The 98,056-nt window shown below is 71.3% G+C and carries 88 protein-coding genes, 5 tRNA genes and 1 pseudogene (1 of these 94 only partly in view); 60 read left to right on the top strand and 34 right to left on the bottom strand.

Annotated elements, in window-relative coordinates:
* Positions 1-76 precede the first annotated feature (76 nt).
* Positions 77-358 (bottom strand): annotated as a pseudogene (locus Q1B24_RS06570) (transposase); the annotation flags it as partial.
* Positions 359-635: 277 nt separating this feature from the next.
* Complete coding sequence (locus tag Q1B24_RS06565) at positions 636-2,348, bottom strand: bifunctional metallophosphatase/5'-nucleotidase (RefSeq protein WP_299925045.1); 1,713 nt, start codon at positions 2,346-2,348, stop codon at positions 636-638.
* Positions 2,349-2,681: 333 nt separating this feature from the next.
* Here Q1B24_RS06565 and Q1B24_RS06560 point away from each other — a divergent pair, with 333 nt between their 5' ends.
* Positions 2,682-5,645: an ExeM/NucH family extracellular endonuclease gene (locus tag Q1B24_RS06560; protein WP_299925042.1), complete on the top strand. Its 2,964-nt coding sequence runs from the start codon at positions 2,682-2,684 to the stop codon at positions 5,643-5,645.
* Positions 5,646-5,869: 224 nt separating this feature from the next.
* On the opposite strand, the gene Q1B24_RS06555 is transcribed toward Q1B24_RS06560, so the two are convergent.
* The 3 genes from Q1B24_RS06555 to Q1B24_RS06545 all read right to left on the bottom strand — a co-directional run bounded on the left by Q1B24_RS06555 (position 5,870) and on the right by Q1B24_RS06545 (position 8,686).
* Positions 5,870-5,942: transfer RNA gene (locus tag Q1B24_RS06555), tRNA-Lys, on the bottom strand.
* Between the two features lie 61 nt (positions 5,943-6,003).
* The gene (locus Q1B24_RS06550) at positions 6,004-7,572 is read right to left on the bottom strand and encodes an NAD(P)/FAD-dependent oxidoreductase (RefSeq protein WP_299925039.1); all 1,569 of its coding nucleotides are present in this window, start codon (positions 7,570-7,572) and stop codon (positions 6,004-6,006) included.
* Between the two features lie 49 nt (positions 7,573-7,621).
* Entirely contained in the window at positions 7,622-8,686 is a 1,065-nt protein-coding gene (locus Q1B24_RS06545) for an NAD(P)-dependent alcohol dehydrogenase (protein WP_299925036.1), read from the bottom strand.
* A 162-nt stretch (positions 8,687-8,848) separates the two neighbouring features.
* On the opposite strand from Q1B24_RS06545, the gene Q1B24_RS06540 reads away from it, so the two are divergent.
* Entirely contained in the window at positions 8,849-9,751 is a 903-nt protein-coding gene (locus Q1B24_RS06540) for a universal stress protein (RefSeq protein WP_299925033.1), read from the top strand.
* Positions 9,752-9,794: 43 nt separating this feature from the next.
* On the opposite strand, the gene Q1B24_RS06535 is transcribed toward Q1B24_RS06540, so the two are convergent.
* From Q1B24_RS06535 to Q1B24_RS06510, 6 genes are all read right to left on the bottom strand, one after another.
* The gene (locus Q1B24_RS06535) at positions 9,795-9,998 is read right to left on the bottom strand and encodes a DUF2892 domain-containing protein (RefSeq protein ID WP_299925030.1); all 204 of its coding nucleotides are present in this window, start codon (positions 9,996-9,998) and stop codon (positions 9,795-9,797) included.
* Positions 9,999-10,078: 80 nt separating this feature from the next.
* Positions 10,079-10,264 (bottom strand): hypothetical protein, encoded by a 186-nt coding sequence (locus Q1B24_RS06530; protein ID WP_299925027.1) that lies wholly within the window; start codon positions 10,262-10,264, stop codon positions 10,079-10,081.
* Between the two features lie 46 nt (positions 10,265-10,310).
* Positions 10,311-12,503 (bottom strand): MMPL family transporter, encoded by a 2,193-nt coding sequence (locus tag Q1B24_RS06525; protein ID WP_299925024.1) that lies wholly within the window; start codon positions 12,501-12,503, stop codon positions 10,311-10,313.
* Between the two features lie 35 nt (positions 12,504-12,538).
* On the bottom strand, positions 12,539-13,366 hold the full coding sequence (locus Q1B24_RS06520) for a sulfite exporter TauE/SafE family protein (RefSeq protein WP_299925021.1): 828 nt from the start codon (positions 13,364-13,366) through the stop codon (positions 12,539-12,541).
* Positions 13,363-14,742 carry an MBL fold metallo-hydrolase gene (locus Q1B24_RS06515; RefSeq protein ID WP_299925019.1) on the bottom strand — a complete coding sequence of 460 codons (1,380 nt, stop codon included), beginning with the start codon at positions 14,740-14,742 and terminating at the stop codon, positions 13,363-13,365. The genes Q1B24_RS06520 and Q1B24_RS06515 overlap by 4 nt, the downstream gene beginning before the upstream one ends.
* Positions 14,742-15,059: a rhodanese-like domain-containing protein gene (locus tag Q1B24_RS06510; RefSeq protein ID WP_299925017.1), complete on the bottom strand. Its 318-nt coding sequence runs from the start codon at positions 15,057-15,059 to the stop codon at positions 14,742-14,744. Before Q1B24_RS06510 ends, Q1B24_RS06515 begins: the two co-directional genes overlap by 1 nt.
* 98 nt (positions 15,060-15,157) lie before the next feature.
* Here Q1B24_RS06510 and Q1B24_RS06505 point away from each other — a divergent pair, with 98 nt between their 5' ends.
* The 3 genes from Q1B24_RS06505 to Q1B24_RS06495 all read left to right on the top strand — a co-directional run bounded on the left by Q1B24_RS06505 (position 15,158) and on the right by Q1B24_RS06495 (position 17,099).
* On the top strand, positions 15,158-15,568 hold the full coding sequence (locus Q1B24_RS06505) for a DUF302 domain-containing protein (protein WP_299925015.1): 411 nt from the start codon (positions 15,158-15,160) through the stop codon (positions 15,566-15,568).
* Positions 15,568-15,834, top strand: coding sequence for a metal-sensitive transcriptional regulator (locus Q1B24_RS06500; RefSeq protein ID WP_299925012.1), 267 nt, complete (start codon positions 15,568-15,570; stop codon positions 15,832-15,834). The genes Q1B24_RS06505 and Q1B24_RS06500 overlap by 1 nt, the downstream gene beginning before the upstream one ends.
* Before the next feature lie 86 nt (positions 15,835-15,920).
* Positions 15,921-17,099 carry an aromatic acid exporter family protein gene (locus tag Q1B24_RS06495; RefSeq protein ID WP_299925009.1) on the top strand — a complete coding sequence of 393 codons (1,179 nt, stop codon included), beginning with the start codon at positions 15,921-15,923 and terminating at the stop codon, positions 17,097-17,099.
* Between the two features lie 61 nt (positions 17,100-17,160).
* On the opposite strand, the gene Q1B24_RS06490 is transcribed toward Q1B24_RS06495, so the two are convergent.
* A tRNA-His gene (locus Q1B24_RS06490) sits at positions 17,161-17,236 on the bottom strand.
* Between the two features lie 47 nt (positions 17,237-17,283).
* On the bottom strand, positions 17,284-17,928 hold the full coding sequence (orn, locus tag Q1B24_RS06485; protein ID WP_299925006.1) for an oligoribonuclease: 645 nt from the start codon (positions 17,926-17,928) through the stop codon (positions 17,284-17,286).
* Between the two features lie 98 nt (positions 17,929-18,026).
* Here orn and Q1B24_RS06480 point away from each other — a divergent pair, with 98 nt between their 5' ends.
* On the top strand, positions 18,027-18,842 hold the full coding sequence (locus Q1B24_RS06480) for a thioredoxin domain-containing protein (protein ID WP_299925003.1): 816 nt from the start codon (positions 18,027-18,029) through the stop codon (positions 18,840-18,842).
* A 25-nt stretch (positions 18,843-18,867) separates the two neighbouring features.
* Complete coding sequence (locus Q1B24_RS06475) at positions 18,868-19,881, top strand: adenosine deaminase (protein ID WP_299925000.1); 1,014 nt, start codon at positions 18,868-18,870, stop codon at positions 19,879-19,881.
* A gap of 25 nt (positions 19,882-19,906) precedes the next feature.
* Here Q1B24_RS06475 and Q1B24_RS06470 read toward each other — a convergent pair whose 3' ends face one another.
* Positions 19,907-20,065, bottom strand: coding sequence for a hypothetical protein (locus Q1B24_RS06470; RefSeq protein ID WP_299924997.1), 159 nt, complete (start codon positions 20,063-20,065; stop codon positions 19,907-19,909).
* Positions 20,066-20,289: 224 nt separating this feature from the next.
* Here Q1B24_RS06470 and Q1B24_RS06465 point away from each other — a divergent pair, with 224 nt between their 5' ends.
* Entirely contained in the window at positions 20,290-20,907 is a 618-nt protein-coding gene (locus Q1B24_RS06465) for a hypothetical protein (RefSeq protein ID WP_299924994.1), read from the top strand.
* Positions 20,908-21,111: 204 nt separating this feature from the next.
* Here the strand turns inward: Q1B24_RS06465 and Q1B24_RS06460 are convergent, their stop codons facing one another.
* Positions 21,112-21,549 carry a group I intron-associated PD-(D/E)XK endonuclease gene (locus Q1B24_RS06460; protein ID WP_299924991.1) on the bottom strand — a complete coding sequence of 146 codons (438 nt, stop codon included), beginning with the start codon at positions 21,547-21,549 and terminating at the stop codon, positions 21,112-21,114.
* Positions 21,550-21,613: 64 nt separating this feature from the next.
* Here Q1B24_RS06460 and Q1B24_RS06455 point away from each other — a divergent pair.
* Positions 21,614-21,687, top strand: a tRNA-Arg gene (locus tag Q1B24_RS06455).
* Between the two features lie 77 nt (positions 21,688-21,764).
* Here the strand turns inward: Q1B24_RS06455 and Q1B24_RS06450 are convergent.
* Positions 21,765-23,153: a dicarboxylate/amino acid:cation symporter gene (locus Q1B24_RS06450; protein WP_299924989.1), complete on the bottom strand. Its 1,389-nt coding sequence runs from the start codon at positions 23,151-23,153 to the stop codon at positions 21,765-21,767.
* A gap of 262 nt (positions 23,154-23,415) precedes the next feature.
* Here Q1B24_RS06450 and Q1B24_RS06445 point away from each other — a divergent pair, with 262 nt between their 5' ends.
* Both Q1B24_RS06445 and Q1B24_RS06440 read left to right on the top strand, forming a co-directional pair.
* Positions 23,416-24,015: a hypothetical protein gene (locus Q1B24_RS06445; RefSeq protein WP_299924984.1), complete on the top strand. Its 600-nt coding sequence runs from the start codon at positions 23,416-23,418 to the stop codon at positions 24,013-24,015.
* Positions 24,008-24,235, top strand: a complete 228-nt coding sequence (locus Q1B24_RS06440) for a hypothetical protein (protein WP_299924981.1) — start codon at positions 24,008-24,010, stop codon at positions 24,233-24,235. Before Q1B24_RS06445 ends, Q1B24_RS06440 begins: the two co-directional genes overlap by 8 nt.
* 3 nt (positions 24,236-24,238) lie before the next feature.
* On the opposite strand, the gene Q1B24_RS06435 is transcribed toward Q1B24_RS06440, so the two are convergent.
* Complete coding sequence (locus Q1B24_RS06435; protein WP_299924978.1) at positions 24,239-25,402, bottom strand: methyltransferase domain-containing protein; 1,164 nt, start codon at positions 25,400-25,402, stop codon at positions 24,239-24,241.
* Positions 25,395-26,804: an aminopeptidase P family protein gene (locus tag Q1B24_RS06430; protein WP_299924975.1), complete on the bottom strand. Its 1,410-nt coding sequence runs from the start codon at positions 26,802-26,804 to the stop codon at positions 25,395-25,397. Before Q1B24_RS06430 ends, Q1B24_RS06435 begins: the two co-directional genes overlap by 8 nt.
* 124 nt (positions 26,805-26,928) lie before the next feature.
* Here Q1B24_RS06430 and Q1B24_RS06425 point away from each other — a divergent pair, with 124 nt between their 5' ends.
* The 6 genes from Q1B24_RS06425 (at position 26,929) to ettA (ending at position 38,863) form a co-directional block, all read left to right on the top strand.
* Positions 26,929-31,857, top strand: a complete 4,929-nt coding sequence (locus tag Q1B24_RS06425) for a lamin tail domain-containing protein (protein ID WP_299924972.1) — start codon at positions 26,929-26,931, stop codon at positions 31,855-31,857.
* 64 nt (positions 31,858-31,921) lie between these two features.
* Entirely contained in the window at positions 31,922-33,040 is a 1,119-nt protein-coding gene (locus tag Q1B24_RS06420) for a PrsW family intramembrane metalloprotease (RefSeq protein ID WP_299924969.1), read from the top strand.
* Positions 33,037-34,800, top strand: a complete 1,764-nt coding sequence (locus Q1B24_RS06415) for a GTPase domain-containing protein (RefSeq protein ID WP_299924964.1) — start codon at positions 33,037-33,039, stop codon at positions 34,798-34,800. The genes Q1B24_RS06420 and Q1B24_RS06415 overlap by 4 nt, the downstream gene beginning before the upstream one ends.
* A 39-nt stretch (positions 34,801-34,839) precedes the next feature.
* Positions 34,840-36,495, top strand: a complete 1,656-nt coding sequence (locus Q1B24_RS06410; protein WP_299924961.1) for a YfjP family GTPase — start codon at positions 34,840-34,842, stop codon at positions 36,493-36,495.
* A gap of 160 nt (positions 36,496-36,655) precedes the next feature.
* The gene (locus Q1B24_RS06405) at positions 36,656-37,105 is read left to right on the top strand and encodes a single-stranded DNA-binding protein (RefSeq protein ID WP_299924958.1); all 450 of its coding nucleotides are present in this window, start codon (positions 36,656-36,658) and stop codon (positions 37,103-37,105) included.
* Between the two features lie 75 nt (positions 37,106-37,180).
* A complete protein-coding gene (ettA, locus tag Q1B24_RS06400; RefSeq protein ID WP_299924955.1) occupies positions 37,181-38,863 on the top strand; it encodes an energy-dependent translational throttle protein EttA in 1,683 nt (560 codons plus the stop codon).
* Between the two features lie 23 nt (positions 38,864-38,886).
* On the opposite strand, the gene Q1B24_RS06395 is transcribed toward ettA, so the two are convergent.
* The 3 genes from Q1B24_RS06395 to Q1B24_RS06385 all read right to left on the bottom strand — a co-directional run bounded on the left by Q1B24_RS06395 (position 38,887) and on the right by Q1B24_RS06385 (position 41,289).
* Entirely contained in the window at positions 38,887-39,381 is a 495-nt protein-coding gene (locus Q1B24_RS06395; protein WP_299924952.1) for a MarR family winged helix-turn-helix transcriptional regulator, read from the bottom strand.
* Between the two features lie 35 nt (positions 39,382-39,416).
* Entirely contained in the window at positions 39,417-40,631 is a 1,215-nt protein-coding gene (locus Q1B24_RS06390) for an acetyl-CoA C-acetyltransferase (RefSeq protein WP_299924949.1), read from the bottom strand.
* Positions 40,632-40,692: 61 nt separating this feature from the next.
* Positions 40,693-41,289, bottom strand: coding sequence for a TetR family transcriptional regulator (locus tag Q1B24_RS06385; protein WP_299924945.1), 597 nt, complete (start codon positions 41,287-41,289; stop codon positions 40,693-40,695).
* Positions 41,290-41,423: 134 nt separating this feature from the next.
* Here Q1B24_RS06385 and Q1B24_RS06380 point away from each other — a divergent pair, with 134 nt between their 5' ends.
* Positions 41,424-41,606, top strand: coding sequence for a hypothetical protein (locus Q1B24_RS06380; protein WP_299924942.1), 183 nt, complete (start codon positions 41,424-41,426; stop codon positions 41,604-41,606).
* Positions 41,607-41,683: 77 nt separating this feature from the next.
* Positions 41,684-42,544, top strand: coding sequence for a thioesterase family protein (locus Q1B24_RS06375; protein ID WP_299924939.1), 861 nt, complete (start codon positions 41,684-41,686; stop codon positions 42,542-42,544).
* On the opposite strand, the gene Q1B24_RS06370 is transcribed toward Q1B24_RS06375, so the two are convergent.
* Positions 42,528-42,905 (bottom strand): globin, encoded by a 378-nt coding sequence (locus tag Q1B24_RS06370; RefSeq protein ID WP_299924936.1) that lies wholly within the window; start codon positions 42,903-42,905, stop codon positions 42,528-42,530. The two genes, Q1B24_RS06375 and Q1B24_RS06370, sit on opposite strands and share 17 nt — an antisense overlap.
* Positions 42,906-42,937: 32 nt before the next feature.
* Positions 42,938-44,056, bottom strand: a complete 1,119-nt coding sequence (locus Q1B24_RS06365; RefSeq protein WP_299924933.1) for a mechanosensitive ion channel family protein — start codon at positions 44,054-44,056, stop codon at positions 42,938-42,940.
* A 31-nt stretch (positions 44,057-44,087) separates the two neighbouring features.
* Between Q1B24_RS06365 and Q1B24_RS06360 the strand changes: the two genes are divergently transcribed.
* Both Q1B24_RS06360 and Q1B24_RS06355 read left to right on the top strand, forming a co-directional pair.
* Positions 44,088-44,477, top strand: coding sequence for a hypothetical protein (locus Q1B24_RS06360; RefSeq protein ID WP_299924931.1), 390 nt, complete (start codon positions 44,088-44,090; stop codon positions 44,475-44,477).
* Between the two features lies 1 nt (position 44,478).
* Positions 44,479-44,847, top strand: a complete 369-nt coding sequence (locus Q1B24_RS06355) for a DUF5130 family protein (protein WP_299924928.1) — start codon at positions 44,479-44,481, stop codon at positions 44,845-44,847.
* 115 nt (positions 44,848-44,962) lie between these two features.
* Here the strand turns inward: Q1B24_RS06355 and pepN are convergent, their stop codons facing one another.
* Entirely contained in the window at positions 44,963-47,533 is a 2,571-nt protein-coding gene (gene pepN / locus Q1B24_RS06350; protein ID WP_299924925.1) for an aminopeptidase N, read from the bottom strand.
* Between the two features lie 60 nt (positions 47,534-47,593).
* Between pepN and Q1B24_RS06345 the strand changes: the two genes are divergently transcribed.
* Complete coding sequence (locus tag Q1B24_RS06345) at positions 47,594-48,193, top strand: DsbA family protein (protein ID WP_299924922.1); 600 nt, start codon at positions 47,594-47,596, stop codon at positions 48,191-48,193.
* On the opposite strand, the gene Q1B24_RS06340 is transcribed toward Q1B24_RS06345, so the two are convergent.
* Positions 48,186-49,763, bottom strand: a complete 1,578-nt coding sequence (locus Q1B24_RS06340) for a cation:proton antiporter (RefSeq protein ID WP_299924919.1) — start codon at positions 49,761-49,763, stop codon at positions 48,186-48,188. The genes Q1B24_RS06345 and Q1B24_RS06340 overlap by 8 nt on opposite strands.
* A 100-nt stretch (positions 49,764-49,863) precedes the next feature.
* Between Q1B24_RS06340 and metG the strand changes: the two genes are divergently transcribed.
* Genes metG through Q1B24_RS06320 form a run of 4 tightly spaced genes read left to right on the top strand, consistent with a single transcriptional unit; the run spans position 49,864 to position 53,802 of the window.
* Positions 49,864-51,657 carry a methionine--tRNA ligase gene (gene metG, locus Q1B24_RS06335; protein WP_299924916.1) on the top strand — a complete coding sequence of 598 codons (1,794 nt, stop codon included), beginning with the start codon at positions 49,864-49,866 and terminating at the stop codon, positions 51,655-51,657.
* Positions 51,654-52,235, top strand: a complete 582-nt coding sequence (locus tag Q1B24_RS06330) for a hypothetical protein (protein WP_299924914.1) — start codon at positions 51,654-51,656, stop codon at positions 52,233-52,235. Before metG ends, Q1B24_RS06330 begins: the two co-directional genes overlap by 4 nt.
* Before the next feature lie 50 nt (positions 52,236-52,285).
* The gene (locus tag Q1B24_RS06325; RefSeq protein WP_299924911.1) at positions 52,286-52,927 is read left to right on the top strand and encodes an NAD(P)-binding domain-containing protein; all 642 of its coding nucleotides are present in this window, start codon (positions 52,286-52,288) and stop codon (positions 52,925-52,927) included.
* Positions 52,927-53,802: an alpha/beta hydrolase gene (locus Q1B24_RS06320; protein ID WP_299925127.1), complete on the top strand. Its 876-nt coding sequence runs from the start codon at positions 52,927-52,929 to the stop codon at positions 53,800-53,802. The genes Q1B24_RS06325 and Q1B24_RS06320 overlap by 1 nt, the downstream gene beginning before the upstream one ends.
* Before the next feature lie 42 nt (positions 53,803-53,844).
* Here the strand turns inward: Q1B24_RS06320 and Q1B24_RS06315 are convergent, their stop codons facing one another.
* Complete coding sequence (locus tag Q1B24_RS06315) at positions 53,845-54,792, bottom strand: helix-turn-helix domain-containing protein (RefSeq protein ID WP_299924908.1); 948 nt, start codon at positions 54,790-54,792, stop codon at positions 53,845-53,847.
* 124 nt (positions 54,793-54,916) lie between these two features.
* On the opposite strand from Q1B24_RS06315, the gene Q1B24_RS06310 reads away from it, so the two are divergent.
* Positions 54,917-55,552 carry an isochorismatase family protein gene (locus tag Q1B24_RS06310; RefSeq protein ID WP_299924905.1) on the top strand — a complete coding sequence of 212 codons (636 nt, stop codon included), beginning with the start codon at positions 54,917-54,919 and terminating at the stop codon, positions 55,550-55,552.
* Between the two features lie 71 nt (positions 55,553-55,623).
* Positions 55,624-56,073: a GtrA family protein gene (locus Q1B24_RS06305; protein ID WP_299924902.1), complete on the top strand. Its 450-nt coding sequence runs from the start codon at positions 55,624-55,626 to the stop codon at positions 56,071-56,073.
* Here Q1B24_RS06305 and Q1B24_RS06300 read toward each other — a convergent pair.
* On the bottom strand, positions 56,055-57,395 hold the full coding sequence (locus Q1B24_RS06300; protein WP_299924899.1) for an HNH endonuclease signature motif containing protein: 1,341 nt from the start codon (positions 57,393-57,395) through the stop codon (positions 56,055-56,057). The genes Q1B24_RS06305 and Q1B24_RS06300 overlap by 19 nt on opposite strands.
* A 180-nt stretch (positions 57,396-57,575) precedes the next feature.
* Here Q1B24_RS06300 and Q1B24_RS06295 point away from each other — a divergent pair, with 180 nt between their 5' ends.
* From Q1B24_RS06295 to tig, 6 genes are all read left to right on the top strand, one after another.
* Positions 57,576-58,109, top strand: a complete 534-nt coding sequence (locus tag Q1B24_RS06295; protein WP_299924896.1) for a ribose-5-phosphate isomerase — start codon at positions 57,576-57,578, stop codon at positions 58,107-58,109.
* Positions 58,102-59,004, top strand: coding sequence for a DNA-formamidopyrimidine glycosylase family protein (locus Q1B24_RS06290; RefSeq protein ID WP_299924893.1), 903 nt, complete (start codon positions 58,102-58,104; stop codon positions 59,002-59,004). Before Q1B24_RS06295 ends, Q1B24_RS06290 begins: the two co-directional genes overlap by 8 nt.
* Entirely contained in the window at positions 59,001-60,056 is a 1,056-nt protein-coding gene (locus Q1B24_RS06285; protein WP_299924890.1) for a PP2C family protein-serine/threonine phosphatase, read from the top strand. Before Q1B24_RS06290 ends, Q1B24_RS06285 begins: the two co-directional genes overlap by 4 nt.
* 97 nt (positions 60,057-60,153) lie before the next feature.
* Positions 60,154-60,227, top strand: a tRNA-Gly gene (locus Q1B24_RS06280).
* Between the two features lie 45 nt (positions 60,228-60,272).
* Positions 60,273-60,345: transfer RNA gene (locus tag Q1B24_RS06275), tRNA-Pro, on the top strand.
* Between the two features lie 180 nt (positions 60,346-60,525).
* Positions 60,526-61,935, top strand: coding sequence for a trigger factor (gene tig, locus Q1B24_RS06270; protein WP_299924887.1), 1,410 nt, complete (start codon positions 60,526-60,528; stop codon positions 61,933-61,935).
* Positions 61,936-61,990: 55 nt separating this feature from the next.
* Here the strand turns inward: tig and Q1B24_RS06265 are convergent, their stop codons facing one another.
* Entirely contained in the window at positions 61,991-63,169 is a 1,179-nt protein-coding gene (locus Q1B24_RS06265) for a phosphotransferase (RefSeq protein ID WP_299924884.1), read from the bottom strand.
* A 24-nt stretch (positions 63,170-63,193) separates the two neighbouring features.
* On the opposite strand from Q1B24_RS06265, the gene Q1B24_RS06260 reads away from it, so the two are divergent.
* From Q1B24_RS06260 to Q1B24_RS06240, 5 genes are all read left to right on the top strand, one after another.
* On the top strand, positions 63,194-63,619 hold the full coding sequence (locus tag Q1B24_RS06260; RefSeq protein WP_299924881.1) for a MarR family winged helix-turn-helix transcriptional regulator: 426 nt from the start codon (positions 63,194-63,196) through the stop codon (positions 63,617-63,619).
* Between the two features lie 136 nt (positions 63,620-63,755).
* On the top strand, positions 63,756-64,343 hold the full coding sequence (locus Q1B24_RS06255) for an ATP-dependent Clp protease proteolytic subunit (RefSeq protein WP_299925124.1): 588 nt from the start codon (positions 63,756-63,758) through the stop codon (positions 64,341-64,343).
* A gap of 5 nt (positions 64,344-64,348) precedes the next feature.
* Positions 64,349-64,957 carry an ATP-dependent Clp protease proteolytic subunit gene (locus tag Q1B24_RS06250; RefSeq protein WP_056908602.1) on the top strand — a complete coding sequence of 203 codons (609 nt, stop codon included), beginning with the start codon at positions 64,349-64,351 and terminating at the stop codon, positions 64,955-64,957.
* Positions 64,958-65,126: 169 nt separating this feature from the next.
* The gene (gene clpX, locus Q1B24_RS06245) at positions 65,127-66,407 is read left to right on the top strand and encodes an ATP-dependent Clp protease ATP-binding subunit ClpX (RefSeq protein ID WP_299924875.1); all 1,281 of its coding nucleotides are present in this window, start codon (positions 65,127-65,129) and stop codon (positions 66,405-66,407) included.
* Positions 66,408-66,528: 121 nt separating this feature from the next.
* Positions 66,529-67,446, top strand: a complete 918-nt coding sequence (locus tag Q1B24_RS06240; RefSeq protein WP_299924872.1) for a hypothetical protein — start codon at positions 66,529-66,531, stop codon at positions 67,444-67,446.
* Between the two features lie 65 nt (positions 67,447-67,511).
* On the opposite strand, the gene valS is transcribed toward Q1B24_RS06240, so the two are convergent.
* The gene (valS, locus tag Q1B24_RS06235) at positions 67,512-70,175 is read right to left on the bottom strand and encodes a valine--tRNA ligase (RefSeq protein ID WP_299924869.1); all 2,664 of its coding nucleotides are present in this window, start codon (positions 70,173-70,175) and stop codon (positions 67,512-67,514) included.
* Positions 70,176-70,252: 77 nt separating this feature from the next.
* Here valS and Q1B24_RS06230 point away from each other — a divergent pair, with 77 nt between their 5' ends.
* The 15 genes from Q1B24_RS06230 (at position 70,253) to Q1B24_RS06160 (ending at position 85,975) form a co-directional block, all read left to right on the top strand.
* Positions 70,253-71,218 carry a GNAT family N-acetyltransferase gene (locus Q1B24_RS06230; protein WP_299924866.1) on the top strand — a complete coding sequence of 322 codons (966 nt, stop codon included), beginning with the start codon at positions 70,253-70,255 and terminating at the stop codon, positions 71,216-71,218.
* A gap of 12 nt (positions 71,219-71,230) precedes the next feature.
* Positions 71,231-72,613 carry a folylpolyglutamate synthase/dihydrofolate synthase family protein gene (locus Q1B24_RS06225; RefSeq protein ID WP_299924863.1) on the top strand — a complete coding sequence of 461 codons (1,383 nt, stop codon included), beginning with the start codon at positions 71,231-71,233 and terminating at the stop codon, positions 72,611-72,613.
* Positions 72,610-73,011 (top strand): DUF4233 domain-containing protein, encoded by a 402-nt coding sequence (locus tag Q1B24_RS06220; RefSeq protein ID WP_299924860.1) that lies wholly within the window; start codon positions 72,610-72,612, stop codon positions 73,009-73,011. Before Q1B24_RS06225 ends, Q1B24_RS06220 begins: the two co-directional genes overlap by 4 nt.
* Before the next feature lie 22 nt (positions 73,012-73,033).
* Positions 73,034-73,462, top strand: a complete 429-nt coding sequence (gene ndk, locus Q1B24_RS06215; RefSeq protein ID WP_299924857.1) for a nucleoside-diphosphate kinase — start codon at positions 73,034-73,036, stop codon at positions 73,460-73,462.
* Positions 73,463-73,578: 116 nt separating this feature from the next.
* Entirely contained in the window at positions 73,579-74,622 is a 1,044-nt protein-coding gene (locus Q1B24_RS06210) for a rod shape-determining protein (RefSeq protein WP_299924854.1), read from the top strand.
* Positions 74,622-75,560 carry a rod shape-determining protein MreC gene (mreC, locus tag Q1B24_RS06205; protein ID WP_299924851.1) on the top strand — a complete coding sequence of 313 codons (939 nt, stop codon included), beginning with the start codon at positions 74,622-74,624 and terminating at the stop codon, positions 75,558-75,560. The genes Q1B24_RS06210 and mreC overlap by 1 nt, the downstream gene beginning before the upstream one ends.
* Positions 75,557-76,069: a rod shape-determining protein MreD gene (mreD, locus tag Q1B24_RS06200; protein ID WP_299924848.1), complete on the top strand. Its 513-nt coding sequence runs from the start codon at positions 75,557-75,559 to the stop codon at positions 76,067-76,069. Before mreC ends, mreD begins: the two co-directional genes overlap by 4 nt.
* The gene (mrdA, locus tag Q1B24_RS06195; protein WP_299924844.1) at positions 76,066-78,201 is read left to right on the top strand and encodes a penicillin-binding protein 2; all 2,136 of its coding nucleotides are present in this window, start codon (positions 76,066-76,068) and stop codon (positions 78,199-78,201) included. Before mreD ends, mrdA begins: the two co-directional genes overlap by 4 nt.
* A gap of 5 nt (positions 78,202-78,206) precedes the next feature.
* Positions 78,207-79,394 carry a rod shape-determining protein RodA gene (gene rodA / locus Q1B24_RS06190; RefSeq protein WP_299924841.1) on the top strand — a complete coding sequence of 396 codons (1,188 nt, stop codon included), beginning with the start codon at positions 78,207-78,209 and terminating at the stop codon, positions 79,392-79,394.
* A 123-nt stretch (positions 79,395-79,517) separates the two neighbouring features.
* Positions 79,518-81,491 carry a TIGR03960 family B12-binding radical SAM protein gene (locus Q1B24_RS06185; protein ID WP_299924838.1) on the top strand — a complete coding sequence of 658 codons (1,974 nt, stop codon included), beginning with the start codon at positions 79,518-79,520 and terminating at the stop codon, positions 81,489-81,491.
* A gap of 36 nt (positions 81,492-81,527) precedes the next feature.
* Positions 81,528-82,367, top strand: a complete 840-nt coding sequence (locus tag Q1B24_RS06180) for a hypothetical protein (RefSeq protein WP_299924835.1) — start codon at positions 81,528-81,530, stop codon at positions 82,365-82,367.
* On the top strand, positions 82,364-83,059 hold the full coding sequence (locus tag Q1B24_RS06175) for a hypothetical protein (RefSeq protein WP_299924832.1): 696 nt from the start codon (positions 82,364-82,366) through the stop codon (positions 83,057-83,059). Before Q1B24_RS06180 ends, Q1B24_RS06175 begins: the two co-directional genes overlap by 4 nt.
* Positions 83,060-83,150: 91 nt before the next feature.
* Positions 83,151-83,627, top strand: a complete 477-nt coding sequence (locus Q1B24_RS06170) for a hypothetical protein (protein ID WP_299924829.1) — start codon at positions 83,151-83,153, stop codon at positions 83,625-83,627.
* Positions 83,624-85,276, top strand: coding sequence for a glycosyltransferase (locus Q1B24_RS06165; protein ID WP_299924826.1), 1,653 nt, complete (start codon positions 83,624-83,626; stop codon positions 85,274-85,276). Before Q1B24_RS06170 ends, Q1B24_RS06165 begins: the two co-directional genes overlap by 4 nt.
* A gap of 9 nt (positions 85,277-85,285) precedes the next feature.
* The gene (locus Q1B24_RS06160; RefSeq protein WP_299924823.1) at positions 85,286-85,975 is read left to right on the top strand and encodes a class I SAM-dependent methyltransferase; all 690 of its coding nucleotides are present in this window, start codon (positions 85,286-85,288) and stop codon (positions 85,973-85,975) included.
* Between the two features lie 26 nt (positions 85,976-86,001).
* Here Q1B24_RS06160 and Q1B24_RS06155 read toward each other — a convergent pair whose 3' ends face one another.
* Complete coding sequence (locus Q1B24_RS06155) at positions 86,002-86,874, bottom strand: glycosyltransferase (RefSeq protein WP_299924820.1); 873 nt, start codon at positions 86,872-86,874, stop codon at positions 86,002-86,004.
* Between the two features lie 22 nt (positions 86,875-86,896).
* Here Q1B24_RS06155 and Q1B24_RS06150 point away from each other — a divergent pair, with 22 nt between their 5' ends.
* Positions 86,897-88,192: a hypothetical protein gene (locus tag Q1B24_RS06150; RefSeq protein WP_299924817.1), complete on the top strand. Its 1,296-nt coding sequence runs from the start codon at positions 86,897-86,899 to the stop codon at positions 88,190-88,192.
* Complete coding sequence (locus Q1B24_RS06145) at positions 88,119-88,964, top strand: glycosyltransferase (protein WP_299924814.1); 846 nt, start codon at positions 88,119-88,121, stop codon at positions 88,962-88,964. Before Q1B24_RS06150 ends, Q1B24_RS06145 begins: the two co-directional genes overlap by 74 nt.
* Here the strand turns inward: Q1B24_RS06145 and Q1B24_RS06140 are convergent.
* Genes Q1B24_RS06140 through Q1B24_RS06125 form a run of 4 tightly spaced genes read right to left on the bottom strand, consistent with a single transcriptional unit; the run spans position 88,954 to position 92,984 of the window.
* Complete coding sequence (locus tag Q1B24_RS06140; protein ID WP_299924811.1) at positions 88,954-89,844, bottom strand: glycosyltransferase; 891 nt, start codon at positions 89,842-89,844, stop codon at positions 88,954-88,956. The genes Q1B24_RS06145 and Q1B24_RS06140 overlap by 11 nt on opposite strands.
* The gene (locus tag Q1B24_RS06135) at positions 89,841-90,215 is read right to left on the bottom strand and encodes a DUF2304 domain-containing protein (protein ID WP_299924808.1); all 375 of its coding nucleotides are present in this window, start codon (positions 90,213-90,215) and stop codon (positions 89,841-89,843) included. The genes Q1B24_RS06140 and Q1B24_RS06135 overlap by 4 nt, the downstream gene beginning before the upstream one ends.
* Positions 90,212-91,060 (bottom strand): glycosyltransferase family 2 protein, encoded by an 849-nt coding sequence (locus tag Q1B24_RS06130; RefSeq protein ID WP_299924804.1) that lies wholly within the window; start codon positions 91,058-91,060, stop codon positions 90,212-90,214. Before Q1B24_RS06130 ends, Q1B24_RS06135 begins: the two co-directional genes overlap by 4 nt.
* Before the next feature lie 10 nt (positions 91,061-91,070).
* Positions 91,071-92,984 carry a hypothetical protein gene (locus Q1B24_RS06125; RefSeq protein ID WP_299924801.1) on the bottom strand — a complete coding sequence of 638 codons (1,914 nt, stop codon included), beginning with the start codon at positions 92,982-92,984 and terminating at the stop codon, positions 91,071-91,073.
* A gap of 73 nt (positions 92,985-93,057) precedes the next feature.
* On the opposite strand from Q1B24_RS06125, the gene Q1B24_RS06120 reads away from it, so the two are divergent.
* The 4 genes from Q1B24_RS06120 to rpmA form a co-directional block, all read left to right on the top strand.
* Complete coding sequence (locus Q1B24_RS06120) at positions 93,058-93,783, top strand: TIGR03936 family radical SAM-associated protein (protein WP_299924798.1); 726 nt, start codon at positions 93,058-93,060, stop codon at positions 93,781-93,783.
* 323 nt (positions 93,784-94,106) lie between these two features.
* The gene (locus Q1B24_RS06115) at positions 94,107-97,319 is read left to right on the top strand and encodes an Rne/Rng family ribonuclease (protein ID WP_299924795.1); all 3,213 of its coding nucleotides are present in this window, start codon (positions 94,107-94,109) and stop codon (positions 97,317-97,319) included.
* A gap of 186 nt (positions 97,320-97,505) precedes the next feature.
* Positions 97,506-97,805, top strand: coding sequence for a 50S ribosomal protein L21 (gene rplU, locus Q1B24_RS06110; protein ID WP_056908626.1), 300 nt, complete (start codon positions 97,506-97,508; stop codon positions 97,803-97,805).
* A gap of 44 nt (positions 97,806-97,849) precedes the next feature.
* On the top strand, positions 97,850-98,056 hold the 5' portion of the coding sequence (gene rpmA, locus Q1B24_RS06105) for a 50S ribosomal protein L27 (protein WP_056908627.1). It continues 48 nt past the right edge of the window; only the first 207 of its 255 coding nucleotides appear in the window; it begins with the start codon at positions 97,850-97,852; its stop codon lies beyond the right edge, outside the window.

Below are 98,056 nucleotides of genomic sequence, written 5' to 3'. Positions count from 1 at the left end.
CGCCCAAATATTTCGACTCAACCCCGCAGCGCTGCTACGCCACGCCAAGCACGAGCCGATTCGTGCGACAGCCTCCGGACTTGAGGATCGCGTTGGCCCGCTTGAGCTCGGCGTTCTCCCGCTTCAACCGCTTCAGCTCCGCCGACTCCTCGGCCGTCATCCCGGGCCGCTGGCCGGTCTCGATCTCGGCCTGGCGGCACCACTTCCGGATCGTCTCCGGCGTCCCGACCCCGAGCAGCTCGGCGACCTTGGTCATCGCCGCCCACTCCGACTCATGATCGACTCTGATCTCGGTGACCATCCGGACCGCCCGCTCACGCAACTCGGCCGGGTACCTCTTCGACGTACTCCCTGACATGACTCCATCCTTCCCAAGGAACGGAGTCTCCGGACTCGCCGGGGCGGTTCATACGGGAAGACCCGGCGATCGACTGGTGGGAGCGCGGAGCCTTGAGGGAGCGGTGACGCGGATGCGTCAGTCCGCCGCCTGAGAGCGTCGAGTCAGCCGTACCGGCATCTGCTTCGTTCGCGTGCGAGGTGAACCTCTCCAGATTCGAGAGCTGGCGCGGCGCTACCGGTACGGATTCGTCGTACGGGGGCGTCGGGTCGGCGCCCCCGCACGAGGTGGTGCCTGCTCAAGGCAAGCGGGTGATCCGGTTCTGCGGGCCGGGAGCCACGGTGCCCTGCGCGACGAAGTACTTCTCGAGCGCGTCGAGGTCGACGTCGCCGCCGAGCCGGTCGGTGCCCTCGCGCAGGATGGTGTAGCCGTCACCACCGTCAGCCATGAAGTTGTTGACCGTGATCCGATAGCTCGCCGCCGGGTCGATCGCGACGCCGTTCAGCATGATGGACGCCTGGTCCACCTTGCTGCCCGTCGGGGCCGAAGCGCTCCAGCTGTACTGGAAGCCCGCCGAGACCTGCAGGATGCGGTTCTGGCCGGTGCTCGGGTTGTCGAACTGCTGCTCGAGCAGTGTGTCGATCTGTGCGCCGGTCACCGTCATGGTGACCAGGCTGTTGCCGAACGGCTGCACCGTGAAGGCTTCGCCGTACGTCACGTTTCCGTCGCCCTCGCCGGCGGGGCTGCTGGGGAACGTCAGGTCGGCGCGGATGCCGCCCGAGTTCATGAAGCCGATCACGGCTCCCCCGAGCTCCGGCGCCGTCGTCGCGTGCAGCTGCGCGTCGGCGATGACGTCGCCCAGGGACGACTCACCCGCGGAGTTGGCCCCCCGGGTGATCGGCGCGGTGAGCGAGCCGATGACGCGGTTGGCCAGCGGTGCGGAGAGTCCGACGTACTTGTTGACCAGCTCGGACAGCGCCGGGGCCTTGGGGACAGTGCGCGTGACGATCGTGTTGTTGACGGTGTGCGCGACAACGCCCTTGGTCGCCCGGCTCAGCGTCAGGTCGATGTCCGTGACGAGGCGGCCGGCGGACGCTGCACCCGTGACGATCTTGCCGTCGATGAGGCAGTTGACCGCCCAGTTGGTGTGACCGGTGACGACCACGTCGATGTCGTCGTCCATCCGGTCGACAATCGGCGGCAGCGCCCCCGACGGGTTGTTGCAGCTGTTGATCGTCGTCTCGTTGACCCCGCCGGAGACCGAGCCGCCCTCGTGCAGCAAGACGACGAACGTGTCGACGCCCTGCCTCTTGAGGACGGGGACCAACGCGTTGACCGAGTCGGCCTCGTCGAAGAAGTCGACCTGCGAGATGCCGGCCGGCGCCACGATGTCAGGTGTGCCCTCGAGGGCCATGCCGATGATGGCCACCTTGACGCCCTCGAACTTGTGGATCTTGTACGGCGGGAAGATGGTCTCGCCGCTGTCCTTGTACGCGACGTTGGCGGCGAGGAAGTCGAACTGTGCGCCGGCGAACCCGTCGCCGTCCTGGCAACCGTCGACGGGGTGGCAGCCGCCGTTCTGCATGCGCAGCAGCTCGTCGACGCCCTCGTCGAACTCGTGGTTGCCCACGCCGTTGTAGTCCAGGCCCATCAGGTTGAAGGCCTCGATGGTCGGCTCGTCGTGGAACAGCGCGGAGGTGAGCGGCGTCGCGCCGATCAGGTCACCGGCGGACACGAAGATCGTGCTGGGGTTGGTCGCGCGCAGCTGGTCGACGTGAGTCGCGAGGTACTCGACGCCGCCCGCGTCCGTCCCGCCGATCCGGCCGCCGGAGCCGCTCGGCGGCTCGAGCGCGCCGTGGAAGTCGTTGAGGCCGAGGATCTGGATCTTCGTGGTCTGGGCCTTCTCGGCCCGGCCGGGCGCGGGATCACCCGCGGCAGGTCCTGTCGTTGCGGCCACCGTCAGTCCGAACGCGACCAACAGGGTGGCCGGCAGAGCGAGCTTGTTCCTCATCCGTGATGTCCTTAGCTACGCGTGCCAGGCAGCCAGCGTGGCGTCTGGTCGCACGCAGGGCGTGGCATGAGGTGGGGGGTTTGGCGTCGTCGCCGACGGGGTCGACCGACCCGGTGACGATAACTACCGATCGGCCCGGCCGGACAGAGGTCCGCGCCCACACCCAAGATTGGGTAACGCTCCCCACCGCGGACCGTCCGCCCGTAGCCAGCACTCACGGGTGCGGCCTACCCTCGGAGCTCTCGCCCCTTACCTCGAGGACTACTCGTGACCCATATGCCTGGATCAAGACACTGTGCAGGTCGCGGAGCGGCGAGAGCGGTACGTGCGGCCGTGCCGCTGACCATGCTGGCCAGCCTGGTTGCAGTCGCGCCTGCGGCTGAAGCCGTTGCCCCGGACTCTGCGGTGTTCATCAACGAGCTGCACTACGACAACTCCGGCGCCGATGTCGGTGAGTTCATCGAGGTCGCCGGGCCGGCAGGCACGGACCTCACGGGATGGAGCGTCGTTCCGTACAACGGGAGCAACGGATCGACGTACACCCCGCAGGGCGTCCTGACCGGCACCCTGAGTGATGACACAGGATCGGGCTTCGGCTTCCTGTCGGTGCCCCTGGTCCTGCAGAACGGCGCGCCTGACGGTGTCGCACTGGTGGACGCCGACGGCGGCCTCGTGCAGTTCCTCTCGTACGAGGGAACGATGACCGCTGTGGAAGGACCTGCCGATGGTCTGACGAGCACGGACATCGGGGTCATCGAGAACGGCGCCGGCCCCGTCGGTGAATCGCTGCAGCTCACCGGCACCGGTGACACGTACGCCGACTTCACGTGGGCGCCGTCTGCCGCCCAGACGCCCGGTGACGCCAACCGCGACCAGGTGTTCGTGGCATCCGGGGACCCGCTTCCGCCGGCGATGAGCTGCGAGCCCGGTGTGCAGACGACCACCGGCGAGGCTGCCACGTCACCGGTGTCGGCCACCGACGTCGACAGCGGCATCGACAGTCTCGTCATCACCTCGGACGCGGTGCCCGGGATCACGCTCGAAGGATCAACCGCCCCCACCCAACAGGGAGAGGCCGCGACTGCGACCCTCACGGTCGCGGGTTCGACCGCGGTGGGCATCTACGAGGTGCAGGTCACGGCCACGTCGGACGACGACGCTCAGGCTGTGTGCACGGTGACCGTGACCGTCACTGCGCCGCTGGAGACGATCCTCGTTTCAGCAGTCCAGGGTTCGGGAGCCGCCTCGCCGCTCGCTGGCCAGGAGGTCCAGGTGGAGGCGGTCGTCACCTCGCTCATCACCAGTGGTGACGTCCTCAACGGCTTCTACGTCCAGGAGGAGGACGTGGACGCGGACAACGTCCCGGCGACGTCCGAGGGCATCTACGTGTTCTGCGGTTCGACCTGCCCGACGGGCCTTGCCGCCGGTGACCGGGTGGAGGTGGCCGGCACCGTGGCCGAGTTCTTCAACAACACCCAGATCAACGTCACCGGCGGGTCCGTCAGCGTGCTGGCCTCCGGCCTGCCGCTGCCCAGCGCCGCTGTCGTGACGATGCCGGCGAGCGCCTCCACATCGGCCCCCGCCACCTTCGAGCGGGTCGAGGGCATGATCACGACCATCCCCACCACCCTCGCGGTGAGCGAGTACTTCGAGCTCGCGCGGTTCGGCGAGATCGTGCTCACGGCCGACGAGCGCGAGTTCCAGTACACCCAGACCAACACGCCCACTGTCGAGGGCTACCAGGCGTTCCTGGACGACCTGGCAACGCGCCGCATCATCCTCGACGACGACAGCAACGACGAGAACGACGCGACCAGTGGCCCGCGGAGCAATGAGCCCTACTACTACCCGACGCCGGGACTCAGCACGGGCAACTACTTCCGGGGCGGGGACACGATCACCGACCTCACCGGTGTCATGGAGTACTCCTTCGGAGCCTGGAAGCTGCGCCCCGTGCCCGGCGTGGACTACACGTTCGAGGCGGCCAACCCCCGCCCCGCGTCGCCCGACGACGTCGGCGGCCGGCTGCAGGTCGCGAGCTTCAACGTGCTGAACTACTTCGCGACGGTGGACACCACGTCGTCGAACAACAGCGGTCCGTGCGGGCCGAGCGGGACAGACGACTGCCGCGGTGCCGACTCCGAGCCGGAGCGGCAGCGCCAGCTCGCCAAGATCGTGGCTGCGCTGGAGACGATCGACGCCGACGTCTTCGGGCTGATCGAGATCCAGAACGACGCGGGTCTCGCCACCCAGCAGATCGTCGAGGCGCTCAACGCCGCCACGTCGCCGGGCACGTACGCGTACATCGACACGGGCTTCATCGGCACCGACGCCATCAAGCAGGCCTTCCTCTACAAGACCGCGACCGTGGCGCCGGCCGGTGACTACGACCTGCTCACCGAGGAGGACGACGTCCGGTTCGACGACGACGCCAACCGTCCGGCCCTGATCCAGACGTTCGACGAGATCGCTACCGGCGAGCGGTTCACTGTCGCGGTGAACCACCTCAAGAGCAAGGGCTCCGGCTGTGGAGCCGGCGACGACTCGCCCGCTGACGGGTCCGGCAACTGTGACCTCACCCGGACCCGAGCGGCTGCGGCACTCGCGGACCACCTGGCGAGCGACCCGACCGGGAGCGGCGACCCCGACTCCCTGGTCATCGGTGACCTCAACTCCTATTCCATGGAGCGACCGATCACCGCGCTCGAGACGGCCGGCTACGTCGACCTGCTCGAGCGCTTCGAGGGCCTGGAGTCCTACGGATACGTCTTCGACGGTCTCCTTGGCCACCTCGACCACGCCTTGGCCACAGAATCCCTCGCAGCCCAGGTGACGGGCGCCGGCGGCTGGAAGGTCAACGCCGACGAGGTGCCGTTGTTCGACTACAACGACGAGGTTCGCGACGCGGGCGAGGCAGCCTTCGAGCGCGAGTCGTCGGCCCTGCCGCTCTACGAGCCCACGGCCTACCGATCGAGCGACCACGACCCGGTCATCGTCGGCCTGAGCCTCAACACTGCCCCGGTCGCCGACGCCGGGGGTCCGTACACGGTCAAGCCGGGTGCCCGCATCGAGCTCGATGCGTCGGGGTCCTCCGACCTCGAGGGTGACGACCTCACGTACGCGTGGGACCTCGATGGGGACGGTGAGTTCGACGACGCCACGGGCCCGGTGGCGACCTTCCGGGCCAACCGGCCGCCGGGCAGCTACCCCGTCGCGGTACAGGTCAGCGACGGCACCGAGTCGTCGGTCGACGAGACCGTCGTCAACGTGGTGCCCCGCGGCCAGCAGTCGAACTAGGCGACCGGCGAAGATCGTTGGTAGTGGGTTCGGCGTCACGCGGTGACACCGAATCCACACCAGCTCGACAAGGCATCAGAGGGCCGCGAGCTGCCCCACTCCGCCGCCTGTACGCGCAGTCACCGCGCACCCCAGCGGATGGACCTGTCGGGCACTTGACGGGCACAAGACGGCCAACGAGAAAGCCCCTGACCAGCGTTGTCACTGGTCAGGGGCTTGATCTGTACGCCATCAGGGACTCGAACCCCGAACCCGCTGATTAAGAGTCAGCTGCTCTGCCAATTGAGCTAATGGCGCGTGCGGTGAAGCGAGTAGAACTCTACCGCGTGGTGATCGGCAGGCGAAATCGAGGTGGCCCTCAGAGCTCGGCGAGGACGGCCTGTGCCGCGTTGTGGCCGCCGAGCCCGGACACCGCCCCGCCGCGACGTGCGCCGGAGCCGCAGAGCAGCACCGCGTCGTGGCCGGTCTGGACGCCCCACTGCTGGGCCGGGGTGTCGAGGCGTGAGCGGTTCGGCGCCCAGGGCCAGTCGAGGTCGCCGTGGAAGATGTGGCCGCCCGGCATGGCCAGGTCCCTCTCGACGTCCTGCGGGACCTTCGCCTCGATGCACGGCCGGCCGTCGGCGTCGGTGGCAAGGCAGCCGGCGAGGGGCTCGGCCAGGACCGCGTCGATCGAGGCGAGGGCGCGCTGCACGGCGACGTCCTTCGCGCCGGGGTCGGCGTCGAAGAGCCCCGCGGGCGTGTGCAGGCCGAAGTAGGTCAGTGTGTGCGCCGAGCCGGCGCGGTCGCCGAGGATGGAGGGGTCGGTCAGGCTGTGGCAGTAGACCTCGCCCGGCATCGGGTCGGGCACCGCGCCGCCGGCCGCGGCGGCGTGGGCCTGCTCGATGGTCGAGTAGTCCTCGGCGAGGTGCAGGGTGCCGGCGAAGGCCACGGCGGGGTCGGCGCCCGAGCGCAGCGCCGGCAGCCGGTCGAGGAGGAAGTTGATCTTGAGCTGGGAGCCGGCGGGCTTGGTCTCGGCGTCCTCGCCCTCGCCGAGCAGGATGCGCAGCACCCAGGGGGCGACCCCGGACAGCACGCGCCGCCCGGTCACCGAGCGCTCCTGCTCGCCGTCGTGCCAGACGACCTCGGCGCCGTCCGGGCCGGGTCTGATCGCGCTGACCCCCGCGCCCGTGACGACCTCCGCGCCCGCGTCGACCGCGGCCCTGGCCAGCGCGTCGGTGACCGCTCCCATCCCGCCGATCGGCACGCGCCACTCGCCCGTGCCGTTGCCGATCAGGTGGTAGAGGAAGCAGCGGTTCTGCGCGAGCGAGGGGTCGTCCATCGAGGCGAACGTGCCGATGAGCGCGTCGGTGGCGACGACCCCGCGCACGGTGTCGTCGGCGAAGCGCCGGGTGATCGCGCGGCCGAGGGGCTCCTCGACGATGTCGGCCCAGATGCGCTCGTCGACGAGGGCGCGCACGTCCCGCTCGAGCGGCAGCGGTCGCATCAGCGTCGGTGCCACGGCCTCGGCGAGCCGGCCGACCTCGCCGTAGAACGCCTCCCACGCGGCGTACTCCTCGTCGCCCCCGGTGAGGTCGCGGAACGACGCGCGCGTCGCCTCGCCCTCGGGGCGCTCGACCAGCAGGCCGCCGCTGCGCTCGCCGCGCGTCCAGGGCGTGTACGACGCGGTGGTGCGCGAGGCGAGGCGGACGTCGAGGTCGAGGTCGGCCATCAGCTGCTCGGGCATCAGGCTGACGAGGTAGGAGTAGCGCGAGAGCCGCGCCGCGTGCCCGGAGAAGGGCTCGACCGACACCGCCGCCCCGCCGGTGTGGCCCAGGCGCTCGAGCACGAGCACCGACAGCCCGGCGCGGGCGAGGTAGGCGGCGCTGACGAGGGCGTTGTGCCCGCCGCCGACCACCACGACGTCATAGCTGCTCTTGCCCGGGTTCACCGAGCCAACGTAGACCCTCGTCGCAGCGGGCTCCGGCGCGACACCGGCGTCATGGCGTGAACGTGTCGTTGGGCATCACGACCGCGCGGCCGACCACCTGGCCGTGGGTCAGGTCGTCGTACGCCGCGACCGCGTCCTCGAGCGGGTAGATCGTCGTGTCGGCGTGGAGCAGCCCGCGGGCGGCCAGGTCCAGCACCTCCACCAGCTCGCGGCGGTTGCCCCAGTAGGTCGTCTGCACGCTCGTCTCGTAGGGGAGGCCGAAGAACGACACCGGCAGCGTCCCGCCGGCGATGCCGACGATCGTGAGGTCGCCCAGCTGGCGCATGCTGGCGGCCGCCGTGGCCAGGGTCTCGTCGGACCCGACGAAGTCGAGCACCACGTCGGCGCCGCGGCCGCCGGTGGCCTCCCGGATGCGCTCGACGGTGTCGGGGCCGGGGTCGAGGACGAGGTCGGCGCCCAGCTCGGAGGCGTGCACCCGCGCGCTGTCGCGACCGTCGACGGCGACGACGCGGGCGGCGGTGATCGCCTTGAGCACCTGCACGCCGAGGTGGCCGAGGCCGCCGACGCCGATGACCACGGCAGTCGTGCCGGGGCCGAGCTTGCCGAGCGAGCGGCGGACCGCGTGGTACGGCGTCAACGCCGCGTCGGTCAGGGGTGCCGCGTCGACGACCTCGAGGCCGTCGGGGAGGGGGACGAGGTGGCGTGCGGACGGCACCAGCATGAAGTCGGCCATGCCTCCGTCGAGGCCCAACCCGCCACCACCGCCGGGAACGGGGGCGAGGTCGGGGCGCTCGCAGTAGGTCTCGAGGCCGTCGAGGCAGTGGTCACAGGTGCCGCAGCCCCAGGCGCCCACGACCGCCACGGCCTGGCCGACCTCGAGGCCGGTCACGCCCTCGCCGAGCGTGTGCACCCAGCCGGCGTTCTCGTGGCCGAGGGTGAAGGGCGGGTTCCACGGCACGGCGCCCGCCTCGAACTCGTGCATCAGGTGGAGGTCGGAGTGGCACGCACCCGCGGCGCCCACCTGCACCAGCACCTCGCCCGGCCCCGGCTCGGGCACCGGGACGTCCTCGAGCACGGGCTCGCTCTTCCACTCGTTCAGGCGCAACGCACGCATGGTGACCTCCTCAGGTTCGCTCCCATCCTCGTCCCCGTGACGGTCCCGCGGGGAGGGCCCTTTGCCGAGGGCCGCCGGGACGAATGACCCTTCGTACGACGCCGCGGCAGGCGAAGAGTGGAGTCGAGGAGACGGGTCGCAGGACCAGTCGAGGAGGACGTCATGACCGAGCAGCGCACCACCGCACATGGGCCGCGCATCGTGGTCGGGGTCGGACCGGAGGAGTTCGGGTCCGCGCTCGCCTTCGCCGCGGACGAGGCGCAGCGGGCCGGGTGCGGCCTGCACCTGGTGCACTCGGTCGACCTGACCCCGATCCCCGCCGACCACGTCCTGATCCCCGCGGCCGACGTCGAGGCCTGGGGCGCCGAGCGGCTCGCCGAGGCGGTCAAGCTGGCCGACGACGTCGTCGGCGCCACCGTCCCCGTCACCCACGAGCTCGTGCGGGGCACGCCGGTGGGCGCGCTCGTCGAGATCGGCCGTACCGCCCGGATGGTCGTGCTGGAGCACCGGCACCTGTCGCGGCTGTCCAGGATCGTGAACCGCACCGTCGCCGGCGGCGTCGCCGCTCACCTGCGGGTGCCCGTGGCGGCCGTGCCCAGCGGCTGGCGGCCCGACGGGAAGCAGCGGGTGGTCGTCGCCGGGGTCGACGTGGCCGACCGCTCGGACGAGGTGCTGCGCGCCGCCCTGGCAGAGGCCCACGCCCGGGACGCGCAGCTGCGGCTCGTTCACTCGTGGTCGCTGCCGCGGCCCTACGAGGGTGCGCTGTCGGCCGAGGACGTCCGCAGCTGGTCCGACAGCAGCCGTGCCGAGGTCAATGCCGCGCTCGACCGGCTCGGCGACCTCACCGCCGCGACGGACGCCGAGGTGCAGGTCGAGCAGGGGCGTGCCGCCGAGTCCCTCGTGGAGGCCTCCGCCGACGCCGAGCTGCTCGTGATCGGGCGCCACGACCCGCTCGTGCCGATCGGCTCGCACATCGGCCCGGTCGCCCGCGCCGTGCTCAGGGAGGCCAGGTGCCCGGTGCTGCTCGCGAGCCCGCGACCGCACCGGGCGGCGTACCACCCGTGAGGCTCAGCGCACCGCGCAGGTCAGGCGGAGAGCGCGGTCCGCATCAGCGGAAGGCGCAGCCGGTCGAGAGGCCGAGTCGCCGGAAGATGCTCGCTGCGGGGCAGAAGCCGGTGAGGCTCGACTGGAGCAAGTTGAGACCGACGAACGCGGTGAGCAGCAGCCACCAGGGGGAGACGAGGGTGCTCAGCAGCACGCTGAGGAGGATGACGGTGCCGGCGAGCGAGAGCACGGCGCGGTCGACGTTCACGGGTGGTCCTTCTGGTCGAGGTGGAGGGGTCGTGGCGGTGGGGCGCACCCGGGGGAAGGCGCGGCCCCACCGGTCTGGGGTCAGTCCCGGTTGAACAACCGGGACAGGAAGCCGCCGCCCGAACCGCTGGCGGCCTTCTCGGCAGCGGTGTGCTGGCCGTTGCACCAGTCCTTCGCTGGGACGCCGGCCTTGACCTGCCCGACGTGCTGGCCGCAGCCGGCCCAGGTGGTCTTGCCGCAGGTCTTGCATCGCACTGCTCGGCACATGGTGGATCTCCTTCTGAGGGGTGTGTGGTGGGTTGCCGCGGCCGGGTCAGCCGTGGGAGAACGTGATCTTGGGGAGGACGCGGGTGAGCCAGCGCGGGCTCCACCATGCCGCCCGGCCGGTGAGGCGGAGCATCACGGGCAGCAGCACGAGGCGCACGAGGAACGCGTCGAGCAGCACGGCGACGCCGAGCACGATGCCCATCTCCTTCGGGGGCAGCGGGCCGGACAGCGCGAAGGTGAAGAACACCGCGACCATCACGGCACCGGCGGCGAAGATCACGCGTCCGGAGTGCGCCAGCGAGCCGACCATGGCCTCCTTGGGGTCGCCGGACTTCTCGTAGTGCTCCTTGGCGGAGGCGAGCAGGAACACGGTGTAGTCCATCGCGATCGCGAAGATCATCGCGAAGAAGAACACCGGCGCCCACGCGTCCAGGAAGCCCTGGGACTCGAACCCGAGCAGGTCCGCACCGATGCCGTCCTGGAAGACCAGCCGCGCGACACCGAACGCGGCGGCGGTCGACAGCAGGCTGGCCAGGGTGCCGAGGAGCGAGATGAGCGGCGCCTGCAACGCGATGAGGAGCAGCAGGAACCCGAGACCGAGCACGACGCCGATGACGAGCGGGGTGGAGTCGTCGAGCTGTGTCTTGAGGTCGAGGTTCTCCACGGCTGCTCCGCCGACGAGAGCAGTGTCGGGCAGGTCGGCGCGGAGCCGGTCGACGGTGTCGGCGAGCTCGGGGTCGGACGGGTCGACGGTCGGGACTGCCTGGATGAGCACCAGGTCCGCGTCCGCCCCGGCGTCGTCGGAGGCGGGCTGGGCGGGCATGGCGCCGGCGATGCCGGGGTCGGCCGCGAGGACCGTGGCGGTGGCCTTGGCGTCAGTGGCGTCGGTGATGACCTGGAGGGTGCCGGGGGCTCCGTCACCGAAGGCGTCCTTGACCTGGTTGTAGCCGACCCGGGCGCTGGCGTCGTCGGGGAGGACCTGGATGGACGGCATCGCCGTCTTGAGCCCCAGGACGGGCGCGGCGAGGGCGAGCAGGACGACGAGGGACGCGAGCCCGAACGCGAGGGGCCGCTTCCACAGGCGCTCGCCCCAGGCGGCGAACCTCGCGGACCGGTGCTCACCGGTGTGGACCCACTTGAGCGCTCCCTTGTTGATCCTGTGGTCGAGCTTGAACAGCACGAGCGGCAGCAGGGTCAGCGTGGCCAGCAGGACGAAGACGACGGCGAGCATGATGCCGCCGGCCATGGACCGGAACGCCGGCGACGGCACGAGCATGACCGCGGACAGCGAGACGAGCACGGTGGCGCCGGACAGCAGGACGGCCTTGCCCGCGGTGTCCATCGTCTCGGCGATGGCCTGGCGTGGCGTCTCGTGGTGCCCCATCCGGGCGGCGCGGAACCGGACGACGAGGAAGAGCGCGTAGTCGATGCCGAGGGCGAGGGCGAACATCATCGCGAAGTTCATCGCCCAGATGGAGACGGGGATGAGCTCGTTGATGAGCACGAGTGAGCCGGCGGAGGCGACGAGGCCGGCGAGGGTGAGGATGAGCGGGAGCCCGGCAGCGACGAGGGCGCCGAAGGCGAGGACGAGGATGGCCAGGGTGACCGGCCACGACATCATCTCCGACTTGAGCATGGCGTCGAGGTTGGCCTCGTTGAAGTCCGACCAGAGCAGGGAGGCGCCGGTCGGGTTGACCTCGATGCCGTCACCGGAGAGGGCCTCGAGCTCGGCCTTGAGGTCGTCGGCGACGCGGACCATCTCGTTGGGGTCGGCGCCGGCGCCGGCGAGCACGACGGCGGTCTCGCCGTCCTGGCTCAGGGTGGCGCCGGGCTGGGGTGCGATGACGTCGGCGATGCGGGGCTCGTCGTCGAGGATGGTGGTGACCTCGTCGAGCACGTCACCGCCGCGGCCCTCGGTCACCGGGCCGTCGGTGCTGTGCACGACGACCTGGATCGCGGAGCTGGCGTTGCCGCCGAAGCTGTCGGTGGCGAGCTCGCGCACGGCGACGGACTCGGAGCCGTCGGCCTGCCAGCCGGCGCCGGACAGGTTGGCCTCGACCTTGGGTGCGAACGCGCCGAGACCGATGACGAGGAGCAGCCAGACCAGGGCGGTCGCCTTGCGGTGGTGGGTGACCCACAGGCCGAGCCGACCGAGCGGGCCGGGGCGGTAGCCGATGCCGTCAGGGTCAAGGTCGTGGGACGGGGTTCGGGCGTGGCGGCGGGTGGCCGTCGACGTCATGAGCAGAACTCGTTTCTGTGTCAGGGGTGAGGGGGTCAGAGAAGGGCGGGCACGGCGATCGCGGCGGTGTAGGCGGCGACGAGGAGGACCAGGCCGGTGAAGGCGGCGGAGAGCCGGGCGGTGTCCGTGCGGGCGGCGATGCGGGCGCCGGCGATGGAGCCGGCGACGGCGGTGACGGTGAGGGCGCCGACGAGCCACCAGTCAGGTGCGATGCCGGTGCCGGCGCGAGCAGCGAGGGCGGCGGCGCTGGTGATGGTGATGACGACCAGCGACGTGCCGGCGGCGTAGCCCATGGGGAGCGCGAGTGCGAGGGTCAGGGCGGGAACGACGAGGAACCCGCCGCCGACGCCGAGGAACCCGGTGAGCAGGCCGACCGCGGTCGCGGTGACGAGCACCTTCAGCGCGCGAGGGCACTGGCACATGAAGGTGGGGCTGAACGTGATGATGGGGTCGTCGAGGCGGGGCCGGTCGGCGTGAGCGCCCGAGGAGGTGCCGCGCCGGCTGCGTAGCTGTCGGACGGTCATCAGGCCGGCCACGACGAGCATCAGGCCCGCGAACGCGGCGAGCAGCACGGGCTCGGGCACGGCTGCGGAGGCGTGCGCGCCGATGACCGCGCCGCCGATGGCGACGGCACCGAACGCGATGCCGCGCGCGAGGAGGACGTTCCCGGCACGGTGGGCGGTCACGGCTCCCGCCAGGGAGGTGACGCCCACGACGACCAGCGACCCGGTGGTGGCCTGCGTCGCGGTCTGGCCGAGTGCGAGGAGCACGGGGACGGCCAGGATGGAGCCGCCGCCGCCGAGCGCACCCAGGCTGAGCCCGATGAGCGCTCCGGCGACGGCGGCCAGGAGGAGCTCGATCACGCGTCGGGTCCCACGAGGTGGAGGCCCACCTGCTCGGCGTTGTCGAAGGAGTCGTCGATCGCCACGAGCGAGCGTCCGGCGGCGTCGAGCATCGAGGCGGCGACCGACGCGCGGTAGCCACCGGCGCAGTGCACCCACACCTCGCCCGCGGGCACCTCGGCGAGCCTGTCCCACAGCTCGTGGAGCGGGATGTTGACCGCGCCGTCGATGCGCGCGGCGTCGTGCTCGTCGGCGCGGCGCACATCCAGGACGACGACCTCGCGGTGGTGGCGTACCTGGGCGAGGTCGGCGAACGTCGCGGTCGCGAACGAGCTGAGCTCGCGGTCGCTCCAGTCGTCCGGGCCGCCGGTCGCGTGGGCGGCGGGGCGGTCGATGCCGATGCGGACCAGCTCGCGCTGGGCCTCGGCGACCTCCTCGGCGGTCTCGCCGAGGAGCGTGATCGGCGTGCCCCAGGTGACGAGCCAGCCGAGGTAGGTCGCGAACCCGCCGTCGAGCCCGAAGTTGAGCGTGCCGGGGGCGTGCCCCGCGGCGAAGGCCGTGCGGTTGCGCAGGTCGACGACCCACTCCCCGGCCTCGATGCGACGCCGCAGCTCGGTCGCGTCGGCGACCGCCGGAGGTGACAGGTCGGGCTCGGAGGGGCCGGCGGCGTTGGCCGGGGCCATGTGCGCGTAGTAGGCCGGCCACGGGCCGAGACCGGCCAGCAGCTCGTCGACGTACGTCTGCTCGTCCTGGGTGAGGACGGGGTTGGCCTGCTTCTCCCGACCGATGGTCGACGACGAGGCGTCGGACTGGGTGGCGGAGCAGAAGGAGCCGAACCCGTGGGTGGGATAGACCTCCGCCTCGTCGGGCAGCAGCTCGGCGAGCCGGTGGGCGGAGGCGTGCTGGTGGTGCACCAGGGCGTGGGTGTGCTCGGGCCCGAGGAGGTCGGGGCGACCGGTGGCGCCGTAGAGCAGCGACCCGCCGGAGAACACGCCGACGTGCTGGTCGCCCTCGGCGGCCGCGTCGACGAGCAGGTAGGAGAGGTGGGTGAACGTGTGGCCGGGGGTCGCCAGCGCGGTCACGCGCATGCGTCCACCCACCTCGACGACGTCTCCGTCCGCAACCGGGGTGCGGGAGAAGGAGACGTCGTCCTCGCCGTTGACGAGGTAGTGGGCACCGGTCTGCTCCGCGAGCGCGAGGCCGCCGGTGACGTAGTCGTTGTGGATGTGGGTCTCGAAGACGTGCGTGAGGCGTACGCCGTGCTCGTCGAGGAGGGTCAGCACGCGGTCGATGTCGCGCTGGGGGTCGACCACGAAGGCGACCTCGCCGTCGTGCACGAGGTAGCTGCGGTCGCCGAGGGTGGGCGTGTCGATCACGAGGACGGTCAGGTCGGTCATCACAGACCCACCCCCACCGCGCGGCCGGAGGCGATCCAGGCCTGGGTGCCGCCGGCGACCGACACGGCGTCGAAGCCCTGGGCGACGAGCAGGTCGGTCATCGCCTTCGAGCGGTTGCCCGAGGCGCAGATGACGTGGATCCGGGACGAGCGGTCGAGCTCGCCGAGGCGCGAGGCCAGCTGGCCCATCGGCACCAGGACGGCGCCGGGGACGTGTCCCTGCGCGTACTCCCCGCGCTCGCGCACGTCGACGGTCGTGCCGTCCTGGTGCGCTGCGGCGAACTCCTCGAGGGTGATCTCGGGCGTCGGGCGTGACATGCGGTTCCTCTCGTCTGCGAACGTTCTGATCGGTCGTTGGATACCCTAGGGGGTATCGTCGACAAACGCAAAAACACCCCGGGGGGTATGCTTGGCCCATGACCACCTACACGATGTCCGTCCAGGTCGACCGCCCCTACGACGAGGCCGTCGAGGCCACCCGGGCGGCCCTCACGGACCAGGGCTTCGGGATCCTGACCGAGATCGACCTCGCGGCCACGATGAAGGCCAAGCTCGACGTCGACCTGCCCCCGCAGGTGATCCTCGGCGCCTGCCGCCCGCCGCTGGCCTACGAGGCGATCCAGGTCGACCCGTCGATCGCGGCCGTGCTGCCGTGCAACGTCGTCGTCCGCGCCCTCGACGACGCGACCACGCTCGTGGAGGCCTTCGACCCCGACGCCATGATGGGCCTCGCCGGAGCCGGCGCCCTCGACTCCGTCGCCGCCGATGCCAAGCAGCGACTCACCGCGGCCCTCGCCGCACTCACCACGTCCACCCAGGAGGACTGATGCAGCTCGACCCCGACGAGATGACGCCCGTCATCAACCGCATCAAGCGCGCCCAGGGGCAGCTTGCCGGTGTGCTCCGCCTGCTCGAGGAGGGGCGCGACTGCGAGGACGTCGTCACCCAGCTCGCTGCGGTGTCCAAGGCGCTCGACCGCGCCGGCTTCGCCATCGTCGCCTCCGGGCTGCAGCAGTGCCTCGTCGCCGGTGACGGTGAGGTCGACAGCCTCGACGTGAAGAAGATGGAGAAGCTCTTCCTCTCCCTGGCATGAGGCCGCCGACAGTCGCGCACCTCTCTTCGGGTGCTTGCACCGCCCGTCGACGTCCGTAGGGTCGATCGGTGAGGGAGAGGAGCACCATGAGGGAGCACGAGAGGGAGAGCGCGGGGGAGAGTTCGGGGGAGAGTTCGGGGGAGGGTCTCGGGGAGAGGTGGCGCCAGCGCGTCGACGACAAGCTGGGCGACCCGATCTGGTGGAACGACGTCCTGCAGCTGGTCAAGACCGTGGTGGCCGCCGTCGCCGCGTGGCTGATCGCGTCGAGCGTGCTGGACGTGCCGCAGCCGTTCCTGGCGCCTTGGGCCGCGCTGCTGGTGGTGCACGCGACCGTCTACCGCACCTTCTCCAAGGGCATGCAGCAGGTGGCCGCGACCGTCGTCGCGGTCCTGCTCGCCACGATCGTCGGTGAGGCCCTCGGGCTGAGCACGGGGGCGATCACCCTGCTGCTGGTCGTGGCGCTGATCCTGGGCTCCGTGCCCTGGCTGGGCGCGGAGGCGACGACGATCGCCACGACGGGGCTGGTGGTCCTCACCACCGGCTTCGACAGTGACCGCCTGCTCATCGCGCGACTGCTCGACACCGCGATCGGTGTCGCCGTCGGCCTGCTGGTCAACGTCCTGGTGTGGCCGCCGCTGCGACGCCACACCGCCGCGCAGGCGCTCGACCGCATCGACGACGGCATCGGCGAGCTGCTCGTCGACATGGCGGGAGGGCTCGGTGACGGTTGTCAGGACGAGGACGTCAAGGGCTGGATCGACCGCACCCGCGACCTCGACGGCGACCTCGAGCAGGCCTGGGCGCTGGTCCGCCAGGCCCAGGAGAGCGCCCGGATGAACCCGCGCCGCTCGGCGCGCGCGATGAGGAACCCCAGCGACTGGCACGAGCTGCTGCGCCGCATGGAGCAGGCGGTCGCCGAGACCCGCAGCCTGGCCCGCACCCTCGGCGGTCAGCGCGCGCACCGCGAGACCTGGGGCGAGGACTTCGCCGACCGGTGGATCTCCATGCTGGGCGACGCCGGCCGGGCGACCAGCGCGGCAGACGCCGACGCGCTGCTCGACGTACGCAGCCGGCTCGAGACGCTCACCGAAGACCTCCGGGCCACGGAGCGCTCGCCCGAGTGGCCGGTCTACGGCGCCCTCATCATCAACCTGCGCAACATCGTCGACGCGATGGACCGCGTCGCCGAGGCCAACCCCATCGGCCACGCGCGCGTCCCGCTCCGGGTCCCCGTCCGCCGCGCCGCGGACCCGGACGTCACCTGAGGACGCGGGTCTGAGGACGACTCGAGCCCCCGGCCTGGCCAGGCCGGGGGCTCGATCTGTCTGGGGTGAGTAACGGGACTTGAACCCGCGACATCCGCCACCACAAGGCGGCGCTCTACCAGCTGAGCTATACCCACCATGTCCCACAGCGCCAGCGCTGCGGACGACGAGAAGTGTAGGACACTCAGCCCGCGGAGCCGGAATCGGCGTCGGTGTCCGGACCGAGGCCGGTCAGCTGCCCGCCGTGACGCGCGGCGATCTCCTTGGCGCTGGCGCTGTCGGGGCCGGGCTGGGGCACGAAGACGGCCTCGCGGTAGTAGCGCAGCTCCTCGATGCTCTCCTGGATGTCGGCGAGCGCGCGGTGGTTGCCCCGTTTGGTGGGCGCGGCGAAGTAGGCCCGCGGATACCACCGGCGCGACAGCTCCTTGATCGAGGAGACGTCGACGATCCGGTAGTGCAGGAACGACTCCAGACCGGGCATGTCGCGAGCGAGGAACGCGCGGTCGGTCGCCACGGTGTTGCCGGCCAGCGGGGGACGGCTCCCGTCGGGGCAGTGCTCCTTGATGTAGTCGAGCACCTGCTGCTCGGCCTCGTCGAGCGTCGTACCGCTGGAGAGCTCCTCGAGGAGGCCGGACTTCTCGTGCATCGAGCGCACGAACTCGACCATCTGGTCGAGCGCCTCCTGCGAGGGCTTGATGATCACGTCGACGCCCTCGCCGAGGACGTTGAGCTCGAAGTCCGTCACGAGGGCTGCGACCTCGATGAGCGCGTCGGCCCCGAGGTCGAGCCCGGTCATCTCACAGTCGATCCACACCAGTCTGTCGCTCACGACGGGCCACCCTACTTGGGCGCTCCCGTCCGTGGACCTGGACGCTCTCAGCGTCGACTCAGCCTCGCCTCATAGGGTCGGGGGTGCAGCACCGGCAGATGAGCACACCGATCACGAAGGAAGCCTCGATGGCGCAGAAGAAGAGCTCGCACAGGACCGCTGAGGAGAAGGCGGCGACCGCCGCCAAGCGAGAGGCCCGTCGGGCGCGGACCGAGCGCGCCCGGGCCGAGGCCGAGGAGCGTCGCAAGAAGGCCAAGCGCAAGGAGCAGCTCACCCGCTTCGGGCTGATCGGTGCGGTGCTGGTCCTGATGGTCGGCGGCTACTTCCTGGTCACCAACCTCGGCTCCGACAAGCCCGCCACCGCGCCGGCCGGCGCGACCGACGACTTCGGCATGGTCGTCGGCGACGCGGACGCGCCGAAGTCGATCGTGATCTACGAGGACTTCCTCTGCCCCTTCTGCGGCCAGCTCGAGCAGACGGTGGGTGACCGGCTCGACGCCGCCCTCGAGGCGGGCGAGGTCAACGTCGAGTACCGCCCGCTCCCGTTCCTCGAGCGGATCAGCGACTACTCTCCCGCGGCCGCCAACGCGTTCGCCGTGGTCCTCGACGCGTCGGGTCCCGAGGTCGCCAAGGAGTTCCACGACCTGCTCTTCGACAACCAGCCGGCCGAGTCGGGCCCCTTCCCCGACGACGACCAGCTCGTCGAGTGGGCCGTCGAGGCCGGCGCCGAGGAGGACGCCGTACGCCCCGGCATCGAGGACATGGCCTTCGAGGGCTGGGTCGAGGCGGCCGGCGAGGCTGCGGCCGACGCCGACGTCAACTCCACTCCGACGGTGCTGGTCGACGGAGAGGTCATCGAGGGAGAAGGCCTGACCATCGAGGACATCGCCGCGAGGATGGTCCCGGCCAGCTGACCTCCCCTCTGGGAGACTGCGGGGCGTGAGCCTCCAGTCCTTCATCGCCGGCCTGCCCAAGGCCGAGCTGCACGTGCACCACGTCGGGTCGGCGTCGCCGCGGATCGTCTCCGAGCTCGCGGCGCGCCACCCGGCGGCCGGCGTCCCGTCCGACGTCGAGGCGCTGCGGGAGTTCTTCACCTTCCGCGACTTCGCCCACTTCATCGAGGTCTACCTCGCCGTGGTCGACCTGGTCCGCACCCCCGAGGACGTGCGACTGCTGACCTACGAGGTCGCCCGCGAGATGGCCGAGGGCCAGAACCTGCGCTACGCCGAGCTCACCTGCACGCCGTACACGTCCGTGGTCCGCGGCATCCCCATCCAGGCCTACACCGAGGCCATCGAGGACGCGCGGGTCGCCGCGGAGCGTGACTTCGGGCTCGTCCTGCGCTGGATCTACGACATCCCGGGCGAGTCCGGTCTGCCGGCCGCCGACGCGACCCTCGAGTACGCCCTGGAGCACCGCACCGACGCCCTGGTCGGCTTCGGTCTGGGCGGGCCCGAGGTCGGGGTCCCGCGGGCGCAGTTCGGCCCCCACTTCGACGCCGCCCGCGCTGCCGGGCTGCGGTCGGTGCCGCACGCGGGCGAGACGACGGGCCCGGAGACGGTCTGGGAGTCGCTGCGTCTGCTCGGCGCCGAGCGCATCGGCCACGGGGTCTCGGCTGCGCAGGACCCCGAGCTGCTCGCGCACCTGGCCGACACCGGGGTCGTGCTCGAGGTGTGCCCGACGTCCAACATCGCGACCCGGGCCGTCGAGCGGATCGAGGACCACCCGCTGCGGACCTTCGTCGACGCCGGGGTGACGGTGACCATCAACTCCGACGACCCGCCGATGTTCGCCACGTCGCTCAACCGCGACTACGAGGTGGCGGCCGGCCTGCTCGACCTCGACGAGCAGGGCGTGGCCGACCTCGCGCGTGCGGCCGTCGACGCGTCGTTCGCACCCGCGGACGTCAAGGCGCGCGTCAGCGCGGAGATCGAGGCGTACGCCGCAGGCTGAGCCGCGCCACGTACGGACGGGCCGGTCAGGTGTCGGCGCCGCCGCGGGGGGCGCGGTGCGTCGGCAGCTGCTTGGCCGTGCGGACGCTGGTGGGGTCGAGCACCGCGAGGACGTACAGCAGCACGCCGATGCCGGTGAGCACGCCGAGCACGGTCAGGAGGCTCAGGCCCAGGTCCTGGTACATCGGGACTCCGATCTGGTGGGGGGATGCGACGACGGCCCCGTACCCGCGCTCCTGCGCCGCATGAGCCGGCCTTCACCCGCAGGGCGGTGAAAACCGGTGTGAACGGGAGTTCGACCCGGTGTCCTACCTGTTGGGGTATGACCGCCGCGAGCGTCCGTGCCTAGCCTCCCGCGGAGGGAGCGGCAGATGCTGCTTCGCGGGAGGCAACACACTCGGAGGGGAACATGAACCAGTTCACGCACGTAGCCCGGCGGCTCGCCGCAGGGGCGGTGGTCGCCCTGGCCATGACCGTCGGCCTCACCACGCTCACCGTGGCGAGCTCGTCCGCCGCGCCGACCTCGAGCAAGTCGGTGGTCGGCAAGTCCGACGCCGGCAAGATCACGAGCAAGGTCGTCGGCAAGACGTCGAACGGCGACAAGGTCGGTGGTTCGTTCACGCCGATCAAGGTCGTCGAGCGTGACGGCGTGCTCTACATGAAGGGCTTCATGAAGGGCGTCATCAAGGACGCCGGACCCAACACGAAGTTCTCGGGCATCCAGACCATCCCGATCAAGAAGATCAACGGCAGCTCGGTCACCGACGGCCGGGTCGCCGCCAACGCGGGTGCCTGCGACATCCTCAACCTGGTGCTCGGCCCGCTGGACCTCAACGTCCTCGGCCTGCAGATCGACCTGCAGCGCGTCGTGCTCGACATCACCGCGGTCGCCGGTGCCGGCAACCTGCTCGGCAACCTGCTGTGCGCGGTCGTCGGTCTGCTCGACGGTGGCCCGCTCGCCGGTCTCCTGGGCCAGCTGCAGACCCTGCTGAACCAGATCCTGGCTGCGCTCAACCTGGGCGTCTGACGGTTCGCCCGTCTGCCTGACGCACGCTGACGGCCCGGAGTCGGAGTTCGAGAGACCTCCTGCTCCGGGCCGTCGTACGTCTGTCGAGCCCGGACGCATCGGGCAAGCATTCGGCCCCGCTACCTCATACGTGGCGGGGCCTGACCACATCCTGACCGCGCGCGATCGCGTGCTGGGGGAGGTCGGTGGGCGTGTCGGCGGGCGTCACGCCGGTCCACTGGTGGGGGAGACTCGGACGGCGCGGAAGTCGTCGGCCGAGAGCACGCCGTGCACCTGCCCGTTGCGGGTGGGCGACACCCGGAGGGTGACCGACTCGCCGTGCTCCGCGGGCCGCACGTAGTAGCAGCAGTCGGTCTCAGGGCAGTAGATGCACACGACGTCCACCTGTGACTTGTCGGACGGTCTCACGTGCGTCCCGTGCCGGTCCGCCCAGACCGAGCGGAATCGCACGGTGATGGCGCCGGACCGCGCCGAGCGGTACTTCACCTGCACGCGCACGAAGGTGCTGGATCGATAGGCGACCAGGTCGAACTCGGCGTGCTCGGTCGCAGGGAACAGGACCATGAATCCGTGAGCGACGAGGTCGGCATGCGCTTTGGCGGTGCCGAGATCGCCCTTGTCCTTGGTGTGGTGCACCGCCATCGCCCAACTCTAGGAGGACCACGACGCCCAGGTGCCTGGCCATGATTGACTTGTGGATGGCAGAGCCCCCGTAGCTCAGCTGGATAGAGCGAGTCACTTCTAATGACTGGGCCGCAGGTTCGAATCCTGCCGGGGGCGCGCGGCGACGTCTCGGACCGTCGGAGCGTCGGGCCTACGGATCGTAGGCCCGACGCCTGCCACAGGGCCCTGAGTCGTCAGGCTGCGGCGGTCGCCGGCTCCCGGGCGTCGACGTCCTCGCGCCAGGCGTCGCGCCCGCGCGGGGCGTCGTACGCCGCCTGGTCGAGGATCCCCTCGCGCTTGGCGACGATCGTCGGCACGAGCGCCTGCCCGGTGACGTTGACCGCGGTGCGGCCCATGTCGAGGATCGGGTCGATGGCGAGCAGCAGGCCCACGCCCTCGAGGGGCAGGCCCAGGGTGGAGAGGGTCAGTGTGAGCATGACGGTCGCACCGGTGACGCCGGCGGTGGCGGCCGAGCCGATCACCGAGACGAAGGCGATCAGCACGTAGTCGGTGACCGAGAGGTCGAGGCCGAAGAACTGCGCGACGAAGATCGCCGAGATCGCGGGGTAGATGGAGGCGCAGCCGTCCATCTTGGTGGTGGCGCCGAGCGGCACGGCGAAGGAGCCGTACGACCGGGGCACGCCGAGGTTCTTCACCGTGACGGACTCGGTCACCGGCATCGTGCCGACCGAGGACCGCGACACGAAGGCCAGCGAGATCGCGGGCCAGGCGCCGGAGAAGAACTGGCGCACCGACAGCCCGTGGAGGCGCAGCAGCGTCGGGTAGACGCCGGCGACCACGAGTGCGAGGCCGATGTAGACCGCGACGGTGAACATGCCGAGCGACCCCAGCGCGTCCCAGCCATAGCTGGCCACGGCGTTGCCGAGCAGGCCGACGGTCGCGATCGGGGCGAGCAGGATGATCCACCACAGGACCTTCTGCACGACGGCGAGCGCGGAGCGCACGAACGCGAGGAACGGCTCGGCGGGCTCGCCGACCTTGAGGGTCGCGATGCCGACGGCGATGGAGACGACGAGGATCTGCAGGACGTTGAAGGACAGGCCCACCGACCCGTCGTCGGAGGCCGAGCCCTCGAGCCCGAGCACGTTGGCGGGGACCAGGCCGGTCAGGAAGTCGAGCCACGACCCGGTCGTCGAGGGGGCCGACGCCGCGTCGGAGGTGACGCTCGTGTGGTCACCCGGCTGTAGCACGAGGCCGAGCACGATGCCGATGACGACCGCGATGAGTGCGGTGATCGCGAACCACATGAGCGTCCGCCACGCGAGCCGTGCGGCGCCGGTGACGTCACGGAGGTTGGCGATCGAGGCGACGATCGCGAGGAAGACGAGCGGGGGCACGACGGCGCGCAGCAACGTGACGAAGGTGCCGCCGATGGTGCTGAGCGTCTCGGTGAGCCAGTTGGGGTCCACCTCGCCGGTGGTGGCGTCCACGCCGTCCGCACCCATGCTGCGGGCGACGAGTCCGAGGACGACGCCGAGGACCAGGCCGATGAGGACCTGGACGCCGAACGAGGGGAGGCGGAAGCGGGTGGACTTCTTCTCCGCCGTAACAGAAGTATTCATACTGAAGTGGTAACCTTTCGGGACCGCGCAGTTGCAACCGTGCGGGGACGCAGGTGGTGGAGGATCAGTCGAAGGTGCGTCCGAGGCGACACAGCGCGCTCTCGGTGCGGGCGAGGTCGACGGCACGCCGCTGGGTCAGCAGGTCACCCACGGTCGCGGGGACGGTCGTCGAGGCACGCACGTCCAGCCCAACTGCAGGCTCATACTTTCGATTCCGTGCTTCGTGTCACATGCCGGGCGACGGCCAGCCTAGGGTTCGCGCATGTCTCGTCTCGCCACACGGCTCGTTGCCGTCCTCGTCCCCGTTGCTCTCCTCGCCCCCGCGGCTGCCCGCGCGGAGAAGGTCGTCACCGAGGACGCCGTCGGTGACGCCGTGACCCTCGTCGACGAGGCGGTGGACCTCGACGAGGCCGTCCCCGCGCCCGACCACGAAGCGACCGACGTGATCCGGACAGCGGTGGCCCACGGCGCCAAGCGGCTGCGGGTGGGCGTGGCGTTCCGGGCACTCGAGCGCGACCCCTTCCAGTTCATCGTGATCCGCGTCCGCACCCCTCAGGGGAACTACGAGCTCCTCGTCGAGCGCCTGGGCGGCAAGCCGATCACCAGCATCGATCGGGGGCCGCGGACCGTGGGCTGCGACGGTCTGGGGGCCAAGGTGGACCTGCGCGCCGACACGGTGACGGCGTCGCTTCCCACGTCCTGCCTCGACGCTCCGCGCTGGGTGCAGATCGGCGCGGGCGTCGTCTCCGTGTCAGGACAGCAGGCCAACCCTGAGCTGGTCGCTGCCTACGCCGACGACGCGCACCGCGACGGGGCGATCCGCGACAACATCGCCACGGGGCCCAAGGTGCGGCGTGGCTGAGGACCCCGGAGCCAGGTACGACGCCGGGGCGGACGCGGTTGCCGTGTCCGTTCCCACCGCGTGCCTCTCGTCGCCCCGCTGGGTCCGGCTGGGCATCAAGGCCTTCGCGCCGCTCGCCACGACCGATCCGGCCGTGCTCGCGTCCACCGTGGACGACGGGCACAGCGACGCGTTCCGCATGACCAGGGTGAGCACGGGACCGCGGATCCGCCGCGGCTGACCCTCACCGCGCGAGCAGCACCAGCACTTCGTAGTGGGTGGTGTGCGGGAACATGTCGAGCACCCTCGCCTCGACCGGCCGCAGCGACGGCATCAGTGCCAGGTCGCGCGCGAGCGACTCGGCGTTGCACGACGAGTAGACGACGTGCCGCACGCCTGACGTCTCGAGCCAGGCCGCCAGGTCGGAGCCGATGCCGCGCCGGGGCGGGTTCACCACGACGAGGTCCGGCACCGCGTCCGAGCCGAGGGCGTACGCCGTCGCGTCCGCCGCGACGAGGCGAGCGGGCACCCCCAGCTCGGCCGCCGTCGCCGTCGCCGCGGCGATGGCGTCGGCCGACACCTCCACACCCAGGACGTCACGGCCCGCACCGGCGAGGTGGAGCGCGAAACCACCCACGCCGCAGTAGAGGTCCCACGCCGTCCGCACGTCCGGCAGGTCGCGCACCCAGGCTCGCGCCTGGTCGTAGAGGGCCTCCGCGACCGCGGTGTTGGTCTGGAAGAACGACCGCGGGCCGAGCCTCAGCGTGACCCCGGTCGCCAGCCGCATGGGCAGCGTCGGCTCCGCCGTCAGGACGATCTCCCGCTCACCCTCCAGCACGGCCTTGTGCTCGGGCTGGAGGTTGATCGTCACCACCCGCAGTGCCGGCACCGCCTCGAGGAGCGCCGGCAGGCGGGACCGGACGCGCGCCTCCAGCGCCGTCGAGCGCATCACGAGCCGGAGCATGAGCTCGGCGTCGGGCGACTCGGTGAGCAGCACGTGCTTGAGCTCGCCGCGCCGCGCCCCGACGTCGTACGGCGTCAGGCCTGCGTCGCTCACCCACGAGCCCACGCGGTCGAGGGCCGCCCGGAGGCCGTCGGAGTGCAGGCCGCAGTCGCGCAGGTCCACCCCGACCAGGTCACGGTCGAGGATGCCCAGCGTCATCGCGTCGACGGTCCCCCCGACCGCCATCTTGGCCTTGTTGCGGAACCCCACGTCGGGGCCGGCCACGGTCGGCAGCCACACCGGAGCGGACACGAGCCCGCGCGCGTGCGCCTCCTTGTCGGAGAGCTGGCCGTCGCGCGTGGTGCCGAGCAGCGTGCACGAGCGGCACCGGTGTGCGTCGAAGTGGTGACAGCGTGGGAGCCCGTCGACGACCGCGAGGCTGGACGCGGGCGCCGCGTCAGCCACCGATGCGGGAGCCCATCCACTCCTCGACGTCGGCGGACGTGCGGGGGAGCGAGGCCGAGAGGTTCCGGTTGCCGTCGGCGGTGACGAGGATGTCGTCCTCGATGCGGATGCCGATGCCGCGGAGCTCCTCGGGGACGAGCAGGTCGTCCTCCTGGAAGTAGAGACCCGGCTCGACGGTGAGCACCATGCCCTCGGCGAGGTCGCCCTTGGGATAGATGTCGGCCGACGAGCGACCGCAGTCGTGGACGTCCATCCCGAGCATGTGCGACGTGCCGTGCAGGGTCCAGCGGGCGTAGACCTTGGACTCCGGGTCGAGGGCCTCCTCCGCGGGGACCGGCAGCAGGTGCATGTCCTCCAGGCCGTGGGCGAGCACCTTCATCGCGGCGTTGTGGGCGGCGAGGAACGGCACTCCGGGGCGTACGGCGTCGATGCCGGCCTGCTGCGCCTGCTGGACGAGGTCGTAGAGCTCGCGCTGCAGCGGGGTGAAGCGGCCGTCGACCGGGAGCGTGCGGGTGACGTCGGCGGTGTAGAGGTTGTGCCCCTCCACCCCCATGTCGAGCAGCACCAGCTTGCCCGGCTCGATCGCGCCGGTGTTGTCGATCCAGTGCAGCGTCGTGGCGTGCGAGCCGCCGGCGCAGATCGAGTCGTAGCCGATGTCGTTGCCCATCGCGCGGGCGCGGCGGAAGAAGGTGCCCTCGATCCAGCGCTCGCCGAACTCGCGCACGCGGTCCCACTCGCGCACGGAGTCCTCGAAGCCGAGCGTGGTGATGTCGCAGGCCTCCTGGAGCTCGCCGATCTCCCACTCGTCCTTGACCAGCCGCAGCTCGTCGGCGACGCGGGCGAGGTCCTCGTCGCGCGTCAGGTCACGGGTCTTGCGGTCGTCGTCGAAGGACGGCAGGTCCTGGACGTGACGCACCTCGATGCCGAGGGAGTCGGAGATCTCCTGCGCCGACGGGCGACGACCGGCCCACAGCTCGCCGTACTGCCGGTCGCGGAAGAACTCGTCGGTGTCGCGCTCGGAGCGCGGCCGTGCGTAGAGCACCGACTCTCCGTCCTCGATCACCAGCACGGCGTCGGAGGTCTGGTTGCCGGAGAAGTAGGTGTGGGCGGTGTCGGGCCGGAAGCGGTAGTCGGTGTCGTTGGCGCGCACCTTGTAGGTCCCGGCGGGCAGGACGAGGCGGTCGTCGGGGAACGCAGCGACGAGCTTCGCGCGACGCTCGGCGGCCCGGTCGGCGACCGGGTGGCGCTGCACGTCGAGCGCGCGGTCGCCCCAGCCCTCGCGCATGAAGGCGGCGTAGGCGGCCGGCACGGCGGGGTCGTGCGACTCGGTCTTCGGCTGGTCGGCGGTCTCGTCGACGCTCTGGACGGTCTCGGCGGGGATCTCGGCAGTCGGCTCGCTCACGCGGTCACTGTACGACGCTGGCGTGCCGGTCGGGCATGCGCCAAGGCAGACCTGACGTCCGGGCGAGCGACCACGTTCACCGAGCGGTCGTGCGCGGTTCACGCGCCGCCGGTGGGGTGCAGCCATGCCGTCTGCGAGACACCTCCTGCGCTCCCTCACCACCCTGGCCGCCGCGGCGGCCCTCACCGCGGCGGCCCTCACCGCGGGGACACTCGCCGTGGCGACACTGCCGGCCCGGGCGGCGGCCGGCCCGCCGGCGCTCGTGGTCACCGAGATCAACGTCGACTCCAGCAACCGGCCCACCGCCGACGGCTCGTCGGTCGACGCCTTCGAGTTCGTCGAGGTGCGCAACACCACCGACGCCCCGATCAACCTCGCCGACGCCGGCTACTCCGTCGTCTACCTGAGCGGCACCACCCAGAAGACCCTCACCCACGACCCCGCCGCCACGGTGCCCGCCAACGGCACGCTCGTGATGTGGCCGCGGCACAGTGGCTTCACGGGCGACGCGGCCCTGTCCGAGCAGGACTTCCGCGACTTCTACACCGGCCTCGGCTGGACCGGCTCCTACGACCTCACCGTCCTCTCCGGCCAGAACGGTCTGAACAACGGCGGCACCACGATGTGGATCCGCCGCACCGACGCCGGCGCCACCACCGACGTGGCGCAGGTCAGCTGGACCTCCGGCGACAAGGGCGTCGACAAGACGGTGGAGTACGCCGTCCCGACCGACGGCACCGCGGTCCATCGTGTGCTCGCCACCCAGCAGGCCCCCAACCCCGGCGCGGTGCGCGACGAGCAGCTCGCCACCGGTCAGGACGGCGACCCGGAGGAGCCCCCGGCCGAGGAGCCCGGTGTGCCGACGCAGCCGCCGGCGCCCCCGACGGACCCCGACCTGGACGCACCGATCCTCCAGGTCACCGAGGTGGCCCCCGACACGGCCAACGTCGGCGGCGCCGACGCCTACGAGTTCGTCGAGGTCTACAACGCCTCCGACGCCCCGGTGGACTTCCGCGACTTCACCCTCAACTACCTCTACATCGACGCCAACGCGGTCACCACCAACCAGGCACTGTGGCCGGCCGTGCCGCGCGACGCGGTCATCGAACCCGGCCAGACGCTCGTGCTGTGGGTGAAGAACGCCGCGAACGAGGCGATGACCGCCGACGACTTCAACGCCGCGTTCGGAGCGAGCCTGACGGCCGGCGAGGACCTCGTCGAGCTGCGTACGGCGGGCATGTCCAACGGCGGCCTGCGTGGCATCCAGGTGATGACCAACACCGGCATCGACACCAGCACCTCCTACTACTTCACCGACGCCCAGACCACGGCCACCACTGCGATCCAGTACGCCTGGAACCCGGCCGACTCGCCCGACCACCTGTGGGTGCCGCAGCCCAGGGACGGAACCGTCCAGACGATGACGCGGCTCGACGCCCCGACACCGGGCTACACCCACGCCGACCAGGTCCCCGACGGCCTCGTCGCCACGCCGGCCAACGACACGGCCCCCAGGATCGACGACCTCACCGGCGGCCCGCTGCTGCCCGAGACCGAGGACCTCACCCTCGGCTTCGACGTCCGCGACGACCACCAGGTCCGCACGGCCGAGCTCACCCTGGCCACCGACGTGGGCGACCCGATCACCCGGTCGCTGCGCTTCGAGTCGCCGGACCGGTTCGTCTACACGATTCCCTCCGTCGACCTCTACGGGAAGCAGTGGGTCGACTACACCCTCGAGGTGTCCGACGGCACCCACACCACCACGCTCGGCCCGGTCCGGGTCGACCTGGGCGAGGGGCCGCGGCCGCCCGTACGGCTCAACCACGCCGACGGCGACTTCGTCTCCGGCGACGCGCCGCTCACCGCCACCACCGACGGTGACCCGTCCGGGCTCTCGCTCGCGGTCGACGGCCAGCAGGTCGACGACGTCGTACCGTCGCTGGAGGCGTCGCCGCGGTTCGCCTTCGAGGCCACCAACACCGACGCCTTCTTCCGCAACGGCGTGAAGATCGGCGACGAGGTGCTGACGGTCTTCGACGAGGGCTTCTACGAGCGCACGGAGACCGTCGCGGCCGACGTCCCCCTCGAGCAGGTGGTCCGGGGCGAGCAGGTCACGATCGGCATCTACGCCGGCACCAAGGCCTGGCCCCAGCCCGACCCGAACGAGAACAACGACGACTGGGTCGCCATCGACCCGCGCCTCGCGCTCCCCGACGGGAGGGTGCTGCGGCCCGTGTCGTGCGCCGGGGCCGGCGAGGGACAGGAGCCCACGGAGCGCAGCTGCCCCGCGCCCGACGCCCGGATCGGCTTCTCGGACGCCAACCTCGTCTACTTCCTCGCCACCTTCGACGTCCCCGACGACGCGTTCGACTCGGTGCTGCACCAGTGGGACACCACGGCCGTCGCGGACGGGCAGCACACGGTCACCGCTGCGGCCGGTGGCCAGTCGGCCACCCGGACGCTGGTCGTCGACAACTCCGCACCCCAGATCAGCGCCACCGTCGAGGACGGTGCCACCATGCGCGGGTCGTTCGGCGTCGATGCCCAGGCCACCGACGCCGGCTCCGGCGTGGAGTCGCTGACGGCAACCCTCGACGGGGAGGAGATCGCGCTGCCGCACCCGACCTCCTCTGTGGAGCTCGAGGCAGGCGGGCACGAGCTGGTGCTCACCGCCGTCGACACCCTCGGCAACACCCGCACCCGCACGATCGCCTTCACCACGCCCGAGGAGCAGCCGTCGGCGTCGCTCCAGGCGCCGGAGGACGGCGCCGAGGTGGAGGCGGGAGACGTCACCCTGGAGGCGACGCCCAGCGACCCGGAGGGCGACGTGCTCGACGTGGAGCTGCGTCGCGGCTTCCACCTGGCCGCCGACGACGAGGCCGTCACCGCCAGCGCGGGGACGACGTACGACGCCGGGCGCGTCACGCGCGACGGCGCCGTCCTGCTCGGCGAGGACGACCTCGCGGCGATCACGACCACCGACGGCCTGGTCGCCACCACGGAGTCCGACGGCCTCTTCCCCTACCAACTCTACACCGTCGAGGTGCCCGAGGGGGCGGGCGACGACTTCACCGCCCGCATCCACTGGTCCGGCTCGGCCAACGCCGAGGCGCGGGTCGGCCTCCACGTCCTCGACGTGGCGGCGGGGGAGTGGGACGAGGTCGACGAGCACCTGACCACCGGTGGGGCCCCGACGGAGTTCGAGCTCGACGCGCTCGTGCCGGCGAAGGACCACGTCGAGGACGGGAGGATCACCGTCCTGGTGCAGCACTCCGAGGGCTTCACGACGCCCGGCCAGAGCACGCGTGACGACCAGGTGCCGCCGTACTCCGCGAGGGGCGTGACACCGCGCGACCAGTACGACTTCACGGTCGCGTGGGAGTCCGACACGCAGTACTACAACCAGAACCCCGACTTCTACCCGCACCAGCGCGCCATCCACGACTTCCTCGTCGGTCAGCGCAAGAACCTCGACCTGCAGTACCTGATGCACACCGGGGACATCATCAACGACTGGGACCAGCCGGCCCAGTGGGAGCGCGCCGACGTCGCCTACCGCGACCTCGACGAGGCGGGCATCCCCTACAGCGTCCTCGCCGGCAACCACGACGTCGGCCACCACCGCAACGACTACGGCGCCTACGGCCGGTGGTTCGGCGAGGCCCGCTACGCCGACAAGCCGTGGTACGGCGGGTCGCACGAGAACAACCGCGGCAGCTACAACCTCATCAGCGCCGACGGCGTCGACCTGATGGTCGTCACCATGGGCTGGGGCGCCGGCGATGCGCAGATCCGCTGGATGAACCGGGTGATCGCCGACCACCCCGAGCGCAAGGTGATCCTCAACCTGCACGAGTTCATGCTGACCACGGGCGGGCTCGGCCCGATCCCGCAGCGCATCATGGACGAGGTCGTGACGCCCAACGCCAACGTCATCGCCGTCGGCTCCGGTCACTACCACGACGCCTACACCCGCACCGACGAGATGGACGACGACGGTGACGGGGTTGCGGACCGCACCGTCTACTCGATGCTGTTCGACTACCAGGGCCTGCCCGAGGGTGGCCTGGGCTACCTCCGCCTGCTCCACTTCGACAACCAGGGCGGCCGCATCGTCGTACGGACCTACTCCCCGTCGCTGGACGACTTCGACTCCGAGGACCCGTCGCTCGAGCCGGTCCACCAGGAGTTCGAGATCCCCTACGCCGCCTCGGGGCTGACGCCGCGGACCAAGACACTGTCGACTGACGAGCTCAGCGTCGACATCCTCACCACCGAGCGGATCGCCGCGTTCGACGATGTCGCGAGCGGCGACCCGCTCACCGCCACCTGGAACGTGGAGCCGGGGGAGCACGGGTGGTACGTGCGCACCGCCGACCCCTACGGGGCCGTCGACCACTCGGTGGTGCGCTCCTTCACGGCGGCCGGCGAGCCCACCGTCCCGCCGACCGACCCTCCGACTCCGGACCCCACCACGCCGGCTCCGGACCCGACCACGACGCCGACGCCCGTTCCAGGCTCGGTCGTCGCCGGCACGCCGACGCTGCGGGGCAAGCCCCGCGTGGGCCGCGAGCTGCGCGTGGACCCCGGCACCTGGAGTCCGGGCGCCACGCTCTCCTACGCCTGGTACGCCGACGGACGCCGGCTCGGGGGCGAGGCCGGGAACGTGCTGGAGCTGCGTGCGCGGCACCGCGGGGCTCGCATCAGCGTCGACGTCACGGGAGCCGCCGCGGGACTCACCCCGACGACCGCTGCCGTCGAGGACGACGCCGACGTACGCCGCGGGCGGCTGGCGGGTCCGCGTCCGCGGGTCCTCGGCCGGCCGTCGGTGGGAGAGGTCCTGCGGGTGCGGCCGGGTGACTGGACCGCCGGCACGAAGCTCCGCTTCGTCTGGCTGGCGGACGGCAGGAGGGTGGGGACCGGGAGGCGGCTCGCGCTCCGGCCGACCCATCGCGGCGAGCGCATCTCGGTCCGGGTCGTCGCGCGCAAGCGCGGCTACGAGACCTCGCGTCGGACCAGCCGGCCCACCCGGGCCGTCAGGCCCCGCTGACGGGACGCCCGAAGGGGTGCGGCGGCGGACCGGCCGCCGCACCTGCTCCGTTAGGGTCGGACCCATGCAACGAGGCCGCCGCGACAGTGTCGCCTTCACCGTTGTGGTGGCGGCGCTGGTGCTCCTCGGCGGGGTCGTCATGGCCGTGGTCGCCGCCCTTTCGGGGGCGCCCGGATCCCTCGCGCTGGCGGCTCTCCTCGCGGCGGTCCCGGTCGGTCCGCTGGTCGGCTGCTTCATGTGGCTCGACCGCTACGAGCCCGAGCCGCGCAACCTCCTCGTCGCAGGCCTGCTCTGGGGCGCGTTCGCGGCCACGGGCGCGGCCATCGTCTTCCAGGGCCTCGGCCTGGCCGGCGGCGCCACCGAGCGCGACGTGCTGGGCGTCGTCGCGCCCGTCACCGAGGAGGTGACCAAGGGTGCGTTCCTGTTCCTGCTCCTGTGGTGGCGCCGGCACGAGCTCGACGGCGTGCTCGACGGCATCGTCTACGCCGGCATGGTCGGCATCGGGTTCGCCTACACCGAGAACATCCTCTACCTCGCTGCCGCCTACGACGGCACGGACGGGCTCGGCCCCGGCGGCACCACCGCGCTGACGGCCACGTTCGTCGTCCGCTGCCTCATCAGCCCGTTCGCCCACCCCTTCTTCACCGCGTTCATCGGCATCGGCGTGGGTCTCGCGATCGTCTCGCGGCGGACCGGGGTGCGACTCCTCGCGCCTGTGGTGGGCCTCGCGCTGGCTGCCCTCCTGCACGGCGTGTGGAACTACTCCACCGTCTCCGGCACCACCGACTTCTTCGTCGTCTACGGCACGTTGATGTTCCCCGGATTCCTCGGCGTGGTCGCGTTCGCCGTCTACCGGCGTCGCTCCGAGCGTCCGCTGCTCGCCCGGGCCCTGCAGGACGCCGCGGACCGCGGTCTGCTGCCCGCCACCGACATCCCGTGGCTGGTCGACCTGCGCGCCCGGCGGCACGCGCGTCGGTGGGCCCGCCACCAGGGCGGACCGATGGCCGAGCGCGCCATGCGGGAGTACCAGGCCGCGGCCATCGAGCTCGGCTACCTCCACCACCGCTACCTGCGCGGCACGGCGCCCACCGACTTCTCCGTACGTGGCCAGGAGCACGTCGAGGAGCTGCGCCGGATCCGCCCCTACATCTCCTTCCCCGGACAGGTGGTCCCCACGCGATGACAGGCCCCGACAGCACGACCGCCATGGTGACCGCCCTGGTGCGGCTGCGCGGCGCCCTGCAGGAGGCGCGACTGCCGCTCGAGCTCCCCGGCGCGGAGGAGCAGCGTGCCGCTCGCGCCGAGATGGTCGACCAGCTCGAGGACTACGTCATCCCGCGCCTGATGACCCTCGACGCGCCGCTGCTCGCGGTCGTCGGCGGGTCCACCGGCGCCGGCAAGTCGACGCTGGTGAACTCCGTCGTCGGCACCCGCGTCACCGCTCCCGGCGTCCTGCGGCCCACGACGCGCTCGCCGGTCCTGGTGCACCACCCCGACGACGCCCGGTGGTTCGGCCAGGACCGCCTGCTGCCCGAGCTCGAGCGGGTCGACCGCCAGACCAACGACCCCGCCGCTCTGCAGCTCGTCCCGTCACCGGTGATGGCGCCCGGGCTCGCGGTCCTCGACGCCCCCGACATCGACTCGGTCGAGGAGCAGAACCGCGTGCTGGCGGCCCAGCTGCTCGCCGCCGCCGACCTGTGGCTCTTCGTCACCTCGGCGGCCCGCTACGCCGACCAGGTGCCGTGGGACTTCCTCCGCAAGGCCGCCGACCGCTCCGCCGCGGTCGCGATCGTCCTCGACCGCACGCCGCCCGAGGCGGTCGACACCATCACCACCCACCTCGCCCGGATGCTCGCCAGCCGCGGCCTCAAGGACTCCCCGCTCTTCGTGGTCGAGGAGGGCGAGGTCAGCGACATGGGGCTGCTGCCCTCGTCGTCGGTCGCCGAGATCCGGCAGTGGCTGCGCGCCCTCGCCGAGGACCAGGAGGCCCGGCAGTCGGTGGTGCAGCAGACGCTGGACGGCGCGATCCGCACGCTGGCGCGTCGTACGCACTCGGTGGCGGACGCCGCCACCGAGCAGGTCGACGCCGTACGCCGCCTGCGCGAGGACGCCAACGAGGCCTACGACCGCGCCGTGACGGCGGTCGGCGAGGCGTCGGCCGACGGCACCCTGCTGCGCGGCGAGGTGCTGGCCCGCTGGCAGGAGTTCGTCGGCACCGGCGAGCTGCTGCGCTCGCTGGAGACCCGCGTCGGCTGGATCCGCGACCGGGTCGTCAACGCCGTCAAGGGCAAGCCCCAGCAGGCCGAACGCGTCACCGTGGCCGTCGAGTCCGGCCTCGAGACCCTCATCCTCGAGCACGCCGAGGCCGCGGCCGAGCGCGCGGAGGCGTCCTGGCGCAGCACCGCAGCCGGGCAGATCCTGCTGCGCGACGCCGGTGAGGACCTCGGTCGCGCCTCACGCGACTTCCGCCGCCGTGCCGAGCGCGCGGTCCGCGACTGGCAGTCCGACGTGCTCGACATGGTCCGCACCGAGGGCGCCGAGAAGCGCTCGACAGCCCGCTTCCTCGCCTTCGGCGTCAACGGCCTGTCCGTGGCGCTCATGGTCGTCGTCTTCGCCCACACCGCGGGCGTCACCGGAGCCGAGGCGGGCATCGCCGGCGGCTCCGCGATCCTGGGCCAGAAGTTGCTCGAGGCGGTCTTCGGCGACCAGGCCGTCCGTTCGTTGGCCGAGCGCGCCCGGCAGCGGCTCGAGTCGTCGATGCGCGACCTCCTCGACGCCGAGCGCCGCCGCTACACCGACCTGCTCGACACCATGGAGGTCTCGCCCGAGACGCCCGAGCGGATGCGCGCCGCAGCACGCAAGGTCGACGACCTCCGCTTCGCCGCGGCGCGCCGCGCACCCGAGCCGGCAGCCGACCCGGACTCCGTGGATGACGCCCCCTAGGGTTGGGGTGCACAGCACCACTCGGACGGTGAGGAAGTCATGACGTCGTTGCTCGAAGGGGCCAAGAAGCTGGTCACCAGGAGCTCTGACATCGGCGCGCGCGTCGACGGACTCGAGCGCGCCGCCGAGGCGGCGCGCGGTCGCGTCGACGACGCCGTGGTCGACGATGCCGGCGCAGTCGCCGCGCGCGCGGCGAGCCGTCTCAAGCTGTCCGCTGAGCACACGGTGGTCGCGTTGGGCGGCGCCACCGGCTCCGGCAAGTCCTCCACGTTCAACGCGTTGAGCGGCCTCGAGCTCGCAGCGGTCGGCGTACGCCGTCCCACGACGTCGTGGGCCACCGCGGTCGTGTGGGGCAAGCAGGGCGCCGAGGAGCTGCTCGAGTGGCTGGGCATCCCCGCCCGCCACCAGGTCACCCGTGACTCGATGCTGTCCAAGGCCGACGAGGACGTCGAGATGCGCGGCGTCGTGCTCCTCGACCTGCCCGACCACGACTCAACCGAGGTGTCCCACCACCTCGAGGTCGAGCGGCTCGTCCAGCTCGCCGACATGATGGTGTGGGTCCTCGACCCGCAGAAGTACGCCGACGCCGCGATCCACGACCGCTTCCTCAAGCCCCTCGCGGGCCACCAGGACGTGATGCTGGTCGTGCTCAACCACATCGACACCGTGCCGGAGGACCGCCGCGCGGGCATGGTCGACGACGTACGACGCCTCCTCGAGGCCGACGGCCTCGCCGGTGTCCCGGTGCTGCCGGTCAGTGCCCGCCACGGCTGGGGCATCCAGGAGCTGCGCGGCATGATCGCCAAGCGCGTCGCGGAGAAGAAGGTCACGCGGTCCCGTCTGGAGGCCGACGTCCGCACCGCTGCCCAGCGCCTGGAGGCCGCGACCGGCACCGGCAAGGTGCCGACCCTGTCCAAGGAGCGCGTCGCCGCGCTCGACGACGCATTCGCCGACGCGGCCGGCGTGCCCACCGTGGTGAAGGCGGTCGCCGACTCCACCCGGATGCGCGCCAACCGCGCGACCGGCTGGCCCGTCACCTCGTGGTTCTCCCGGCTCAAGCCCGACCCGCTGAAGCGCCTCCACCTCGACCTCGGCTCGGCCGGCAAGGAGCTCACCGGCGCCGCGCGCACCTCCGTGCCGCACGCGACCGGCGTCCAGCGTGCGCGCGTCGACACCGAGGTGCGCGCGCTCGCCGACCAGGTGGGGGAGGGCATGGCGCCGTCCTGGGCCGGCTCGGTGCGCGCGGCGTCGGTGTCGCGGCTGCCCGATCTCAACGACCGTCTCGACCGCGCCGTCGCCGCGACCGACCTCGGGGCCACCAGGATCCCCTGGTGGGCCGGGCTCGTGCGCGTCCTGCAGTACGTCCTCATCGTCGCCGCGATCGTGGGCGCCGGCTGGCTCGCGCTGCTGGCCCTGGGGTCCTACGCCCGGCTGCCCGAGCCGCCCACCCCGGAGGTGGGGGCCTTCCCGCTGCCGACCCTCCTGCTGCTCGGGGGGATCGGCCTCGGCCTGCTCCTCGCCCTCGTCTGCCGCTGGCTCGTCGCGCTGACCGCCAGGTCGCGGGCGCGGGCGGCCGACAAGCGCCTGCGCGACGCGATCTCCGAGGTCTCCGCGGAGATGGTCGTCGCCCCGATCGAGGCCGAGCTCGCCTCCTACGCCGCCGTGCGCGAGGGACTGGCCGCCGCGCTCCGCTGAACCTCCGCTCGACCGTCGCTGGCCACCTCGCGTCCACAGCCACGCGTGGCGCGGGGTTGTCCACAGCTGTCGGCCGGCCCGGCCCCCGACGTCGGTCGGGGCGTCGAACCTTGGGTGATCGCGGCGGACCCACCGCCGCCGGCACTCGGAGGCAGACACCATGAACGACACCCAGATCACGCTGACCGGCCGGATCGGCGGCGACGTCACCCTGCGCGAGATCACCGGCGGGCGCGCCGTCGCCACGTTCCGGTTGGCGTGCACCCCGACCCGCTACCGCGACGGAGAGTGGGTCAAGGGCACCACCTCGTGGCACACCGTCAAGGCCTGGAACCGGCTGGGCCGCCACGTCGCAGCCTCGCTCGCGAACGGTGACCCGGTCGTCGTGCACGGCCGGCTCGTGGCCGACCTGTGGGAGCGCGACGGCAAGCCGCAGACGTCCTTCGAGGTCGTCGCCTCGGCAGTGGGCCACGACCTCTCCTTCGGCACCACGGTCCTCACCCCGCCGGTCCCGGCGACCGACTCCGTGGCAACGCCCGCGACGGCCCCGGTCGTGACCCCCGCGGTCACCGAGGCGGGGGAGGTCGAGCAGCCGGCCCGCGCGGCGTGAGGCGGCGGTCGGAGGCGGTCCCGGGCGACGGGTGCGATTGTCGGCGCGGGGGCGCTTCCCCGTAGGCTCGCCTGCATGGCTGAGTACGTCTTCACACTGCGCAACGTGCGCAAGGCCCACGGTGACAAGGTCGTCCTCGACAACGTCACCCTCTCGTTCCTCCACGGCGCCAAGATCGGCGTCGTCGGACCCAACGGCACGGGCAAGTCGTCGTTGCTCAAGATCATGGCGCAGCTCGACCACGCCAACAACGGCGACGCGATCCTCGACCCCGACGCCACGGTGGGGATGCTCCAGCAGGAGCCCCCGCTGAGCGAGGGCAAGACCGTCCTGGAGAACGTCGAGGAGGCCGTCGGTGAGCTGAAGGCGAAGATGAAGCGCCTCGAGGACGCCTACATGGAGATGGGCGACCCCGACGCCGACCAGGACGCCCTCATGGAGGAGACCGGCAACCTCCAGACCGAGCTCGACAACGCCAACGCGTGGGACCTCGACAGCCGCCTCGACCAGGCGATGGACGCGTTGCGCTGCCCGCCGCCGGACGTGCTGGTCGACAACCTCTCCGGTGGTGAGCGCCGCCGCGTCGCGCTGTGCAAGCTGCTCCTCCAGCAGCCCGACCTGCTGCTCCTCGACGAGCCCACCAACCACCTCGACGCCGAGTCGGTCCAGTGGCTCGAGGGGCACCTCGCGTCCTACCCCGGCGCCGTCCTGGCCGTCACCCACGACCGCTACTTCCTCGACAACGTGGCGCAGTGGATCCTCGAGCTCGACCGCGGCAAGGCGCACCCCTACGAGGGCAACTACACGACGTACCTCGAGACCAAGAAGGAGCGCCTCAAGATCGAGGGCCAGAAGGACGCCAAGCGCGCCAAGGTCCTCGAGCGCGAGCTCGAGTGGGTCCGCTCCAACGCGAAGGCCCGCCAGACCAAGAGCAAGTCCCGTCTCGCGCGCTACGAGGAGATGGCCGCCGAGGCCGACCGGATGCGCAAGATCGACACCTCCGAGATCAACATCCCGGCCGGTCCGCGACTCGGCGACGTCGTCCTGGAGGCCGAGAAGCTCGGCAAGGGCTTCGAGGGTCGCACGCTGATGCACGACGTGTCCTTCAAGCTGCCGCGGGCCGGCATCGTCGGCGTCATCGGCCCCAACGGCGTCGGCAAGACCACGCTGTTCCGGATGATCACCGGCCAGGAGCAGCCCGACGAGGGTGAGCTCAAGGTCGGCCAGACGGTCAAGATCTCCTACGTCGACCAGAGCCGCGGTGGCATCGACCCCAACAAGAACGTCTGGGAGGTCGTCTCCGACGGGCTGGACTTCATCAAGGTCGCGAACTTCGAGATGAACAGCCGCGCCTACGTCGCGTCGTTCGGCTTCAAGGGCCCCGACCAGCAGAAGAAGGCCGGCGTCCTCTCGGGTGGTGAGCGCAACCGGCTCAACCTCGCGCTGACGCTGAAGATGGGCGGCAACATGCTGCTGCTCGACGAGCCCACCAACGACCTCGACGTCGAGACGCTGTCCTCGCTCGAGGACGCGCTGCTCGACTTCCCGGGCTGTGCCGTGGTCACCTCGCACGACCGGTGGTTCCTCGACCGCGTGGCCACCCACATCCTCGCCTGGGAGGGCGACGACGAGGACCCGGCCCAGTGGTTCTGGTTCGAGGGCAACTACGCCGCCTACGAGGAGAACAAGATCGAGCGGCTCGGCATCGAGGCCGCCCGCCCGCACCGGGTCACCCACCGGCGCCTCACCCGCGACTGAGACGAGCACCCGGCGCCCCGGGGTCAGGACTGTCGGATCTCCGACTCCGGGTGCCGGGTGACCAGGTGGTCGGACACCCGGTCGAAGACCCGTCCCACGGCGGCGAAGTCCTCGGCCGGCACGAGGTCGACGATGTTGCGTCGTACGCTCTCGACGTGGCACGGCGCCGCGCGCACGAGCAGGTCGTAGCCCTTCTCCGTCATCGTCGCGACGACGCCGCGGCCGTCCTCGGGTGTGGTGCCGCGGGTGACGTAGCCGACGGCCTCCATGCGGGCGACCGTGTGGGTGACCCGGCTGCGCGAGTGCGCCATCGCGTCGGCGAGCTGCGCCATCCGCATCGCCCGGCCTGGTCGCTCGGACAGGCGGACCAGGATCTCGTACTCGCCCAGTGACATGCTGAACTCGCGGCGCAGGTCGTCGTCGAGTCGCTCGAGCAGCAGCGTGATCCCCATCATCAGGGCACGCCAGGAGTGCTGCTCGTCATCGCCGAGCCAGCGCGGCTCCCCTGTCGCGGTCATGGGGCAAGCCTAGTGCGGGAAGGCCGCAGAACGGCTCAGGAGAGCCGCTCGAGGATCATCGCCATGCCCTGGCCGCCGCCGACGCACATGGTGATGAGGCCGGTGGTCTTGTCGTGCCAGTCGAGGCTGTTGAGCATGGTGTTCTGCAGGCGGGCGCCGGTCATGCCGAACGGGTGGCCCACGGCGATGGCGCCGCCGTTGACGTTGAGCCGGTCGAGGTCGATGCCGAGGTCCTGGTAGGACGGCACGACCTGGGCGGCGAAAGCCTCGTTGATCTCCACGAGGTCGATGTCGTCGATGCCCATGCCGGCGTACTTCAGGGCGTTCCTGGTGGCCTCGACCGGGCCGAGGCCCATGATCTCGGGGGAGAGGCCGGACACGCCGGTGGACACGATGCGCGCCAGCGGGGCGAGGCCGAGCTCGGCGGCCTTGGTGTCGGACATGACGACCACCGCCGCCGCACCGTCGTTGAGCGCGCAGCAGTTGCCGGCCGTGACGACGCCGTCGGGACGGAAGACCGGGTCGAGGCCGGCGATGGCGTCGTACGTCACGCCTGCACGCGGGCCGTCGTCCTGGGTGACGACCGTGCCGTCGGGGGTCGTGACGGGCGTGATCTCGCGCTCCCAGAAGCCGTCGGCGATGGCCTTCTCGGCGAGGTTCTGCGAGCGGACGGCGAACTCGTCGAGCTCCTTGCGGTCCAGGCCGCGCATCCGCGCGACGTTCTCGGCCGTCTGACCCATCGCGGTGTAGATGTCGGGGAGCTGGCCGTCCTCGCGGGGGTCGTGCCAGTCCTGGCCGCCCTTCGCGAGCTCGGCGGTGCGGGCCCCGGCGTCGGTGAAGAGCGGGTTGCGGGTGTCGGGGAGGTGGTCGGACGTCCCCTTCGCGAAGCGCGAGACCGTCTCGACGCCGGCGGAGACGAAGATGTCGCCCTCGCCGGCCTTGATGGCGTGGAAGGCCATCCGCGTGGTCTGCACCGACGAGGAGCAGTAGCGGGTGACGGTGGCGCCGGGGACCTCGAGGCCGAGGAGGGTGGTCACCACGCGGGCCATGTTGTTGCCGGACTCCCCGCCCGGCAGGCCGCAGCCGAGCAGCAGGTCCTCGATGGCGTGGGGGTCGAGGTCGGGGACCTGGTCCAGCGCGGCCTGCACGGCGAGGACGGTGAGGTCGTCGGGACGGAAGTCCTTGAGCGAGCCCTTGTTGGCGCGGCCGATGGGGGTGCGCGCTGCGGAAACGATCACTGCCTCGGGCATGGAGAACTCCGGTTACTCGGCGGTTGCACGGTCTCTCCGCACCCTAGTGCGGGATGTCGGCTCAGGTCTGCGCCGGGTTGGGTCCGAGCCCCGCCAGGAGCTGCTCGACACTGCCGCTGACGAACGTACGACGGCGTCGCCGGGGGAGCAGGAGCGACGCGAGCAGCACGCCGTCGAGCGCCGCGACGAGGGTCTCGGCCGACGCGCCGCCGTCCTCGTCGGCCGCCTCCATCACCCCGCGCACCATCTCGACGAGGTCGTCGCGCCACTGCGTGAAACGCTTCGCGAGGGCCGGGTCGCGGGTCGCGGCGACGGTCAGCTCGAGCCGGGCGGCCAGCAGGTCGGGCTCGCCGAGCCACCGGGAGAACAGCCGGGAGACCTCCGCGACGGCGCGCTCGTGGTCGCCGGGGCACGACGCGAGCCGGGCGCCCAGGGCGGCCACGTCGGCGGCCAGCCGGTCCGCGACGACGTCGCCCAGGGCGCGGAGCAGGGCGTCGCGGGTGCGGAAGTAGGCCGACGAACTACCCTCGGGCAGCCCCGCCTCACGGTCGACCGCGCGGTGGGTGAGCCCGCGGTTGCCCTGCTGCGCCAGCACGGTCGTCGCCGCCGCCAGGATCTGTCGGCGCCGCGGTGACAGCTCCTCACGCGCGTGGCTCACGCTCTCCTCCTCGTACGCCGTCCGGGGGCGGGACCGCGGTGACCCAGGACACTACCGGCGCGACTTGTGCCCCGCAGCGAGTGGCGTACTCTTCTACATACGTAGAAATTCTACACCCGTAGAAAGGAACCGCCATGCAGATCATCGACTCCACCATCGCCATCGCCCTCATGACCCTCGTCGGCGTCGCCGCCCTCGCCGCCGTCGTCCTGGCCCTGGTCGCCGTCCCGGCCGCGCTCCGCGAGACCCGCACCGACCGCATCGCGCGTCGCGAGTCCATCCCGACCTACTACGGCCGCCTGCACTTCGCCGCCTGACGCAGGACCGTGCCGCCCGGCGGGCCAGTGGCTGACACCGCCACGCCTCGGGCGCCCGCTTCTGCGACGATCGTCGGGTGCGCCATCTCTACCGCTGCCCGCTGAGGTGGGCCGACCTCGACCTGCTCGGCCACGTCAACAACGTCACCTACGTCGACTACCTCCAGGAGGCGCGGGTGGACATGTTCCGCACCCACGCCCCCGACAGCCGTGCGGAGGACCTGGCCGAGGGTGTCGTGGTGGTCCGGCACGAGGTCACCTACGTGGCCTCGCTGACCTTCGGCTTCGAGCCGGTCTCGATCGAGTGCTGGGTCACCGAGATCCGCGCCGCGAGCTTCACGATGGCCTACGAGGTCTTCGAGGAGGACGAGTCGGGGGAGCGCACCGTCTTCCTGCGAGCGCGGACCGTGCTCACCCCCTACGTCTTCGCCACCGAGCGACCCCGCCGCCTCCACCCGGAGGAGCGCGCGTCGCTCGGTCGGCTGCTTGAGCGGGACGAGCCGGTGCGGCCCCCGGCCGCGCCGGAGGTCGTCGACGTGCCGGGCGGGCACTACCCGGTGCACGTCCGCTTCAGCGACGTCGACGTCTACGGCCACGTCAACAACGTGAAGTACTTCGAGTACTTCCAGGAGGCGCGCATCCAGCTCATGGTGGCCAGCGGCCGCGAGCTGGGCCAGGGCTTCCACCTCGTCGTCGCGCAGACCGACGTCGACTACCGGCGCCCGATCCTCTTCCGCGCCGAGCCCTACGACTGCTCCACCTGGGTCTCGCACATCGGCAGCACGTCGGTCGTCTTCGAGTCCGTCGTGCGTGACTCCGACGAGGTGCTCGCCCGGGCGAAGGTCGTCGGCGTGTGCGTCGACAGCGCGACCGGGAGGCCGGCGCCGGTGCCCGAGGAGTTCCGCGGGATGGTCGCCGCGGTCACTCCATCGAGTTGACCATGAACTGGGCCGCGTGCGTCACGTAGTCCCAGAACCTGGCGTCGTGCTCCTCGCTGAGGTCGGCCTCGTCGAGCCCGGCGCGGAAGTGGACCAGCCATCGCTGCGCTGCCTCGGGCGTCACGCTGAACGGGGCGTGGCGCATCCGCAACCGGGGGTGCCCCCGCGTGTCGCCGTACGTCGTCGGACCGCCCCAGTACTGCATGAGGAACAGCGTGAAGCGCTCCTCCGCGGGGCCGAGGTCCTCCTCGGGATACATCGGGCGCAGCAGCTCGTCCTCGGCCACGCCCTCGTAGAAGCGGTGGACGATCGTGCGGATCGTCGGCTCGCCGCCGATCTCGTCGTAGAACGTGGTCGTCACCCGGCCATTGTGTCCGGTCCCTGCCCGCGAGCTCAGGCGGGTCCCTCGGCCCGGGCGGGTCCATCGGCCGGCGGCGTGCCGGCAGGCGCCGTGGCGGGCGAGTCCGCGGCGTCGCCGTGGGGCTCGCGCGGGTCGCCGTCGCGCATCCAGAGCACGCGCTGGGCGAAGGGGATCTCGATCCCCTCGTGGTCGAAGCGGTACTTGATCCGTTGGCGCATCTCACGCGCGACCGCCCACTGCTCGAGGGGCGCCGTCTTGAGCGCCACCCGCACGACCACGGCGTCCGGTCCGAGGTCCTGCACGCCCCACACCGAGGGCTCCTCGATGATGCGGCCCTTGAAGTCCTCGTCCTCCCAGAGGTCGTGGGCGACGTCGGCCAGGACCCGCCGCACGCGTGCGAGGTCCTCGCCGTACCCCACGCTCACGTCGAGGACGGTGCGCGCCCAGTTCTGGCTCATGTTGCCCACGCGCAGGATCTCGCCGTTGCGGACGTACCAGACGGTGCCGTTGACGTCGCGCAGCCGCGTCACCCTCAGGCTGACGGCCTCCACGGTGCCGACGGCCTCGCCGAGGTCGACCTCGTCCCCGACGCCGTACTGGTCCTCGAAGATCATGAAGATGCCGGACAGGAAGTCCTTGACCAGCGTCTGGGAGCCGAAGCCGATGGCCACGCCGATGATGCCGGCGCTGGCGATCAGCGGCCCGATGTCGTAGCCGAGCTCGGAGATGAACATCAAGGTGACGACGACGAGGACGACTCCCGTGACGATGCTCTTCAGCAGCGAGCCCATCGTGGCGGCGCGCTGGACACGTCGGGTGTAGCCGGGGTCCTCGCGCAGGTTGAGGGCCGTCCCCATGCGACCGCCGGAGATGGCGCGGCTGACGCGGTTGGGCAGCATCCCGTGCTCGGCCTTCTTCACGACACGGTCGATGAGCCGGTGGAGCACCCACCGGACGATGAGCCCGATGAGGATCAGTCCCAGCAGCGCCGACGGCTTTCCGACGACCCAGTCCACGGCCGTCGCGAGGGTCGGGTCGCCGGTCTGGTCCCAGGTGAGCTCGCAGAGGTTCTCGCCCTCGTCGCAGGGGTTGGTCTCGCTCCCGGAGACCTCGGTCACGTCGATGATCGGGGCGGTGAGGGGGTGAGGCATGCCCGCCAGTATGGGCGATACGCTGTTGCCCGTGACCACGCACGTCAGCCCCGTCCGCTCGTCCCGCAGCACGCGCGCCCGCCGGGCGCGACGCGCCACGGCCCTCACCGGCGGCGCCCTGCTCGCGCTCCTCGCGACCCCGGCCCACGCCGACGTCCCCGAGGGCTGGGGAGGCCAGACCGAGCAGTCCGGCCTCGACGTGCTCCACTCCCTCGGCATCTTCCTCGGTGCCCCGCTCCTGCTCTTCGCGCTGATCGCCCTGGCGGTCTACCTGCCCGCCATGGTCCGCGGCGAGAAGCTCCTGCCCGACCACTCGGCCGGCGAGGCCCAGTGGATCGGCGGACCCCGCCAGGGCGTCGCCGAGCTGCCCGCGCCCGACGGTGACGACTCGCGGGCGGGTGGCGCAAGTGGCCGCTGGTGAGGTGCTGAGCGAGACCGACCGGCTGGCCCTCGACAAGACGATCCGTCTCGCGGAGCAGACCTGCCGGTTCGAGTTCTCCGTCTACGTCGGTCCCGTCGAGGGTGACGACACCCGCGCCTGGGCGACCCGTCTCCACAACCGGCTCGTGGTGCCGGCCCGCAGCGTGCTGGTGCTGGTCGACCCGCGCCGCCGCGTCGTCGAGGTCGTCACCGGCGGTGACGTACGTCGCCACCTCAGCGACGCCGAGGTCGAGCTCGCCGTCCTGGCCATGTCGTCGGAGTTCGCCGCCGGCAACGTGCTGGTCGGGCTCCAGCGCGGCATCGCCATGCTCGCCGAGCACGCCCGGCCGCAGAACACGCTCCACGCCTGACGACCACACGTGACCGGGCAGTTCCTGCCCGTCACGAACGCCGACCGGGCGCTTCCTGTCCGTGTTGCGGCAGGAAGCGCCCGGTCAGTGCGTCGGACGGGCAGGAAGCGCCCGATCAGCGGGCGTCGTGCTGCTGCGCCGCCAGGGCGCGGGCGATCTCCGCGCGCGCCTCGCCGACGTAGCGCTGCGCCTGCATCGGCGCGGTGCTGTCGGTGAGCCACTCGTCGAGGCGGCGGAGGGTGGCCTCGGAGCCGAGCGGCCGGGGGAAGCCGTACTCCAGGATGGTCGAGGCCTTGTGGAAGCCCAGCGTGTCGACGAGGGTCTGCGACGCCTCGAGGAACTTCTCCAGGTAGGGCTCCAGCACGTCCTCCTGGCCGAAGCGGAAGATCGAGAACGCGATCTCGCGCGACGTCTCGTTGGGCGTCGAGGGGTCGAGGAGCGCGTCCCACGCAGCGGCCTTGGCCTCCGCGGCCGGCTGGGCGGCGCGAGCGGCGGCCGCCTGCTCCTTGCCCGAGATGGTCTTGTCGACCTCGAGCTCGGCGTCGATCTCGGCGTCGCCGAAACGACCCTGCTTGGCCAGTGCCGTGATCAGCACCCAGCGCATGTCCTGGTCGATGGCGAGGCCCTCGACCGTGAACGACCCGTCGAGCAGGCCGATGAGGTCGTCGAGCGCGGCGTCGCTGTGGGCGGCACCAGCGTAGGACCGGGCGAAGGTGAGCTGGTGGTCGCTGCCGGGCTCAGCGGCGAGCAGCAGCTCGCGCAGGCCCTTCTCCCAGGTCGCCTTGAGCTCGGAGCGGTGCGCGGGGTCGGAGTAGAAGTTGATCGCGAGCGCGGTGGACGCCGGGATCCGGGTCACGGCCCAGGCGTCGGTCTCCTGGCCGATGTTGGCGAGCACCAGGTCGGCCCAGTCGCGGGTGCGCATCTCGGCGTCACGGGTCATGTCCCAGGCGGCACCCCACACGAGCGCCCGCGGCAGCGAGTCCTCGAAGGTGGAGAGCGACTCGATCGCGGTCGACAGCGACCGCTCGTCGAGGCGGATCTTCGCGTAGGCGTGGTCCTCGTCGTTGAGGAGCAGCAGCGCGGGCTGCTTCACGCCGACGAGCTCGGGCACGTCGGTGCTCGGGCCCTCGACGTCGATCTCGAGGTAGTCGCGGCGCACGAGCCGGCTGCTCCCGCTCCCGTCGGACACCGTGTCGTAGAGGCCGATGCCGAGGCGGTGACGACGCAGGGTCGGCCAGTCCTCGTGGGCCGACTGCTCGACGGAGAACGACGAGTACGCGCCCTCGCTGTCGAGCTCGAACGCCGGGGCGAGGGTGTTGACGCCTGCCGTCTGGAGCCACTCCTGCGCCCAGCCCTGCAGCTCACGGCCCGAGGACTTCTCCAGGGTCATGAGGAGGTCCTTGAACTCCGGGTTGCCGTACTCCCACTCCTTGAAGTAGGCGCGCAGGCCCTCGAGGAAGGGCTCGATGCCGACCCACGCCACGAGCTGCTTGAGCACCGAGGCGCCCTTGGCGTAGGTGATCATGTCGAAGTTGACCTCGACCGCGTGCAGGTCGACGTTGTCTGCCGCGATCGGGTGGGTCGAGGGCAGCTGGTCGGCGCGGTAGCCGGTCTGCTTGCGAGCGTTGGCGAAGCCGGTCCACGCGTCGTCGAACTCGGTGGCGTTGGCCTCGCACCAGTAGCAGGCCCACTCCGCGAACGACTCGTTGAGCCAGAGGTCGTCCCACCACTTCATGGTGACCAGGTCGCCGAACCACATGTGGGCCATCTCGTGGGTGATCACCGAGGCGCGGAACTCGAAGAACGAGCGCGGCTGGCGGCTGCGGGGGAGGTACTCGTCGCGCAGCGTCACGCAGCCGGCGTTCTCCATCGCGCCGGCGTTGTACTCGGGGACGTAGAGCTGGTCGTACTTGCCGAACGGGTAGGGGTAGTCGAACTGCTCCTCGAACCACTCGAAGCTCTGCTTGGTGAGCTTGACCAGCTCGGCCGTGTCCATGTGCTCCTTGAGCGACTGGCGGCAGTAGTGGCCGAGGGGGATCGTGCCGAACTTGCCCTCGTAGGTGTCGAACTCGCCGTGGTACTCACCGGCGACGATCGCGGTGATGTAGGTCGACATCCGCTTGGTGGTCGGGAAGTGCCAGGTCGACGCGCCACTCTGCTCGGCCTCGACAGGCTCCGGCGTCGCGGCGTTGGAGACCACGACCCAGTGCGAGGGAGCGGTGACGTTGAAGGTGAAGACGGCCTTGAGGTCGGGCTGCTCGAAGGTGGTGAAGACGCGGCGGGCGTCGGGCACCTCGAACTGGCTGTAGAGGTAGACCTTGTCGTCGGCCGGGTCGACGAAGCGGTGCAGGCCCTCGCCGGTGTTGGAGTAGGCGCAGTCGGCGGTCACGACGAGCGTGTTCGTCGCCTCGAGGCCGTCGAGCGCGATGCGGCTGTCGGCGTACGCCGTGGCGGGGTCGAGGGTGCGGCCGTTGAGCGTGATCTCGCGGACGCTGGGGGCGACCAGGTCGGCGAAGGTGCTCGCGCCAGGCTCGCGGCAGGTGAACTCGAGCGTGGTGGTGGAGACGAAGGTGGTCTCCTGCGGCTGGGTGGCTGACGTCAGGTCCAGGTCGACGGTGTACGCCGTGACGTCCAGGAGGGCGGCGCGGGTGGCGGCCTCGTCCCGGGTGAGGTTGGTTCCAGGCATGCGGGCATCCTGCCACCGAGGTCGTGGAATACCAGAGTTGGAGCGGCACTTGTGCCTGGCATGGCTACTGCTGACCTCTGGTTCGACCCGCTCTGCCCGTTCGCCTGGATCACCTCGCGCTGGATCCGCGAGGTCGAGCAGGTCCGCGACATCGACGTGCAGTGGCACGTGATGTCTCTGGCCTACCTCAACAAGGACAAGGACATCCCCGCCGACTACCGCGAGATGCTCCAGGGCACCGAGAAGCCGGTGCGCGTCGCGATCAAGATCGCCGAGCTCTACGACAACGCGACCCTCGGCGACTGGTACACCGCTATCGGCACACGCCGCCACAACAACGGCGAGGAGCTGTCGGAGGAGACGATCGCCGCTTCGCTGGCCGACGTGGGCCTGCCCGCCGACCTGATCGAGGCGTGGGACGACGCGTCCCTCGACGACGCCGTGGCGAAGAGCCACCACGAAGGCATGGACCCCGTCGGAGACGACGTCGGCACGCCGACCATCCACATCAACGGCTCGGCGTTCTTCGGGCCGGTGCTGTCGAAGATCCCGCGCGGCGAGGAGGCCGGTGAGCTCTGGGACGGTGCGGTCGCCGTCGCGAAGTTCCCCTACTTCTACGAGCTGAAGCGCTCACGCACGGGAGACCTCGACTTCAGCTGAGCCCGGGGTCGGCCGTGCGCACCGCACGGTCGGCCAGCTCCGCTCCCGCCGCGTCGTACAGCCCGACGACGGCCGCGCGCTCCACCAGCTCGTCGATCTCCTCGTCGTAGCGCGTCACCGCCGTGACCGATCCGGCGAAGCCGCTGCGCTGCAGCTGCTCCAGTGACGCGAGGTTGCTGCCGTGGAAGGGCATCGCCAGGACGACGAGCCGTACGGTGCCCTCGTCCCTGACGCGTGCCCAGAACAGGGGGTCGGTGGCGTCCCCCTCGACGACGTGAAGACCTTCGGCGCGCAGGTCGTCCACCCGCGTTGCGTCGGAGTCGACACCGGTGACGCGCAGGCCGTACGCGTCGACGAGCCGCCGGCTCGCTGCTCGGCCGAGGCGCCCCATGCCGAGCACGAGCGCGTCGGCGTGCCGGAGGTCGACGGGTCGTTCCTCGGGATGGAGCCGGACGGGATCCGGCACCCGTCCGGACACCTCGGACGACACGCGGTCGACGGCGGCGCTCGCCACGGTCGTGACGACGAAGCTGATGGCGACCGCGGTCGAGATCACGACCAGCCAGTCGGGCTCGAGGTTGGCCGCGCCGACGCCCGCCACGACGACGATGAGCGCGAACTCGGAGAGGCTGGCGAGGGAGAGGGCCGAGCGGGTCGCGGTGCGCATCCGGAAGCCGGAGGCGCGCAGCAGCACCGCGTACAGGACCGTCTTGAGGGGGACCAGCGCCACCAGCGCCAGGGCGAGCACGATGCTGGAGGGGTCGGGGGCGCCGTGCAGGCCGACGGACAGGAAGAACGCGACGAGGAGAAGCTCCTTGACCGAGAAGATGGACTTGGCCAGCTCCTCGGCGCGCGGGGACGAGGCCAGCAGTAACCCGATCGCCAGGGCGCCCACGTCGCCCTCGAGGCCGGCCGCATCGAAGAGGGCGTAGCCGGGGACCACCGCGAGCGTCACCCCGACGAGGGCAAGCAGCTCGCCGTGCTCGAGCCGGGTCAGCAGCCGCCGCGCCGGCCACGAGGCAGGCACGAGGAGGAGCAGGGCGGGCGCCCACCAGTGCGGTGCCTCGCCGCCGACGGCTGCCATGAGGACGACCGCGACGAGGTCCTGCACCACCAGGATCCCGATCGTGGTGCGCCCGTGGAGCGAGCGTGTGGCGTTCTGCTCCTCCAGCAGCTTCACTGCGACCACCGTGCTGGAGAACGACAGGGCCACGGCCACGAGGACCAGGTCGGTGCGCTCCGCCCCCGCGAGCAGGCCGACGCCGACGGCGCCTGCGGCCGCCAGCACGGTCAGCGCCAGCACGGTGCTCAGGAGGGCGTGCACCAGGCTGACACCCAGCACCTCGCGTCGGCCGAGCACCCGGACGTCCAGCTTGAGGCCGATGGCGAACAGCAGCAGCATCACGCCGACGTCCGCCACCGCATCCAGAGCGGGCGTGCCGTCGACACCCATGGCGGCCAGGGCGAAGCCCGCCGCCAGGAAGCCGACCATCGGCGGCAGCCGCACCGCGTGGGCCAGCAGGCCGCCGCCGACGGCCAGGGACAGCATGAGCACCAGGTCGATCGACACGTCACCTCCCACCGTCGGGTCGGCGCCACCCTAGGCCGTCGGCCGACCCGGGTCGTACCGGCTCGAAACCGGGTCGCGACCGGTCACTAGGCTTGCGCCCATGACTCGTGTCCTGTCTGCCGTCGCCTGGCCGTACACCAACGGCCCGCGCCACATCGGCCACGTCGCCGGTTTCGGCGTGCCCTCCGACGTGTTCAGCCGGTTCATGCGGATGGCGGGGCACGACGTCCTGATGGTCAGCGGCACCGACGAGCACGGCACGCCGATCCTGGTGCTGGCCGACAACGAGGGCGTGCCCGCCCGCGAGCTGGTCGACAAGTACAACCAGGTGATCGTCGACGACCTGTGCGGCCTCGGCCTCTCCTACGACCTCTTCACCCGCACCACCACCGGCAACCACTACGCGGTGGTGCAGGAGATGTTCGAGACCTGCCGCCGCAACGGCTACATGGTCGAGCAGACGACGAAGACGGCGATCAGTCCCTCCACGGGCCGCACCCTCCCCGACCGCTACATCGAGGGGACGTGCCCCATCTGCAAGTACGCCGCAGCGCGCGGTGACCAGTGCGACAACTGCGGCAACCAGCTCGACCCGACCGACCTGATCGACCCGCGTTCGAAGATCAACGGGGAGACGCCGGAGTTCAAGGACACGCAGCACTGGTTCCTCGACCTGCCGGCGCTCGCGGGCGCCCTGGGGGAGTGGCTCGACCAGCGCGAGGCGACCGGCCTGTGGCGCCCCAACGTCATCAAGTTCAGCCAGAACATCCTCAAGGAGATCCGGCCGCGGGCGATGACCCGCGACATCGACTGGGGCATCCCGGTCCCGGGCTGGGAGGACCAGCCGACCAAGCGGCTCTACGTCTGGTTCGACGCGGTCATCGGCTACCTCTCCGCCTCGATCGAGTGGTCCCGCCGTCTGGGTCAGCCCGAGAAGTGGCGCGAGTGGTGGAACGACCCGGATGCCCTGACCTACTACTTCATGGGCAAGGACAACATCGTCTTCCACTCCCAGATCTGGCCGGCCGAGCTGCTCGCCTACAACGGCGAGGGCGACCGGGGCGGCGAGCCCGGTGCCTACGGCACGCTCAACCTGCCGACCGAGGTGGTCTCCAGCGAGTTCCTCACCTTCGGCGACACCCAGTTCTCCACCAGCCGCGGCAACGTCATCTACGTCGGTGACTTCCTCGCCCGCTACGGCCCCGACCCGCTGCGCTACTACATCTGTGCCGCCGGGCCCGAGACGTCCGACGCCGCCTTCACCTGGGCCGACTTCGTCACCCGCAACAACTCCGAGCTCGTCGCGGGCTGGGGCAACCTGGTCAACCGCACCGCGACGATGATCGCCAAGAACTTCGGCGAGATCCCGGCGGCCGGACCCCTGGAGGACGTCGACGAGCAGGTGCTCGCGACCGTGCGTGACGGCTTCGCGACCGTCGGCGGCCTGGTGGAGAAGCACCGCCTGCGGGCCGCGATCGCCGAGGCGATGCGGGTGGTGGGCGAGGTCAACAAGTACCTCACCGTCACCGAGCCCTACAAGATGAAGGACGACTCGCAGCGTGAGCGTCTCGGCACCGTCCTGCACGTCGCGGCCCAGTGCGTGAGCGACTGCAACACGCTCCTCTCACCGTTCCTGCCGCACTCGGCCAACAAGGTGCACGCGGTGCTCGGCGGCGAAGGCGAGCTCATGCCGATGCCGCGGATCGAGCAGGTCGAGGAGCTCGAGCCCGGCAACGGCGCCGGCCACACCTCGTACGCGGTCATCACCGGCGACTACACCTCGACGCCGTCCTGGGAGTCGCGACCGGTCGTCGTCGGGGCCAAGGTCGACAAGCCGACGCCCGTCTTCACCAAGCTCGACCCGTCGGTCGTCGAGGAGGAGCTCTCGCGATGAGTGCCGAGACGGCTGCCGAGATGTACCTGCCGCACTTCGTGGTGAAGCAGAAGCTCACCTTGATGGTCAACCGCTACGAGGTCTCGGAGTCCGACGAGTCCGGCACCCCGACCCGGCTGATGGCGCTCGCCGAGCAGAAGCGGATGGCGTTCAAGGAGCAGGTCACCTTCTTCGCCGACGCCGGCAAGCAGCGTGCGGTCTTCGGCTTCAAGGCCCGCAAGAAGCTCGACCTCAACGCCGGCTACGACATCACCGACGAGTCCGGCGCGCAGATCGGCTACTTCAAGAAGGACTTCGGCGCCTCGCTGATGCGCTCCACCTTCCACGTCGAGGGCCCGGGCTTCACCGGCACCGGGCGCGAGCGCAACCAGGTGGCCGGGCTGCTGCGCCGTTTCACCGAGCTCGACTTCATCCCGATCCACTTCGACTTCGTCGACCCGACGGGCAGCCCGCTCTTCTCCGTCGAGCGCAAGATGTCCCTCGGCGACCGCTACCGCGTCACCGTGCCCGACCAGCGTGTGGACTTCCGGGTGGCAGCCGCCGTGGCCGTCGCCCTCGACGCGCTGATGGCGCGCTGACCCACCCACCTGACCCGACCCGTCTCGTCCCGCACCCCCAGGAGGTCGTCATGCAGGTCGCAGTCCTCGGCACCGGGATGGTGGGTCGCACGATCGCCCCGCGACTGGCGGAGCTCGGGCACGGCGTACGCCTCGGCACCCGCGACCCCTCGGCCACCCGCGCCCGCGACGGGTGGACCGACCTGCCGGGCGTCCCGCTCATGACGTTCGCCGAGGCCACCGCCGGGGCTGACCTCGTCGTGCACGCCGGCAACGGCGCCGCTGCGCTCGACCTGCTCACGCATGCCGGCGACCTGGCCGGAGCCGTCCTCCTCGACGTCTCCAACCCGCTCGACTTCTCCGCCGGTTTCCCACCGACCCTCGTGGTGAAGGACACCGACTCCCTGGCCGAGCAGCTGCAGCGGGCGTTCCCCGACACCCGCGTGGTCAAGTCGCTCAACACGCTGACGGCCGAGCTGATGGTCCACCCCGACCGCCTGCCCGAGCCGACCAGCGTGTTCGTCAGCGGGGACGACGACGACGCGAAGCGGCTCGTCACCGGCCTGCTCAACGAGCTCGGCCACCGCGACGTGATCGACCTCGGCGGGATCGAGACCGCGCGGGGGACGGAGATGTGGCTGCCGCTGTGGCTGCGGCTGATGGGCGCCCTCGGGACCGCGGACTTCAACCTCAAGATCGTGCGTCCGTCGTGATGTACCCCGAGGTCCGCGCGGCCGTCGAGGCCGACGCCGGCGTCGACCTCGGCGCGCCCGGCTTCGACCTCGCCGCCCACCGCGAGGACGTACGACGCGTCAACCTCCGCCAGCCGCGGGAGGACGTCGCCTCCGTCGAGGACGTCGATGCCGACGGGGTCCGCTGCCGGCTCTACGTGCCGGCCGACCCGCTCCCGGGGCTGGTCGTCCACGCCCACGGTGGTGGGTTCGTGCTCAACGACATCGACGTCCACGACGGCATCTCCCGGCGCATGGCCAACCGCGGCCGCCGGGCGGTGCTGAGCGTCGACTACCGCCAGCCGCCCGAGCACCCGTTCCCCGCTGCGCCCGACGACCTCGACACCGTCGTCGGCTGGCTGCGCCGTGAGGGCCCGCCCGGGCCGTACGCCGCCCACGGCGACTCGGCGGGCGCCAACCTCGCCGTCGTCGCCGCCCTGCGCAACCCGGGCTTCTTCGCCGCGGTCGCGCTGATATATCCCTTCCTCGACCCGCGCACCGCCTTCCCGTCCTGGGAGCTGGGGGCCGCGTCGGGCTTCGACCCTGCGGAGGCGACCTGGTACTGGGAGCAGTACGCCCGCACCGAGGCCGACTACGACGACCCCGACCTCGCCCCGCTGCTCTCCGCGCGCCTGCACACCCTGCCGCCGACCTTCGTCGCCACGGCGGAGGCCGACCCGCTCCGAGACGAGGGGGAGGAGCTCGCCCGGCGGATCGCGGAGGCGGGCGTCGAGGTCGTCGGCATCCGCTGCCTCGGCCAGACCCACGGCTTCTGGCGGCACGCGACCTTCACCGCCTCCGAGCCGCTGGTACGCCAGGTCGCTGGCTGGCTCGACCAGCACCTCACGACTGCCTGAGCCTGTCGCCTCCGGCGATCATGGCTGCGGTCCGATGGACGATCAGGAGGTCTCGAACCGCTTGCGGTACGACGTGGGCGTCGTGGAGAAGGCGGACGCGAAGTTCTGCCTGAAGGTGACCGTGCTGGCGAAACCGCACTCGCGAGCGACGCGCTCGATCGACCAGTCGGTGTTCTCCAGGAGTCCGCGCGCCCGGTCGAGCCGGCGGGCAAGGACCCACCGCGCAGGCGTGGCGCCGGTGACCTCGAGGAAGCGTCGGTTGAAGTTGCGGCGGCTCATTCCGGCACGCCCGGCAAGTGCCTCGACACCGAGGTCCGCGTCGAGGTTGGCCAACGCCCAGTCCAGCGTCGGACCGAGCTGGCCGCCCTTCTCCGGGCCGGGGATCGGACGCTCGACGTACTGCGCCTGCCCTCCCTCGCGGTGGGGAGCGACCACGAGGTGGCGTGCGACGGTCGTCGCCGCGGCAGACCCCAGCTCGGCGCGCACCACGTGCAGGCACGCGTCGATGGCCGAGGCCGTTCCGGCCGAGGTGAGCACGTCGCCGTGGTCGAGGTAGAGCGAGGACGCGTCGACGGTGGTCGACGCCCGGCGGTCCTCCAACGAGGAGGCGGCGGCCCAGTGGGTGACGACCGTATGCTCGCCCACCACGCCGCTGTCGACGACAGGGAACGCGCCGAGGCACAGGCCGACCACACGTGCCCCGCGCTGGTGTGCCCGTGCCACCAGCCGGGACAGCTCGTCGGAGGTCGGGCGGAAGTCGGTGTGCCACGACGGGAACACCACCAGGTCCGCCTCCTCGAGGACGTCGGGACCGTTGACGTCGTCGACCCGCAGGCCCTCCACGGTCCGGACGCCGTGGCCGTCCTCGGTCCACACCTGCACCCTCCAGCCGTCGGCGAGGCCCTGCCGGGTGACCTCGCCGAAGACGAGCAGCGGCACGGAGAGGTGGAACATCGTGATGCCGTCGAAGGCGTGCACGGCGATGCGCATGCTGTCCTGATCTCATCGAAAGGCGTCTTCTGTGCCACTCACGCTACCCCCGGCTCGCCGGCGAGGCTGGGAGGACAGGCGCCGACGAGCGGCGCCGACCCGAGCACCAGGAGGCAGACCCGCCATGACCACCCCCCGCCGCGCCCTCATCGTCGTCGACGTCCAGCAGGAGTACGTCGACGGCATCCTTCAGGTCCAGCACCCGGACCGTGAGGCCTCGCTGACCAACGTCACGCGCGTCATGGACCTCGCGGCGGCTCGGGACCTGCCTGTCGTCGTCGTCCAGCACCAGCTGCCCGAGGGTGCCCCCGTGTTCGCCGAGGGCTCGCCCAGCTGGGAGCTGCACCCCGACATCGCCAGCCGCGTCCAGCCCGGGCACAAGCGCGTCACCAAGGACAAGTCCAGCGTGTTCGCCGGCACCGACGTCGCCGCCTGGCTCGCCGCGCAGGGAGTGGACACGATCACGATCGTCGGCTTCATGACCAACAACTGCGACATCGCCACGGCCGCCGCGGCCGAGGAGCTCGGGCTGGCGGCTGAGGTCCTGTCCGACGCCACCGGTGCCATCCACCTCGCCAACGAGGCCGGCAAGGTGTCGGCCGAGCAGCTGCACGACACGCTGCTCGTGCTGCTCCAGTCCAACTTCGCCGCCGTCGCCACCACCGACGCCTGGATCGACGCCGTCGAGAGCGGTCAGGCCCTGGTGAAGTCCGACCTCGGCACCTCCGCCATGCAGGGTCGCGCCGCCTTCGCCGGCTGACGAACGGCTTCGCACTCGGGCAGGATGTCCGCCATGCCGTGTCACGCACCTCATGAGTGTCGGTGCCACGGGTGAGCGCTGAGGTCCTGACCGGCGCGACGGCGCGTCGACGGCCGGTCTTCGTGCAGCTGGTCGTCTTTGCGAGCGTGGGCGCTGCCTTCAACGTGCTCTACGGACTGCTCTACCTCGTCCTCCGCGAGCACCTCAGCGCGCAGCCCGCGAACGCTCTCGCGCTCATCCTGTCGACGATCGCTGGAACGTTCGGGCATCGCTACGTCACCTTCGGGGTCCGTGGCACGGACCGGACTGTGCAGCACCAGGCGCTCGGGCTCGCGCTCCTGGGCTTCAGCCTGGCCGTGACGGCAGGCTCCTTGTGGCTGCTCGACACCCTTGTCGCCCAGCCGTCGCGCCCGCAGGAGGTGGTCGTCCTCATCGCCGCGAACCTGGGCACCGGGTTGGTGCGGTTCTTCGTATTTCGTGTGGCGATGATCGGCCGACCGGACTACGAGGCCAGGGTGTAGTTGCTGGCGAGCCGGAGCTCGTAGGGCGAGTAGCCGACGGAACCCGCGGGGCCTCCCGGGAGTGGTGGTGAGGTGGAGCGGGTGATGCGGAGGTGCTCGGTGACGCCGTGGACCTGGTGGAGGTGGGCGTCTCCCGGGTCGGCGACCCAGGAGGTCCACCCAGGGGACTCCTTGACGTAGTTGCAGCGCTCGCAGAGGCCCTGGCCGTTGTGCGCGGCGGTCGGGCCGTCGTCGGCAGCGGGGGTGACGTGGTCGTGGTGGCGGATGGCGGCGCTGCAGCCGGGGGTGCGGCACGTGCCGCCGTCGCGGAGATCGAGGAACTCGGCAAGCAGGCCGTCGAAGCGGCGGCTCGTCGACTCCATCGCGACCAGCGCCCGATCGGCGGGCGCGACGAAGAGCCGCCGGAGGGTGGCCTTCGCGACGTTGCTGGCGCGGCGGACCAGGTCGATGCACAGGGCGGCAGGGAGGTGTCCGGCTCCCGTGACCTGACCGGGCTCGGTGCCGTCGCCGAACAGTGACTCGACTCCGATGACGAGGTTGACGCGGACCGCGACGGCCTCGGTCACGCTCTGGTCGCCGGTGATCCGCGCGGCGAGGGTGTCGGCGCGGACCTGGCCGGCGGTGCGGTCGTCGCCCTCGGCTCGCGCGGTCGCGGCTGCGTTGTCGAGGGCTGCGCGGACCGCGGCCAGGACCTCGAGGGGGAGGGTGGCGACGAGCTGGCCGGTGCCGTCGTCGAGACGGCGCGAGGTGACCCGCCGGTCGGCGCGTGCCCGCCGGCAACGCCGGGTCTCGGACTCGGCGGCGTGGGTGAGGCAGGACCGACGCACGGCGTCGCGGAGACGGATGTCGCCGAGACCGGCCAGTCGTGGTGCCAGGTCGTCGTCGACGCGCAGGCGCTGCTCGGGGGCGAGGTGGGCGACTTCGCGCGCGACAGTGAACGCCCGGTCCTCGGTGAGCTCGCCCCGACGCAGCGCTGCCAGCGTCAGCGGGAGGTGGTCACGCAGGCGGCGGGACAGCAGCACCCGCTGCTCGCCGGCGTAGGGACTGGCCAGGGTGGCGAGCGCCACCTCGGCGCCGACCGACATCGCGCGCGGGGGCGTACGCCGGCCGCCGACCGGTACGTCCTCGCTGTCGGCGGCATCGGCGAAGGTGGCCGCCACGATCGCCTCGGCGGCCGCGGCTGCGGACTTGATCAGCTCGAGGCCTTCGAGCTGGTCGAGCAGGTCAGGGCCCAGCGTGGCGGGCGCCAGGTCGGCAAGGAGGTCAGCCAGCGCGTGCAGGTCGTCTGCCTGCCACACCTGCTCCTCTGCTCCACCTGACATCGAACCCTCCGAGCGATCGAACGTGTGTTCGAGTATCCCGCGGTAGGAGTCAGAGGTCAACAGCGGGAGCGTGATCGTGGATGCGCCGGGCACCTGGACGACGCCCGCGCCTCGGGTGTGTCCACAGCCCACGGTCATCCGCCTCGATCCTCACGGGCCGGCTCTGCCAAACTCCTCCCCATGCGCGTTCACCTGGGCTCCGACCACGCCGGCCTCGAGCTGAAGGACCACCTGATGACCTGGCTGGTGGACCACGGCTACGAGGCCGTCGACCACGGTCCGTTCGTCTACGACGCCCTCGACGACTACCCCTGCTTCTGCCTCCGGGCGGCCGAGGGGGTCGCGGCCGACCGCGCCGAGGGCCTCGACAGCCTGGGTGTCGTGATCGGTGGCTCCGGCAACGGCGAGCAGATCGCGGCCAACAAGGTCGAGGGCATCCGGTGCGCCCTGGCCTGGTCGGAGGAGACGGCGACGCTGGCCCGCGAGCACAACGACGCCAACGTCGTCTCGGTCGGCGGCCGAATGCACCCGGTGGACGACATGACCCGGTTCGTCGAGGTCTTCCTGACCACGCCCTTCTCCGAGGACGAGCGCCACGTGCGCCGCATCGGCCAGCTCACCACCTACGACGAGTCGGGCGAGCTGCCTCCGCTGCCGGAGTCTGCCCTGCGCGGTCCCGGCTCCGAGGCGTCCCCCGACGACGCGGATGCCTGAGGGACACACCCTTCGCAAGCTGGCCGACGACCTCAGCGCCGCCTTCGCGGGCCGGAGGGTCCGGGTGTCGTCGCCGCAGGGCCGCTTCGCCGCCGACGCCGAGCAGCTCGACGGGTCGCGCGTGGTCGGTGCCGACTCCGCCGGGAAGCACCTGTTCCTCGAGCTCGAGGGGGAGCGCTTCGTCCACGTCCACCTCGGCCTGATCGGTCAATTCGACGTGCACGCGAGCGCCGCCGCGGTGCCCGCTCCGGTGGGGGCGGTGCGGTTGCGCCTGGTCACGCTGGACGGCCCGGACGACGCGCGTCCGACGGCGTACGCCGACCTGCGCGGCGCGATCGTCTGCGACCTCGTCGGCGCCGGGCGGCGCGCCGAGATCCTGGGCCGGCTCGGTCCCGACCCGCTGCGCCCCGACGCCGACCCCGACCGGGCCTGGCGCCGCATCTCGGCGAGCCCGCGGGCGATCGGCGACCTGCTGATGGACCAGAAGGTGCTGGCGGGGGTCGGCAACGTCTACCGCGCCGAGGTGCTCTTCCGGCACCGCATCCACCCGCTGCGCCCCGGCAACACCCTGCGCAGCGGTCAGTGGCGGGCGATGTGGGCCGACCTCGTCGAGCTCATGACCGAGGGCGTGCGCACCGGCCGGATCGACACGGTGCGTCCCGAGCACACGCCCGAGGCGATGGGACGCCGGCCTCGCAAGGACGACCACGGGGGCGAGGTCTACGTCTACCGTCGTACGTCGCAGCCGTGCCTGGTGTGCGGCTCGACCGTGCGCACCGGCGAGCTCGTCGGACGCAACACGTTCTGGTGTCCCCGATGCCAACCGAAGTTCCGCTCCCGGGCCGTACGATCTGCCACCAAGGAGACCGGGAGAGCAGGAGGGGCTCGGGGATGAGTTCTCCATCGCTCAACGCCGCCGCCAACCGGCTCGTCCCGCGCGGCTCGCGGACCCTCGTCCTGCTCGTCTCGGCGACGGTGCTCATCGGCCTCGCCATCTGGTTGCTGGACCCGAGCGTGCCGCTCGTCAGCCTGCTCGTCCCGCTGGTCCTCTCGAGCCTGGTGCTCGGTCCCCGGCAGCTGCCGTGGTTCGTGGTGTTCGTGCTGCTCGTGCTGGCGCTGGTCGTGCCGACCCAGGAGGAGATCGACCTCCGGGTCGCGCTCACCGTGGCCATCATCTTCGGCCTCGGGTTCGTGGTGCTGCTGTCGTCGTTCCGCCGGACGCGCCTCGGCGTGGCGGGCATCCAGGGCGAGATGATGTTCGTCGACCTGCGCGACCGGATCCTGCGCCAGGGAGGCATCCCCGACCTGCCCGCGGAGTGGTACGCCGCCAGCGAGCTGAGGTCGGCCGGCGGCACCCCGTTCGCCGGTGACTTCGTCGTCGCCTCGCGGGTCGAGGGCCGCCTCGAGGTGGCCGTCGTCGACGTCTCCGGCAAGGGTCAGGGCGCCGGCACCCGCGCCCTGCTGCTGTGCGGCGCCCTGGGCGGGCTGCTGAGCGCCCTGCCGCCCAGTGAGTTCCTCGACGGCGCCAACCGGTTCCTGCTCCAGCAGGACTGGGACGAGGGGTTCGCCACCGCGATCCACCTCTCGCTCGACCTGACGACCGGCCACTACGACATCCGCAGCGCCGGCCACCCCCCAGCGGCCCTGCGCCACGCCGGGTCCGGGCGCTGGGAGGTGCTGGACTCGGAGGGGCCGATCCTGGGCCTCATCGACGGGGCGAGCTTCCCCGCGGTCTCGGGGGAGATGCGCCGCGGTGACGCCCTGCTGCTCTACACCGACGGCATGGTCGAGACCCGCAACCGTGACATCGCGCTCGGCATCGACCGGATGCTCGGCCAGGCCGAGCGGCTGCTGCGGGGCGAGTTCGAGGGCGGCGCCACGCGCCTCGTCGAGGCGCTCGGGTCGCGCAACGACGACCGCGCGCTGCTCCTGGTGCACCGGCGCTGAGTCGGGTTGGAGTCGGGTTGGAGCCGGGTTGGAGCGCGCGTTCGCGGGTGTGGCACCATGACACCCGCACCGGCGGGACCACGTCGTCGGCATGCACGCGGATGTAGCTCAATGGTAGAGCCCCAGTCTTCCAAACTGGCTACGCGGGTTCGATTCCCGTCATCCGCTCCAAGCAGGCTGTGACGTCTCCGTCCGGAGCTCGTCGGGCCCGTTTGGCGGGGCGTAGCGTAGTGGCTAGCGCGCCTGCTTTGGGAGCAGGAGACCGCAGGTTCGAGTCCTGTCGCCCCGACCCACCAGCCGACTCCAACCCCACCCGTCACGCGGTGGAGGGGTCCTCCGGGCGTGATTCGGCCTGTGCGCGCGCCGTCGATAGACTGGCGAGGTTTGCGGCCGCCGGGCTCCCTGTCCGGGCGCTGCCGCACTTTCCCCGTGTGGTCCACCCACAGACCTTCAGCATCAGGAGACATTTGTGAAGAGCGCCGTCGAGACCTTGAGCCCCACCCGGGCCAAGCTGACCGTCGAGGTGCCCTTCGAGGAGCTCAAGCCGAGCCTCGACGCGGCGTACCAGAAGATCGCGAAGCAGATCAACGTCCCGGGCTTCCGCCGGGGCAAGGTCCCGCCGGCGGTCATCGACCGCCAGGTCGGCCGCGGCCCGGTCCTCGACGAGGCGATCAACGCCGTCGTCCCGCAGCAGTACATGGCCGCCCTGCAGGAGCACGACCTCGAGCCGCTGGCCCAGCCGGAGATCGAGGTGACGAAGTTCGAGGACAACGAGTCCCTCGAGTTCACTGCCGAGGTCGACGTCAAGCCCGACTTCGAGCTGCCCTCCTACGACGGCCTCGAGGCCAGCGTCGACGACGTCGAGATCAGCGACGCCGACGTCGACGAGCAGGTCGAGGCCCTGCGTGAGCGCTTCGGCACCCTCGTCCCGGTCGAGCGCGCGGCCGCCGACGGCGACTTCGTCACCATCGACCTGGTCGCTGCCAAGGGCGGAGAGACCGTCGAGGGCGGCGAGGTCACCGGCATGTCCTACAAGGTCGGCCGCGGCGGCATGATCGACGGCCTCGACGAGGCCCTCGTCGGCCTCTCCGCCGGTGACGACGCGACGTTCGACTCCGAGCTCGCCGGCGGCGACCTGGTCGGCGAGCCCGTCCAGGTGACCGTCAAGGTCACGGCCGTGCAGGAGCAGCAGCTGCCGGAGTACGACGACGAGTTCGCGCAGCTCGCCTCCGAGTTCGACACCGCCGAGGAGCTCACCGCCGACGTGCGCGAGCGCCTGGGTCGCGGCAAGCGCCTCGAGCAGGCCGCCGCCGCCCGTGACGCGGTCCTCGAGGCCCTGCTGGAGAAGGTCTCCATCCCGCTCCCCGAGGTGATGGTCACCGACGAGCTCAACGCCCGTCGCCAGAACGTCGAGCAGCAGCTCGGCTTCGCCGGCATCACCATGGAGAAGTACCTCGAGGACGAGGGCCAGACCCAGGACGAGTTCGAGGCCGACCTCGAGCGTCGGGTCCGCGACGCCGTAGCCGCCCAGTTCATCCTCGACAAGATCGCCAAGAAGGAGGAGTTCGGCATCGACCAGGCCGAGCTCTCCGAGCACCTCGTGCGCCGCGCCCAGCAGTCCGGGCAGGACCCGCAGGAGTTCGCGAACCACATGTTCGAGCACAACCACATCCCCGAGCTGGTGCAGGAGATCCTGCGCGGCAAGGCGCTGGCCACGATCGTCGAGGCGGCGACCGTCAAGGACGCCTCGGGCAACGTGGTCGAGCTCAAGAACCTCCGCCCCGACGGCACCATCGGCGCGGAGCCCGTCGCGGAGAGCACCGAGACGAGCACCGAGACGAGCACGGACGAGAGCGCCGACGAGTCCGACGAGGCCTGACCGGCTCCGCTCCTCGACCGGCGTCCACCCTCCCGGGGTGGGCGCCGGTCGTCGTCTACCCGGGCTCGGTGCTGGCCAGGACGTCGAGGGAGTAGCGGGCGATCGCGGCGCGCTGCCGCGACCAGTGGTCCAGCGCGGCCTCGTCGGGGTCGTCGAGCCGCTCGAGCGGCAGGCTCGGCAGGCCGTTGAACAGCACCAGGCTGACTGCGTGGCCACGTCGCACCTCCGCCAGCGAGACGTCGAGGCCCTCGTCGGCGAGCCCGGCGGCGTACGACGCCACGCACGCGGCGGCACGCTCGGGCAGGTCGTCGGCATCCTGCCGTCCGATCTGGATGTCACCGACCAGCAGCTGGGCCAGGTCGAAGCCGACCGGCTGGGGTCGCCAGAAGCCGAAGTCGATCAGCGTGAATCCCACATCGTCCGCGCGGCGCAGCAGGTTGTTGGGGCAGGCGTCGCCGTGGGAGGCGAGGTGGCGGGAGGAGGCGAACTCCTGCGCGAGCACGTCGAGGTGGCGTGCTGCCGCCAGGAGTCCGTCGCGGACGTCGCCGAAGTGCGCGGCGACGGCGGGGTGGCGCCACGTGGCGTCGTCGTGCAGGCCGGGGAGCACGGTGTAGGCCAGTCGGCCGGCGACGAAGCTCTCGACGTGCCAGGGCTGCGGGTCGATCGCGGCGAGGTCCGCGACCGCGCGGCTGGCGGAGAGCCGTCCCAGCAGGCGCGCAGCGCGGACGCTGTCGTCGGAGTCCCAGGCCACGTCGTCGGCGGCGACGGCCTCCATCCAGATCGTCGCGGTCTCGTCGGGACGCTCCTCGACCCGCAGCCCGCGCGGCATCGTCAGCCCCTCGGGGAGCCGCTCGCACAGGTCGGAGGCGTAGACCAGCGGTTCGGCGCGCCACGGGAGCGAGGCGGCCGCCCACTCGCCGATCTCGGGAGGTACGCCGGCGAAGGCGGGGGAGTGGCGCCAGCTGTGCACCCGCTTGACGAACAGCGTGAACTCCCGAGCAGCGGCGCCCGAGTCCTCACCGGTGTCGGCGTGGCCGCGCACCCACGTGCGTGCGCCGGTGAGGATCGAGGGGACGTCGTAGGCGACGGGCTCGGCCGTGGAGTCGCGCAGCCGCACCGTCGGCACGCCCCACAGGTCGGCGACCATCGCCTCGAGCTCGGCGTCGGTGACGTCGTCGGCGCCGAGCACCTCACGCCGGTCCACCCCGGAGGAAGGCGTGAAAGTTGCTTTCATGGTCATAGAAGGTAAGTTGCTTTCATGACTGGCGTCAAGAGGCTTCCTGCGGCCCGTCCGCACCTGCCCATGCTGATGGGGATGGTCTTCGGGCGGCTGCGCGAGCGGCTGGCCGCCGAGGCGCCCGAGCTGCGGCCCTCCCAGCTGCGCGTGCTGGAGTGGCTGCCGCAGGAGGGGATGACGATCAGCGAGCTGGCCGAGTGCGCCGAGATGACCACCCAGGGGTGCGGCCAGTTCGTCCGCCAGCTCGAGGCGCTCGGCATGGTGGACGTGGCCGTCGCCGACCACGACGCCCGCGCCCGCGTCGTACGCATCACCGACGCCGGCCGTGACGCCCTCGCTCGCTCGGCCGCCGTGCTGAGGGCGTGCGACGAGGCGTGGGCCGCGCAGGTGGGCCCCGAGCGGTGGCGGGTCTTCCGCGAGGTGCTGGAGGAGGTCGCGCTCGGGTGAGCGTGCGGCGCTGAATCCGCTGTGGGCGAACAGGGTGGGTCAGCGCGTGGAAGTGTCCGTCCTTCCGGCTAGTGTCGCCAGCGTGAACCAGAACTCCAGCCCAGCCCTCTCGCCCGAGATGAACGGCGCCGGTGGGATGTATGGCCTCGACGACCACATCTACCAGCGCCTCCTCCGTGAGCGCATCGTCTTCCTCGGCTCGGAGGTGCGCGACCAGAACGCCAACGCGATCTGCGCGCAGCTCCTCCTGCTCTCCGCGGAGGACCCGGAGGCCGACATCTTCCTCCACATCAACAGCCCCGGCGGCTCGGTCGACGCCGGCATGGCGATCTACGACACGATGAACTACATCCCCAACGACGTGGCGACCGTGGGCATGGGCCTGGCGGCCTCGATGGGCCAGTTCCTGCTCTGCGCCGGCACCAAGGGCAAGCGCTACGCCCTGCCCCACGCCCGGATCATGATGCACCAGCCCTCCTCGGGCATGGGTGGCTCGGCCTCCGACATCAAGATCCAGGCCCAGCAGTCGCTGCACATCAAGAAGGTGCTGCTCGACCTCATCGCCGAGCACACCGGCCAGAGCGTCGAGCAGGTCGTGGCCGACGCCGACCGTGACCGGTGGTTCACCGCCGACCAGGCCGTCGACTACGGCCTCGTCGACCAGGTCATCACCAGTGCCCGCGAAGCCGCCGACGAGGGCCGCCCGGCCCGGACCAAGGACTGAACCCCATGAACTACTACATCCCGCAGTGGGAAGAGCGCACCTCCTACGGCTTCCGCCGGATCGACCCCTACGCCAAGCTGTTCGAGGAGCGCATCATCTACCTCGGCACGCCGATCAGCGACGACGTGGCCAACGCGGTCATCGCCCAGCTGATGTGCCTGGAGACGATGAACCCCGACACCGACATCAGCATCTACATCAACAGCCCCGGTGGCTCGTTCACGGCGCTGACGGCGATCTACGACACGATGAAGTTCATCAAGCCCGACGTGCAGACCGTGTGCCTGGGCCAGGCGGCCTCGGCGGCGGCGATCCTGCTGGGTGCCGGAGCCAAGGGCAAGCGGATGGCGCTCCCCAACAGCCGCATCCTGATCCACCAGCCCTACACCGAGGGCACGTTCGGCCAGACCTCGGACATCGAGATCCAGGCCAACGAGATCCTCCGCATGCGCGAGCTGCTGGAGAAGATGATCGCCGAGTCCAGCGGCAAGGACATCGAGCAGGTCAGCCGCGACATCGAGCGCGACAAGATCCTGACCGCCGAGCAGGCCGTGGAGTACGGCCTGATCGACGCGGTCATCGAGTCCCGCAAGGGTGCCCCGGCCCTCGCCTGAGGGTGGGCCGAGGCTGAGCAGAGACTCGAAATGATGGTCGGCGACATCTCGTGTCCGGCCCCCGTCCGGGGCCGGCGCGGGGTACCGTCGTACGGCCCGTTGGTAAGCAGCGCTGTGCAAGGTGTGGAGTGCCGGAGCCCCCATCCGGCGAGACTGGAGGACACGACTCGTGGCACGTATCGGTGACGGAGGCGACCTGCTCAAGTGCAACTTCTGTGGCAAGAGCCAGAAGCAGGTCAAGAAGCTCATCGCGGGCCCCAACGTCTACATCTGCGACGAGTGCATCGAGCTCTGCAACGAGATCATCGAGGAGGAGCTCGCCGAGGGCGCCGAGGTGAGCCTCGAGGAGCTGCCGAAGCCTCGTGAGATCTTCGAGTTCCTCAACTCCTACGTGATCGGCCAGGAGCACGCCAAGAAGTCCCTCGCCGTCGCGGTCTACAACCACTACAAGCGGGTCCAGGCCGGGCTGCAGCCCGTCAGCGGCAAGGCCAAGGACGACGTCGTCGAGGTCGCCAAGTCCAACATCCTGGTGATCGGGCCGACCGGCTGCGGCAAGACCTATCTCGCGCAGACCCTCGCCCGGATGCTCAACGTCCCGTTCGCGATCGCCGACGCCACGGCGCTCACCGAGGCCGGCTACGTCGGCGAGGACGTGGAGAACATCCTCCTCAAGCTCATCCAGGCCGCCGACTACGACGTCAAGAAGGCCGAGACGGGCATCATCTACATCGACGAGATCGACAAGGTGGCCCGCAAGGCGGAGAACCCCTCGATCACGCGCGACGTGTCCGGCGAGGGCGTGCAGCAGGCGCTGCTCAAGATGCTGGAGGGCACCACCGCGTCGGTCCCTCCGCAGGGTGGTCGCAAGCACCCCCACCAGGAGTTCATCCAGATCGACACCACCAACATCCTCTTCATCGTGGGTGGCGCGTTCGCGGGCCTCGAGCAGATCATCGAGCAGCGCGTGGGCAAGAAGTCGCTGGGCTTCACCGCGGAGGTGCGTGGCGCCGCCGAGCGCGAGGCCGACGACCTGCTGGCGCAGGTCCGTCCCGAGGACCTCACCAAGTTCGGCCTGATCCCCGAGTTCATCGGTCGCCTGCCGCTGATCGCCAGCGTGAGCAAGCTCGACCGCGAGGCGCTCGTGCAGATCCTCACCGAGCCGCGCAACGCGCTCGTCAAGCAGTACCAGAAGCTCTTCGACCTCGACGGCGTCGAGCTCGAGTTCACCGACGAGGCGATCGACTCGATCGCCGACGCGGCCCTCGAGCGTGGCACCGGCGCCCGCGGCCTGCGGGCGATCATCGAGGAGGTCCTCCTCTACGTGATGTACGACGTCCCCTCGCGCGGCGACGTCGCCAAGGTGATCGTGACCCGCGAGGTCGTCGAGGACGACGTCGCTCCGACCCTCATCCTCCGCGAGGCCGAGGGCCGCAAGAAGAAGTCCGCCTGACCCCTGGCCCGACATGACCATGGCGGTCTAGTCATTTCGGGCTATTCCGGGCCATCGACGCGGGACACGCGTCATGGTCCGGAGAGACTGGCGTCTCGTCTGCATGTGGGAAGGGGACCCCGTGGGGGTTGACCAGAAGCGACCGCTCGTCGGCTTCGCGCTCGTCGCTGTGCTCTGTGCCGTCCTGATGTCGGTCTCGGTCGAGCGCGGGTTCGGCCTCAGCGACCTCGTCCACCCGGGCAAGCCCATCGCCGCGCCCGTCGAGCGGACCCCGGTCGACCCACCCGCCGAGGCCGCCGCTCCGCAGGCTCCCGTCGCCATCCCGGCCGAGCTGAGCGCCCAGCCGCTGGAAGCGGTCGTCGCTGCCGCCGCCGAGAAGACGTCCCGCGCCACGGGCTCGGAGACCTCCGACGCCGCCGGCGCCAGCAGCAGCTCTCCGAACGACTCCGACGCCGCCGGCTCCGACGACAGCTCCGAATCGGCGGACCGCGACGCGGAGCGGGAGGCCGAGAAGGCCCAGCGGGAGGCTGAGAAGGCCCAGCGGGAGGCTGTGAAGGCGGACCGCGACGCCGAGCGGGAGGCCGAGAAGGCGGACCGCGATGCCGAGCGGGAGGCCGAGAAGGCCCAGCGTGCGGCCCAGCGTGCCGCGGAGCGGGAGGCCGCGAAGGCTCAGCGTGCGGCGGAGCGGGAGGCCGAGAAGGCCCAGCGTGCGGCCCAGCGTGCCGCGGAGCGGGAGGCCGCGAAGGCTCAGCGTGCCGCGGAGCGGGAGGCTGCGAAGGCTCAGCGTGCGGCCGAGCGCGAGGCTGCGAAGGCCCAGCGTGCGGCCGAGCGCGAGGCTGCGAAGGCTCAGCGTGCCGCGGAGCGGGAGGCTGAGAAGGCTCAGCGTGCCGCGGAGCGGGAGGCCGAGAAGGCCCAGCGTGCGGCCGAGCGTGACGCTGCGAAGGCCCAGCGCGAGGCAGAGCGAGCAGCAGCCCAGGCCGCGCAGCAGGCGGCCCAGACCAACGGGAACGGCCACGGCAACGGCCACGGGAGGGGCTGACGACCCTCACGCAACGAACCCCCTCACCTGCCGTGTCGTACGGCGGGTGAGGGGGTTCGGCTGTCTCAGGCCTCGGTGGGCGCCAGCTCGGCGGCGGTCACCCGCAGCTCGGTGGCGGACTCGTCGGTGACGAAGTCCAGGTCGCCGACGATGGTGCCGACGGCGCGGAGGTCGTCCTGCGCCTGCTGCGCGGCCTCCACCAGCGAGGCCGGACCAGTGATCTCCACGCGGGCGAGCGGGGCACGCATCTTGGCCTTGGCCTGCGACTTGGCGCCGCGGATGCCGGTCAGGGCGGCGGCCACGCCGTCGAGCACCAGCGGCTGGGACGCAGCGGCCGAGCCGAGGTCGGCCGCGGTGGGCCAGGCGGCGTGGTGGATGGAGCCGTCCTGCCACCACGACCAGACCTCCTCGGTGGCGTAGGGCAGGAACGGCGCGAGCAGCCGCAGCTGGACGTGGAGCGCGATGGCGAGCGTGGCGCGCGCGGAGTCCGTGCCGGCGCCTCCCTCGGCGTCGTACGCCCGCTCCTTGACCAGCTCGAGGTAGTCGTCGCAGAACTCCCAGAAGAACTTCTCGGTGACCTCGAGCGCGGTCGTGTAGTCGTAGGCGTCGAAGGCCTCGGTCGCCCTGCGGACGACCACCTCGAGCCGGCCCAGCAGGGCGCAGTCGACCGGGGCGCTGACGACGGCCGGGCTGAGCCCGGTGGCGCCGACGTTGCCGAGGACGAACTTCGAGGCGTTGAGGACCTTCATCGCCAGGCGGCGGCCGACCTTCATCTGCGACTCGTCGAAGGGCGAGTCGAGGCCGGGCCGGCCGATCGCGGCGCGCCAGCGGACGGCGTCGGCGCCGTACTTGTCCAGGATGTCGGTCGGGACCACGACGTTGCCCTTGGACTTCGACATCTTCTTGCGGTCCGGGTCGACGATGAAGCCGGAGATCATCGCGTGCGACCACGGCACGACCTGGTGCTCGAAGTCGGCGCGGACGACGCGGGAGAACAGCCAGGTGCGGATGATGTCGTGCGCCTGGGTGGCCAGGTCGTAGGGGAAGACCCGGGAGAACAGGTCGTCGTCGACCTCCCACCCGCCCGCGATCTGGGGCGTGAGCGACGACGTCGCCCACGTGTCCATGACGTCGGGGTCGCCGACGAACCCGCCCGGCTTGCCGCGCTGGTCCTCGGTGTAGCCCTCCGGCACCTGCGTCGACGGGTCGACCGGCAGCTGGTCCTCGCTCGGCATCAGCGGGTGGTCGTGGTCGGGCTCGCCGTCGGCGCCGAGGGGGTACCAGACCGGGAAGGGGATCCCGAAGAACCGCTGGCGCGAGATCAGCCAGTCGCCGTTGAGGCCGCCGACCCAGTTGTCGTAGCGGTGCTTCATGTGCGTGGGGATCCAGGTGATCTCCTCGCCGCGGACGAGCATCTCCTTGCGCAGCGCCGCGTCCTTGCCACCGTTCTTGATGTACCACTGGCGGGTCGCGACGATCTCGAGCGGCTTGTCGCCCTTCTCGTAGAAGTTCGCCATGCGTTGGGTCGGCTTCGGCTCGCCGTCGAGGTCGCCCGACTCGCGCAGCAGCGCGACCATCGCCTCGCGGGCGCTGAAGGTGGTCTTGCCGGCCATCTCGGCGTACGCCGTCGCAGCGCCCTCGGCCCCACCCGAACCAGCACTGAGCCACTCGGGCGTCTCGCGGAGCAGCCGCCCGTCGCGACCGACGACGGTGCGGACGGGGAGGCTGAGCTCGCGCCACCACATCACGTCGGTGAGGTCGCCGAAGGTGCAGCACATCGCGATGCCGGCGCCCTTGTCGGGCTCGGCCGCGTGGTGGGCCAGGACCGGGATCTCGACACCGAAGACCGGTGAGGTGACCGTGGTGCCGAAGAGGTCCTGGTAGCGCTCGTCGTCGGGGTGCGCGATGAGGGCGACGACGCTGGGGATCAGCTCGGGGCGTGTGGTCTCGATGTGGATCGGGCGGCCGGCCCCCCCGTCGGTCGGCACCGTGTGGAAGGCGACGCGGTGGTAGGCGCCCGGGTAGTCGCGCGCCTCGAGCTCGGCCTGCGCGACGGCGGTCTGGAACGTGACGTCCCACAGGGTCGGCGCCTCGGAGAGGTAGGCCTCGCCGCGGGCGAAGTTGCGCAGGAAGGCGCGCTGGCTGACGGTGCGCGAGTGGTCGCCGATCGTCGTGTAGGTCGGGTTCCACTGGACCGAGAGCCCGAGCTGGCGCCACAGCGCCTCGAAGGCCTTCTCGTCCTCGACGACGAGCTGCTCGCACAGCTCGATGAAGTTGGGCCGGCTGACCGGGACCTGCTTCTTGGCGTCGGGCTTCTCCGGCGGCGTGAAGTCGGGGTCGTAGGGCAGCGTCGGGTCGCAGCGGACACCGAAGTAGTTCTGCACGCGGCGCTCGGTCGGCAGGCCGTTGTCGTCCCAGCCGATCGGGTAGAAGACGGCCTTGCCCTGCATGCGCTGGTAGCGCGCGATGAGGTCGGTGTGGCTGTAGGAGTAGACGTGGCCGACGTGCAGCGAGCCGCTGACGGTCGGCGGGGGAGTGTCGATCGAGTAGACGTTCTCCCGCGGCTGGGTGCGGTCGAAGGCGTAGGTGTCGTTGTCGGCCCACGCCCGGGACCACTTGTCCTCCAGACCCTCGAGCGCCGGACGCTCCGGTACGACGACGGCACGCTGGTCGGTGCTCGCTGTCGTCGGACCAGTGTCCGGGGCCTGGGTGCTGGGGTTGTCAGTCATGCGCCGAGTCTATTGACGGGCCTCCGGCCTGTGAAAACGAGTATCGACGCGCATCCACCGACCCCTAGCGTGACGGCATGGATCTCCCGACCGATGGCGCGTTCACCCTCGAGTTCTTCGACCACCCCCAGCCCTTCCTCGACGCGGCCGGCGACGTGCTCGCCGCCGACCCGGTGGTGGGCAGCGTGATCGCCAGCGTCACCCAGCGGACGGCGCGGGAGGTGGCGGCCGGTCGCGGTTCGTGGGCGGAGGTCGGTGCGCCGTTCGAGCGCTGGTGGGTGGTGGTCCGCGACGCCGGTGGACGCGCCGTGAGCGCGACCATGCGGACCGCTCCCTTCCCGCCGCACCCGTCCTTCTCGATGCCCATGCCGGACGCCGCCGCCCGCATGCTCGCCACCGCCCTCCACGAGCGCGGGGAGCTCCTGGGCGGCGCCAACGGCGCCCTGCCCGGTGCCGAGGTGCTGGCCCGCGCCACGGCCGAGCTGGCCGGCGGCGCGGTGGTCGCCGACAAGGCGACCCGGCTGTGGGAGGCCACCTCGGTCGTCGTGCCGCCCGCGCCCGAGGGGCGGATGCGGCTTGCGACCGAGGACGACGCCGACCTGGTGCTGGCGTGGTTCACCGCCTTCCACGAGGAGGCCGACGAGCAGGCCGGGCGCGAGCCCGACCCCGCGGCCGGTGAGCACAACACCCTCGACAGCGTGCTCGTCCGGATCAGGGAGGGCGTCGAGTGGTTGTGGGAGCTGCCCGACGGCACGGTCGCCCACCTGACGGGCGCCGGACTGCCGTCCTACGGCGTCTCCCGCATCGGCCCGGTCTTCACGCCGCGCGAGCTCCGCGGCCGCGGCATCGCGTCGTACGTCGTCGGCGAGCTGACGCGGCGCGGACTCGAGGCGGGCCACCGGATGTGCCTGTTCACCGACCTCGCCAACCCGACGTCCAACAAGATCTACGCGGCGCTGGGCTACGAGCCGACGGTGGACATGGCCGAGCACGTCGTCCGGGTGCCCGGTGACGAGTCGTCACCCGGTGGCGGAGGTCAATAGACTCGAGGGGCGATGACTGACCCCCACGACACGGCCCCCGACGCCGCCGACGCCCCCCGCCTCGCCGAGACCTACGACGAGGTCGAGGACGCGCTGCTGTCGCGCTGGCCAGAGACCAGGCTGGAGCCCAGCCTCGACCGGATCGAGGCCTTCACCGAGCTGCTCGGCGAGCCGCAGCGCTCCTTCCGCTCGATCCACCTCACCGGCACCAACGGCAAGACGAGCACCAGCCGGATGATCGAGACGCTGTTGCGCGCCCTCGACCTGCGCACCGGACGCTTCACCTCCCCGCACCTCGAGCGGATGAGCGAGCGGATCAGCGTCGACGGGGAGCCCCTCGACGACGAGGCGTTCGTCCGCGCCTTCAACGACGTCGCCCCCTACACCCACCTCGTCGACGCCGAGCAGGACCACCCACTGAGCTTCTTCGAGACGATCGTCGCGATGGCCTACGCCGCGTTCGCCGACGCCCCGGTGGACGTGGCCGTGGTCGAGGTCGGCATGGGCGGCAGCTGGGACGCCACCAACGTGATCGACGCCGACGTCGCGGTGGTGCTGCCGGTCGCGGTCGACCACGCCAAGTACCTCGGCGAGGACGCGGTGACCATCGCAGCCGAGAAGGCCGGGATCATCAAGCCCGGCTCGGTCGCCGTCCTGGCCGAGCAGACGCCGGAGGTCGCTGCCGTGCTCCTCGAGCGCGCGGCCGAGGCCGGTGCGACGATCGTGCGCGAGGGCATGGAGTTCGGTGTCGTCGCCCGCACCCCCGCCGTCGGCGGCCAGGTCATCTCGCTGCAGGGCCTGCGCGGCCACTACGACGACGTCTTCCTGCCGCTCTACGGCGCCCACCAGGCGCAGAACGCCGCTGTGGCGCTCGCCGCGGTCGAGGCGTTCGCCGGGTCGGAAGCCCTCGACGACGAGGTGGTGCGCGCGGCGTTCGCCGAGGTCACCTCGCCGGGCCGGCTCGAGATCATCCGCCGCAGCCCGACGATCCTGCTCGACGCCGCGCACAACCCGCACGGGGCGGAGGCCGTCGGAGCCGCACTCGAGGACTCCTTCTCCTTCAGCCCGCTGGTCGGGGTGCTGGGCGTGATGGAGGACAAGGACCACGACGGCCTGCTGGCGGCGTTCGAGCCCCACCTCGCGCACGTGGTCTGCACCCAGAACTCCACCCCGCGCTCGCTCTCGGCCGCGGCCCTCGGGCGCGCCGCCGCCGAGATCTTCGGGGAGGACCGCGTCAGCGTCGTGCCGGACCTGGCCGACGCGATCGAGCGGGCCGCGACCCTGGCCGAGGCCCAGGAGACCATCGACGTCTCGATCGGTGCCGGTGCGGTGCTGGTCACCGGGTCGGTCGTCACCGTGGGCGAGGCCCGCTCCCTGCTCAAGGGACGGCGATGAGCGACCAGGTGCCCACCGACCAGGTGCCCAGCAACACCGAGCGCTCGCCCCGGCGCGGGATGGCCGCCGCCGTCCTGAGCCTCGAGGCGATCACGCTCGGCCTGACGACGCCCGTCATGATCACGATCGCCGACGTCCCGGCCGGCACCGCCGTGGCCGTCGGGCTCGGTCTCGCGATCGTGTGCCTGCTGCTGGCCGGCATGCTGCGGGCCGAGTGGGCCTACCTCGCCGGCTACGTCGTGCAGGTCGCGGCCATCGGCCTGGGCTTCGTCATCCCCGTGATGTTCGGCCTCGGGGCCGTCTTCGCCACTCTCTGGACCGCCGCGGACCTGCTCGGCCGCAAGATCGAGCGGGAGCGCGCCGCTGCGTGGGCGGCGTACCGCTCAGAGCAGCCCTGAGCCTCCTCGCTACGCTGCCCGCATGAGCACCGTCCAGCGTTCCCTCGTCCTCGTCAAGCCCGACGGCGTGCGCCGCGGCCTCTCGGGCGAGGTCCTCCGCCGGATCGAGGCCAAGGGCTACACGCTCGCGGCCGTCGAGCTGCGCACCGCGACCCCCGAGATCCTCGCCGAGCACTACGCCGAGCACGAGGGCAAGCCGTTCTACGGCCCGCTCGTCGAGTTCATGCTGTCGGGCCCGGTGCTGGCCGTCGTCATCGAGGGGGAGCGCTGCATCGAGGGCTTCCGCTCGCTCGCCGGCGCCACCGACCCGACCGTCGCCGCCCCGGGCACCATCCGCGGCGACCTCGGCCGCGACTGGGGCCTCGCCGTCCAGCAGAACCTCGTGCACGGCTCGGACTCCGAGCAGTCCGCGGCCCGCGAGATCGGTATCTGGTTCAGCGACCTGGCCTGACGCCCGCCGCGTGTCCTCCCGGGAAGACCCGGTCCCGCTCCTTAACCTGAGCGTGGGTCGGCGACTCGCCGACTCCTCTTCCCGAGTACGACCCGACCTGCAGGGGCAGCAGCGGCATGGCACTGAACAGCACTACTGGGGGCTTCATCGGCCGTGACATGGCCGTCGACCTCGGCACCGCCAACACGCTCGTCTACGTCCGTGGCCGGGGCGTCGTGCTCGACGAGCCCTCGGTCGTCGCGATGAACACCACCACCGGCGAGGTGCTCGCGGTCGGCCACGAGGCCAAGCGGATGATCGGTCGCACTCCCGACAGCATCGCGGCCATCCGCCCGCTCAAGGACGGCGTGATCGCCGACTTCGAGGCGACCGAGCAGATGCTGCGCTACTTCATCCACCAGGTGCACCGGCGCCGCTACTTCGCCAAGCCCCGCATGGTGATCTGCGTGCCGAGCGGCATCACGGCCGTGGAGCAGCGCGCGGTCAAGGAGGCCGGCTACCAGGCCGGCGCCCGCAAGGTCTACATCGTCGAGGAGCCGATGGCGGCCGCGATCGGTGCCGGGCTGCCCGTCCACGAGGCCACCGGCAACATGGTCGTCGACGTGGGCGGCGGCACCACCGAGGTCGCCGTCATCAGCCTGGGCGGGATCGTCACGAGCCTGTCGGTGCGCACCGCCGGCGACGACCTCGACCAGGCGATCATCGCCTGGATGAAGAAGGAGTACTCCCTCATGCTCGGGGAGCGCACCGCCGAGGAGATGAAGATGACCCTCGGCTCCGCCTTCCCGCTGCCCACCGAGCCCGACGCCGAGATCCGCGGTCGTGACATGGTCTCCGGCCTGCCCCGCACCGTGGTCGTGTCCAGCTCCGAGCTGCGCCAGGCGCTCGAGGAGCCGCTGCACAGCATCATCGACGCCGTCCGCACCACCCTCGACCAGACGCCGCCCGAGCTGGCCGGCGACATCATGGACCGCGGCATCGTCCTCACCGGCGGCGGCGCGATGCTGCGCGGCCTCGACGAGCGACTGCGCCATGAGACCGGCATGCCCGTCCACGTCGCGGAGGACCCGCTGTCCTCGGTGGCCTACGGCGCCGGCAAGTGCGTGGAGGAGTTCGAGGCGCTCCAGCAGGTCCTGGTGTCCGACCCGAGGCGCTTCTGATGGGGGCCTTCGGGGGGCACGAGGGTCGCGAGCGCCGCTGGACCGGGCTCGACCGGCTCGAGTCGCGCAACCGTCCGCCGCGCTCGCTGCTGCTGGCGCTCGTCCTGGCCAGCGTCACGCTGATCACGCTCGACGTCTCCGGCGGCGGCAGCTCGCCGATCGAGCCGGCGCGGCGCGCGGTGGGCGAGGCGTTCGGTCCGGCCGAGGCCGGCGTCGCCGCGGCCGTGCGGCCGTTCACCGCCGTCCCCACGTGGTTCCGCAGCAAGGGCGACCTCGCCGACCAGGTGCGTGACCTCGAGGCCAGCAACGCCGAGCTCAAGGGCCGGATCGACCTGGCGGGCTTCGACCGCAACCGCCTCGAGCAGTACGACGGACTCACCACGGCCGCGGAGGACCTGGGATCCGCCCTGGTCCCGGCGCGCGTGGTCGCGCTCGGGTCGCGGCAGTCACAGAGCTTCACGGTCACCATCGACGCCGGCTCGGAGGCCGGCGTCGGCCCCGACATGACGGTCGTCAACAACGACGGCCTCGTGGGCCGGGTCCTGCGGGTCACCCGCACGACCGCCACCGTGCTGCTCGTCATCGACCCCGACTCGACCGTCGGCGGCCGTGTCGGGTCGAGCATGGAGATCGGGTTCGTCACCGGCAGCGGGTCGCTCGACCAGGAGGCGGGCCTCGACCTGCGCCTCGTCGACGACGCGTCGGTGCCCGCGCGCGACGACACCGTGGTGACGTGGGGCAGCACAACGGGTCCCTACGCCCCGGGCGTGCCGATCGGCACCATCACCGAGGTCTACAGCTCGCTGCGCGAGGCCTCCCAGCGTGCGGTGGTGAAGCCCTTCGTGGACTTCTCCGCCCTCGACGTCGTCGGCGTCATGGTGCCGAGCGGCTCCCGCAGCGACCGCGCGGTGATCGAGGCGGACGGGAGCCTCAGGTGAGCTATCTCCGCTGGGTGGCGGCCCTCGCTGCCATCGTCGTCGCGCTCGTCGTGCAGGTCACGCTGTTCCCCCATGTCGCGTGGCACGGCATCGTGCCCAACCTCTGCCTGCTCGTCGTGGTCGCGGCCGCGCTGACCGTCGAGGCGCCGTTCGCGCTGGTCCTCGGGTTCACGGCCGGCCTCACCCTCGACCTGGCTCCGCCGGCCGACCACGTGGCGGGCCGCTGGGCGCTCGCCCTGACGATCGCGGCGTTCCTCGCCGCCCGCGTGCGCCAGGACCAGAAGCCGACCGCCCTCGCCGTGGTCGGCACCGTCGCCGCGGCGTCGTTCGCGGCGAGCTCGCTGTTCGCGCTGTCGGGGGTGCTGCTCCAGGACCCCGCCATGTCGGTCGCGGGCCTCCTCGAGGTCGTCCTGGTCGCCGTCGCCTGGGACGTGCTGCTCACCCCGTTCGTGCTCCCGCCGCTGATGAAGCTCTTCGCCAGGCTCAGCCCGCAGTGGGCCGCCTCGTGAGGCCTGCCACCCGGGCCAGGGGCGACCGCAGCCGCCTGCGCCTGGTGGTCGTGCAGGCACTCGTCTTCTCGCTCTTCGCCACCCTGTTCGTCCGGCTCTACTACCTCCAGGTCATCGGCGGCGAGTCCTACCAGGCGCAGGCTGCCGACCAGTCCGTGCGCGACATCGTCGTCCAGCCCCAACGCGGGCTCATCGTCGACAACCAGGGCCGGCCCCTGGTGGCCAACCGCACCTCGTGGGTCATCTCGATGGACCGCACCCTCCTCGGCAAGCTGGGGGAGGGTCAGCGCACCGAGCTGGTCCGGCGTGTCTCGGTAGTCGTCGGCGTCGAGGCCGAGGACGTCGAGGCCCGCCTCGTGACCTGCGGCGACCCCGGCAGCGTCCGCGACGTCTGCTGGAACGGCTCGCCCTACCAGCCCGTCCCGGTCGCGACCGACGTCCCCAAGAGCGTCGCCCTGCAGGTGCTCGAGCAGCCGGAGGACTACCCCGGCGTCCTCGCCGAGCAGCAGAACGTCCGCTCCTACCCACGACCCTTCGGCATCAACCTCGCCCACGTGCTGGGCTACCTCAGCCCCGTCACCGAGGACGAGTACGACCTCGCCGCCGAGCGCGACGACCGCTCCCTCAACGGCGCCTCGGTCGTCGGCCGCGCCGGCGTGGAGAAGCAGTACGACGAGTGGTTGCGCGGCCTGCCCGGCTACCGCCGCGTGGCGGTCGACTCGATGGGCCGCGTGCTGGGCGACGACTCCCTCGTGGAGAGCATCCCCGGCGACACGCTCGTCACCTCGATCGACGCGAAGGTGCAGTCGGTCGTCGAGCGCCAGCTCGCCCAGCGGATCGCCTTCCAGCGCACGCAGCTCGACACGGTGACCGGCCGCAAGTACGTCGCCGACTCGGGCGCCGCCGTCGTCCTCGACGCGAAGACCGGCCGGGTCATCGCGATGGCGAGCCAGCCGACGTACGACCCCGACGTGTGGACCGGCGGCATCAGCGAGGAGCAGCTGAGGCGGCTCTACTCCGAGAAGGCCGGCACGCCGCTGCTCTCGCGCGCCACCCAGGGCCAGTTCGCCCCCGGGTCGACCTGGAAGCCGTTCATGACGGCCGGCGCCCTGACCAACGGCTACTCGATGGACACCACGCTGCCGTGCTCGTCGGGCTTCCAGGTCGGCAACCGGGTGTTCAAGAACTACGAGTCCGGCGCCTACGGCAGCATCGGCTTCGCCAAGGCGCTGGAGGTCTCCTGCAACACCTTCTTCTACCGCATCGGCTACGACTTCTGGCAGCGCTTCGGCAGCGACCCGGCCGACATCGACGCCAAGGACCCGCTGGTCGAGGAGGCCAAGGAGTTCGGCTTCGGCTCGCGCACCGGCATCGACCTGCCCGGTGAGGCGCCCGGCCGGATCGCCGACCGCCGCTGGAAGCAGGCCTACTACGAGTCGCAGAAGGACTACTACTGCGAGCTCAGCGACAAGCCGCAGACCGAGGACACCAGCGACTTCGTCTACAAGTTCGCGCGCGAGTTCTGCCTCGAGGGCAACCTCTACCGTGCCGGCGACGCCGTGAACTTCTCCATCGGCCAGGGCGACACGATCGTCACGCCGCTGCAGCTCGCCCGCGGCTACGCCGCCCTCAGCAACGGCGGCACCCTCTGGGCGCCCACCGTCGCCAAGGCGATCGTCAGCCCCGAGGGCAAGGTGCTGCGCCGCATCGCGCCGAGGAAGGTCGCGAAGGTCGACGTGCCGAAGAAGTACCTCGACTACATCGACGGGGCCCTGGAGAACGTCTCCCGCGTCGGCACGATGGCCTGGAAGCTCGTCGGCTTCCCGATCGACGACGTCACCATCCGCGCCAAGACCGGCTCAGCGGAGGTCTACGGCAAGCAGTCGACCGGCTGGGTCGCGTCCTACTCCAAGGACTACGTCGTGGTGATGATGATCAGCCAGGGCGGCACCGGCTCGGGGTCGACCGGTGAGGGCATCCGCGCGATCTGGGAGGCGCTGTACGGCATCGAGGGCGAGACCGTGCGTCCCGCACGCGCCGCGATCCCGGGCACCGTGCCGCCCGCCAGGCTGCCGCAGTTCCTCGAGGACGGGTCGATCATGCCGCCCGTCCCCGACAAGGCGGGGGGGTAGCTCCGATGACCGTCCTGTCCACCCGGCCCACCGGCCGTCCCGCCGCCCGGCCCCTGCGCGCGGCGTCGAGCCTGCGCGCCCCGGGGCTCGACTGGCTGCTGATGCTGGCCGCGCTGGCGCTCGTCGTCCTCGGCACCCTGCTCGTCTGGTCGGCCACCTCGACCCGCGCCGACCTGACCGGCGGCGACCCCCACGCCTACCTGCGCAAGCAGCTGGTCAACGTCGCGATCGGCCTGGTGCTGATGGTCGCCGTCCTCGCCACCGACCACCGCTGGGTGCGGATCCTCGCCCCGCTGGCCTACCTCGCCAGCGTCGGCGGACTGGTCATGGTGCTCGTGGCCGGCAGCACGATCAACGGGTCGCGGTCATGGATCCAGCTCGGCGGGATGTCGATCCAGCCGGCTGAGTTCGCCAAGCTCGCCGTGGTGATCGGGATGGCGCTCGTCGTGGCCGAGCGCACCGAACGACGGTGGGGCAGGCGCGTCGGCAGCCTCGAGGTCGTCGTCATGCTCGTGATCGCCGGGGTGCCCGCGGCGCTGATCCTGCTCCAGCCCGACCTCGGCACCATGCTGGTGCTCTCCGCGACGGTCTTCGGCGTGCTCGCGGTGGCCGGCGCAGGCCGCCTGTGGCTCGCAGGCCTGACCGTCGGCGCGGTCGGCGGCGCCGTCGCGGCGGTGTCGATGGGGGTGCTCAAGCCCTACCAGGTCGATCGCTTCCTGGCGTTCACCAACCCCGGGCTCGACCCACGCGGCGCCGGCTACAACACCGAGCAGGCACGCATCGCGGTCGGCAACGGCGGCCTGTTCGGACAGGGGCTCTTCGACGGCTCGCAGACCCGCTCGGGCTTCGTGCCCGAGCAGCACACCGACTTCATCTTCACCGTCGCCGGTGAGGAGCTCGGGCTCGTGGGCGCGGGTGTGCTGATCCTGCTCGTGGCCGTCGTGATCTGGCGCGCGCTCGTGATCTCCGCCCAGGCCGGCGACCTCTTCGGCCGCGTCGCGGCCGCCGGCATCGCCTGCTGGTGGGGGTTCCAGGCGTTCCAGAACATCGGCATGTGCCTCGGCATCATGCCCGTCACCGGCGTGCCGCTCCCGTTCGTGTCCTACGGCGGCAGCTCGCTGTTCGCCGGGATGCTGGCGCTCGGGCTGCTGCAGAACATCCACCTGAGGTCGGCGGGCCCGCTGGGTCGATGAGCAGGGGCCGTTGAGTAGGGGCCGTTGAGTAGGCCGCACCACCGACCGGGACGTAACCTTGAGGGTCGGCGCGGCCGTTGTGCCCGCCCGTCCCTGGTTCCTAGTGCTGTCGAGGTGTCTGTCATGTCCGTCGCGTCGGTCTTCCCGCGCCTGGAGGCGAGGCTTCCGTCGGTGCAGAAGCCCATCCAGTACGTCGGCGGCGAGCTCAACTCCGTCGTCAAGGACTGGGACTGCGCGGAGGCGTCGGACACTGGTGGTCCGACGGTCCGGTGGGCCCTGATGTACCCCGACGCCTACGAGGTGGGCCTGCCCAACCAGGGCGTCCAGATCCTCTACGAGGTGCTCAACGAGCGTGACTGGATCCTCGCCGAGCGCACCTACTCGGTGTGGCCCGACATGGAGCAGGTGATGCGCGAGGGTGACGCGCAGGGACCGATCCCGCAGTTCACCGTCGACAGCCACCGCCCCGTCGGCGCCTTCGACCTCTTCGGCCTGAGCTTCTCCACCGAGCTCGGCTACACCAACATGCTCAACGCCCTCGACCTGGCCGGGATCCCGCTCCACGCGGTCGACCGCGGCGAGGACGACCCGGTCGTGATCGCCGGCGGTCACGCCGCGTTCAACCCCGAGCCGATCGCCGACTTCGTCGACGCCGCCGTGCTCGGCGACGGCGAGGAGGTCGTGCTCGCCATCTCCGACGTCGTACGCGAGTGGAAGGCCGAGGACCGCCCCGGCGGTCGCGAGGAGCTGCTGCGCCGGCTCGCGGTCACGGGCAACATCTACGTCCCGCGGTTCTACGACGTGGCCTACGCCGCCGACGGCTCGATCGAGGCCGTCGTGCCCAACCGGCCCGGCATCCCGTTCCGGGTCCGCAAGCACACGCTGATGGACCTCGACCAGTGGCCCTACCCGGCCAACCCGCTGGTCCCGCTCGCCGAGACCGTCCACGAGCGCTTCTCCGTCGAGATCTTCCGCGGCTGCACGCGCGGCTGCCGCTTCTGCCAGGCCGGGATGATCACCCGCCCGGTCCGCGAGCGGTCCATCGAGACCATCGGTGACATGGTCGAGAACGGCATCCGCAAGACGGGCTTCGAGGAGGTCGGCCTGCTGTCGCTGTCCAGTGCCGACCACACCGAGATCGGTGACGTCGCCAAGGGCCTCGCCGACCGCTACGAGGGCTCCAACGTCTCGCTGTCGCTGCCCAGCACGCGTGTCGACGCCTTCAACATCACCCTCGCCAACGAGTTCTCCCGCAACGGCCGTCGCTCGGGCCTGACCTTCGCCCCCGAGGGCGGCTCGGAGCGGATGCGCAAGGTGATCAACAAGATGGTGAGCGAGGACGACCTGATCCGCACCGTCGCAGCGGCGTACTCCCACGGCTGGCGCCAGGTGAAGCTCTACTTCATGGTCGGCCTGCCCACCGAGACCGACGAGGACGTGCTGCAGGTCGCCGACCTCGCCAGGCGCGTGATCGCCAAGGGGCGCGAGGTCACCGGGCGCAACGACATCCGCTGCACGGTGTCGATCGGCGGGTTCGTCCCCAAGCCGCACACGCCGTTCCAGTGGGCCGCGCAGCTCGACCACGAGACCACCGACGACCGGCTGAAGAAGCTGCGCGACGTCGTGCGCGACGACAAGAAGTACGCCCGCGCGATCGGCTTCCGCTACCACGACGGCAAGCCCGGCATCGTCGAGGGACTGCTGTCCCGCGGCGACCGGCGCGTCGGCCGGGTCATCGAGGAGGTCTGGCGCGACGGGGGCCGCTTCGACGGCTGGAGCGAGCACTTCTCCTACGACCGCTGGATGTCCTCGGCAGAGAAGGCGCTCGCCGGCACCGGAGTCGACGTCGACTGGTACACCACCCGCGAGCGCGACTACGACGAGGTGCTGCCGTGGGAGCACCTCGACTCCGGCCTCGACAAGGACTGGCTGTGGGGTGACTGGGAGGACGCCCTCGCGACCGCCGACGGCGCCGACATCGAGATCGAGGACTGCCGCTGGACGCCGTGCTACGACTGCGGCGTCTGCCCCGAGATGGGCACCGAGATCCAGGTCGGCCCGACGGGCCAGAAGCTGCTCCCGCTCAGCGTGGTCTGACCCCGCGACCGCGCGGACGCTGGCATGATCCGCCTCGTGCCACACGTGCTGGACCTCGGGTCCCGGAAGTTCTGGCAGCTGACGGGTCGCCGGGTCGACCTCGAGGGTCGCGAGCGGTGGCTGGACGCACCGGTGAGCCGGGAGCCTCGCGTCGGCGAGGACTGGCTCGCGGCCGAGGCCGCCCGGCACGGAGGCGTGCTGGGCGGTGATGAGCCGGACGCCGGACTGCTGCCCTCCATGGCGGTGCTCGACGGACCGGGCTTCGACTCCGCCCGCCTGCGACCGGAGGTCCGCGACTTCTACGAGCGCACCGCGTCGTGGCACATGGAGGTCTGGTCGTCCTGGTCGCCGGTGTTCTGGCCGGCGGGGGAGCTGGTCTCCCGGCTGTGGGGGCGGCGGGTGGAGCAGCTCGCCCTGCCCATGCGGCCGCTCGACGTCGCCCGCGGCATGGACAGCCGGGTCACCCCGATCCGGGACCGCGACGGCGACCAGGTCGCGGCCGCCTGGACCCGCACCCTGCGCGGCACCGGTCGGCCGGTCTTCAGCGGCGCCTACTCAGCGCGCACGCTGCCCGGCGCCGACCGCCCGAGCGTCCACGTCGCGTTCCCGCTCGAGTCGGGCAACGTGCAGGTGTTCCTCCGCCCCACCGTCACCGCCGACGGCGGCCTGCTCCTGGAGTCCCCGACGGGCCGCTTCGGCCAGGACGGGGCGTACGTCGTCGTCCGCGACCGTCGTGCCCACGCCGCGCGCGTCCCGCTGCACGAGACCTTCCACCTCTACGTCGATGCCGACGGGGTGCTGCGGACCGACCACGAGCTGCGCCTCCGGACGGCGTCGGCCGTCCGCCTGCACTACAAGCTCGAGTCGGCGTCGTGACGATCCACTCCTTCCACCTCGCCGAGGTGCCGAGGAACGTGGGCGTGCGGGCGCTCGTCCGGCCGCCGGGCGGCTCGACGCCCGGCCTCGACCACCTCGAGTGCCTCTCGCTGATGCGGCTCGGCGCCCCCGTCGTGTCACCGGACCGCCTGCAGGTCAGCCGGCTCGCTGTCTTCGGGCAGTGGCGCGACGAGGCGGCGCTCGAGCGCTTCCTGGCCCGGGACGCGCTGGGGCGCGAGCTTGCCGGGGGCTGGCACGTCCGGCTCGAGTTCCTGCGTCGCTGGTCGAGCATCGCCGCCCTCCCCGGGCTGCCCGCGCGGGCCGGCGCCTGGCGGCAGGACGAGCCCGTCGTGGCGGTGACGCTGGCGCGGATGCGGATCCCCGAGCTGCCGCGGTTCCTGCGCAGCGGCAGGCCGGTCGAACGACTGGTGCGCGACCACCCGGGCGTGACGCTCGCCGTCGCCGCCCTGCGGCCGCCGCGCACCATCTCCACCTTCTCGGTCTGGCGGACCGTGCAGGAGATGGAGGACATGGTGCAGGGCCGCTCGGCCGTGCCCGACCCGTCCCGCCACGCCGCGGCGATGGCCGAGCGCGACCGTCGCGACTTCCACCACGAGTTCGCGACCTACCGGTTCCGGGCGATCTCCGAGCACGGCTCCTGGGCGGGCAGGAGGGGCATCGTCCCGTCGTGAGAAGTCAGATGGCGCCGGTGGGGCCGGGGAGAACCCCACCGCTGCGGTAACCTCAGGCGCCGACGCAGGACAGCACACGGGACGGGAAACGATGGGCGACGATCACCAGGGCCATGACGCCGGCACGGTCGTGAGCAGCGACGGCAGCAGCCGCCACCACGACATGAACGGGGATGGTCACGGGACCGAGCTCGACGCAGACCTCCGCGAGCAGCTCGCCGTGATGGCCGCTCGGAACCGGGAGCTCGAGGACGAGGTGCTCGAGGCCCGCCACGCTCAGCTGCTCAACCGCGACCACGTCGTGGGGATCGAGGCGGAGATCGGGCGTCAGAACGCCGACATCCTCCGCGTCAGCGCAGACCTGCGCCGCCTCCAGGGCCGGGAGAAGCGGTTGCGCACGCGAAAGGCCGCCCAGGCCAAGCGGATCGACGGGTTGGAGGCCAAGTTGGTGGCCGCGCGCAGGCGCAACGCCGCACTCACCCGCCGGGTCGCGGAGCTCGAGGCGAGCATCCCCCCGCCCTCCCTCGCACGCCGGGTCGTTCGTCGGCTGCGGAGATCGGGCCGATGAGCGCCCCGCTCTTCTCGATCGTCACGCCCGTGTACCAGCCCCCGCTCGAGGTCTTCCGCGAGACGTTCGCGTCGGTCGTGGCCCAGGAGTTCACCGACTGGGAGTGGGTGCTGGTCGACGACTGCTCGCCCTCTCCGGAGGTGCGCGACTTCATCCGCGAGCACGCCACCACCGACCCTCGCATCCGTCTGGTCGAGCGCGCCGACAACGGCCACATCGTCAAGGCGTCCAACGACGGGGTCGACGCGGCACGCGGGGAGTTCCTCGCCTTCCTGGACCACGACGACCTGCTGACGGTCGACGCCCTCGACGAGATGGCGCACCACATCGCCGACCACGACGACGTCGACTACCTCTACTCCGACGAGGACAAGGCGGACGCGGACGGCAATCTGCACTCGGAGTTCCGCAAGCCCCGGTGGTCGCCCGAGCGGCTGCGTGGGCAGATGTACACCTCCCACCTGTCGGTGATGCGCGCTTCGCTCGTGCGGGAGGTGGGCGCCTTTCGCGAGGGCTACGACGGGTCCCAGGACCACGACCTGGCCCTCCGGGTGAGCGAGCGGGCCCGCCGGGTGGTTCACGTGCCAGAGGTGCTCTACCACTGGCGGGCCATCGCCGGGTCGGCGGCCGCCGACATCGACGCCAAGCCCTACGCCACCATCGCCGGGCAGCGAGCGGTGCAGGACCAGCTCGACCGGCTCGGCATCAAGGGCCGTGTGGGACAGGGCAGCGAGGCGGGCCGCTACGTGATCCAGCGGGAGCTGGACCCGGCGACCCGGGTCTCGATCATCATTCCCACGCTCGGCAGCGCGGCGCTCGTCTTCGGCGAGCGTCGGGTGCTGGTGGAGGAGACGGTGCGCTCGGCTCTGGCCCGCACCGACCACGACAACGTCGAGATCGTGGTGGTGCACGACTCGCCCACGCCCGCAGCGGTGCTCGACCGCCTGCGTGAGATCGCCGGCGACAAGCTGGTGCTCCAGGAGTTCACGAAGCCGTTCAACTTCTCCGAGAAGTGCAACGTCGGGGCCATGCGGGCCACGGGGGACCGGCTGGTGTTCCTCAACGACGACGTGGAGGTCATCAGCGAACGGTGGCTGGAGAACCTCGTGGGGCCCTTGGACGAGCCCGACGTCGGGCTGACCGGCGCCAAGCTCTACTTCAGCGACAGCTCCATCCAGCATGCCGGTCACGGCTACTGGGGCCAGCACTACCACCACCCGTTCCGCTTCCGCACGCGGGAGGACTCGGGGCCGTTCGGCGAGCTCGTGGTCAACCGGGAGGTCACCGGGGTGACCGCGGCATGCGCCGCGACCCGCCGCGAGGTCTTCCTCGGCATCGGCGGCTTCACCGAGGCGCTGCCGTCCAACTTCAACGACGTCGACTTCTGCTACAAGGTGAACCACCACGGCTACCGCACCGTCTGGGTGGCCAACTGTGAGCTGTTCCACTTCGAGTCGCAGACGCGCGACGGCACTGTGCAGGCGTGGGAGCGCCACTTCGTCGTACGCCGTTGGGGCATCCCCGACGAGGACGTCTTCACGCCGGCGTCGGTGGCCTCGCCGATGATGGATCCGCACCGGCTGCTCGACAGCCGGATCGCGGCCCCGCCGCGGGTACGTGAGAAGCGCCGCCCGAAGACCACCCGTTAGGGTGCGGCCATGGGGGACTTCGTAAAGGGGCCGGACGCCAACAAGGGTGTGACGGAGGCATTTGCCGGAACGGACTCGCCCTACTGGTCCGAGACCCGGGGCTACGTCGCCGAGCTGATACCCGCGTCGGCCCGCCGGATCCTCGATGTGGGGTGCAACGACGGCACCTTCGGCGGCGAGGTCCTCGCGCGCGAGAGCGGCCGCGAGGTGTGGGGGATCGAGCCGCATGACCTCGATGCCCAGGCAGCTGCCCGCCGCCTCACAGGCGTGGTCAACGGGTTCTACCCGGATGTCCTTGACGAGGTCCCGGGTGTGTTCGACTGCGTCAGCTTCAACCACGTGCTCGAGCACATGGTCGACCCGTGGAACGCACTGCGGGTCACGAAGGAACGGCTTGCCCCGGGTGGGGTCATCGTCGGGGAGCTGCCCAACGTCCGCCACCTGCCATTCCTCCTCGACCTCACCTTCCGCGGCCGCTTCGACTACGCCGACTCAGGACTTCTCGACCGCACGCACCTGCGCTTCTTCACTCGCTCCAGCGCCCACGACCTCTTCGAGTCGTCGGGCTATGAGGTCGACACGTTCTTCCCGGTCGTCGCCATGGGCAACGCGCGCCTGCCCCGGACGTCCAAGGTGGTCGCCAAAATGATCGGCGACCTCTCCTACCTCGCCTTCGCCTTCCGGGCGCGTCCGGCCTGACGGCACCGACCCGTGGGTGGTCAGCCTCAGGCCGTGTTCCGCTCCTGGCGACCGCTGAGACCCGCACGCAGACCGGCCGCGGCCCGGCGGAGCCGTCCGGCGCGCCCGGACGCGAAGAGCGTCACGAGGACGAGGTGGCGCACGGCTCGAACGACCGCACCGGCGGCCCACCGCGGGTGACGCCGACCGTGGCGGCGTACGAGGCGCACGAGGTTGCGCCACTGGTAGAAGTAGCGGAACTCGCTGGCAACGACCAGCGGCAGCTCACGGCCACCGGGCAGCGTCAGCGGGTGGCCCAGGCGGTGCGCGAGCGTGGTGCCGGGCGCCACGATGGCCTCGAGTCCGGAGTCCAGGGCACGCAGCCAGTAGTCGCTGTCGACGCCGTCGATCACCAGCGACTCGTCGAAGCCCCCGACGAGGTCGAGCGTCGTGACCGGTAGCAGCAGACCCGACTGGATCGGCTCCCCACCCGGCGCGAAGGCCGCCGTGGTGTCGGCGCGACGACGGGTGACCGTCGCGACTGCCCCGGGTGAGGTCATCGCGACCCGCAGGCCAGCGTCGACGGCGGCCCGCTCGGCCGCGACCAGCCCGGCCACCAGGCCGTCGGGCAGCGCCGAGTCCTGGTCGAGGGTGAGCACGTGGGTCAGGGTGGGGTCGGCCCGGCGCGCCTCGCGCACGCCGGTGTTGAGCGCGGCGCCGATGCCGCGGTTGCTGACGTGCCGTACGACGTGCGCGCCCAGCGCCGCGCACTCCTCGAGGACGGCGTCGCCCGCTGTCGACCCGTCGTCGACGACCACTACCTGCGTGACCTGATGCGCGACCGAGCGGAGGGCTGTCACCAGGGAGGCGTCGGGCTGATAGGCGGTCACCACGGCAGCCACGCGGTCGGGGGGCGTCATGTCCGGACTAGAGTAGGTGGTGATGGAGCGCAAGGACGTGGCGGCAGGCCGCGAGCGGGGCCGCAGCGCCGTGTTGGTGGCGCTCGCCGCCGGGGGATCCGCAGCTGTGAGCTACGTGGTCATGTGGCTGGCTGCCCGCGTGCTCTCGACGGCGGATGCCACCGTCTTCCTGACGCTCCTGTCCGTCCTGTTCTTCTCCTACGGACTCCTCTCGGGCCTCGCAACCGAGGTCACCCGGTCCACCGCGGCCGCGCTGCGCGACGCCCGGGCGGTCGGTCCGAGTCTGTGGCGGGTCTCCGCCGTAGCGGCGACGGTGTGCTCCGCCGCAGTGGTGACCTTCGTCGTGATCGGGAGCGAGCGCCTGCTGGGTCCCGATGCCGGGACCGGTCTCGCCTGGGGCGTGGCCCTGCTGATGGGCCTGGGAGTCGCCGGGTACGCGTTCCACTCCACCGCGGTCGGTGCACTCACGGGACGGCGCCAGTGGTCGGGATGTGCCGCGGTGATCGCGTCCGAGGCATCGGCCCGCCTGGTGCTGACGGTCGTCGCCGCGGTGCTGGGAGCGGGGCTCCTCGGCATGCTCACCGGGTCGGCATCGGCAGCGTTGGCAGTGTTCGTGGTGCTGGTCCTGGCTCGCGGGATCCGTCCGGCCATGGCCACGGCCACCGACTGCTCCGGGCGTGCCCTCGGCTGGCGCATCGCCCAGTCGATGCTGGCGCAGGCGTCGGCCGCTGCCCTCATCGTCGGGTTCCCGGTCATGCTGGCCGCGACCACCGTGCCGTCTGAGTACCGCAACGCCGCCCCACTGATCCTGGCCGTCTCCCTGACGCGAGCCCCGCTGCTCGTGCCTCTCAACGCCGTCCAGGGTGTCGCGGTGTCCTACCTCGTGCACGCCGGTCAGCGGTTCGGGCGGGCGCTCGTCTTCGTCATCGGCGTCCTCATCGCGGTGGGTGTCGTCGGGAGCCTCTTGGCCTGGGCGATCGGCCCGTGGCTGATGGAGACCCTGTTCGGCGCTGACTACCGCGTCGACGGCTGGGTGCTCGGGCTCCTGACCCTCTCAGCCACGCTCCTCGCAGTCCTCACCGTGACCGGTGCCACCTGTCAGGCCACGGATCGCCACGCCGTCTTCCTCGGGGGGTGGGTCGCGGCGACCGTCACGACCGCCGTTGTGCTGCTGCTGCCGGGCACCCTCGAGCAGCGCAGCGTGACGGCGCTCCTCTGCGGTCCGGCGGTGGGTCTCGTCGTCCATGTCGTCGCGCTGGTGCACGGCGGCGCACGCAACCGCAGACGGCACGGGGGGCGCATCCGTGTCGGCGTGTGACCGCGGGGCAGACCAGGGGCGGCCGCCTGTCTCGGTGGCGATGGCTACCTACAACGGCGCTGCCTTCGTGGCGGAACAGGTGGACAGCATTCTCGCCCAGCTCGGTCCCGAGGACGAGCTGGTCGTCGTCGACGACGCCTCGACCGACGACACCCTCGGCGTCCTGCGATCCCTCGCCGACGACCGGATCCGGCTGGTCGAGTCGCCGGTCAACCGGGGTTACGTGGCGACGTTCGAGCAGGCGCTGCTGGCCTGTCGGCACGACCTGCTCCTGCTGGCCGACCAGGACGACTTGTGGCCGGAGGGCCGTGTCGATGCCCTGGTCGTCGGCCTCGAGCGCGCGGACGTCGTGGCGGGCAATGTGGCTCTCCTCGGCTCGGGCCGACCGCTCAGCTCGCCGTTCGGCGCCGAGGGTTGGGTGCTCCGCGCCAGCGACTCGACCCGGCACGCCTGCAACGTGGGCGGCGTCCTGGCCGGCATGCGCCCCTACTACGGGTGCGCGATGGGCATGCGGCGCGCGGCCCTCGATACCGCGTTGCCCTTTCCGTCGTTCCTGGTCGAGTCGCACGACCTCTGGCTGGCCCTCGTCGGCAACCTGCGGCGCAGCACGGCACACGTCGACGACGTGGTCGTGCTGCGCCGTGTGCACGACTCCAACGAGACCCCCGACCGACCCCGGGGTGTGGTTCCTGCTGTGCGCTCGCGTGTGATGCTGCTCCGCAGTGTCGTGGAGATCTCTCGACGCCAGCGGCGTTCGTTGCTCAACCGGTGACGTGGGTCCAGATGTGGTGCACGGAGCGTCGCCGCTGTGGCCCGCGCAGCGCCTGGGGCAGGAGAGTCAGCCCGTGGAGCCGGGAGGTCCACCGGCGTCGTGCGGCACGTGCCGCACGAGACCAGCCGATCGCCGCGAGGTCGGCGCCCACCTCTCGGAAGTAGCGGCGATCGTCCTCGAACCGCGACCCGTCGAGAGCGGCGGCCGATGACAGGCTCTCCGCGTGACGTCGGTAGGAGAAGGCCTTGCGTGAGTCCAGGACCAGTGCTCCGCCGTCGCGCACGATGTCCAGGATGAGGGCGAGGTCGAGGACGATCGGCAGATCCGCACGAAACGGGCGGTCGACCAACCACGAGCGCCGGAAGACGAGCGATGGCCAGTAGAGCCAGTTGCCTCGCAGCAGGCTGACCGCCAGGTCCTCACCTGACAACAGGCGGGTAGGCCTCGAGCGAGGACGCAGCATGGCCTTGATCCGGTCGCCGAGCGGCGCCGCGACCGCCCCGGACTCGTCGATCACCTGCACGCCCATCTGCAGTATCGCGGCGTCGGGGTACGTCGCCATGAGCTCTCTCGCACGGGCCACGAAGTCGGGGTGCAGGAGGTCGTCGCAGCCGAGGAACATCACCAGGTCGTGCGTGGCCAACCGACGGCACTTCTCGAAGTTGTCCGCGATCCCGAGATTGGTCTCGTTGCGGAGGTAGGTGATGCGAGGGTCGTCCTCCAGGGCGAAGTGGCGAGCGACCCCGGGGTCGGGGTAGCAATCGTCGACGATCGTCAGGGTCCACCTGTGGTCCGTCTGCGCACGAACGCTCTCGACGGTGGTGTAGAGCAGCCCCGGGTCGCCCCAGAACGGGACGAACACCTGGAGGTCCTCACTCATGCGCTCTCCTCGCCCGACTCCTTCTCCAGGAGCGGGCGACGCTCGAGCTCGACCTGGAGCAGGGCGACGTCCTCGGCGAGGGTGCGGGTGCGTTCCTCCAGACGACCGAGCTCGGAGCTGTGCTGGAGCGTCAGCACCATGATCACCAACGAGGCGACGAAGAACAGCAGGTTGGCCGGGACCTGGAGGCCGATCGCTGTGGTGGCCCAGGCCAGCAGGCTCGGGAACGCGGCGACGGTCAGGGCCCCGAGGGCCACGATGCCCCAGATCAGAGCGTACTTCTCCCGCAGCCGGTGCCGTCGGAGCATCTCGAAGAGGGACAGGAGGATCACGAGCGAACCGACGATCCCGAGGATGCTGACGCCGCTCATGGCTCGACCTGTTCGGTCGCGCGATCTTCGGGCGCGGTCACACCGCGCGCGCGCGGTGGTTCGCTGGTGGCGGACGGCTGGGGCGTCGGCGCAGTGGAGGCACCGGCCGAGTCGTCGAGCTGGGCCGGCCAGTCGCGCACCAGCGCGAGGAACAGTGCGAAGACGGCCCGCAGCAGGTAGACAGCGGCCTTGACAGGGGAGTGGGAGGCACGCCCGGCCATGCGGGGCCGCATGACGACCGGCTCCTGACGTATGACGCACCCGGCGCGAGCCCCGATCACGAGTGACTCCACGGTGTCGCCGAGGTACTCGGCCGGGTAGTGCCGCGCGAACAGCGAGATGGCGCGTCTGTTGCTGACGCGAAAGCCCGACGTGACGTCGGTGAGGCGGGTGTGGGCCAGACGGGAGAGGACGGTAGCCAGCAGCACCATGGCCCATCGTCGTGGTCCGCGCACCTTGTACGGGTCGTCAGCCGTTGCGAAGCGTGCGCCGATCACGACGTCTGCCTCCGACAGACGGTCCACGAGCGTGGGCACGTAGCGCGGGTCGTGCTGGCCATCGGCGTCGATCTGCACCGCGATGTCGTAGTCGTTGCGCAGCGCGAATCGGTAGCCCGCGCGCATGGCGCCGCCCACGCCGAGGTTGTAGGGGAGGCTGCACACCGTGGCGCCTGCTTCTGCGGCACGTTGGCGGGTGTGGTCGGACGACCCGTCGTCGACGACGAGGAGATCCGCCTCGGGCACGCAGGCCCGGATCTCGCTGACGGTGGTGCCGATGGAGGCCTGCTCGTTCCACGCGGGCACGATGACGAGGACACGGCGGCCCGACACCCAGGCGGCTGGCATGGGACGCATGCTATCGCCCCACCCGGATCTCGTAGAGGACGCGCGACGAGCCGCCCCAGTCGAAGCGGTCGGTCTCGCGCAGGCACGGCAGGTCGAGGTCGCGGGTGGCGACGATGGTGCGCACCGCAGGAACGCGCTCGGCGAGGGTGCACGGTGATGCCTGCACCACGATGACGTCGGCGCTCGGGTTGGACACCGCAATCCCGGGCTTGTCGACCCACTGGAACCAGACGAAGGCGCCGCCGCGGTTCCACAGGGCCTGGTCCGCGTCGGGGACCATTGCCTCCCAGGCCTCGGTGTCGGGGCCGGCGAGCTGCCGGCCCGACAGGCTCGGCACGCCGGTGGCCGCGAGCAGGCTGTCGACGGCGTACGCATCGGTGGCCCACACCTCGCCGTCGGCGCGGATCGCGGGGGCGTCGGCGAGCAGGTCGTCGGCGACGGTGCTGCCCCGCAGGTCGGCAAGCCCCACCAGCAGAGGGTTGACGTTCCACACGAGGAGAGCTGCACCGACGACGGCGACGACGTAGCCGTGGGGGCGGCGGGGCCGGAGCGTCACGGCGAAGACGGCCAGGGCCACGACAGCTGAGGAGAGGTAGATCGTGGTCAGCGACAGGGTGGGGATGCTGACGAGGCGTAGGAGGGACGCCGCGTACGCCGTGGTGGCTCCGGTCGCCACGCCGGCCACGACCGCGAGCCGCCGCGAGCCCAGGTCGGGGAGTAGCGGGATGACCAGGCACACGAGGACCACGCCCAACATGCCCACCACATCGGCGGCGCGCGCCTGCGGGACCATGCTCAGCAGCGGCACCGAGCTCGCGAGGGTGCCGAGCGCGAGGGTGGACCATGCGAACCAGAGAGCGGTTGCCGCTCCGAGCACGATGACGGCGGACCGGTGGGCCGGTGGCGCCGGTCGCCACATGGCCGCGGTCAGAACGGCGAACCACACCAGGGCGACACCGAAGGACGACGAGATCTCGCTGGCGTTGGAGCCGTTGATCCCGGGGTTGTCCTGGAGCACGCTCAGCGCCGGGGCCGCGAAGATGTCCTGCAGCGGGCTGGGCAGCCCATCTGCGCGGCGCTGCCCGGGGTAGACCGTCTCCGCGAGGACGGCGAGAGTGGCGCGGTTCTCGACCAGCACCGCCCCGAGTGCCGCGAGGGTCGCAGCCCCCGCGGCGGCGACCACCCCCACGGCGCGCCGACGGCCCTCCTGCGGGACGAGGAGGAAGGCGACCGTGGCTGCCAGCACCGAGCTTCCCAGGACCACGCTCCATGGCTGGTAGCCGTACAGGGTCCGCGCGAGCAGGAGGGCCGATCCGATGGTCCAACCAGCCATGACCAGACGGCGTCCACCGAGCGCGGCCTCGTGCGCCTTGAGCAGCGCGACGCAGCCCGCGAAGAGGGGCCCAAGGGTGGCGAGAGGGCCGAACGACCACCACGCCACCAATGGGCAGAGGACGAGGAGCGCGAAAGCGAACCAGCCGATCCGGCTGCTCCCGGTGATCCGGGCGAACCAGGCAGGTGTGCTCAGCGCCAGCAGCAGGAGCGGCAGCCACAGCGTGGCGGAGTAGAGCACGTGGTCGGGGAGCCACGGGCCGAGCTGCAGGAGCGAGCGGTCGAGGAGGACGACGGTACTCACGGGGCCGCTGGGCAAGGAGTTCAGGAATTCGTCGTCGGCCGTCAGCGGGTTGAGGTCGTCGGTCGCCCCGGTGGCCAGCACGCGCAGCAGCGCCGGCGTGCTCGTCGCCCACTCGTCGGACCGCACCGTCAGTGGCGTACCCAGCATGATGCCGTCGTGCTCGCCGGGTGTCTCGCGCAACTGGTCGATGCCGATGCTCGAGTAGTTCGTGCCGGTGAGCGCGAGGACCGCGTAGACCAGGATCGGAAGGATGACCGGCCAGCGCGCGTCGCGCAGTCTTTCGCGCACAGGACGCACGTCGAATACCTTCCAGCTCGCCGGTGGGACCGGCCGCACTATACGGGTCATCTACCGTTGCGCCGTGCCCCAGCAGCAGCCCGAGCAGCAAGCCCCGCCGGTCCAACGACTCCGCGTCCGCTACGCGAAGCGCGGACGGCTGCGGTTCACCAGTCATCGCGACTTCAGCCGCGCCTTCGAACGTGCGGTGTTCCGCGCGCGGGTGCCGATGGCGTACTCGTCCGGTTTCAACCCGCACCCGCGGATCTCGTACGCCGGTGCGGCACCGACGGGCTCGGCGAGCGAGGCGGAGTACCTCGAGCTCGCCCTCGCGGAGGTGGTCGTACCCACCGACGTCCACGCGATGCTCGACGAGGCCCTACCTCCCGGTCTCGACGTGATCGAGGTGGTGGAGTCTCCCGGGGGCTCGCTCGCCGACCTGCTGGAGGCGAGCCGGTGGCGCATCGAGATCGACGCCGACCGGGAGTCCGTCATGGACGCGGTCGAGAGGTTCCTTGCGGCTGACGAGGCTCCCGTCGAGCGGATGACCAAGAAGGGGATGCGCGAGTTCGACGCGCGCGGTGCCGTCGTCGCGCTCGTCGTGCTGCCCGGCGATGAGGCTGGCAGTCGTACCGCACTCGAAGTCGTGCTGCGGCACGGGACGCCCGCCGTGCGCCCCGACGACGTGCTCCGCGGGCTGGAGACCGTGGCCGGCCTCGGTGCGGGTGAGGCGCCGTTGATGACGCGCCTGGCCCAAGGGCCGCTGCTCGGAGGGGACGAGGTCGGCGACCCGCTGGCTCCTCGCGCATAAGGCCCGTCGCACGTCGATGTGCGATACTCGCCACGTTCGACGCCCCGTCCAACCGTCGGGATCCGTCGAGCCGACGACGTTCTCGCCGGCCGCACCAGTGGTCGGCACCCCGGGTAGGTGGACGTCACCGGACCGCGACGCGGCCACAGGAGTCGGTGACAGCGACTCGCGTGGCCCGGCGACCGCGGCGGGTGGCGCACCGGCCGTCCGGAGACGCACCCGCGGAGGGGGTCGCCGCCACAGAAGCTTTGCGCCCCCGCCGATCGCGTCGCGAGAGGAGCGGGCGCCGTACCGGCACCGTCACGGTGCCCGAGGAGCACCGCATGCTCAGTGATGACCAGCCCGACCAGCCCGAGCGCACCGAGTCGGGGTCCACGACTCCCGGGGCGACCGACGGGGGCACCGCACCCGTCGTGACACGTCGTACGCGGAAGGCGCCTGCCAAGAAGGCAGCCGCTGCGCCGGCCGGAGACACGCCGGCCGCCGCGCCCGCCGACGCCGACGCCGACGCCCCCGTCGTGCGCACCACCTCGCGCCGGGCGCCCGCCAAGAAGGCGCCGGCTCGCAAGAGCGCCGCGAAGAAGGCCGCCGCGACGCCCGAGGCCGACGCGCCCGTGGTGGAGCCGCAGGCCGATGTCGAGGACGCCCCGGCGCCGGTGAAGAAGGCCGCCGCCCGCAAGTCCGCGGCCAAGTCCGCCGAGAAGGCCCCGGCCAAGAAGGCGGCCGCCAAGCGGACCAGCGCCAAGAAGGCCGCCGCAGCACCCCAGCCGGAGGCCGAGGAGACCGCGCCGGCCACCGACACCACAGCCGACACCACCGACGCCGCGACCGGCCACGCCGTGCTGTTCCAGCCGCCGGTCGTCACCACGACCACCCGCCGCACCCGCAAGAAGGCGGCGCCGGCTCCGGTCGAGAGTGCGCCGGCCGGGCGCGAGGCCGAGGCGACCGGGCCCGCTGACGCCGCGGACGCCCCCGTGACCGGGAAGAAGACCGCGGCGAAGAAGTCAACGGCAAAGAAGTCAGCCGCGAAGAAGTCACCCGCCGAGACATCCGACGCCGATATTTCCGACGCCGAGCAGCCTGACGAGAAGCCGGCCAGGAAGAGGTCCGGGTCGAGGTCCGGCAAGAAGGCTGCCGCGGCGCAGGTCGACCAGGTGCCCGTCCCCGACGAGGACGAGGAGGCCGCCGCCGACACGGTCCTCGCCGACGTCGACGCGACCGAGGTCGCCGGGGAGGTCGCCGACACCGGCACCGACACCGCCGACGCGGGGGAGTCCAGCGACGACTCAGAGGGTGACGGTGGCTCCGGTCGCCGGCGCCGCCGTCGTGGTGGCCGTCGTCGTCGCAAGTCCGGCGAGGGCGGCGACGAGGGTGGTGACACCGGCGCCGGGTCCGCCGACACCGCCGACGACACCGCGGAGTCGACCACGACCTCCGGCCCGAGCGACGGTGACTCCGACGAGTCCGACGGCACCGGCGAGGGCACCTCGCGCCGCCGTCGCCGCCGTCGCCGCGCCGGCGAGGAGGGCCCCTCCGACGACAGCGAGCCCAACACCGTCACCCGCGTCCGCAAGACCCGATCCGCCGAGGACCAGATCACCTCGGTCCAGGGCTCCACCCGGCTGGAGGCCAAGAAGCAGCGTCGTCGCGAGGGCCGCGAGGCCGGCCGACGCCGGGCGCCGATCGTCAGCGAGGCCGAGTTCCTCGCCCGCCGCGAGTCGGTCGATCGGGTGATGGTGATCCGCCAGCGCAAGGAGCTGACCCAGATCGCCGTGCTCGAGGACAAGGTCCTCGTGGAGCACTACGTCGCCCGCGAGTCCCAGACCTCCCTCATCGGCAACGTCTACCTCGGCCGGGTGCAGAACGTCCTCCCGTCGATGGAGGCCGCCTTCATCGACATCGGCAAGGGCCGCAACGCGGTCCTCTACGCCGGCGAGGTCAACTGGCAGTCGCTCGGCCACAAGGAGGGCCAGCCGCGCAAGATCGAGTCGGTGCTCTCCAGCGGCCAGATGGTCCTCGTGCAGGTCACCAAGGACCCGGTCGGCCACAAGGGCGCCCGCCTGACCAGCCAGGTGAGCCTGGCCGGCCGCTTCCTCGTCTACGTCCCGGACGGCACCACGTCCGGGATCTCCCGCAAGCTGCCCGACACCGAGCGCAGCCGTCTCAAGACGCTCCTGAAGGAGATCGTCCCCGACACCGCCGGCGTCATCGTGCGCACCGCGGCGGAAGGTGCCAGTGAGGAGGAGCTGACGCGCGACGTCGAGCGCCTCAAGGCACGCTGGGAGGACATCGAGAAGAAGGCGACCCACAGGGGTTCCGGCCCGCAGCTGCTCTACGGCGAGCCCGACCTGACCCTCAAGGTCGTCCGCGACCTGTTCACCGAGGACTTCGCCAAGCTCGTCATCGAGGGTGACGAGGCCTGGGAGACCGTCCGTGGGTACGTCGACTCGGTCGCCCCCGACCTCGGCGAGCGGCTCGAGAAGTTCGAGCGCGGCGCGACTGGGGGCGACGTGTTCTCGACCTACCGCATCGAGGAGCAGATCCAGAAGGGCCTGGACCGCAAGGTCTGGCTGCCCTCGGGAGGCTCACTCATCATCGACCGCACCGAGGCGATGACCGTCGTCGACGTCAACACCGGCAAGTTCACCGGGTCCGGGGGCAACCTCGAGGAGACGGTGACCAAGAACAACCTCGAGGCGGCAGAGGAGATCGTGCGCCAGCTCCGGCTGCGCGACATCGGCGGCATCATCGTCGTCGACTTCATCGACATGGTGCTCGAGTCGAACCGCGACCTCGTCGTACGCCGGCTCGTGGAGTGCCTCGGTCGCGACCGCACCCGCCACCAGGTCGCCGAGGTGACCTCGCTCGGACTGGTGCAGATGACCCGCAAGCGCATCGGCACCGGCCTGGTGGAGGCGTTCAGCGAGAACTGCGAGCACTGCCACGGCCGGGGCGTGGTCATCAAGGACCAGCCGGTCGACCCCGATGCACGCCCCGACGACGGCGAGGGCCGTCGCGGCAGCCGGAGGCGCGGACGCCGCGGCTCGGGCAACGAGGAGTCCGGCAACGACAGCGGCAACGCCGCGTCCGCCGAGCAGCACCACGCTCCCTCGCCCAAGGACGTCGCCGCGATGGCGCGGGCCGACCGGCAGGTCGAGGAGGCGTCGACCGAGGCTTCCCCCGAGACGGCCCCCGAGCCCTCGCCCGAGCCGTCGGCCGACGGCGGGGCGGTCGAGGAGAAGACCGAGCAGCCCGCCGAGCAGCCCGTCGAGCAGCCCGTCGAGGCGCCTGTCGAGGCCGAGAAGCCGAAGGTGGTCACCCGCACGCGTCGCCGTTCCGCCAGCCGCCCCGCCGGACCGCCGTCCGGGGTTGGCACGGCGCCGGCGTCGGGCGTGGTCGAGCCCGGGACCGCAGGTCTTGAGCCCGGAGCGGACGGCCAGCCGAGTGCACAGCCGGAGCTGTCGTCCGGCGGTCCGGGCGAGGCGCCGGTGGTCGAGCACGTCCCGATCAAGAAGAAGGGCTCGCGCAAGCGCTGAGCTCGCGGGAGCGGGTGGCCGACCTCGTTTTGCCCGGTCGGCCCCCGATCCCGTAGTCTTGACCCTCGGTGTTCGACGCACCGATTCTGCGCGCCCGCCACGCGGCGTACTCGCCCGATCAGGCGGTGTCGTGCGCAGTCCCGAAGTTTTTTCACCTGTAGTTCGTATCGAGGAGAGTGACTCGCCGTGTACGCAGTCGTGCGCAGTGGCAGCAAGCAGCAGAAGGTTGCCGTGGGCGACGTCATCGAGATCGACGCGATGGCCGCCGCCGGTGACACCCTCACCCTTCCCGTGGTGATGGTCGTCGACGGTGACAAGGTCACCGCGACCGGCCTCGACAAGGCGAGCGTCACCGTCGAGGTGACCGGCCGCACCAAGGGCCCGAAGATCATCATCCAGAAGTACAAGAACAAGACCGGCTACAAGAAGCGCCAGGGTCACCGCCAGAAGTACACCCAGGTGAAGGTCACCGACATCTCCCTCTGAGCGCTCGCTCGAGGTCGACCAAGTCTCTTCAGAAGGACTGAACAATGGCTCACAAGAAGGGTGCCGCGAGCACCAAGAACGGTCGCGACTCCAACGCCCAGCGCCTCGGCGTGAAGCGCTTCGGCGGCCAGGTCGTCGGCGCTGGCGAGATCATCGTCCGCCAGCGCGGCACGCACTTCCACCCGGGCACCGGCGTGGGTCGCGGCGGTGACGACACCCTGTTCGCCCTGCAGGCCGGCGCCGTCGAGTTC

Source organism: uncultured Nocardioides sp., assembly GCF_947488025.1.
Taxonomy (GTDB): Bacteria; Actinomycetota; Actinomycetes; order Propionibacteriales; family Nocardioidaceae; genus Nocardioides.
This window is presented reverse-complemented; position numbering and strand designations above follow the sequence as displayed.

What these genes read in the sequence shown, in the direction of transcription:
- Q1B24_RS06565 (WP_299925045.1), bottom strand. Translation starts at nt 2,348, where the DNA reads ATGAGGAACAAGCTCGCTCTGCCGGCCACCCTGTTGGTCGCGTTCGGA.
- Q1B24_RS06545 (WP_299925036.1), bottom strand. Translation starts at nt 8,686, where the DNA reads ATGCGTGCGTTGCGCCTGAACGAGTGGAAGAGCGAGCCCGTGCTCGAG.
- Q1B24_RS06540 (WP_299925033.1), top strand. Translation starts at nt 8,849, where the DNA reads ATGACCGAGCAGCGCACCACCGCACATGGGCCGCGCATCGTGGTCGGG.
- Q1B24_RS06530 (WP_299925027.1), bottom strand. Translation starts at nt 10,264, where the DNA reads ATGTGCCGAGCAGTGCGATGCAAGACCTGCGGCAAGACCACCTGGGCC.
- Q1B24_RS06525 (WP_299925024.1), bottom strand. Translation starts at nt 12,503, where the DNA reads ATGACGTCGACGGCCACCCGCCGCCACGCCCGAACCCCGTCCCACGAC.
- Q1B24_RS06515 (WP_299925019.1), bottom strand. Translation starts at nt 14,742, where the DNA reads ATGACCGACCTGACCGTCCTCGTGATCGACACGCCCACCCTCGGCGAC.
- Q1B24_RS06510 (WP_299925017.1), bottom strand. Translation starts at nt 15,059, where the DNA reads ATGTCACGCCCGACGCCCGAGATCACCCTCGAGGAGTTCGCCGCAGCG.
- Q1B24_RS06505 (WP_299925015.1), top strand. Translation starts at nt 15,158, where the DNA reads ATGACCACCTACACGATGTCCGTCCAGGTCGACCGCCCCTACGACGAG.
- Q1B24_RS06500 (WP_299925012.1), top strand. Translation starts at nt 15,568, where the DNA reads ATGCAGCTCGACCCCGACGAGATGACGCCCGTCATCAACCGCATCAAG.
- Q1B24_RS06495 (WP_299925009.1), top strand. Translation starts at nt 15,921, where the DNA reads ATGAGGGAGCACGAGAGGGAGAGCGCGGGGGAGAGTTCGGGGGAGAGT.
- Q1B24_RS06480 (WP_299925003.1), top strand. Translation starts at nt 18,027, where the DNA reads ATGAGCACACCGATCACGAAGGAAGCCTCGATGGCGCAGAAGAAGAGC.
- Q1B24_RS06470 (WP_299924997.1), bottom strand. Translation starts at nt 20,065, where the DNA reads ATGTACCAGGACCTGGGCCTGAGCCTCCTGACCGTGCTCGGCGTGCTC.
- Q1B24_RS06465 (WP_299924994.1), top strand. Translation starts at nt 20,290, where the DNA reads ATGAACCAGTTCACGCACGTAGCCCGGCGGCTCGCCGCAGGGGCGGTG.
- Q1B24_RS06460 (WP_299924991.1), bottom strand. Translation starts at nt 21,549, where the DNA reads ATGGCGGTGCACCACACCAAGGACAAGGGCGATCTCGGCACCGCCAAA.
- Q1B24_RS06450 (WP_299924989.1), bottom strand. Translation starts at nt 23,153, where the DNA reads ATGAATACTTCTGTTACGGCGGAGAAGAAGTCCACCCGCTTCCGCCTC.
- Q1B24_RS06445 (WP_299924984.1), top strand. Translation starts at nt 23,416, where the DNA reads ATGTCTCGTCTCGCCACACGGCTCGTTGCCGTCCTCGTCCCCGTTGCT.
- Q1B24_RS06425 (WP_299924972.1), top strand. Translation starts at nt 26,929, where the DNA reads ATGCCGTCTGCGAGACACCTCCTGCGCTCCCTCACCACCCTGGCCGCC.
- Q1B24_RS06420 (WP_299924969.1), top strand. Translation starts at nt 31,922, where the DNA reads ATGCAACGAGGCCGCCGCGACAGTGTCGCCTTCACCGTTGTGGTGGCG.
- Q1B24_RS06415 (WP_299924964.1), top strand. Translation starts at nt 33,037, where the DNA reads ATGACAGGCCCCGACAGCACGACCGCCATGGTGACCGCCCTGGTGCGG.
- Q1B24_RS06410 (WP_299924961.1), top strand. Translation starts at nt 34,840, where the DNA reads ATGACGTCGTTGCTCGAAGGGGCCAAGAAGCTGGTCACCAGGAGCTCT.
- Q1B24_RS06405 (WP_299924958.1), top strand. Translation starts at nt 36,656, where the DNA reads ATGAACGACACCCAGATCACGCTGACCGGCCGGATCGGCGGCGACGTC.
- ettA (WP_299924955.1), top strand. Translation starts at nt 37,181, where the DNA reads ATGGCTGAGTACGTCTTCACACTGCGCAACGTGCGCAAGGCCCACGGT.
- Q1B24_RS06395 (WP_299924952.1), bottom strand. Translation starts at nt 39,381, where the DNA reads ATGACCGCGACAGGGGAGCCGCGCTGGCTCGGCGATGACGAGCAGCAC.
- Q1B24_RS06390 (WP_299924949.1), bottom strand. Translation starts at nt 40,631, where the DNA reads ATGCCCGAGGCAGTGATCGTTTCCGCAGCGCGCACCCCCATCGGCCGC.
- Q1B24_RS06380 (WP_299924942.1), top strand. Translation starts at nt 41,424, where the DNA reads ATGCAGATCATCGACTCCACCATCGCCATCGCCCTCATGACCCTCGTC.
- Q1B24_RS06365 (WP_299924933.1), bottom strand. Translation starts at nt 44,056, where the DNA reads ATGCCTCACCCCCTCACCGCCCCGATCATCGACGTGACCGAGGTCTCC.
- pepN (WP_299924925.1), bottom strand. Translation starts at nt 47,533, where the DNA reads ATGCCTGGAACCAACCTCACCCGGGACGAGGCCGCCACCCGCGCCGCC.
- Q1B24_RS06345 (WP_299924922.1), top strand. Translation starts at nt 47,594, where the DNA reads ATGGCTACTGCTGACCTCTGGTTCGACCCGCTCTGCCCGTTCGCCTGG.
- metG (WP_299924916.1), top strand. Translation starts at nt 49,864, where the DNA reads ATGACTCGTGTCCTGTCTGCCGTCGCCTGGCCGTACACCAACGGCCCG.
- Q1B24_RS06330 (WP_299924914.1), top strand. Translation starts at nt 51,654, where the DNA reads ATGAGTGCCGAGACGGCTGCCGAGATGTACCTGCCGCACTTCGTGGTG.
- Q1B24_RS06325 (WP_299924911.1), top strand. Translation starts at nt 52,286, where the DNA reads ATGCAGGTCGCAGTCCTCGGCACCGGGATGGTGGGTCGCACGATCGCC.
- Q1B24_RS06320 (WP_299925127.1), top strand. Translation starts at nt 52,927, where the DNA reads ATGTACCCCGAGGTCCGCGCGGCCGTCGAGGCCGACGCCGGCGTCGAC.
- Q1B24_RS06315 (WP_299924908.1), bottom strand. Translation starts at nt 54,792, where the DNA reads ATGCGCATCGCCGTGCACGCCTTCGACGGCATCACGATGTTCCACCTC.
- Q1B24_RS06310 (WP_299924905.1), top strand. Translation starts at nt 54,917, where the DNA reads ATGACCACCCCCCGCCGCGCCCTCATCGTCGTCGACGTCCAGCAGGAG.
- Q1B24_RS06300 (WP_299924899.1), bottom strand. Translation starts at nt 57,395, where the DNA reads ATGTCAGGTGGAGCAGAGGAGCAGGTGTGGCAGGCAGACGACCTGCAC.
- Q1B24_RS06295 (WP_299924896.1), top strand. Translation starts at nt 57,576, where the DNA reads ATGCGCGTTCACCTGGGCTCCGACCACGCCGGCCTCGAGCTGAAGGAC.
- Q1B24_RS06290 (WP_299924893.1), top strand. Translation starts at nt 58,102, where the DNA reads ATGCCTGAGGGACACACCCTTCGCAAGCTGGCCGACGACCTCAGCGCC.
- Q1B24_RS06285 (WP_299924890.1), top strand. Translation starts at nt 59,001, where the DNA reads ATGAGTTCTCCATCGCTCAACGCCGCCGCCAACCGGCTCGTCCCGCGC.
- Q1B24_RS06265 (WP_299924884.1), bottom strand. Translation starts at nt 63,169, where the DNA reads ATGAAAGCAACTTTCACGCCTTCCTCCGGGGTGGACCGGCGTGAGGTG.
- Q1B24_RS06260 (WP_299924881.1), top strand. Translation starts at nt 63,194, where the DNA reads ATGACTGGCGTCAAGAGGCTTCCTGCGGCCCGTCCGCACCTGCCCATG.
- Q1B24_RS06255 (WP_299925124.1), top strand. Translation starts at nt 63,756, where the DNA reads ATGTATGGCCTCGACGACCACATCTACCAGCGCCTCCTCCGTGAGCGC.
- Q1B24_RS06250 (WP_056908602.1), top strand. Translation starts at nt 64,349, where the DNA reads ATGAACTACTACATCCCGCAGTGGGAAGAGCGCACCTCCTACGGCTTC.
- valS (WP_299924869.1), bottom strand. Translation starts at nt 70,175, where the DNA reads ATGACTGACAACCCCAGCACCCAGGCCCCGGACACTGGTCCGACGACA.
- Q1B24_RS06230 (WP_299924866.1), top strand. Translation starts at nt 70,253, where the DNA reads ATGGATCTCCCGACCGATGGCGCGTTCACCCTCGAGTTCTTCGACCAC.
- Q1B24_RS06225 (WP_299924863.1), top strand. Translation starts at nt 71,231, where the DNA reads ATGACTGACCCCCACGACACGGCCCCCGACGCCGCCGACGCCCCCCGC.
- Q1B24_RS06220 (WP_299924860.1), top strand. Translation starts at nt 72,610, where the DNA reads ATGAGCGACCAGGTGCCCACCGACCAGGTGCCCAGCAACACCGAGCGC.
- ndk (WP_299924857.1), top strand. Translation starts at nt 73,034, where the DNA reads ATGAGCACCGTCCAGCGTTCCCTCGTCCTCGTCAAGCCCGACGGCGTG.
- Q1B24_RS06210 (WP_299924854.1), top strand. Translation starts at nt 73,579, where the DNA reads ATGGCACTGAACAGCACTACTGGGGGCTTCATCGGCCGTGACATGGCC.
- mreC (WP_299924851.1), top strand. Translation starts at nt 74,622, where the DNA reads ATGGGGGCCTTCGGGGGGCACGAGGGTCGCGAGCGCCGCTGGACCGGG.
- rodA (WP_299924841.1), top strand. Translation starts at nt 78,207, where the DNA reads ATGACCGTCCTGTCCACCCGGCCCACCGGCCGTCCCGCCGCCCGGCCC.
- Q1B24_RS06185 (WP_299924838.1), top strand. Translation starts at nt 79,518, where the DNA reads ATGTCCGTCGCGTCGGTCTTCCCGCGCCTGGAGGCGAGGCTTCCGTCG.
- Q1B24_RS06170 (WP_299924829.1), top strand. Translation starts at nt 83,151, where the DNA reads ATGGGCGACGATCACCAGGGCCATGACGCCGGCACGGTCGTGAGCAGC.
- Q1B24_RS06165 (WP_299924826.1), top strand. Translation starts at nt 83,624, where the DNA reads ATGAGCGCCCCGCTCTTCTCGATCGTCACGCCCGTGTACCAGCCCCCG.
- Q1B24_RS06160 (WP_299924823.1), top strand. Translation starts at nt 85,286, where the DNA reads ATGGGGGACTTCGTAAAGGGGCCGGACGCCAACAAGGGTGTGACGGAG.
- Q1B24_RS06155 (WP_299924820.1), bottom strand. Translation starts at nt 86,874, where the DNA reads ATGACGCCCCCCGACCGCGTGGCTGCCGTGGTGACCGCCTATCAGCCC.
- Q1B24_RS06150 (WP_299924817.1), top strand. Translation starts at nt 86,897, where the DNA reads ATGGAGCGCAAGGACGTGGCGGCAGGCCGCGAGCGGGGCCGCAGCGCC.
- Q1B24_RS06145 (WP_299924814.1), top strand. Translation starts at nt 88,119, where the DNA reads ATGTCGTCGCGCTGGTGCACGGCGGCGCACGCAACCGCAGACGGCACG.
- Q1B24_RS06140 (WP_299924811.1), bottom strand. Translation starts at nt 89,844, where the DNA reads ATGAGTGAGGACCTCCAGGTGTTCGTCCCGTTCTGGGGCGACCCGGGG.
- Q1B24_RS06135 (WP_299924808.1), bottom strand. Translation starts at nt 90,215, where the DNA reads ATGAGCGGCGTCAGCATCCTCGGGATCGTCGGTTCGCTCGTGATCCTC.
- Q1B24_RS06130 (WP_299924804.1), bottom strand. Translation starts at nt 91,060, where the DNA reads ATGCCAGCCGCCTGGGTGTCGGGCCGCCGTGTCCTCGTCATCGTGCCC.
- Q1B24_RS06115 (WP_299924795.1), top strand. Translation starts at nt 94,107, where the DNA reads ATGCTCAGTGATGACCAGCCCGACCAGCCCGAGCGCACCGAGTCGGGG.